This window comes from Micromonospora sp. DSM 43699 (assembly GCF_055517075.1).
Window position 1 is genome coordinate 1 of record NZ_JBTMMT010000004.1, and the last position, 114,129, is coordinate 114,129.

103 protein-coding genes, 1 tRNA gene, 2 pseudogenes and 1 riboswitch (1 of these 107 only partly in view) are annotated in these 114,129 nt (G+C 72.9%); of the genes and pseudogenes, 41 read left to right on the top strand and 65 right to left on the bottom strand.

What is annotated here, in order from left to right:
• Positions 1–56: 56 nt before the first annotated feature.
• The 3 genes from paaN to thrC all read right to left on the bottom strand — a co-directional run bounded on the left by paaN (position 57) and on the right by thrC (position 4,359).
• Positions 57–1,730: a phenylacetic acid degradation protein PaaN gene (paaN, locus tag AC0AIB_RS03480; protein WP_328342469.1), complete on the bottom strand. Its 1,674-nt coding sequence runs from the start codon at positions 1,728–1,730 to the stop codon at positions 57–59.
• Positions 1,731–1,782: 52 nt separating this feature from the next.
• Complete coding sequence (locus AC0AIB_RS03485) at positions 1,783–2,802, bottom strand: GNAT family N-acetyltransferase (protein ID WP_465095997.1); 1,020 nt, start codon at positions 2,800–2,802, stop codon at positions 1,783–1,785.
• Positions 2,803–3,072: 270 nt separating this feature from the next.
• Complete coding sequence (gene thrC / locus AC0AIB_RS03490; RefSeq protein ID WP_328342467.1) at positions 3,073–4,359, bottom strand: threonine synthase; 1,287 nt, start codon at positions 4,357–4,359, stop codon at positions 3,073–3,075.
• A gap of 9 nt (positions 4,360–4,368) precedes the next feature.
• A riboswitch (SAM riboswitch) is annotated at positions 4,369–4,504 on the bottom strand.
• A gap of 300 nt (positions 4,505–4,804) precedes the next feature.
• Between thrC and AC0AIB_RS03495 the strand changes: the two genes are divergently transcribed.
• Complete coding sequence (locus tag AC0AIB_RS03495; protein WP_465095998.1) at positions 4,805–5,530, top strand: hypothetical protein; 726 nt, start codon at positions 4,805–4,807, stop codon at positions 5,528–5,530.
• A 56-nt stretch (positions 5,531–5,586) separates the two neighbouring features.
• On the opposite strand, the gene AC0AIB_RS03500 is transcribed toward AC0AIB_RS03495, so the two are convergent.
• Positions 5,587–6,036 carry a DoxX family protein gene (locus AC0AIB_RS03500; RefSeq protein WP_328342463.1) on the bottom strand — a complete coding sequence of 150 codons (450 nt, stop codon included), beginning with the start codon at positions 6,034–6,036 and terminating at the stop codon, positions 5,587–5,589.
• Between the two features lie 818 nt (positions 6,037–6,854).
• Between AC0AIB_RS03500 and AC0AIB_RS03505 the strand changes: the two genes are divergently transcribed.
• A complete protein-coding gene (locus AC0AIB_RS03505; protein ID WP_465095999.1) occupies positions 6,855–8,708 on the top strand; it encodes a hypothetical protein in 1,854 nt (617 codons plus the stop codon).
• A gap of 122 nt (positions 8,709–8,830) precedes the next feature.
• Here the strand turns inward: AC0AIB_RS03505 and AC0AIB_RS03510 are convergent, their stop codons facing one another.
• Genes AC0AIB_RS03510 through AC0AIB_RS03525 form a run of 4 tightly spaced genes read right to left on the bottom strand, consistent with a single transcriptional unit; the run spans position 8,831 to position 12,480 of the window.
• The gene (locus AC0AIB_RS03510) at positions 8,831–10,087 is read right to left on the bottom strand and encodes an ABC transporter permease (RefSeq protein WP_465096000.1); all 1,257 of its coding nucleotides are present in this window, start codon (positions 10,085–10,087) and stop codon (positions 8,831–8,833) included.
• Positions 10,084–10,770: an ABC transporter ATP-binding protein gene (locus AC0AIB_RS03515; RefSeq protein WP_328349017.1), complete on the bottom strand. Its 687-nt coding sequence runs from the start codon at positions 10,768–10,770 to the stop codon at positions 10,084–10,086. Before AC0AIB_RS03515 ends, AC0AIB_RS03510 begins: the two co-directional genes overlap by 4 nt.
• A 28-nt stretch (positions 10,771–10,798) precedes the next feature.
• Entirely contained in the window at positions 10,799–11,938 is a 1,140-nt protein-coding gene (locus AC0AIB_RS03520) for a peptidoglycan-binding protein (RefSeq protein ID WP_465096001.1), read from the bottom strand.
• On the bottom strand, positions 11,935–12,480 hold the full coding sequence (locus tag AC0AIB_RS03525) for a hypothetical protein (protein WP_328342458.1): 546 nt from the start codon (positions 12,478–12,480) through the stop codon (positions 11,935–11,937). The genes AC0AIB_RS03520 and AC0AIB_RS03525 overlap by 4 nt, the downstream gene beginning before the upstream one ends.
• Positions 12,481–12,606: 126 nt before the next feature.
• On the opposite strand from AC0AIB_RS03525, the gene AC0AIB_RS03530 reads away from it, so the two are divergent.
• Entirely contained in the window at positions 12,607–13,263 is a 657-nt protein-coding gene (locus AC0AIB_RS03530; protein ID WP_328342457.1) for a response regulator transcription factor, read from the top strand.
• Positions 13,260–14,432, top strand: coding sequence for a sensor histidine kinase (locus tag AC0AIB_RS03535; protein WP_328342456.1), 1,173 nt, complete (start codon positions 13,260–13,262; stop codon positions 14,430–14,432). The genes AC0AIB_RS03530 and AC0AIB_RS03535 overlap by 4 nt, the downstream gene beginning before the upstream one ends.
• A gap of 198 nt (positions 14,433–14,630) precedes the next feature.
• Here the strand turns inward: AC0AIB_RS03535 and AC0AIB_RS03540 are convergent.
• Positions 14,631–14,759: pseudogene (locus AC0AIB_RS03540) on the bottom strand (GntR family transcriptional regulator); the annotation flags it as partial.
• On the opposite strand from AC0AIB_RS03540, the gene AC0AIB_RS03545 reads away from it, so the two are divergent.
• From AC0AIB_RS03545 to AC0AIB_RS03555, 3 genes are all read left to right on the top strand, one after another.
• Positions 14,758–15,339, top strand: coding sequence for a hypothetical protein (locus AC0AIB_RS03545; protein ID WP_465096002.1), 582 nt, complete (start codon positions 14,758–14,760; stop codon positions 15,337–15,339). The pseudogene AC0AIB_RS03540 and the gene AC0AIB_RS03545 sit on opposite strands and share 2 nt — an antisense overlap.
• 116 nt (positions 15,340–15,455) lie before the next feature.
• Entirely contained in the window at positions 15,456–15,719 is a 264-nt protein-coding gene (locus tag AC0AIB_RS03550; protein ID WP_465096003.1) for a DivIVA domain-containing protein, read from the top strand.
• Positions 15,707–15,988, top strand: a complete 282-nt coding sequence (locus tag AC0AIB_RS03555) for a hypothetical protein (protein ID WP_328342451.1) — start codon at positions 15,707–15,709, stop codon at positions 15,986–15,988. Before AC0AIB_RS03550 ends, AC0AIB_RS03555 begins: the two co-directional genes overlap by 13 nt.
• Here the strand turns inward: AC0AIB_RS03555 and AC0AIB_RS03560 are convergent.
• Together AC0AIB_RS03560 and AC0AIB_RS03565 are read right to left on the bottom strand one after the other, a co-directional pair.
• Positions 15,985–16,860, bottom strand: coding sequence for an ABC transporter permease (locus AC0AIB_RS03560; RefSeq protein ID WP_328342450.1), 876 nt, complete (start codon positions 16,858–16,860; stop codon positions 15,985–15,987). The two genes, AC0AIB_RS03555 and AC0AIB_RS03560, sit on opposite strands and share 4 nt — an antisense overlap.
• A 98-nt stretch (positions 16,861–16,958) precedes the next feature.
• Positions 16,959–19,829, bottom strand: a complete 2,871-nt coding sequence (locus AC0AIB_RS03565; RefSeq protein ID WP_465096004.1) for an alpha/beta fold hydrolase — start codon at positions 19,827–19,829, stop codon at positions 16,959–16,961.
• A gap of 371 nt (positions 19,830–20,200) precedes the next feature.
• Between AC0AIB_RS03565 and AC0AIB_RS03570 the strand changes: the two genes are divergently transcribed.
• Genes AC0AIB_RS03570 through AC0AIB_RS03600 form a run of 7 tightly spaced genes read left to right on the top strand, consistent with a single transcriptional unit; the run spans position 20,201 to position 28,651 of the window.
• The gene (locus AC0AIB_RS03570) at positions 20,201–21,388 is read left to right on the top strand and encodes a hypothetical protein (RefSeq protein WP_328342448.1); all 1,188 of its coding nucleotides are present in this window, start codon (positions 20,201–20,203) and stop codon (positions 21,386–21,388) included.
• A complete protein-coding gene (locus tag AC0AIB_RS03575) occupies positions 21,375–24,026 on the top strand; it encodes a sensor histidine kinase (protein ID WP_328342447.1) in 2,652 nt (883 codons plus the stop codon). The genes AC0AIB_RS03570 and AC0AIB_RS03575 overlap by 14 nt, the downstream gene beginning before the upstream one ends.
• On the top strand, positions 24,023–24,493 hold the full coding sequence (locus AC0AIB_RS03580) for a roadblock/LC7 domain-containing protein (protein ID WP_328342446.1): 471 nt from the start codon (positions 24,023–24,025) through the stop codon (positions 24,491–24,493). The genes AC0AIB_RS03575 and AC0AIB_RS03580 overlap by 4 nt, the downstream gene beginning before the upstream one ends.
• Positions 24,490–24,960 (top strand): DUF742 domain-containing protein, encoded by a 471-nt coding sequence (locus AC0AIB_RS03585; protein ID WP_328342445.1) that lies wholly within the window; start codon positions 24,490–24,492, stop codon positions 24,958–24,960. The genes AC0AIB_RS03580 and AC0AIB_RS03585 overlap by 4 nt, the downstream gene beginning before the upstream one ends.
• Positions 24,938–25,690 carry a GTP-binding protein gene (locus AC0AIB_RS03590; RefSeq protein ID WP_328342444.1) on the top strand — a complete coding sequence of 251 codons (753 nt, stop codon included), beginning with the start codon at positions 24,938–24,940 and terminating at the stop codon, positions 25,688–25,690. Before AC0AIB_RS03585 ends, AC0AIB_RS03590 begins: the two co-directional genes overlap by 23 nt.
• A 44-nt stretch (positions 25,691–25,734) precedes the next feature.
• Positions 25,735–26,289 carry a hypothetical protein gene (locus tag AC0AIB_RS03595; protein WP_465096005.1) on the top strand — a complete coding sequence of 185 codons (555 nt, stop codon included), beginning with the start codon at positions 25,735–25,737 and terminating at the stop codon, positions 26,287–26,289.
• Between the two features lie 37 nt (positions 26,290–26,326).
• Positions 26,327–28,651, top strand: coding sequence for an AAA family ATPase (locus AC0AIB_RS03600; protein ID WP_465096006.1), 2,325 nt, complete (start codon positions 26,327–26,329; stop codon positions 28,649–28,651).
• A gap of 411 nt (positions 28,652–29,062) precedes the next feature.
• On the opposite strand, the gene AC0AIB_RS03605 is transcribed toward AC0AIB_RS03600, so the two are convergent.
• From AC0AIB_RS03605 to AC0AIB_RS03625, 5 genes are all read right to left on the bottom strand, one after another.
• A complete protein-coding gene (locus AC0AIB_RS03605) occupies positions 29,063–29,575 on the bottom strand; it encodes a GNAT family N-acetyltransferase (protein ID WP_465096007.1) in 513 nt (170 codons plus the stop codon).
• A 165-nt stretch (positions 29,576–29,740) separates the two neighbouring features.
• The gene (locus AC0AIB_RS03610) at positions 29,741–30,124 is read right to left on the bottom strand and encodes a DUF3263 domain-containing protein (RefSeq protein ID WP_465096008.1); all 384 of its coding nucleotides are present in this window, start codon (positions 30,122–30,124) and stop codon (positions 29,741–29,743) included.
• A gap of 117 nt (positions 30,125–30,241) precedes the next feature.
• On the bottom strand, positions 30,242–31,255 hold the full coding sequence (locus AC0AIB_RS03615) for an ABC transporter permease subunit (RefSeq protein ID WP_328342437.1): 1,014 nt from the start codon (positions 31,253–31,255) through the stop codon (positions 30,242–30,244).
• Entirely contained in the window at positions 31,252–32,262 is a 1,011-nt protein-coding gene (locus AC0AIB_RS03620) for an ABC transporter ATP-binding protein (RefSeq protein ID WP_328342435.1), read from the bottom strand. Before AC0AIB_RS03620 ends, AC0AIB_RS03615 begins: the two co-directional genes overlap by 4 nt.
• A 119-nt stretch (positions 32,263–32,381) precedes the next feature.
• Positions 32,382–33,167: a DeoR/GlpR family DNA-binding transcription regulator gene (locus AC0AIB_RS03625; protein ID WP_328342433.1), complete on the bottom strand. Its 786-nt coding sequence runs from the start codon at positions 33,165–33,167 to the stop codon at positions 32,382–32,384.
• Between the two features lie 199 nt (positions 33,168–33,366).
• On the opposite strand from AC0AIB_RS03625, the gene AC0AIB_RS03630 reads away from it, so the two are divergent.
• The 3 genes from AC0AIB_RS03630 to nagA are packed head-to-tail and all read left to right on the top strand — an operon-like array spanning position 33,367 to position 36,412.
• Positions 33,367–34,296 (top strand): SIS domain-containing protein, encoded by a 930-nt coding sequence (locus tag AC0AIB_RS03630; RefSeq protein ID WP_328342431.1) that lies wholly within the window; start codon positions 33,367–33,369, stop codon positions 34,294–34,296.
• Positions 34,293–35,306, top strand: a complete 1,014-nt coding sequence (locus tag AC0AIB_RS03635) for an ROK family protein (RefSeq protein ID WP_328342429.1) — start codon at positions 34,293–34,295, stop codon at positions 35,304–35,306. Before AC0AIB_RS03630 ends, AC0AIB_RS03635 begins: the two co-directional genes overlap by 4 nt.
• Positions 35,303–36,412, top strand: coding sequence for an N-acetylglucosamine-6-phosphate deacetylase (gene nagA, locus AC0AIB_RS03640; protein ID WP_328342427.1), 1,110 nt, complete (start codon positions 35,303–35,305; stop codon positions 36,410–36,412). Before AC0AIB_RS03635 ends, nagA begins: the two co-directional genes overlap by 4 nt.
• Before the next feature lie 983 nt (positions 36,413–37,395).
• Here nagA and AC0AIB_RS03645 read toward each other — a convergent pair.
• Complete coding sequence (locus tag AC0AIB_RS03645; protein ID WP_442930608.1) at positions 37,396–38,658, bottom strand: DUF4032 domain-containing protein; 1,263 nt, start codon at positions 38,656–38,658, stop codon at positions 37,396–37,398.
• A gap of 159 nt (positions 38,659–38,817) precedes the next feature.
• Here AC0AIB_RS03645 and AC0AIB_RS03650 point away from each other — a divergent pair, with 159 nt between their 5' ends.
• Together AC0AIB_RS03650 and AC0AIB_RS03655 are read left to right on the top strand one after the other, a co-directional pair.
• Positions 38,818–39,630: a phosphatase PAP2 family protein gene (locus AC0AIB_RS03650; protein ID WP_465096009.1), complete on the top strand. Its 813-nt coding sequence runs from the start codon at positions 38,818–38,820 to the stop codon at positions 39,628–39,630.
• Between the two features lie 9 nt (positions 39,631–39,639).
• Positions 39,640–40,875: an APC family permease gene (locus AC0AIB_RS03655; RefSeq protein ID WP_328342420.1), complete on the top strand. Its 1,236-nt coding sequence runs from the start codon at positions 39,640–39,642 to the stop codon at positions 40,873–40,875.
• On the opposite strand, the gene AC0AIB_RS03660 is transcribed toward AC0AIB_RS03655, so the two are convergent.
• On the bottom strand, positions 40,876–42,669 hold the full coding sequence (locus tag AC0AIB_RS03660; protein ID WP_328342419.1) for an NAD-binding protein: 1,794 nt from the start codon (positions 42,667–42,669) through the stop codon (positions 40,876–40,878). It abuts the gene before it with no gap.
• A 102-nt stretch (positions 42,670–42,771) separates the two neighbouring features.
• Between AC0AIB_RS03660 and AC0AIB_RS03665 the strand changes: the two genes are divergently transcribed.
• The 3 genes from AC0AIB_RS03665 to AC0AIB_RS03675 all read left to right on the top strand — a co-directional run bounded on the left by AC0AIB_RS03665 (position 42,772) and on the right by AC0AIB_RS03675 (position 46,006).
• A complete protein-coding gene (locus AC0AIB_RS03665) occupies positions 42,772–43,314 on the top strand; it encodes an MSMEG_6728 family protein (protein WP_465096010.1) in 543 nt (180 codons plus the stop codon).
• Between the two features lie 58 nt (positions 43,315–43,372).
• Positions 43,373–44,899, top strand: coding sequence for an FAD-dependent oxidoreductase (locus tag AC0AIB_RS03670; protein ID WP_465096011.1), 1,527 nt, complete (start codon positions 43,373–43,375; stop codon positions 44,897–44,899).
• 663 nt (positions 44,900–45,562) lie between these two features.
• Complete coding sequence (locus AC0AIB_RS03675; protein WP_465096012.1) at positions 45,563–46,006, top strand: HNH endonuclease; 444 nt, start codon at positions 45,563–45,565, stop codon at positions 46,004–46,006.
• A gap of 235 nt (positions 46,007–46,241) precedes the next feature.
• Here the strand turns inward: AC0AIB_RS03675 and AC0AIB_RS03680 are convergent, their stop codons facing one another.
• Together AC0AIB_RS03680 and AC0AIB_RS03685 are read right to left on the bottom strand one after the other, a co-directional pair.
• Positions 46,242–47,012, bottom strand: coding sequence for an enoyl-CoA hydratase/isomerase family protein (locus AC0AIB_RS03680; RefSeq protein ID WP_328342414.1), 771 nt, complete (start codon positions 47,010–47,012; stop codon positions 46,242–46,244).
• 114 nt (positions 47,013–47,126) lie between these two features.
• The gene (locus AC0AIB_RS03685) at positions 47,127–49,508 is read right to left on the bottom strand and encodes a M4 family metallopeptidase (RefSeq protein ID WP_465096013.1); all 2,382 of its coding nucleotides are present in this window, start codon (positions 49,506–49,508) and stop codon (positions 47,127–47,129) included.
• 168 nt (positions 49,509–49,676) lie between these two features.
• On the opposite strand from AC0AIB_RS03685, the gene AC0AIB_RS03690 reads away from it, so the two are divergent.
• Entirely contained in the window at positions 49,677–50,243 is a 567-nt protein-coding gene (locus tag AC0AIB_RS03690; RefSeq protein WP_328342411.1) for a hypothetical protein, read from the top strand.
• A 79-nt stretch (positions 50,244–50,322) separates the two neighbouring features.
• Complete coding sequence (locus AC0AIB_RS03695; protein ID WP_465096014.1) at positions 50,323–50,973, top strand: hypothetical protein; 651 nt, start codon at positions 50,323–50,325, stop codon at positions 50,971–50,973.
• Positions 50,974–51,085: 112 nt separating this feature from the next.
• On the opposite strand, the gene AC0AIB_RS03700 is transcribed toward AC0AIB_RS03695, so the two are convergent.
• From AC0AIB_RS03700 to AC0AIB_RS03715, 4 genes are all read right to left on the bottom strand, one after another.
• Complete coding sequence (locus AC0AIB_RS03700) at positions 51,086–51,508, bottom strand: ASCH domain-containing protein (RefSeq protein ID WP_328342409.1); 423 nt, start codon at positions 51,506–51,508, stop codon at positions 51,086–51,088.
• A gap of 59 nt (positions 51,509–51,567) precedes the next feature.
• The gene (locus AC0AIB_RS03705; RefSeq protein WP_328342407.1) at positions 51,568–51,987 is read right to left on the bottom strand and encodes a VOC family protein; all 420 of its coding nucleotides are present in this window, start codon (positions 51,985–51,987) and stop codon (positions 51,568–51,570) included.
• Positions 51,988–52,022: 35 nt separating this feature from the next.
• Complete coding sequence (locus tag AC0AIB_RS03710; RefSeq protein ID WP_442930607.1) at positions 52,023–52,427, bottom strand: helix-turn-helix domain-containing protein; 405 nt, start codon at positions 52,425–52,427, stop codon at positions 52,023–52,025.
• Between the two features lie 248 nt (positions 52,428–52,675).
• Positions 52,676–52,752 (bottom strand) — tRNA-Thr (locus AC0AIB_RS03715).
• A 366-nt stretch (positions 52,753–53,118) separates the two neighbouring features.
• On the opposite strand from AC0AIB_RS03715, the gene AC0AIB_RS03720 reads away from it, so the two are divergent.
• The gene (locus AC0AIB_RS03720; protein WP_328342403.1) at positions 53,119–54,210 is read left to right on the top strand and encodes an ABC transporter ATP-binding protein; all 1,092 of its coding nucleotides are present in this window, start codon (positions 53,119–53,121) and stop codon (positions 54,208–54,210) included.
• A gap of 193 nt (positions 54,211–54,403) precedes the next feature.
• On the opposite strand, the gene rlmB is transcribed toward AC0AIB_RS03720, so the two are convergent.
• Together rlmB and cysS are read right to left on the bottom strand one after the other, a co-directional pair.
• Complete coding sequence (gene rlmB, locus AC0AIB_RS03725; protein ID WP_328342402.1) at positions 54,404–55,549, bottom strand: 23S rRNA (guanosine(2251)-2'-O)-methyltransferase RlmB; 1,146 nt, start codon at positions 55,547–55,549, stop codon at positions 54,404–54,406.
• Complete coding sequence (gene cysS / locus AC0AIB_RS03730; protein ID WP_328342401.1) at positions 55,549–56,964, bottom strand: cysteine--tRNA ligase; 1,416 nt, start codon at positions 56,962–56,964, stop codon at positions 55,549–55,551. Before cysS ends, rlmB begins: the two co-directional genes overlap by 1 nt.
• A gap of 63 nt (positions 56,965–57,027) precedes the next feature.
• On the opposite strand from cysS, the gene AC0AIB_RS03735 reads away from it, so the two are divergent.
• Positions 57,028–57,705: an IclR family transcriptional regulator gene (locus tag AC0AIB_RS03735; protein ID WP_328342399.1), complete on the top strand. Its 678-nt coding sequence runs from the start codon at positions 57,028–57,030 to the stop codon at positions 57,703–57,705.
• A 111-nt stretch (positions 57,706–57,816) separates the two neighbouring features.
• Here AC0AIB_RS03735 and AC0AIB_RS03740 read toward each other — a convergent pair whose 3' ends face one another.
• The 3 genes from AC0AIB_RS03740 to AC0AIB_RS03750 all read right to left on the bottom strand — a co-directional run bounded on the left by AC0AIB_RS03740 (position 57,817) and on the right by AC0AIB_RS03750 (position 61,394).
• Positions 57,817–59,508 (bottom strand): S8 family serine peptidase, encoded by a 1,692-nt coding sequence (locus tag AC0AIB_RS03740; RefSeq protein WP_328342397.1) that lies wholly within the window; start codon positions 59,506–59,508, stop codon positions 57,817–57,819.
• Between the two features lie 89 nt (positions 59,509–59,597).
• Positions 59,598–60,287: an HAD family hydrolase gene (locus tag AC0AIB_RS03745; protein WP_328342395.1), complete on the bottom strand. Its 690-nt coding sequence runs from the start codon at positions 60,285–60,287 to the stop codon at positions 59,598–59,600.
• 144 nt (positions 60,288–60,431) lie between these two features.
• Positions 60,432–61,394 (bottom strand): EamA family transporter, encoded by a 963-nt coding sequence (locus AC0AIB_RS03750; RefSeq protein WP_465096015.1) that lies wholly within the window; start codon positions 61,392–61,394, stop codon positions 60,432–60,434.
• A 77-nt stretch (positions 61,395–61,471) separates the two neighbouring features.
• Here AC0AIB_RS03750 and AC0AIB_RS03755 point away from each other — a divergent pair, with 77 nt between their 5' ends.
• Positions 61,472–62,017, top strand: coding sequence for a CGNR zinc finger domain-containing protein (locus tag AC0AIB_RS03755; protein ID WP_465096016.1), 546 nt, complete (start codon positions 61,472–61,474; stop codon positions 62,015–62,017).
• A 636-nt stretch (positions 62,018–62,653) separates the two neighbouring features.
• Positions 62,654–62,935, top strand: a complete 282-nt coding sequence (locus tag AC0AIB_RS03760; protein WP_328342389.1) for a hypothetical protein — start codon at positions 62,654–62,656, stop codon at positions 62,933–62,935.
• Between the two features lie 123 nt (positions 62,936–63,058).
• Here the strand turns inward: AC0AIB_RS03760 and AC0AIB_RS03765 are convergent, their stop codons facing one another.
• From AC0AIB_RS03765 to AC0AIB_RS03805, 9 genes and pseudogenes are all read right to left on the bottom strand, one after another.
• A complete protein-coding gene (locus AC0AIB_RS03765) occupies positions 63,059–64,468 on the bottom strand; it encodes a class II fumarate hydratase (RefSeq protein ID WP_328342388.1) in 1,410 nt (469 codons plus the stop codon).
• Positions 64,469–64,751: 283 nt separating this feature from the next.
• A pseudogene (locus tag AC0AIB_RS03770) lies at positions 64,752–65,037 on the bottom strand (type II toxin-antitoxin system Phd/YefM family antitoxin); the annotation flags it as partial.
• 43 nt (positions 65,038–65,080) lie between these two features.
• The gene (locus AC0AIB_RS03775) at positions 65,081–65,323 is read right to left on the bottom strand and encodes a hypothetical protein (protein WP_328342387.1); all 243 of its coding nucleotides are present in this window, start codon (positions 65,321–65,323) and stop codon (positions 65,081–65,083) included.
• 71 nt (positions 65,324–65,394) lie between these two features.
• Positions 65,395–65,658 carry a hypothetical protein gene (locus AC0AIB_RS03780; protein ID WP_328342385.1) on the bottom strand — a complete coding sequence of 88 codons (264 nt, stop codon included), beginning with the start codon at positions 65,656–65,658 and terminating at the stop codon, positions 65,395–65,397.
• A 524-nt stretch (positions 65,659–66,182) separates the two neighbouring features.
• Positions 66,183–66,833 (bottom strand): nucleotidyl transferase AbiEii/AbiGii toxin family protein, encoded by a 651-nt coding sequence (locus AC0AIB_RS03785; protein WP_328349016.1) that lies wholly within the window; start codon positions 66,831–66,833, stop codon positions 66,183–66,185.
• A gap of 2 nt (positions 66,834–66,835) precedes the next feature.
• On the bottom strand, positions 66,836–67,402 hold the full coding sequence (locus tag AC0AIB_RS03790; protein WP_465096017.1) for a hypothetical protein: 567 nt from the start codon (positions 67,400–67,402) through the stop codon (positions 66,836–66,838).
• 148 nt (positions 67,403–67,550) lie between these two features.
• A complete protein-coding gene (locus AC0AIB_RS03795; protein ID WP_328342381.1) occupies positions 67,551–69,218 on the bottom strand; it encodes a fumarate hydratase in 1,668 nt (555 codons plus the stop codon).
• Positions 69,219–69,285: 67 nt separating this feature from the next.
• Positions 69,286–70,698 (bottom strand): outer membrane protein assembly factor BamB family protein, encoded by a 1,413-nt coding sequence (locus tag AC0AIB_RS03800; RefSeq protein ID WP_465096059.1) that lies wholly within the window; start codon positions 70,696–70,698, stop codon positions 69,286–69,288.
• A gap of 185 nt (positions 70,699–70,883) precedes the next feature.
• Complete coding sequence (locus tag AC0AIB_RS03805; RefSeq protein WP_328342379.1) at positions 70,884–71,384, bottom strand: Lrp/AsnC family transcriptional regulator; 501 nt, start codon at positions 71,382–71,384, stop codon at positions 70,884–70,886.
• A 141-nt stretch (positions 71,385–71,525) separates the two neighbouring features.
• Between AC0AIB_RS03805 and hppD the strand changes: the two genes are divergently transcribed.
• Genes hppD through hisC form a run of 4 tightly spaced genes read left to right on the top strand, consistent with a single transcriptional unit; the run spans position 71,526 to position 75,643 of the window.
• The gene (gene hppD / locus AC0AIB_RS03810) at positions 71,526–72,731 is read left to right on the top strand and encodes a 4-hydroxyphenylpyruvate dioxygenase (protein ID WP_465096018.1); all 1,206 of its coding nucleotides are present in this window, start codon (positions 71,526–71,528) and stop codon (positions 72,729–72,731) included.
• Positions 72,732–72,742: 11 nt separating this feature from the next.
• The gene (locus tag AC0AIB_RS03815; protein ID WP_328342375.1) at positions 72,743–73,501 is read left to right on the top strand and encodes an RDD family protein; all 759 of its coding nucleotides are present in this window, start codon (positions 72,743–72,745) and stop codon (positions 73,499–73,501) included.
• Between the two features lie 40 nt (positions 73,502–73,541).
• Positions 73,542–74,543 (top strand): RDD family protein, encoded by a 1,002-nt coding sequence (locus AC0AIB_RS03820; RefSeq protein ID WP_465096019.1) that lies wholly within the window; start codon positions 73,542–73,544, stop codon positions 74,541–74,543.
• Positions 74,540–75,643, top strand: coding sequence for a histidinol-phosphate transaminase (gene hisC, locus AC0AIB_RS03825; protein ID WP_328342371.1), 1,104 nt, complete (start codon positions 74,540–74,542; stop codon positions 75,641–75,643). Before AC0AIB_RS03820 ends, hisC begins: the two co-directional genes overlap by 4 nt.
• Positions 75,644–75,738: 95 nt before the next feature.
• Here the strand turns inward: hisC and AC0AIB_RS03830 are convergent, their stop codons facing one another.
• The 5 genes from AC0AIB_RS03830 to AC0AIB_RS03850 all read right to left on the bottom strand — a co-directional run bounded on the left by AC0AIB_RS03830 (position 75,739) and on the right by AC0AIB_RS03850 (position 80,259).
• Complete coding sequence (locus AC0AIB_RS03830; RefSeq protein WP_465096020.1) at positions 75,739–76,986, bottom strand: outer membrane protein assembly factor BamB family protein; 1,248 nt, start codon at positions 76,984–76,986, stop codon at positions 75,739–75,741.
• Positions 76,987–77,149: 163 nt separating this feature from the next.
• Positions 77,150–77,632 (bottom strand): SRPBCC family protein, encoded by a 483-nt coding sequence (locus AC0AIB_RS03835; RefSeq protein WP_328342367.1) that lies wholly within the window; start codon positions 77,630–77,632, stop codon positions 77,150–77,152.
• A 108-nt stretch (positions 77,633–77,740) separates the two neighbouring features.
• Positions 77,741–77,950: a DUF397 domain-containing protein gene (locus AC0AIB_RS03840; RefSeq protein WP_328342365.1), complete on the bottom strand. Its 210-nt coding sequence runs from the start codon at positions 77,948–77,950 to the stop codon at positions 77,741–77,743.
• Between the two features lie 225 nt (positions 77,951–78,175).
• Entirely contained in the window at positions 78,176–79,372 is a 1,197-nt protein-coding gene (gene fahA / locus AC0AIB_RS03845; protein WP_328342363.1) for a fumarylacetoacetase, read from the bottom strand.
• Positions 79,369–80,259, bottom strand: coding sequence for a hypothetical protein (locus AC0AIB_RS03850; RefSeq protein ID WP_328342361.1), 891 nt, complete (start codon positions 80,257–80,259; stop codon positions 79,369–79,371). The genes fahA and AC0AIB_RS03850 overlap by 4 nt, the downstream gene beginning before the upstream one ends.
• A 95-nt stretch (positions 80,260–80,354) precedes the next feature.
• On the opposite strand from AC0AIB_RS03850, the gene AC0AIB_RS03855 reads away from it, so the two are divergent.
• Positions 80,355–81,536: a cupin domain-containing protein gene (locus AC0AIB_RS03855; protein ID WP_465096021.1), complete on the top strand. Its 1,182-nt coding sequence runs from the start codon at positions 80,355–80,357 to the stop codon at positions 81,534–81,536.
• Between the two features lie 92 nt (positions 81,537–81,628).
• On the opposite strand, the gene AC0AIB_RS03860 is transcribed toward AC0AIB_RS03855, so the two are convergent.
• The 4 genes from AC0AIB_RS03860 to AC0AIB_RS03875 are packed head-to-tail and all read right to left on the bottom strand — an operon-like array spanning position 81,629 to position 84,667.
• Positions 81,629–82,924 carry a tetratricopeptide repeat protein gene (locus AC0AIB_RS03860; protein ID WP_465096022.1) on the bottom strand — a complete coding sequence of 432 codons (1,296 nt, stop codon included), beginning with the start codon at positions 82,922–82,924 and terminating at the stop codon, positions 81,629–81,631.
• An 8-nt stretch (positions 82,925–82,932) separates the two neighbouring features.
• The gene (ispF, locus tag AC0AIB_RS03865) at positions 82,933–83,415 is read right to left on the bottom strand and encodes a 2-C-methyl-D-erythritol 2,4-cyclodiphosphate synthase (RefSeq protein ID WP_328342358.1); all 483 of its coding nucleotides are present in this window, start codon (positions 83,413–83,415) and stop codon (positions 82,933–82,935) included.
• Positions 83,416–83,431: 16 nt separating this feature from the next.
• Positions 83,432–84,127 (bottom strand): 2-C-methyl-D-erythritol 4-phosphate cytidylyltransferase, encoded by a 696-nt coding sequence (gene ispD, locus AC0AIB_RS03870; RefSeq protein WP_465096023.1) that lies wholly within the window; start codon positions 84,125–84,127, stop codon positions 83,432–83,434.
• Positions 84,128–84,181: 54 nt separating this feature from the next.
• Positions 84,182–84,667 carry a CarD family transcriptional regulator gene (locus tag AC0AIB_RS03875; RefSeq protein ID WP_091610855.1) on the bottom strand — a complete coding sequence of 162 codons (486 nt, stop codon included), beginning with the start codon at positions 84,665–84,667 and terminating at the stop codon, positions 84,182–84,184.
• Between the two features lie 328 nt (positions 84,668–84,995).
• Between AC0AIB_RS03875 and AC0AIB_RS03880 the strand changes: the two genes are divergently transcribed.
• Entirely contained in the window at positions 84,996–85,715 is a 720-nt protein-coding gene (locus AC0AIB_RS03880; protein WP_328342352.1) for a hypothetical protein, read from the top strand.
• A gap of 81 nt (positions 85,716–85,796) precedes the next feature.
• Here the strand turns inward: AC0AIB_RS03880 and AC0AIB_RS03885 are convergent, their stop codons facing one another.
• From AC0AIB_RS03885 to AC0AIB_RS03900, 4 genes are all read right to left on the bottom strand, one after another.
• On the bottom strand, positions 85,797–86,357 hold the full coding sequence (locus AC0AIB_RS03885) for a hypothetical protein (protein ID WP_465096024.1): 561 nt from the start codon (positions 86,355–86,357) through the stop codon (positions 85,797–85,799).
• A 91-nt stretch (positions 86,358–86,448) separates the two neighbouring features.
• On the bottom strand, positions 86,449–87,510 hold the full coding sequence (locus AC0AIB_RS03890; protein WP_328342349.1) for a type III polyketide synthase: 1,062 nt from the start codon (positions 87,508–87,510) through the stop codon (positions 86,449–86,451).
• Positions 87,511–87,568: 58 nt separating this feature from the next.
• Positions 87,569–88,735, bottom strand: coding sequence for an acyl-CoA dehydrogenase family protein (locus AC0AIB_RS03895; RefSeq protein WP_328342347.1), 1,167 nt, complete (start codon positions 88,733–88,735; stop codon positions 87,569–87,571).
• 44 nt (positions 88,736–88,779) lie between these two features.
• Positions 88,780–89,538, bottom strand: a complete 759-nt coding sequence (locus AC0AIB_RS03900) for a methyltransferase domain-containing protein (protein WP_328342346.1) — start codon at positions 89,536–89,538, stop codon at positions 88,780–88,782.
• Between the two features lie 46 nt (positions 89,539–89,584).
• On the opposite strand from AC0AIB_RS03900, the gene AC0AIB_RS03905 reads away from it, so the two are divergent.
• From AC0AIB_RS03905 to disA, 4 genes are all read left to right on the top strand, one after another.
• Entirely contained in the window at positions 89,585–90,424 is an 840-nt protein-coding gene (locus tag AC0AIB_RS03905) for a UbiA family prenyltransferase (RefSeq protein ID WP_328342344.1), read from the top strand.
• Between the two features lie 141 nt (positions 90,425–90,565).
• Positions 90,566–91,375 carry a copper chaperone PCu(A)C domain-containing protein gene (locus AC0AIB_RS03910; protein ID WP_465096025.1) on the top strand — a complete coding sequence of 270 codons (810 nt, stop codon included), beginning with the start codon at positions 90,566–90,568 and terminating at the stop codon, positions 91,373–91,375.
• Positions 91,376–91,469: 94 nt separating this feature from the next.
• Positions 91,470–92,921, top strand: coding sequence for a DNA repair protein RadA (gene radA / locus AC0AIB_RS03915; protein WP_465096026.1), 1,452 nt, complete (start codon positions 91,470–91,472; stop codon positions 92,919–92,921).
• Between the two features lie 143 nt (positions 92,922–93,064).
• Positions 93,065–94,246, top strand: a complete 1,182-nt coding sequence (gene disA / locus AC0AIB_RS03920) for a DNA integrity scanning diadenylate cyclase DisA (RefSeq protein WP_328342339.1) — start codon at positions 93,065–93,067, stop codon at positions 94,244–94,246.
• Between the two features lie 73 nt (positions 94,247–94,319).
• Here the strand turns inward: disA and AC0AIB_RS03925 are convergent, their stop codons facing one another.
• The 3 genes from AC0AIB_RS03925 to AC0AIB_RS03935 all read right to left on the bottom strand — a co-directional run bounded on the left by AC0AIB_RS03925 (position 94,320) and on the right by AC0AIB_RS03935 (position 96,440).
• Entirely contained in the window at positions 94,320–95,051 is a 732-nt protein-coding gene (locus AC0AIB_RS03925) for a hypothetical protein (protein ID WP_328342338.1), read from the bottom strand.
• A 139-nt stretch (positions 95,052–95,190) separates the two neighbouring features.
• Positions 95,191–95,754, bottom strand: a complete 564-nt coding sequence (locus tag AC0AIB_RS03930; RefSeq protein WP_465096027.1) for a peptide deformylase — start codon at positions 95,752–95,754, stop codon at positions 95,191–95,193.
• A gap of 173 nt (positions 95,755–95,927) precedes the next feature.
• Entirely contained in the window at positions 95,928–96,440 is a 513-nt protein-coding gene (locus tag AC0AIB_RS03935) for a glycine cleavage system transcriptional repressor (protein ID WP_465096028.1), read from the bottom strand.
• A 96-nt stretch (positions 96,441–96,536) separates the two neighbouring features.
• On the opposite strand from AC0AIB_RS03935, the gene AC0AIB_RS03940 reads away from it, so the two are divergent.
• Positions 96,537–97,442: an HhH-GPD family protein gene (locus tag AC0AIB_RS03940; RefSeq protein WP_328342335.1), complete on the top strand. Its 906-nt coding sequence runs from the start codon at positions 96,537–96,539 to the stop codon at positions 97,440–97,442.
• A 129-nt stretch (positions 97,443–97,571) separates the two neighbouring features.
• Here AC0AIB_RS03940 and AC0AIB_RS03945 read toward each other — a convergent pair whose 3' ends face one another.
• The 10 genes from AC0AIB_RS03945 to AC0AIB_RS03990 form a co-directional block, all read right to left on the bottom strand.
• Entirely contained in the window at positions 97,572–100,097 is a 2,526-nt protein-coding gene (locus AC0AIB_RS03945) for an ATP-dependent Clp protease ATP-binding subunit (RefSeq protein ID WP_328342334.1), read from the bottom strand.
• Positions 100,098–100,536: 439 nt separating this feature from the next.
• Positions 100,537–100,881 (bottom strand): histone-like nucleoid-structuring protein Lsr2, encoded by a 345-nt coding sequence (locus tag AC0AIB_RS03950; RefSeq protein ID WP_168222573.1) that lies wholly within the window; start codon positions 100,879–100,881, stop codon positions 100,537–100,539.
• A 112-nt stretch (positions 100,882–100,993) separates the two neighbouring features.
• Complete coding sequence (gene lysS / locus AC0AIB_RS03955) at positions 100,994–102,502, bottom strand: lysine--tRNA ligase (protein WP_465096029.1); 1,509 nt, start codon at positions 102,500–102,502, stop codon at positions 100,994–100,996.
• A 127-nt stretch (positions 102,503–102,629) separates the two neighbouring features.
• Positions 102,630–103,388, bottom strand: a complete 759-nt coding sequence (locus AC0AIB_RS03960) for a type III pantothenate kinase (RefSeq protein ID WP_067302186.1) — start codon at positions 103,386–103,388, stop codon at positions 102,630–102,632.
• Between the two features lie 101 nt (positions 103,389–103,489).
• Positions 103,490–104,386 carry a carboxylating nicotinate-nucleotide diphosphorylase gene (gene nadC / locus AC0AIB_RS03965; protein WP_328342326.1) on the bottom strand — a complete coding sequence of 299 codons (897 nt, stop codon included), beginning with the start codon at positions 104,384–104,386 and terminating at the stop codon, positions 103,490–103,492.
• 173 nt (positions 104,387–104,559) lie between these two features.
• Positions 104,560–106,257 (bottom strand): L-aspartate oxidase, encoded by a 1,698-nt coding sequence (locus AC0AIB_RS03970; RefSeq protein ID WP_328342324.1) that lies wholly within the window; start codon positions 106,255–106,257, stop codon positions 104,560–104,562.
• A 74-nt stretch (positions 106,258–106,331) separates the two neighbouring features.
• Positions 106,332–107,180, bottom strand: coding sequence for a septum formation family protein (locus AC0AIB_RS03975; RefSeq protein ID WP_328349014.1), 849 nt, complete (start codon positions 107,178–107,180; stop codon positions 106,332–106,334).
• A 135-nt stretch (positions 107,181–107,315) separates the two neighbouring features.
• Positions 107,316–107,741 carry an aspartate 1-decarboxylase gene (panD, locus tag AC0AIB_RS03980; RefSeq protein WP_328342322.1) on the bottom strand — a complete coding sequence of 142 codons (426 nt, stop codon included), beginning with the start codon at positions 107,739–107,741 and terminating at the stop codon, positions 107,316–107,318.
• Between the two features lie 33 nt (positions 107,742–107,774).
• Positions 107,775–108,620, bottom strand: coding sequence for a pantoate--beta-alanine ligase (gene panC, locus AC0AIB_RS03985; RefSeq protein WP_328342320.1), 846 nt, complete (start codon positions 108,618–108,620; stop codon positions 107,775–107,777).
• Positions 108,621–108,783: 163 nt separating this feature from the next.
• Complete coding sequence (locus tag AC0AIB_RS03990; RefSeq protein ID WP_328342318.1) at positions 108,784–109,761, bottom strand: Rossmann-like and DUF2520 domain-containing protein; 978 nt, start codon at positions 109,759–109,761, stop codon at positions 108,784–108,786.
• A 218-nt stretch (positions 109,762–109,979) separates the two neighbouring features.
• Here AC0AIB_RS03990 and AC0AIB_RS03995 point away from each other — a divergent pair, with 218 nt between their 5' ends.
• On the top strand, positions 109,980–111,143 hold the full coding sequence (locus AC0AIB_RS03995) for an SAM-dependent methyltransferase (RefSeq protein ID WP_328349013.1): 1,164 nt from the start codon (positions 109,980–109,982) through the stop codon (positions 111,141–111,143).
• Positions 111,140–112,309 (top strand): NADH-quinone oxidoreductase subunit D, encoded by a 1,170-nt coding sequence (locus tag AC0AIB_RS04000; RefSeq protein ID WP_328342316.1) that lies wholly within the window; start codon positions 111,140–111,142, stop codon positions 112,307–112,309. Before AC0AIB_RS03995 ends, AC0AIB_RS04000 begins: the two co-directional genes overlap by 4 nt.
• Before the next feature lie 33 nt (positions 112,310–112,342).
• Here AC0AIB_RS04000 and AC0AIB_RS04005 read toward each other — a convergent pair whose 3' ends face one another.
• Positions 112,343–114,129, bottom strand: the 3' portion of a protein-coding gene (locus AC0AIB_RS04005) for a hypothetical protein (protein WP_465096030.1). It continues 217 nt past the right edge of the window; the window shows 1,787 of its 2,004 coding nt (coding positions 218–2,004); its start codon lies off the right edge, out of view; the stop codon is at positions 112,343–112,345.

Sequence of the window (114,129 nt, forward strand, 5' to 3'; positions counted from 1 at the left end):
CCCCACGCCCGCCCCAGCACCGGGGGCGGGGGCGGGGGTGGGGGCGGGGGCGGGGGTTAGGCCGGGCGGCGGGACTGGACGATGCGGAAGCGGCTCGCCACGTAGGCGCCGTCGGTGAGGGCGGCGTTGGCGGCCGGGTTCGCGCCGCTGCCGTGGAAGTCCGAGAAGGCGGCGGACTGGTTCACGAAGACCCCGCCGGTCAGGTTGGCCGACAGGTGCACCCCGACGTCGATCGCGGCGGCCTCGACGGCGTCCAGCACCGCCTCGTCGGTCGAGTAGACGGCGGCGGTCAACGCGCCGGACTCCCCCACGGTGGACCGGAGGATCTCGATGCTCTGTGCGGTCGAGTCGGTGGCGATGACGAACGAGATCGGCCCGAACCACTCCCGGCCGTAGACCTCGGTGTCGGTGGCGGCGAGCTTGACCACGGTCGGCGTCCGGACCACCGCGTCGGGCAGCGACGGGTGGGCGACGGTACGCGACTCCAGCACCGGCTGGCCGACCTTGGTGACCTCGTCGAGCCGTTCCAGCACCCCGTCGTTGACGATCGCGCCGGTCAGCTCGACCCCCCGGGCCGGGTCGGCGGTGAGCTTGCCGATGGTGGCGGCGATGCCGGCGGCCACCTCGTCGAAGCTCTTGTGCCCCTGGTCGGTGGCGATACCGGCGGCGGGGATCAGGATGTTCTGCGAGGTGGTGCACATCTGCCCGCTGTAGAGGGTCAGCGTGAAGCCCAGGTTGCGGCACATCCCGGCGAAGTCGTCGGTGGAGTCGATCACGACGGTGTTCAGGCCGGCCTTCTCGGTGTATACCGTCGCCTGCCGGGCATTGGCCTCCAGCCAGTCGCCGTACCCGGTGGAGCCGGTGAAGTCGACGATCTTCACGGCCGGGTGCAGGGCCAGCGTCGAGGCCAGCTTCTCGCCGGGGGCCTCGGGGGCGAGCAGCACCAGGTCGGGGTCGAAGCCGGCCTCGGCGAGCACCTCCCGGGCGTACCGCACGGTGATGGCCAGCGGCAGCACCGCCCGCGGGTGGGGCTTGACGACCACCGGGTTGCCGGTGACCAGCGAGGCGAACAGCCCGGGGTACGAGTTCCAGGTCGGGAAGGTGTTGCAGCCGATCACCAGGGCCACCCCGCGCGGGACCACGTGGAACGTCTTGGTCATCCGCAGCGGGTCGCCCTTGCCGGCGGCCTTCTCCCAGCCGGCCGTCGCGGGGTGCCGGGTCATCTCCGCGTACGCGTAGGCGATCGCCTCCAGGGCCCGGTCCAGCGCGTGCGCGCCGCCGGCCTGGAAGGCCATCACGAATGCCTGCCCGCTGGTGAACTGCACCGCGTTGGCCAGCTCGAAGATGTGCCGGTGCAGCCGGTCGAGGATCTCCAGGCAGACCCCCACCCGGGCCTGCGGGCCGGCGTCGCGCCAGGCCGGCAGCGCGGCGGAGGCGGCGGCGACCGCCTCGTCCGCGCCCGGGTGCGGGTACCGCACGTCCAGGGCCACCCCGAACGGGCTCGTCTCGGTGGCCACCCGATCGCCCGCGCCAGGCTGGTCGAGCGGAAAATCACCACCGAGGTACGCCTCGAAGGCGGCCTTCCCGTCGGCGGCAGCGGTCTCGCCGTACACCCGGGGGCTTGGCGATTCGGGGTAGGCGGACCAGTACCCGCGCTCCGTGATCGCGGTCAGCGCGCGGTGCAGGGTGTCGGCGTGCCTGTCGTACAGCGGGTGCGGGGTCTCCGTCATGCCCGCCATCATGCAACAGATGTCGACCAGATCAGTAGGGGCGTGTCACAGTTCAGATGGTCAACTGCCACTCCGTGGACCCGGCCGCCGGCCGGAAACCGAGCTGTTCGTTGATCGCGATCATGTAGGTGTTCGCCGCCGCGTTGTAGGTGTCGATCACTTCCAGCTCCGGCTCGTACCCCAGGGTGTGTTCAAGGTTCTCGGCCTTGCAGAGCAGGCCGAGCCGGTGCCCCCGGTGGGCCGGGTCGACGATGGTGATCTGCTGCCAGGCGTGCCGGGTGGTGTTCGCGGCCAGGCTGAGCAGGCTCCACGCGATCAGCCGGCCGGACGCCTCGTGCACGGCGCCGACGCTGTACCGGCGGACCCCCCGCGCGTCCAGGGCACGTTCCATGCCCCGGATCCACTCGGTGTCCACCCGCTGCGGCTCCCACTCCAGGTCGCCCAGGGGGGCGTCGGTCATCAGCCGGCCCTCCAGGTCGGCGACGTCGGCGACGTACTCCTCGGGCGGATGGTCCCGCCAGCGGACCGTGCGGTAGCCGGCGGCGGCCGCCCGCGCCTCGGCCAGCAGGCCCGCCAGCCGGGCGTGGTCGAGCGTGGCGACGTCGAGCCGGCGGCGGACCTCGGCGAGCGCCGCCTTCGCACCGAGCGCCGCCGCGAAGGCCGCCCCGGGCAGTTCCCGGTCCGGCTCGCCGGGCAGTGCGGCCCGGGTCGCGCCGACCATGCGCTTGCAGCCGGCTTCCCCGAGCAGCCGCCGGGCGTGGCCGAACAGCGCCCGGCCGACCCCCCGCCGCCGGTACGCCGGATCGACCACCAGTTCGATGCTGGCGTTCTCGGTGTTGTCGAGCAGATGCAGGGTGAGCCGGACCAGCCCGACCGGCACCCCGTCGAGACGGGCCACCGACCACCGGGCGTCCAGGCCGGGCATCGGATGCCGCAGCGCTCCCTCGAACCGACGCCGGCACAGCGGCGGCAGGTCCGGTTCGTCAATCGCCTCGGCCGTCGCCGCGATCCGGTGGACCACGTCGAGGGTCGGCTGGTCGTCGGGATCAATCGGCGTGATGTCAAGGGCCACGCCGCGAGTCTTCCTGGGGACGACGAAGGGGGCCAGCGGATTTCCGCTGGCCCCCTTCGGAGGTTGGTCGGGAGGGACGTTCGCACAACGCCTCCGGCGTTGGGTCGCAAGAACTTGAAAAGTCTCCGGCGAAAGCCCTCCCGCACGGAGCATCTTGCGCCGTCCGGTTCCTGCCGTCAAGTCCTTCCCGGCGGGTTTCCGCCACTCACCGCGAAAACCCGGTCACCCAAAGATCCACTTTTCGCCCCGGGCCGCTTCCGCCCGGCCCGCTCAGGAGAGCAGGCCGGCGTCGCGGGCGGCCCGCAGGGACGGCTTGATCCGGTGGGTGGGGCCGACCTGCCCGGCGACCGCGTCGATGGTCTTCAGCCCCTCGCCGGTGTTGAAGACGACAGTCTCGGCGGTCGGGTCGAGCCGGCCGGACTCGACCAGCTTGCGCAGCACCGCCACGGTCACCCCGCCGGCCGTCTCGGCGAAGACACCTGTGGTCCGGGCCAGCAGCCGGATGCCGGCGCGGATCTCGTCGTCGTCGACGTACTCCATCCAGCCGCCGGTACGCCGCACCGCCTCCAGGGCGTACAGGCCGGCGGCCGGGTCGCCGATGTTGAGCGACTTGGCGATGCCTGTCGGCCGGACCGGGGTGATGACGTCGGTGTCGGCGTGCAGGGCGGTGGCGATCGGGTTGCAGCCGGCCGACTGGGCGCCGAACACCTTCCAACCCCCGGCCGGCGCCTCGACCAGACCGATCTCGACCAGCTCGGTGAACGCCTTATCGATCTTGGTGAGCAGTTCACCGGAGGCCATCGGGATGACCACCTGGGCCGGGATCCGCCACCCGAGCTGCTCGGCCACCTCGTACCCGAGCGTCTTGGAGCCCTCGGCGTAGTACGGCCGGACGTTGACGTTGACGAAGGCGGTGTCCTCGAACTCGTCGGTCTCCACCAGCTCGCCGCAGAGCCGGTTCACGTCGTCGTACGAGCCGTCGATGGCGACCAGGTCGCCGCCGTAGACGGCGGTGGTGATCACCTTGCCCTGCTCCAGGTCGCCGGGGATGAAGACGACCGAGGGAACTCCGGCGCGGGCGGCGTGGGCGGCCACCGAGTTGGCCAGGTTGCCGGTCGAGGCGCAGGCGAACCGGCGGAAGCCGAGCGCCCGCGCGGCGGTCAGCGCCACCGAGACGACCCGGTCCTTGAACGAGTGGGTCGGGTTGGCGCTGTCGTCCTTGATCCAGAGCGGCGCGCTGATGCCCAGCTCTGCGGCGAGCTGCCCGGCGGCGACCAGCGGGGTCAGCCCGGGATCGAGGGTGACCCGGGTGGCCGGGTCCTGGCCTGCGGGGAGCAGTGCGGCGTACCGCCAGATGTTCTGCGGGCCGGCCTCGATCTGCTCCCGGGTGACGGTGGCCAGCGCGGCGGTGTCGTAGTCGACCTCCAGCGGGCCGAAACACTCGTAACAGGCGTGCTGCGCGGCGAGCGGGTAACGGGCGGAGCAGGCGCGGCAGACCAGTGCGCGGGCGGGGCTGGCGGTGGTGTCGATACCGGGGGCGGCGAGCGTCGACGTCATGTCGGATTCCTCTCATCTTTCCCCGCATCGCACCCTGCGGCGGGGACGGAATTGGCACCTGCCCCGCCGGACGCTCAGCGATGAGCGCGCGGGGTGGTTGCCGGGGCGTCGTCGGGCCGTATCCCTCAGCCCCTCTGGATGAGGTATGCAGTTGTGCCACCGAGTCTAGGCAGCTTCGCCGCCGTCGCCCAGTCCGCTCCCACGGTGTGAACCACCCGCCCACCGGCCGCCCGCCGGCAGCACCGACAGTCGCCGATGTTTCGGGCAAGCTTCCAGCTCAACACGCCTGTCTGCGCGGCACAGAGACACCAGTACGCCGGCCCGCCGGTCGGCCCCTGACCGCGCTCCGACAGGCCGACGCGGGCCGACCGTCGAGCCGATGACCGACATTGCCGTCGATCAGTACGGTGCGGGACACCTGACGTCCGAGAGAGGACCCCCGCCCATGCGACGGATCCCGTCGAGCCTTGCGACCCTCACCCTGGTCTGCCTGCTGACCGCCGCCTGCGGGGGTGAGCAGGGCGGAACGGGCGAGGCAGCGCCCACCGTCGGCCCGTCCACCGAGCCCTCCACCGCCTCGGTGCTCAGTGAGGCCTCGCCCGAGGCGACTCCCACCGGCCCGGTGTCGTCGCCGGAGGTGAAGGCCGCCCCCACCACCGCGCCGGCTGCCACCCCGACCACAGCTGCCGCCGCCCCGGTCAAGGCCCCGATGACCTGTGCCCATCTGGCAGAGGCCCGGCTCGGCAGCAGCAAGGTGCCCTACAACGGCTATCCGGACTACCTGCCGCTGGCCGGGGGGCAGTGGTCCGGCGAGGACGGGGCCACCGTGAAGCTCCAGAAGCCGTGCGGCATCGGCGACCTCGACGGGGACGGCGCGGACGACGCGGTGGGCGCGGTGGCGGTCAACTCGGGGGGCACCGGCACCTTCTACACCCTCGCGGCGTGGCGCAACGACGGTGGCGTGCCGGCGTTCCAGGCCCTGGTCGACCTCGGTGACCGGACCCCGGTCCTGTCGATCGACGTGGCCGGGCGCAAGGCCACCGTGGTCTGGTTGACCCGCAGCCCCAGCCGGGGCATGGCCGAGCTGGACATCAAGCGGACGTCGGTCTACAAGCTCGCCGGCCACAAGCTCACCGAGGTGAGCCACACCGACGCCCCCTACAACCCCTGACCGGACGCGGGGCCGGGGAACCTCGTCGAGGTTCCCCGGCGACGCCGGTCAGTGCGTCAGGCCGGCACCGAGCTCGCCTCGGTCACCGGTGCCGGCGCGGTGTCGGCACCCTGACGGGCGAGCAGCGTGTCGAGCGCCCAGGCACCCGGGCCGAGCACCGCGATCAGCAGGAACGACCAGCAGAAGAGCGCCGACAGCTCGCCCCCGTTGCGCAGCGGCAGCAGGCCCTCGGGCTGGTGCACCACGAAGTAGGCGTACGCCATCGAGCCGGACGCGAGCAGCGCGGCGGGCCGGGTGAACAGCCCGGCCAGCACCAGCGCGCCGCAGACCAGCTGGATCAGTGCGGCCCACCAGCCCGGCCAGGTGCCGACCGGAACGGCCTTGCCGGTCATCGGGTTGCCGCCGAACAACCCGAAGACCGAGGACAGGCCGTGCAGCGTGAACAGCAGGCCGATGACGATGCGGTACAGGGACAGGATCGGCCCGCCGAGCCGAGAGACGTTCATGGGAACCTCCATGGAAGGGATTGACTCCCACCCATGATGAGGCATTAAAGCATTCAAACCTATAAAATCTTTGTTACTGGGAAGATCCCGCCTGGAAACACTACCCCACCCCGCCGCCACGGACCGGCCCACCGTCACGCGGCACCAAGACGCGTACACATCGATCGCACGGGCGAGCCTCCGCACCCGCCGTCCCATCCCGCCCCCCACCGTGGGTGACCAAGCACGCGAACGTAATGATTGTTAACTATGAATTAACTGTCATCAAATTCATAGTCCGAGTTTATGGAAAATGAATATGCACGCAATCCGCGTGGGGTCACTCCAGGGGTCACCGCGACCACCCACCCCTCGCTCGCGCGCGCAACCCTGGCTACCTCGAACGACATCACTCGGCTGCCGCGAAACGCCCGGGACACCCCGAAATTGCACTCATCGGCAACTTCCCCCCACCCGCCCAGGCCGCCCCCACGCACAAGTTCGGCAGCGACTCCGCCTGAGGCAGCAGGCCTGCCGGTTTAAAAATCATTAACAGGTTCTCCCGGGATAACGGGCGTCGTAATACGTTAGCCTCGTCACCACGTTGCTCCCGGAACTGCAGGACCACTCCCGAATTCACCCGTCCGGCCCCACACCACCCCGATCGGGCCAGCACCATCGGTGTCGGTTTTTAATTCCCATCAGTCAATGCATTTCCCTGCTCTCAGCTGCGGTTCCATGGGCAACGTCGACTCCCCATCCCCCCTGGTCGAGAGCGGTCCAGCCCACCCCGTCCCGGCTGCCGCCAGCTCATCCGGATGTTCGCGGAAAGGACCCCCGTGCGACGTCGACCACCCCTGCCCCGGCGACTGCTGCCCGCATTTGCCATCCTGATCCTGCTGCCCGTCCACGCCACTCCGGCCAGCGCCGACACCCGGCCTGAATCGGTACGGCTGCTCGCCAAGGCCGCCGCCGATGAATGCTTTGCCGGCATCGGTGTCGACTATCCACCCGGCCCGCCCTGTGCGGAGGGCCAGCCCAAGGTCAACCAGTCGTACGTCTGGGGCCTCGCCCAGGCCGGCCACCGGCTCTGGTTCGGCACCGGGGCTAACGTGCTCTGTCTGAAGCCCGAGGGTTACCAGGTCCGCGAGCCGATCCTCAACGACGACTACGCCTGCGAGTTCGGCCAGAGCCAGCCGGCCCGGAGCAACCCGGCCCTGCCGGCCACCCTCGGCGACCACCGCACCCCCGAGGTCTTCACCTACGACCTGACCACCGAGCGGCTCACCGAGCGCACCGCCGACATCACGTCCGCCTCCCCGGCGGACGCGAACCTGCTGCACACCACCGCCGGGCTGCGCAGTGCCGCCGCCCACCAGGGGGTCGTGCTCCTCGGCGGCCCGAGTGTGGTCGACGGGGTGAACGTGTTCGCCTTCGACACCGTCACCGGCCGGTACCTCGGCTCGACCAACCTCTCCGCGTACGAGAACATCAGGCACTGGGTGGTGGCCGGAGGTGTGCTCTACGCCGGGGTCGGCCTGGGTGCCAACGGCGGCGAGGCGGGTCGGGTGCTGCGCTGGACCGGCAACCGTGCCGACCCGTTCACCTTCACCGAGGTCGCCGACCTGCCCACCCAGGTCGCCGACCTCGCCGAACACCAGGGTCGGCTCTACGTCTCGACCTGGCCGAAGGCGATAGTGGACGGCTCGGTGGCCGGACGCGCCACAGGCGACGCCCCGCCGCTGCGCCCCGACCACCCCACCGGCCCGCAGGCGTCGTACTCCGACGTCGGCGAGCAGGCGCCGCGGGCCGTCGGCGGCGGCCAGGCGTCGCGCTCCGACGCGGCCGACGACACCGACCGGGCCGACCTGGCCAGCATCTGGATGAGCCCGCCGCTGGCCACCGGCGCACCCGGCCTCAACCCGGAGGACGCCGGCAACTGGACGCAGGTCTGGTCGGCCGCCGACTACGAGCCGGACCCGGTGGTACGCCGGGCGTACGCCCTCGGCGGCCTCGCCTCCTACGGCGGCCGGCTCCACTGGGGCACCATGCACGTGCCGTTGCAGGCCACCGCCCTGCACCTCTCGGTGTACCCGCCGCGCAGCCCGGCACAGCTCCAGGCCACCGTGCAGAACACCCAGCGGGCGTTCGCCGTCTTCCGGGGCCAGGACCTCGGCGGCACGCACGAACGGGTCGAGACGCTCTACGGCGAGTCGGCGCTGCCGGCCTTCGATCCGACCGCGAACAACGGCGTCGGCGCCTGGGCCCCGGCACCCACCGGCACCACCCCGGTCTACGGCGGTTCCGGCTTCGGCGACCCGTTCAACCTGTACGCCTGGAAGATGGCGGTGGCCGGTGGTCGGCTCTACGTCGGCACCATGGACTTCGCGTACATCTCGCTGGAGGGTGAGATGCCGACGCCACCGGCCGGTACGACGACGCCCCCGGCCGGCGCGGCGACCAGCCCGCCGACCTTCGGCGCCGATCTCTGGTCGTTCGACGCGCCGGGCCGACCCGCCCGCGCGGTCGACACCGGAGGCTTCGGCAACCCGCTCAACCAGGGGGTCCGCACCATGGTCGCGGACGGCCCGACGCTCTACCTCGGGATGGCGAACCCGATGAACCTGCGGACCGACCCGACGCCCGGCGTCCCGAAGGGGGGCTGGGAGCTGATCCGGGTGGGCCGCCGCTGACCCCGGCCGACCGACCCTGGCTCGGCGGCCGGTGAGATCCCGCACCGGCCGCCGGGCCAGCCGACCACCCGGGCCGGCGCCACCCACCCGGCCCCGGCCATCCGGCAGTCGGGGCGGGCCGGTCACGGGGTGGCGAGGGCCTCGGTGGGTGCGAGCCGGCTGGCCCGGATCGCCGGGTAGAGCCCGGCCAACGCGCCGATGGCGATGGTCGCCCCGATGCCGCCGGCCACCACCCAGAGCGGCACCACCGTCGGCCACCCCTGCGAGCTGGCGTAACCGGCGGTGACCAGACCGCCGAGCAGCACCCCGCCCAGCCCACCCAGGGCGGACAGCAGCAGCGACTCGGCGAGGAACTGGGTCCGGATCTGCCCCCGGGTGGCCCCCAGCGACCGCCGCAACCCGATCTCGGCCCGCCGCTCGATCACCGAGATGACCATGGTGTTGGCCACCCCCACCCCGCCGACCAGCAACGCCACCGCGCCCAGCCCGAGCAGCAGGCCGGTGAACGCCTCGTCGGTGGCCTGCTGGGCGGCGAGCGCGTCGGACGGCCGGGAGACCTGGATCTCGTTGGACTGCTCCGGGTTGGCCGTCGCCGCCAGCACCCCCCGGACCGCCTCGACGTGCTGCTCGGCCGAGCGGGTGTAGATCCGGGTCGGATGCCCGTCCAGGCCGAGATAGGTGGTCGCGGCCGACCAGCCGACAAGCGCCGACGAGTCGATTTCCGGGGCGAGCGGGACCGGCCGCAGGATGCCGATCACGGTGAACCGCCGCCCGTCGACGTACACCTGGATGTCCGGTCCGGCCGCGCCGAGCCCGAGGCGTTCCGCGGCGACGGACCCGAGCACTGTCGCCGGATACCTCGCGGTGGCCTCGTTGAGCCAGGTCCCGCTGGCCAGCGAGCCGCCGACGGTGTCGAGCAGGTCCAGCTCCACCGCCTGGGTGCCCAACCCGTTGGTCTCCGCCGCCGGAATCCGGTCCGACCGGTAGACCGGGGTGTCCGCGAGTTGGGCGGTGGCCGACACCTGACGTACCGGGCCGATCCGGCTGATCATGCCGACCGCCTCGACCGGCAACTGGGCGTCGGCACCGAAGAGGGTGCTGCCCGGCGCAACGGTGAGCAGGTTGGTGCCGAGGGCCGCCAGGGTCCGGTCCAGGTCGGCCCGGGACGACGAGGAGATGCCGACCACGCTGATCATCGCCGCGATGCCGATGGCGATGCCCAGGGCGGACAGGAACGCCCGCAACGGCCGGGTACGCAGCCCCACACCGCCCACCCGCAGCACGTCCCGCGGGCTCAGCCGGGCCGGCCGCAGCCGTTCCGGCCGCGCGGCAGCGGTCCGCCGTGCTGCGCCCGACGACCGCAGCGGTGTCGTGGTCATCGGGGTACCCCCTCGGTCGGCGTGGCGGAGTCCGCCACGATCAGCCCGTCGCGCATCTGCACCTGCCGGGGCAGGCTCGCCGCGATCTCCCGGTCGTGGGTGATGACCACGACCGTGGTGCCGGCCGCGTGCAGCTCGTGCAGGAGCTCCATCACCCCGGCGCCGGAGTGGGAGTCGAGGTTGCCGGTCGGCTCGTCGGCCAGCAGCAGCGGCGGCTCACCGACCACCGCGCGGGCGATCGCCGCCCGCTGCCGCTCTCCGCCGGAGAGCTGGTGCGGCCGGTGCTCCAGCCGGTGCCCCAGGCCGACCCGTCGCAGCGCCGCCTCCGCCCGCCGCCGCCGCTCCCGCCGGGCCACCCCGGCATAGAGCAGGCCGTCCGCCACGTTCTCCACGAGTGGTACGCCCGCAGCCAGGTGGAACTGCTGGAACACGAACCCGATCCGGCTGGCGCGCAGCGCGGACAGTTCCCGGTCGGACAGCCGCGCGGCGTCGTACCCGTCGATGTGGACCGCGCCCGAACTGGGTCGGTCCAGGGTGCCGATCACGTTGAGCATGGTGGACTTCCCCGACCCGGACGGGCCGACGATTGCCACCAGGGCGCCCCGGTCGACGGTCATCGAAACCCCGCCGAGGGCGGCGACCGTGTCGCCGTAGCGTTTCGTCACGTCACGCAGCTCGACCACGCGGTCCGGCTGGGCGACCCGGGGTGGCTCAGTCACCGGGCATCCCCACGGTCAGCCCGTCGGCGACCCCCTCGCCGGAGACCTCCACCCGGCCGTCCGCGAAGAGCCCGGTGCGTACCGCGACGATCCGGGTGCCGGCCTCCTCCACGACCTGGAGCCCGTAACCGCCCTCGGCAAGGGTGAGCAGCGCCGCGACCGGCACGGTGAGCACGTCGGCACGTTCCGAGGCGACGAAGCCGACGTCCACCGCCGCCTTGTCGTAACCGGCGAGCACCTTCGGGTCGTCCCCGGTCACGGTGACCTCGATCTTGGTCTCGGTCTTCGCCTCCTGGCCGGTCGATGCTGCCGAGGTCTGCACCACCGTCTCGACCGTGTCGACCTTGCCGGTGCTCCGGGTGCCGTCCGGCAGGGTGATGGTCACCTCCGCGCCCTTGCGGGCCAGCCGCTGGTCTGAGACGTCGAGAGTGCAGGTGACCTGCCGGGCGGTGCCGGTGGTCGAGAGGACCACCTTGCCCGCGCCGACGGTGTCCCCCACCTCGACGCCGTGGCTCTCCACCCGTACCTCGCCGGGGGCGTAGACGATGCGGGCCGGCTCGACCTGGCCGGTCTCCGGCAGGCCCAGGTCCTCCTGCCAGTCCCGGACCGCGTCGGCGGTCGCGGAGGTGAAGTCCTCGTCGACGGTGAAGCCGGTGTGCCCCAGCGCGGCGAGGTTCTGCTCGAACTGCTTGACGTCGGTGCCGCTCACCCCGGAACGCAGCATCCGGTACGCCGGCAGACCGCCGTAGAGCAGCACCACCGGTTCGTCGTCGACCCGGTAGAGCGTCCTGCCCCGCTTGACCGTCGCGCCGGTCGGGGCGAGCCAGGTGACCGTGCCGTTCAGCCGGCTGTCCCGGGCGCGCGGGGTGCCGTACCCCAGCTCGCCGTTCTTGGTCTCCCGGTCGACCAGGGTCTGCCGGGTGACCGGGGTGCTCGACGGTGGCCGCCCATCGGCCGACGCCGGCCGGTCGGCGTGGCCACCGGTGGCGAAGGTGACCGCCGCACCGGCGACCGCCACGACGAGCACCGCCACCCCGCCGAGCAGGAATCCGGGTCGCCAGCGCCCACGTCTGGCCGGTGGCTCGTCCGGATCGTCAGCGGCCACCTCGGCGGGCCGGGTCGCGGTGCTCATGACGTCCCCCGGCGGTTACCGAGGTTGGGCACGGTCTCCCGGCACTTGTCGAACGCCGCCCGCAGCTTCGGGTCCTTGAGGTCGAGGCCGGCCTGGCCGGGCTGGACCCGCCCGTCGGCAGCCGGGTCCGGGAAGTTCGGCACGCCGTTCTCCCGCATGCACTTGGAGAGCTTGCGGACCTGCTCGACCTGGTCGGCGTCGAGCTGCCGGGGCTGCCCGCCGTTGGGGGCGTACTCGCGGCACTGTTGGAGCGCCGCCTGCACCTTGGCCGTGTCCACGTCCGACCCGAAGTTGAACCGTGGCCCCTTCTGCCCCGGCTCCGGGTCCGGCACGTCGAGCCCCTGTTCCCGCAGGCACGCGGCGAACTTGAGCTGACGTTCCTCGTCGCTCATCCCGGCGGCGGCGGAGAGCGAGGGCTGCACGCCACCGCCACCGGCGGTGGCCACCCCGGAGTCGTCGGAGTCGTCGGCCTGACAGCCGGTCAGGGTCAGGGCCGCCACCACGGGCAGGGCGAGGAGCAGGCTCAGCGGACTTCGTCGCATTGTTCGTCACTCCCTTCCGGCCGGCAGACAGCCGGCATCAGGGACAACTCAACTCCTCAGGCGGTATCCAGGGCATAAGCGGCGACGTTAACGCGGTGGTTATCCCGGGTGGGCGAGGATGGAACGGTGCGCGTACTGGTGTGCGAGGACGAGAAGCTGCTCGCGGACGCGATCGCCGAATGGCTGCGCCGGGAGTCGTTCGCGGTCGACGTCGCGTACGACGGCGACGCGGCCCTGGAACGGATCGGCGTCAACGGGTACGACGTGGTCGTGCTCGACCGGGACCTGCCGGTGGTGCACGGCGACGACGTGTGTCGTGCCCTGGTCAACGCCGAGCTGGACACCCGGATCCTGATGCTGACCGCTGCCGCCGCCGTCCGGGAACGGGTCGCCGGCCTGGCCATCGGCGCCGACGACTATCTCACCAAACCGTTCGCGTTCGTCGAGTTGAGCGCCCGGGTGCACGCGCTGACCCGGCGTACCCGGCCGGCCGTCCCGCCGCAGCTGACCCGGGCCGGGATCGTCCTGGACCCGTCCCGGTTGCAGGTCACCCGGGACGGCCACTTCGTGCCGCTGTCCCGCAAGGAGTTCGGTGTGCTGGCCGAGCTGCTGCGGGCCGACGGCGCGGTGGTCTCCGCCGAGGACCTGCTGGAACGGGCCTGGGACGAGCACATCGACCCGATGACCAACGTGCTGCGGGTGACCGTGATGAAGCTGCGGCGCAAGCTCGGCGACCCACCGGTCATCGAGACGGTACCCGGGGTGGGGTACCAGATCCGATGAGGAAACCGACCATCCGGGCCCGGCTGACCCTCATCTACGGCGGCCTGTTCCTGCTCGCCGGCACCGTGCTGCTCGCCGTGACGTACGTGCTCGTCGACCAGCGGCTCGCCCACGGTCTCGGGTTCAACCTGCGCGGGGCGGGCGGCAAGGAGTCGATCTCGCTGCCGCAGGGCACCCAGATCAACGCCGAGCAGGCCGAGCACCTGCGCAACCTCGTCCGGCAGGTACAGGACGACGCCCGGCGGGACGCCCTGGACTCGCTGCTCACCCAGGGCGGGGTGGCCCTGGCCGTGGTGACCATCGCCGCTGTCGCGTTCGGCTGGCTGGTCGCCGGCCGGGCGTTGCAGCCGTTGCAGCAGATCACCGGCACGGCCCGCCGGATCGCCGGGGCGGACGGCGCCGGCCGGGGCCTGCACGAACGGATCGCCCTGGCCGGGCCTACCGACGAGGTGAAGGAGTTGGCCGACACCTTCGACCTGATGCTCGAACGGCTCGACCGCTCCTTCGACGGGCAACGGCGCTTCGTCGCCAACGCCTCGCACGAACTGCGCACCCCGCTGGCGATCAACAGGTCCCTGGTGGAGCTGGCGATCACCCGCCCGGACGCCCCGGCCGAGCTGCGGCAGCTCGGCGAGACCCTGCTGGCGGTCAACGAACGCCACGAGCGGCTGATCGACGGGCTGCTCACCCTCGCCGACTCGGAGAACGAACTCGCCGAACACGCCGAGGTGGACCTCGCCGAGATCGCCGGTCACGTCGCGGAACAGACCGCCCGGTCGACCCCGCTCGGCGTCACCCGGTCGCTGGCCCCGGCCCGTACGGTCGGCGACCCGGTCCTGCTGGAACGGCTCACCCAGAACCTGGTGGAGAACGCGGTCCGGCACAACATCGGTGCGGACGGCTGGCTCTCGGTCACCACCGCCGTGGTCGACGGCCGGGCCACCCTGACGGTCAGCAACAGCGGGCCGGTGGTGCCCGGCTACGAGATCGAGACGATGTTCCTGCCGTTCCGCCGGCTCAACCGGGAGCGGGTTGCCGGTCACCGGGGCTTCGGCCTGGGGCTGTCCATCGTCCGGGCGGTGGCGCGGGCGCACGGCGGGACGGTACGGGCGACCCCCCGCCCCGACGGCGGCCTGGTGGTCACCGTCTCCCTCCCCACCGCCGGATGACCCGCCTCCTGACCCGAACGGCTGTTCGTCAACCAGCGCTGCCTCGCCGATCATGGAGTTGTGGTGGGTAACAGAACGCCCGTAAAACCCCCAAAGTCGGCACCACAACTCCATGATCGCCAAGCGGGATACAGCACGACCTTGCGGGTGCGGAATGGGTCCCGCCCGAGCGGTCGAGATCAGGAGCCGCCCGCCTCACGAGACGGAGTAGAGGTCCGCGAGCTGCGAATAGGACGGCAGCTTCGCCCCCGGCTCATACTCGCCGGCCTTGATCCGGCTGGTGATGTCGGCGGCGATGTCGGTATAGCTCAGCGGAATCCCGGGCATGGTGATCCTCCCGGGTTGGCAATCCCATCTGATCACGTTGCGCAACTTCCCCTCAAGCTGGGCGGTCGAGCAGGTGGCCGCCGAACTGCGGGAGACGTACCTCGGGGTGGCCGCCGCCATGGTGCTGCTGGACCGTGTCGGCGCGGGCTGCCCGCACCCGGCGCTCCGGCTGGCCCGGCGCAGCGGCGGGGATGCCCTCGACCTGGCCGGCGAGGTGGACCAGCAGGTCACCGACGGGGTACGCCGGCTCCGGGTCGCCGCCGGGCACGTCGAGCCGGACACCATCGGTGGGCTGGTCGAGGTGCTGGACAGCGTGGGCAGCCGGTGGAGTGCGGCGGCCGACCGGATCCGCCAGTTCCCGGCCCGGGTCACCGCCGCCGGCCAGCAACTCCGCGACACGGCCCCCGCCGACGGGCAGCAACTTCACGACACGGTCCCCGCCGACGCCCCACCCGCCGTGACCCGGGCGACCGATCCGACCCCGGCGGCTGCCCGGCAGCGGCAGCACGACACCCACACCACCGCCCGGCAGTGGCAACACGCCGCCGAACAGCTCGACCTGATGGCCCCGAGTGCCTGACCTCGGCCGTCGCCGCGCTGGCGTCGTACACCGGCGGTTTGTCGGGCGCGGAACCCGCGACCCGCTGAAGCGCCGGCCGACACCGCATCCCGACGGACCAGCAAAGGCGAGACAGGATGATCTATCGAGCCGGGCGGCGGCTGCTGCCGCAGCACGTCCGCGCCGTCACCTTCGGCACCCGCCGGTGGCGCGGCCTCGACCCCGACCAGGTGTACGCCTTCCTCGACCAGGTCGCCGACGAACTGGAACACCTCACCCGCGACCTGGCGACCGCCACCACCGAAGTCGAACGCATCCGGGTGGCACTGCGGCGGTGGGGGCCCAGGCACACCGACTGCCGCCGGACGAAAGCAACCCGGAACAGTTGGTGGCCCCGGTGACCGACCCGTGCTGGATCATCCACCTACCGACCAGGCTGACCAGCCTCGACGAGGCCGCCGCCCTGGCGATGGCGTTGCGTCGCTCGCTCGGGCACGTGCTCGCCATCGACTTCGGCGAGACGACGCTCTCCGAGGAGGACAGTCAGTCCGTGCGTACCCGGGTCTGGTGCGACGCCCCGCTCGGCGGCGGCGACCACCGCCCAGGCCCGGCCGGCCGCTGCGGACGCCGGGCCGGCCACGACGGTGGGTGCGCGCCGACAGCGGGCTAGCTGGTAACGTCCTTGCGGGTGAAGCGCCAGAAGGCCAGGCCCCAGAACAGGGTGGCGTAGCAGATCGCCGAGATCGCGCCCCGGACCACGTCGTCGGTCTGCATCGGGGTGGACAGCAGCCCCAGCCAGGCGCTGCTGTAGTGGGTCGGCAGGAAGTCGCGCAGCACCCCCAGCGCGGTGATCTGGTCCAGGATGCTGGACAGGATCCACAGCAGCACCGCGCCGCCGACCGCGCCCAGCGCGGCATCCGTGATGACCGACAGCAGGAACGCCAAACCGGCCACCACCAGCAGTACGACGGCCAGGTAGCCGAGCACCGCCAGCAGCCGGAGCAGCCCCTCGGTCGGGGTCAGCTCGGCGGCGACCTGGCTGGTCAGCGGCGACCAGCCGTAGCGCAGGGTGCCGGCGAGCAGGGCCGTGCCGGCCAGCAACAGCAGGGCCAGCCCGGAGTACGCCAGCGCCACCAGCAGCTTCACCGTCAGCAACCGGGCCCGGGGCACCGGCACCGCCAACAGGTAGCGCAGGCTGCCCCAGCTCGCCTCGCTGGCCACCGTGTCGCCGCAGAACAGCGCCACCACCACGACCAGCAGGAACGACGCCGACACCAGGATCGAGAAGAGGGTGAAGTTGAGCCCGCCCGAGGTGGCCAGGTCGGCGAGGCTGGCGAACTCGCCCCCGCCACCACCGTCGTCCTCGCCGGAGTCGAACTGGAACGCCACCAGGATGATCAACGGCAGCAGCACCATGAACCCGAGCGCCAACTGGGTACGCCGCCGCGACGCCTGCCGGCGGAACTCCGCCGCGAACGGCAGGGTCGCCCCCGGCCGGTACCCGACCGCCGCCCCGCCCGGCCCGAACGCCCCCGTCGCCACGCCACCACCCGACGCCACCTCAGCCGATGCCGCGCCACCCGACGCCGCACTGCCGTTCGGGCCAGTGCCCGACGCCGAACCCGCCGAAGAACCCGTCATCACCGGTCACCGCTTCCCCGAGAGTTCTCGCCCACCAGGGCGAGGAACGCATCCTCCAGGCGGCGCCGTGGCACCACCCGGTCCACTCCGATCCCGGCCCGGACCAGCTCGGCCACCACCTCACTACGCGCGGTCCCGTTCGTGTCCACCACCAGCCCACCGGCATCGTCGGCGGTCAGCACCTGCACCGTGTCGAGCCGGCTCAGCACCTCCCGCGCGGCGGCCTGGTCGGTCACCTCGAACAGGGTGCTCGGCGACTCGCCGACAATCTCGTCCACCGGGCCGGAGGCGACGATCCGGCCCTTGTTCACCACCACCGCGTGCGTGCAGGTCTGCTCCACCTCGGCCAGCAGGTGACTGGAGACAAGCACCGCCCGCCCGTCGGTGGCGTAGCGCTGGAGCACCCGGCGCATCTCGGCGATCTGCGGCGGATCCAGGCCGTCGGTCGGTTCGTCGAGCACCAGCAGCTCCGGCAGGCCCAGCATGGCCTGCGCGATGGCCAGCCGCTGCCGCATGCCGTGGCTGTAGTTCTTGGTCCGCCGGTGCACCGAGTCACCCAGGCCGGCGATCTCCAGCGCCTCGTCGAAGTGCGCGTCCGCCCACGGCCGGCCGGTTGCCCGCCAGTACGCCTTCAGGTTGTCCAGGCCGGACAGGTGCGGCAGGAAACCCGGCCCCTCCACCAGCGCGCCGATCCGCGACAGCACCGGCGAGCCGGGCACCAGCCGGTGCCCGAAGACGTAGATCTCCCCGGCGGTCGGCTGGGTCAGCCCCATCAGCACCCGCAGGGTGGTGGTCTTGCCGGCGCCGTTCGGGCCGAGCAGCCCCATCACCTGACCGGGGTGCACCTCGAAGTCCACCCGGGAGACCGCGACGAAGCCGTCCGCGTACTCCTTGCGCAGGTCGCGGACGGCGAGCGGGATGCCCGCGTACTCGGGATGGACGGAGTCGTCCTGGCGGCGGTGCCGGCGGCGGACCACGGCGACGACCACCACGAGCCCGACCAGGATCGCGGCCAGCAGACCGACCAGCACCCAGCGCCACACCGTGGCGGTGGTCGGGATCGGCGTGGCGGTGACCGTCGGCAGGCTCACCGCGCCGTCGACCGCCACCGTGTAGACGGCCGGCGCGGCCGGCGTGGTGTACGCCTGGTCGGCGGTGGCCAGCACCAGCCGCAGCCGGTGCCCGGCCTCGACCCGGCGGACGATCGCCGGCAGGGTGACCTGGACCGGCTGCGCCGCGTCGATCGTGGCCGGCAACCCGGTCAACCGGATCGGGGCGACCAGCCCGGACGGCAGCGTCGCCGCACCGGCCGGGTCGACGTCGTAGAGCTTGGCGAACAGGACCGCCTCGCCGGTCGCCGACGCGGCCCGGACGGTGACCGTGGGTGCACCCACCACGTCCACCGCCTCGGTCAGCGGGGCGGACTCGAACCGGGCGTGCTGGCCGGGTACGTCACCGGCCACCCCGTCGAGCAGGGAGCCGAGCGACCCGGCGAACGGGATCGCCGAGATCGCCGCCGGGTTGCCGTTGGGCGGGTTGGCCACCGGTTGGGCCGGGCCGTCGACAGGCACCTCCCGGCGGGCGTCCCCGGTCACCCCGGGATAGTCGGCGGTGCGGTAACCGGTGGCGACCAGGCCCCGGTCGAGGGCGTCGAAGCCGGCGATCCGGGAGAAGGTGAAGTCGTCGCCGGGGGCCGCGCCGGTGCCCTTGACGTAGTGGTCCAGCCACTGCACGGTCAGGAACTTCACCCGGTCGGAGTCGCTTGTCGGGCCGGTGCCGCCGTCGTGGCCGCCGGTGAACCAGGCCACCCGGACCGGGGTGCCGGCGGCGGCGATGCCGCGCGCGTTGGCGTCCGCCTCGGTGAGCGGGAAGAGGGTGTCCGCCTCGCCCTGCACCAGCAGGGCCGGGGCCTTGATCCGGCCCAGCACGCCGGCCGGTGAGGAGCGCCGGAGCAGGTCCACCGCCGCCTGGTCGGCCCGGCCGGTGGTGGCGATCCGCAGGTACGCGGCACAGACGTCGGCGGCGAACCGCCCGCAGGACGGGTCGGCGGCGGCCCCCGGGGCGCGCGACGATCCGCTACCCGGCCCGTTGCCCGGCTGCGGGCTGGGCGCACCGGCCGACGCGGGAGCACCCTCCGGCTCGGCGGCGGCGGTGTTGCCGGAGAGTCCTGCCGGCCCGGAGCCGGCGCTGCCGCCGCCCCCGAAGAAGATGCCGGCCCAACCCTTCTTGAACACGCCCTCGGTGGCCGGCTTGCCGGTGCTCTCCGGCAGGAAGGCGCGGGACAGGTCGTTCCAGGTGATCATGGGGACGATCGCGTCGACCCGGGGATCCTGGGCGGCCAGCAGCAGGGCCAGGCCGCCGCCGTACGAGCCGCCGACCACCCCGACCCGGGGGTCACCGGCGGAGTCGGTACGCACGTCGGGGCGGGCGGCCAACCAGTCCAGCAGCCGTTGGGCGTCGCGCACCTCGTAGTCGGGGCTGTCCAGGTGGATCTGACCGCCGCTGCGGCCGAAACCCCGGGCCGTCCAGGTCAGCACCGCGTAGCCCTGGCCGACCAGGTCCTCGGCGTCGGCGCGGACCGAGTCCTTCGTGCCGCCGAAGCCGTGGGCCAGCAACACGGCCGGCACCTTCCGGTCGGCCGAGGCGCCTTTCGGCAGGTAGAGCGTGGTGTCCAGGTCGACGGGCTCGTCGCCGACCGGCCCGGAGCGCACGTTGAGCACGGTGGACTCGGTGCGGAAGCCCGGCCGGTCCGGCCAGACCGCCCACCCGACGAGCGCCGCCAGCAGGACGACGACCACCGACGCGGCGACCGCGCGGCGGCCGGTGGGCAGGGCACGGCGGATCCGTACGGCCGACAACGGCGATTTCATTTCGCTCACGGTACGGCCCGGAAGCTGAGCGTTGGCTGAGATCCGCCGTACGTCCGTCCTGGTCATCCGATCGTCGGCCGGACAAGGTCAAACCGCACAAGGTCACCCGGCCTTCACGCAGAACGAGTTCGGATTGCGTGAATTCACGCTTAAGGCGCGATACCGCTATGGAAACGAGCATGTCACCTCGACAACAGTACGCAGCGTATCGAGATCGTCGATGTCGCGTCACATCACTCGAAGTGACGCAAAACTGACCGGTACAGACCTCTGGCCAGGCATCGACCTTCGATTAGGTTCCGGTCCGACGCACGGGACCGAAGTTCTCCCGCCATCCCCGAACCCCTGCGCCGCCGCCGGAGGAGACAACCATGACCGTTCCCGCCTCGCGGGTCCGTCGACGGCCCAGGACACCGGGCCGCCTGTTGCCACTGCTACTCGCCACCGCGCTGCTGCTGCCGGTGGCGTTCCTCGTCGTACAGGGCCACCGGCTCGTGGACGCCGACCGTGAGCTGGCCGAACGGGAACGCCTCGGCGTCGAGTACCTGCGCGCCCTCGGCCCGGTCACCGAGGCGCTGGTGGACGCGCAGACCGCCGCCGTCGCCGGCCGTCCGGTGGCCCGGGACGCCCTGGACCGGGCGGTGGAGGCGGCCGCGACGGTGGACACCCGGGTCGGCGACGAGCTGCGCAGCACCGAGCGGTGGGCCGGGCTGCGGGCGAAGCTGGAGGGCCTGCCCAGCCGGTCGCTCACCGACCCGGAGACGGCCTTCACCGCGTACGGCGAGGTCACCGACCTGCTGCTCGCCCTGCACGGCAAGGTACGGGAGACCTCCGGCCTGATCCGGGACGCCGGCTCCGACTCGTACTTCCTCCAGGACGGCGTCGGCGAGGAGATGCCCGAGGCGATCGTCGCCGCCGGACGGCTCGTCGACCTGGCCGTGCTGGCGCAGCGGCGACCCGCCGCCGAGCAGGCCCGCACCGTGGGCGAGCTGGCCACCCTCCGGTTCGCCGCCCTGCAACCCGCCGGCGACCTGGTCCGCGACCTGCAGACGGTGGTCGACACCTCGGAGAGCGTCGACATCGGCGCGGAGGTGCTCACCCCGCTCGACAACTACCAGCGGGCGGTCGAGGCGCTGGGGGCGTTGTCCCAGCCCACCGGGCGGACGCAGACGGTGGACCTGACCAAGCTCGCCGGTGCGCGTACCCAGGCGCAGAGCGCCGCCCGGGAACTCCAGCCGGTCATCCTCGACGAGTTGGACCGGTTGCTCCGGCAGCGGCTCGACCAGATCGACCGCGACGACCTGCTGATCCTCGGCGTCGGCGGGGTGGCCGGGCTGCTCCTGGTGGCGTTCGGCGCGAGCGGGTGGCTGTCCCGCAGGAGAGACACCCCGGCGGGCCGGGGCACCACCCCCGACGAGCCGGCCGAAGTGACCGAGCCCACCCCGTGGGAGCCGCCGGCGCAGCCAGGTCGCCTGCCGGCCGGGGTGGTGCCGGTGCTCCAACCCGTGGGCCAGAGCGCCGAACCCGAGCGGTGGAGGCCCTTCGATGCTGCTCGGTAGGCTCCGGATCCGGGGCAAGCTGGCCCTGTTGGTGCTGGTCCCGCTGCTCTGCATGACCGGGCTCACCGTGCCGGTGGTCTGGGAACGGGCCACCGTGGCCCAGCGGGCCGGCGACCTCGCCGACCGGGTGCGGATCGCCAGCCGGGTCGGCACCATCCTCCAGAACCTCCAGCAGGAACGCCTGCTCGCCGTCGGCCTGCTGCTCGGGCAGGTGCAGCGCACCGACCTGGTGCAGAAGGTCGCCGAGGTGGACGACCGGATCGCCGACCTGCGCGCCGATCTCGGCGACGCGCTCCCGACAGAGGTCGACACCGCCCTCGACGGGGTACGGCAGCTCGCCGCCCTCCGCACGGCGGCGGTGGCCGGGCAGACCGGCCCGGACCAGATCATGGGCGGGTACGGGCCGGTGCACACCGCCCTGATCGACTCGCTCCGGCTGCGGCTCAACGCGGACACCCGTACCGCGGCCGGGCGGCAGGTGCTGGCCCTGGACGGGCTGCTGCGCACCGGCGAGAGCCTCAGCGCCGGCGCCACCCTGATCGTGCTGGTCGCCGCCCGGCCCAACGCCCAGACCGTCACCGCCTACGTGGCGAACTTCGCCGTCCTCGAAGACGAGAGCGCCCGGCTCCAGGCCCTGGTCACCCCCGAGCAGCTCGACCTGCTCACCCTTGAGGAAGTCGCGGTGGCCAACCGCACCGGCCCGAACTTCATCAACCAGAGCGCGGTCGACCCGGCCACCGCGATCGGCGCGCTGGACCTGGCGACCCTCTTCCCCACCGTCTCCTCGATGATCACGCTGGGCCAGTTCGTCGAGAAGAAGCTGGCCGCCGACGTCACCGCCGAGGTGAGCGCCGACCGGCAGGTGGCGCTCGCCGGGGCGTACTGGGTGACGTTGCTGATCGTGACGATCCTGATCTCGGTCATCCTGCTCACCATGGCCGTGGGCCGGGCGGTGGCCAGGCCGCTCACCCGGCTCACCCGCTCCGCCGACCGGGTCGCCCGGGTCGCCGAGTCCGAGCTGGTCCGGGTCGCCGACGACGAGTCGGAAACCACCCCACCGGTACGCCTCGACCCGGTCGACGTGGGCGCCCGGGACGAGATCGGCGACCTGGCCCGTGCCTTCGAACGGGTGCAGAGCACCGCCGCCCGGCTGGTGGAACGACAGGTGGCGAGCCGGCGCAACGTGGCCCAGATGTTCGGTCACGTCGGCCGGCGTACCCAGAACCTGGTCGGCCGGCAGATCGCCCTGATCGACCGGCTGGAGCAGCAGGAGACCGAGCCGGGCCGGCTGGAGCACCTGTACCGGCTCGACCACATCTCCAGCCGGTTGCGCCGTAACGCGGGCAGCCTGGTGGTCCTCTCCGGCGCGGCCGGCGACGACGCGCACGTCGCACCGGTCCCGGTGGCCGACGTGGTCCGGCTGGCCCTCGGTGAGATCGAGGACTACACCCGGGTGGACGTGCAGGTCCCACCCCAGGTGGTCGCCGCGCCGGCGATCATCGGAGACCTGGTGCTGGCGCTGGCCGAGCTGATGGAGAACGCCACCATCTTCTCCCCGCCGCACACCCGGGTCGTCGTCACCGCCGAGCCGACCGACGACGGCGCGACGCTGGCCGTGGTCGACCAGGGCATCGGCATGAGCGAGCAACGGCTGGCCGAGGAGAACGTCCGGTTCACCCGCCGGGAGCGGCTGGACCTGGCCCCGTCCGAGGTGCTCGGGCTCTTCGTGGTGGGGCGGCTGGCCCGCCGGCACGGCTGGACGGTCGAGCTCGCCGCGACCCCCGGCGGCGGGATCACCGCCAGCCTTGCGCTCCCCGGATCCGCGCTGGCCCGCACCATGGCGGGACGCGACGCGGGCCCGGCCCGGCCGATGGTCGACGCGGGCCCGGTCCGGCCGATGGTCGAGGCGGGCCCGGCCCGGTCGGTGGCCGACGCGAGCCTGGCCCGGCCGGTGGTCGACGCCGGCCCGAGCCGGTCGGTGGTCGACCCCACGGCGTTGCCCGGATTCGACCCCACACTGCTCAGCAAGGCGACCAGGAGCATGGAGGCCACCGGCCCCTGGGATGCGTTCGGCACGGTGCCGGCCGACCCGGAGACGGTCCGGCCCACCGACACCGACCCGCCCGCCGCTGCCGCGACGGTGCTGCCGGCCCGAGGCACCGCCGCGGTGGCCCCCGCCGCACCGCACCGGCCGGCGGTTCCACCGGCCGCGCTGCTCCCCACGGCCCCGCCGGCCAGCCCGCCCCGGGCGGACCAGCCCGCCCCGCCGCCCGGAATCCGGCAGCGGGTACCCGGCGCCAGTCTGCCCCGCACCGCCCCCGTCGTCGGCCCGGTGGACGCCACCCACGCCGACCCGGCCGCCGCCCGCGCTCTCGTCGAGCAGTTCCAGTCCGGGGTACACCGGGCCGAACAGGCCAGACCGGCCGCCACCCACCCCGCCGAACCGGCGACGCCCCGACTGACCCGGCGGATCCCGGGCGCCAACCTGACCGTCGCACCACCCCGGCAACCACCCAGCCAGCACCCGGGAGATCCGGGCGAGGTCCGCGATCTCATCAACGCGTTCGAGACGGGCGTCGCCCGGGCTCTGCGCGAAGTCCGCCCCGACCGCCGCTCTGAAGAAGGAACGACACGGTGACCAGCCCGCACGTACACGAGAACGTCGACTACCAGAACCACGCCGCCGGTGACCTCAGCCCGGAGGCGCGCACCTTCAACTGGCTGTTGGACTCGTTCACCTCCAGCACGGCCGGGGTCCTGGAGGCCATCGCGGTCTCCTCCGACGGGCTGCTGATGGCCATGTCGTCGATCAAGGACCGGTCCAACGCGGAACGTCTGGCCGCCGTCGTCTCCGGCATGACCAGCCTGGCCGGCGGCGCGGCCAGTTGGTACGCGCTCGGCGGGCTCAACCGGGTGATCGTGGACATGGCCGACGGCTACCTGCTGATCACCGCCATCAGCAGCGGTTCGGTGCTCGGCGTGATCGCCGACCGGTCGGCCAACCTGGGCACCGTCGCGTACGAGATGACGCTCTTCGCCGGCCGGGCCGGCGGCGCGCTGACACCGAGACTCATCGCCGAGCTGAAGAACGCCGTTCAGCAATGACCCGGGACGCCGCCGGTGCGGAATCGGAACCCGAACCGTCGGTCCGGGTCCGCCCCTACCTGCGCGCCCAGACGGGGGGCGGGACGGCGACACCCGCTCCCGCTCCCGAACCGGAAACCGACCGACCGACCAGCCCCCGCCCGTTCGTGCTGACGGCCGGACGGGTGGCCGGCGCGGACCCGGCGATCGGCCTGGAGACCCAGGTCACCGCCCGGTCCGGGGCGGGCCGGGCCGCCGTCGTGGCCCTGCTCGCACCCGAGTTGCAGGCGATCGTCGCCCTGTGCGGTGAACCGATCTCGGTCGCGGAGATCTCCGCCCGGATGCGGCTGCAGCTCGGCGTGACCCGGGTGCTGGTCGGTGACCTGCGGGCCGCCGGCCACCTCGACGTGCACGTCGGCACCGTCGACGACGCATTTGACCCCGACCTCATCCTGCGAGTGATTGATGGACTCCGTGCGATCTCCTGAATGGCCGGTCGCCCCGCTCGGCGGGCTCGCCGCGAACAGTGCCTCCGCCCGTTACGGCCAGCCGGTGGGCGGCCCTGCGACCCCGCCCCAGCACCCGCCGCCGCCGTACCGGCCCCCGGTCGTCCCGACGGCCGGCCCGGTCCCGGCCACCCGGACCGGGCCGGCCGCCGCCCCACCGATCCCGGTCAAGCTCCTCATCGCCGGTGGTTTCGGGGTGGGCAAGACGACCACGGTCGGCGCGATCTCCGAGATCGCCCCGCTGACCACCGAGGCCGAGATGACGAGCGCCGGCATCGGGGTGGACGACCCGGGAGTCGGCAGCGCCAAGACCACCACCACTGTGGCGATGGACTTCGGCTGCGTGACCATCGACCGGAGCCTGAAGCTCTACCTGTTCGGCACGCCGGGTCAGCACCGCTTCGGCTTCATGTGGGACGACCTGGCCAGGGGCGCGCTCGGCGCGCTGGTGGTGGTGGACAGCTCCCGGCTGGACGACTGCTACCCGGCGATCGACTTCTTCGAGCGGGCCGGCCTGCCCTTCGTGGTCGGGGTGAACACCTTCGACGGCCGGCTGACGCACGAGTTGGGGGCAATCCGGTGGGCGCTGGCGATCGGCGACCACGTACCGCTCGTGCAGTTCGACGCCCGGGACCGGCTGTCGGTGCGGGATGCCCTGCTGGTCGTCCTGGACCGGGCGCTGGACCGGGCGGTGCGGGAGAAGGGCGTCTGAACGAATCGACGCCCGGGGCCGTTTCCATCGGAGAGGGGGACGTGATGAGGGGTGGTCTGGACGAGACACTGGCCCGGCTGGCCCGCCGTGAGGAGGCCCGCCGTCGCCGGTCGGCCGACCAGGACACGGAGGTCGACGACGACACGCCGACGCTGGCCTTCGAGGCGACCGGCCAGGCGCCCACGGCACCCGGGTGGCCCGGCCCGGCCCCGGCGGAACTGGCCCGGACCGGGCCGGGGTGGGCCGTACCGGCGGTGTCCGCCGTCAGCGGGTCCGACCCCGTGGAGGAGGTGGCCGAGGCGGTCCGTCGGGTGGTCGCCGCCCATCCCGGCCTGGCGGTGGTGCTGCGCGTCGAGTACGGCGGGCAGACGTACCCGCTGCGGGTGGAGCGGACGGACACCGGGGCCCGGAGCGGCCGGGCGGAGGCCGAGACGCGGGCCGCCGCCGACCCCCCGGTCACGCCACCGCCGGCCTGGCCGCTGGCGGACCGGACGCCACCGGCGTGGACGCCGGCGCGGGAGATGCCCGGCGTCGACCCGGCGGCCCGGCTGGCCGAGCTGATCCGACGCGACCCCACGCTGCTCGACAACGACGTCTGACCGGGTGTCCGCAGCAACGGGCGGCTACTGTCGGGCGATGCCCGAACCGGACCTGACCCTGACCGCCAGCCTGCGCCCGGCAGCGTTGGACGCCCGACGCGGCATCGTCCGGCTGCACCCGGAGGTGCTCACCGCCCTGGCGCTCCGTCCGGGTGACCCGGTCCGGCTGGCCGGTCGACGGGTCACCGCCGGGATCGTCGCGCCCGCCGAGCCGACCGCCAGCGCCGCCCTGCTCTACGCCGACGATCTCACCCTGGGCAACCTCGGCCTGCGCGACGGCGGTCAGGTGACGGTCGGCCCGATGCCGGTGACCCCGGCCCGGCGGGTGACCCTGACCGGCCCGGTGCCGGTCCTCGCCGCGGTGTCCCCGGAGATGCTCCGGCTCGCCCTGCTCGGCAAGGTGGTCACCGAGGGCGACAACGTCTCCCTGCTGCCCCAGGACGTCCTCCCCGACGCCTCGGTACGCGGCCTGGTCGAGGCCGCCCGCCGCAGCCTCGCCAACACCGTCGGGTACGCCTGGACGAGCACCCTGCTCACCGTGGTCGCCGCCGAACCGGCGACCGGTGCCCTGGTGACCATGGACACCGTGGTCGGCTGGGAACACGGCCAGGTCACCCACGGCTCCTCCGGCCCGGCCCGCCCGGACCGGGATCGGACCACCCGCACCGACGGTTCCTGGCCCGGCCGGGCGACCGGCACCCCCGCCGGCCCGACCGGCACCTCGGCGGATCCGGCGGCTGGTGGGCCACCGGCCGCAACTGTCGCCGGGGTGAACGACGAGGCGGTGGACGACCACGACGTGCCGCACGTGGACGAGCTGCCCGGGCTGCGCGGTCAGGCCGAGGAGTTGACCGAGCTGCTGGACCTGGGCTTCCACCACCGGGAGGTGCTGGGCCGGCTGGGCACCACTGTCTCGCTCGGCGTGTTGATCAGCGGGCCGGCCGGCTCGGGCAAGTCGGCGCTGGTGCGGGCGGTGGCGAAGGCGGTCAGGGCCCGGGTACGCCCGCTGTGGGCACCGGAACTCGCCGCGCTGACCAACGACGCGGCCGCCCGGCGGCTGCGTGCGGCCGCCGCCGAACTGGCCGACGGCGGGCCGGCGGTGCTGCTGGTCACCGACGTGGAGGCGCTGGCCCCGGCCGAGGACGCCGGGCCGCTGGCCACCGTCTTCCGGCAGGTGGTCGCCGGGGCCGTCCGATCGGGTACGGCGGTGGTGTGCACCACCTCCCGTCCGGAGTCGGTCGACCCGGGGTTGCGGGCGCCCGACCTGCTGTCGTTGCGGATCACCGTGCCGCTGCCCGATCCGGCGCTGCGCCGGGAGCAGTTGACCGTGCTGACCCGGCAGGTGCCGCTGGCCGAGGACGTCCGGCTCGACGAGGTGGCAGGTCGTACCCCCGGGTTCGTCGCCGCCGACCTGGCCGCGCTGGTCCGGGAGGCCGGTGTACGGGCGGCGCTGCGGCAGAAGACGGCCGAGACGCCGACGGTGGCGATGGCCGACTTCTCGGCGGCGCTGGAGGTGGTCCGGCCGACCACCATGGCGGCGTCCACCCTGGAGCTGGCCTCGGTCACCCTCGACGACGTCGGTGGGCTGGGTGAGGTGAAGCAGACCCTCACCGAGTCGGTGCTCTGGCCGCTTACCTACCCGGACACCTTCGCCCGGTTGGGGGTGCAGCCGCCCCGTGGGGTGCTGCTCTACGGGCCGCCGGGCTGCGGCAAGACCTACCTGGTGACCGCGCTGGCCGGGACCGGGCGGGCGAACGTGCTGTCGGTGAAGGGCGCCGAACTGCTCTCCAAGTGGGTCGGCGAGAGCGAGCGGGCGGTCCGCGAGCTGTTCCGCCGGGCCCGCGAGGCAGCGCCGACGCTTGTCTTCCTCGATGAGATGGACGCGCTGGCCCCGGTGCGTGGCCAGGCCACCGACGGCGGTACGACCGACCGGGTGGTGGCCGCGCTGCTGACCGAGCTGGACGGGGTGGAAGCGCTGCGCAACGTGGTGGTGGTCGGGGCGACCAACCGACCGGACCTGGTCGACCCGGCGCTGCTGCGCCCCGGCCGACTGGAACGGCTGGTGTACGTGCCGCCACCGGACGGGCCGGCCCGGGCGGAGATCCTGCGCGCCGCGTCCCGCGCCGTGCCGCTCGCCGAGGACGTCGACCTGGCCGCGCTCGGCGAGGAGCTGACCGGCTTCTCGGCGGCGGACTGCGCGGCGCTGGTGCGGGAGGCGGCGCTGGCCGCGATGCGGGAGTCGCTGTCCGCCGCCACGGTCACCGCCGTCCACGTCGCCACCGCCCGCCGCCGTGTCCGCCCGTCCCTGGATCCCGCGCAGGTCGCCTGGCTCGCCGCGTACGCGGACAAGCACGCGGGTTGACCTGCGCGTAGTTTCGGGCGGGTCCCGGCGTTCGGGCGTTCGGGCGTTCGGGCGTTCGGGCGTTCGGGCGTTCGGGCGTTCGGGCGTTCGGGCGGGTAGTCATAGGCCAGCAGGTCGCAGGATGCTTGGCCGGCCCGTCCGGGCGTGTCGCCGCGAACAAGTAGATGTTGCCGTGAGCGGTATGCCTGAGCGGCATGAATATGACAGCCAGGCATACCACTTACTGCGGGAAGCATAGGAGGGCAGCGACACGCCGCCACCGCACCACCAGACGCCGCCACCGCACCGTCGCACCGTCAGCGCACACCGCCACCGCACACCGCCGCACACCGCCACCGTCGGCACCGCGCCACCCGCACCGCCGGCGCACCCGATGAGGCCGGGTGCGGGCCACATCGAAGGGCCGAGGGATCAGCCGGCGACAGGCGGGGTCGCGTCGAGGGAGATTTCCGCGTACACCTTCTGGCCCTCATTGCGGAGTTTTGCACCGCAGTTACGCAACACCGCGACGGCCCCCAGGTTGTCCGGAGTGGTCTCCGCGACGACGGAGTGCATGCCGGCCGCCGCAGCGGCGTTCAGCAGTTCCCGCAGGGCCGCGGCGCCGAGCCCCTGCCCCCGTGCCGATCGCCCGAGCCACATCCCCGTCTCCACCACCCCGGGGGCGTCGCGGCGGGTCATCCGGACCATGCCGACCACCTCGCCGCCGACACACACAGCGAACATCAGGGTACGGGTCGGGCCGTCCAGGCCGCCGAAGCTGGCCCGGTGGAATTCCCGGAACGCCTCCCGGCGGGCGTGCGACCAGCCGGCGGGCGCCTCCACCGGTGGCATGACGTCACTCGGCTCGGCCTCAGCCGCCGCTACCGAGAGCAACGACTCCAGGTTTGCCTCGTCCACCGGCTCCAGCCGTACCGCGCCTGCCACGTGCCGCAGTCTGCCGCCCCTACCGGCGGTCGTCCACCCCTTTGGTGGGTGACTGGCGGTCTGGGCGGAGGTCTCGGCCGGTCGTCCCATCGCCGCCGGACATCTCACGCTCCGCTGTCAGGCCTAGGCCGCCCCGATGGGCCGTCGACACCGGTCCGCAGGCGTTCAGCGGCGTCGGTTGCGGGCCCGGGAGGCACGTAGCCGACGCAGCCGGCCGATCAGCAGTGGCTCGGCGGCCAGTGCGGCGGGGCGGTCGAGCAGGCCGTTGAGCAGTTGGTAGTAACGGGTGGCGGAGAGTCCGAAGGTGTCCCGGATGGCCTGCTCCTTGGCCCCGGCGTGCCGCCACCACTGCTGTTCGAAGGCGAGGATGCGCAACTCCCGCTCGGTCAACTCGTCGCCGCCGGTCGACGCCCGCTCACCGGTCCGCCCGTCGGCTCGCTCCTCGGTCCGCTCGGCATCCGAGGCCGGTCGGGGCGACGGCACCTGCGACGACGCGTCGGCCGGATCCGGCGACGGCTCGGACCGGCGTACGGCGTCGGCGGGCGGCATGGCGCTCCTCGGCAAGGGGGACGACCGGGCGGACCGGCCGGGGAACCCCAGCTTAACCAGGGCGGGTGACGCTCCGGCCAGGGCCGGAACGTCACCCGCCGCCGGGCGGCGGCCGGCTCAGGTGATGTCGCGCCGACGCATCATCCAGAACGCGGCGACCATCACCACGGCGGTGCCGATGCCGAAGACCAGCGCCGAGTCCTGCCAGGTCACTAGCATCTCCTTCGGGGTGCACTCGCCCTGGGCGAATTCACAGGAGCGGTAGTCGACCAGTTTCCACTGCTTCTGGAACCAGGCCAGCGCATAGGTGGAGAGCACCCAACGGTCCCCGAACCGGACCCCGGCGATGGTCAGGGCGATCCGGATGCCGATCTCGCTGATCACACCGACGCCGACGGCGACGCCGAGCGCCATCGAGGTGTGCCGGCCCAGCGAGGCCAGCGCGAAGGCCACCGCACCGACGGCGAGGATCAGCCCCAGCGCCCGTAGCCAGCTGATCCCGGTGGACTGCCAGACCCCGGAGGTGACCTTCGCGGTGGTCCCCCGGTGCGTGCCGATCAGCCAGAAGGCAAGCGTCCACAGCGCGCCCAGCACCACTGTCACCCCGGTCAGCATGGTGAACACGGCGGCCAGTTTGGTGCCGAGCACGACGAGCCGTTTCGGCCGCCACAGCAGCAGGTTCATCATCCCGCCGCTGCTCCATTCGGCCCCCACGAAGGAGGCGCCGATCAGGAAGGCGAACAGCGCCACCGCTCCGGCGAAGACGGCGACGAAGATCCCGAACTCGCCCCGGAAGTCGAACTGGTACGGCAGGTTCCACTTCGGGTCGAACATGTCCGCGGTGGGCTGCCAGTCCCGGCCGCAGTTCGGGCCGTACCGGTCCTCGGTCTGCTCGCCGCGGGCCTTGGCCGCCTCGCACTCGGTGATCGAGCGCTCCCAGTCCTTGACGGCCTCCCGGAAGTTGGCATCCGACTCGGCCTGCGCCTGGGCGATCACCGCCGGGGAGAGCTTGTGGCTGGAGAAGGTGAAGGCGGTGACGACGCCGGTCAGGCCGAGGACGAGCAGGACCAGCATGACCCGGGTGAGCCGGCGCTTGGCCAGCCGACGCAGTTCGGTGACGTACAGGCTCATGCGCCCCACCCTCCCGTGGTGCTGCCGGTGTGACCCGGCTCGTCGACCTTCGTGGACTCGTCGACCTGGCGGTGCTGGCCGGGGACCGGTGCGGTGGCGGTGATCTCCAGGAAGACGCTCTCCAGGTCCACCGCTACCGGGGCCAGTTCGCTGACGTACAGGTGCTGTTCGGCGAGGAGCCGGCTGACCGTGGCCGGCTTGTCGACGCCGGCCAGCATCAGGTGGTCGGGGTGGCGGGTGACCGCGACGCCGGCCCGGCCGAGCAGGTCGGCGGCGGCGGCGAGGTCTTCGGCGGCGTCCAGCCGCACCCGTACGCCACCGTGCGAGTGCTGGGCCAGCACCTGGTCCACCGGGCCGGCGGCGACCCGACGGCCCAGCGAGATGATGGTGACCTCGTCGCAGATGAGCTGGATCTCGCCGAGGATGTGGCTGGAGAGCACCACGGTCATCCCGGATTCGGCGAGGGTGCGCATCAGGGTGCGCATCTCCCGGATGCCGCCCGGGTCGAGACCGTTGGCCGGCTCGTCGAGGATCAGCAGCTTGGGGTTCTTGAGCAGGGCGGACGCGACGGCGAGCCGTTGCTTCATGCCGAGCGAGTACGTCTTGACCCGCTCGCCGGCCCGGTCCCGCAGCCCGACCAGTTCCAGCACCTCGTCGACCCGTACGGCGGGGACCTCGCCGGCCCCGGCCAGCAGGGACAGCGTGTCCCGGGCGGTGAAGTGCGGGAAGAACTGCGGGCTCTCCACGATCGCGCCGACCTGACCGGCGACGTTGGGCAGCGCGGCGGGCACCTCGTGGCCGAGGATCGCCATCCGCCCGCCGTCCGGCCGGATCAGCCCGAGCAGGGTGCGCAGCGTGGTGGTCTTCCCCGACCCGTTGGGGCCGAGGAAGCCGTGCACCTGCCCGGCCTCCACCCGCATGTCGAACCCGTCCAGCGCGTTGCGGACACCACGCCGACGGCTCTTGTACGTCTTACGTAGACCTTCGATCTCCAGGACAGCCGACAAGCTGCGCCTCCCCCGATGGTGGGCTATGACAGCGGACACCATACTCGGTATGCCCGCCATGGCAATACCCGGTATGCATCGGCGTTCGGATCACTACCGACGGTGTATCAACGAGCCACTCAGGCGCAGACGACGGCCACGCCTGCGGCGCGGAACGCGTCGACCAGCTCGGGGGCCGCCCCGGAGTCGGTCACCAGGGTCTCCACCCGTTCCACCGGACAGATCCGGGCGAACGCGTGACCGCCCAGCTTGGACGAGTCCGCGATGATCACCACCCGCTTGGCCCGCGCCACCATCAGGTTGTTCATCGCCGCCTCCCCCTCGTGGTGGGCGGCGGCACCCAGCTGGGGATCGAGCGCGTCCACGCCCAACAGGGCGACGTCCAGGGTGACCTCGCGCAGCAGCGCCCCGCCGAGCGGCCCGACCAGTTCGAACGACTTCGGCCGCACCACACCCCCGGCGACCACGACCTTCATCCGCGAGCGCACCAGCAGCTCGTTGGCGATGTTCAGGGCGTTGGTGACCACGGTGAGCTGGGCACCCTCGGCGTTGGTGTTCAGATCCGGCCGGACGGCCAGGGCACGGGCCACCTCGGTGCTGGTGGTGCCGCCGTTGAGACCGACCACGGTGCCGGGGGAGACGAGCGCGGCGGCGGCGGCGCCGATCCGCTGCTTCTCCGCCGAGTGCTTGGCCGTCTTGTACCGCAGCGGCAGGTCGTACGAGACGCCGTTGGCGACCGCGCCACCCCGGGTCCGGGTGATCATCTGCTGCTGGGCGAGCTGGTCGAAATCGCGTCGGATGGTGGCCTGGGAGACGTCCAGCCGCTCGGCGGCCTCCTCGACGCTGACCCGGCCGCTGCCGGTGAGCATCTCGAGCAGAGCGTTCCACCTGGCGTACCGGTCCACGTGGAGCCTCCGATGACTCTGCCCGAACGGTGATTGATTGCGTGCACAGTAGTGCGCGAAACTGGCGGTGCGCAAAGCCCTGCTCTGCGCGATCCGGGGGCAGGTTGCCACACCGGCCTCGATTCGCGCAGAATAACGCGCGAAAGACGGTGGTAATGAGCCGTATTGCGCACCTCCCTCCCCTGTGCGAGGAGTTCACATGGCGTACGTCGACGCGGAGATCGCCAGCCAGCCCGACTGCTGGCGGGAGGCGGCCCGGCTGGCCGACACCGTCGCCACCGGCCTCCCCCGACCCGGCGAGCGGGTCGCCGTCGTCGGTTGCGGCACGTCGTGGTTCATGGCGATGGCGTACGCCGGGCTGCGCGAGCGGGCCGGTCACGGCGAGACCGACGCCTTCCAGGCCAGCGAGTTCCCCACCGACCGTCGCTACGACCGGCTGATCGCGATCACCCGCTCCGGCACCACCACCGAGGTCCTCGACCTGCTCGCCGCGCTGCGCGGCCGGACACCCACCACCGTCCTGGTCGGCGACCCCGACTCGCCCGCCGGCACGCTTGCCGACACGGCCGTGCCGATGCCCTTCGCCGACGAGCGTTCGGTGGTGCAGACCCGGTTCGCCACCACCGCCCTGGCGCTGCTCCGCGCCCACCTCGGCGACAACGTCGAGGCGCTGGCCGCCGACGCCGAGGTCGCCGTCCGGGCCCCGCTGCCGCTCGACCCGGCCCGCATCGACCAGGCCACCTTCCTCGGTCGCGGCTGGACCGTCGGGCTGGCCCAGGAGGCCGCGTTGAAGTGCCGCGAGGCGGCCACCTTCTGGGCCGAGGCGTACCCGGCGATGGACTACCGGCACGGCCCCATCTCGATCGCCGCACCCGGCCGACTGGTCTGGGCGTTCGGGGAACTGCCCGACGGTCTGCCGGAGGACGTGGCGGCCACCGGGGCCGCGTTCGTGCACAGCCGGCACCACGGATGCCACACCGTGCTGGGCAGTTGGGCGGCCGGCCGGACCCCGGTCGACCCGATGGCCGACCTGATCCTGGCCCAGCGCTTCGCGGTGGCCCTGGCGACCAGCCGCGGCCTGGACCCGGACGCGCCCCGACACCTGACCCGCTCAGTGGTGCTGGCATGACCGACGGGCCGGGCGACGGCGAACACCTCGTCGTCGCGCTGGACGTCGGTGGGACCGGGATGAAGTGCGCCCTGGTCCGCCCGGACGGCAGCGTGGCGTACACCGAACGCCACCCGACCGACGCCGGACGCGGCCCGGACGCCGTGGTGGAGACCGTCCTGACCGTCGCCGGAGGGCTGGCCGACAAGGCGCGTGCCGCCGGATCGACCCCGGTGGCCTGCGGCGTCGCCGTACCCGGGGTGGTCGACGAGGCCGCCGGGGTGGCGGTCTGGTCGGCGAATGTCGGCTTCCGGGACGTACCGCTGCGGGAACTGGTGGCGGCGCGGCTCGGGCTGCCGGCGGTGCTCGGCCACGACGTGCGGGTGGGCGGGATCGCCGAGGCCCGGCTCGGTGCCGGCCGGGACGCCCGGCACGTGCTCTTCGTCGCGATCGGCACCGGCATCGCCGCCGCGCACGTGGTCGCCGGGTCGGCCGCCGTCGGCGCGCACGGTGCGGCCGGCGAGATCGGCCACATCCTGGTACGCCCCTACGGCCCGCGCTGCGGCTGCGGTCGGCCCGGCTGCCTGGAAGCCGTCTCGTCCGCCTCGGCCATCGCCCGCCGCTACGCGGAACTGGACGACGGAACGACGCAGGCCGGCCCGCCCGGAGTCGGCACGGCAGCACCTCCGGCCGGCGCGGCAACGCGCCCGGCCGGTACGGCGGTGAGCGCGGCCGAGGTGGCCGGGCGGGCGGCGGCCGGTGAGGAACTGGCCGGCCGGGTGTGGCGGGAGGCCGTCGAGGCGCTGGCCGACGGGCTCGCCACCGGGCAGGCCCTCTACGACGTGGACACCATGGTCATCGGCGGCGGTCTGGCCCGGGCCGGCGAGCAACTGCTCGGCCCGCTCCGCGCGGCCCTGCACGAACGGATGACCTTCCATCGGGAGCCGCGCCTGGTCGCGGCGGCCCTCGGCGACGAGGCCGGCTGCCTCGGTGCCGCCCTGCTCGCCCTCGACAGTCTGGAGAGACGATGACCCAGCGGGTGACCGGCAAGGTGGTGACCCCGACCGGCGTGGTCCGGCAGGGGTGCGTGGAGCTGGACGGCGAGCGGATCACCGCCGTCGCCGAGTACCCCGCCAAGCGCGACGGGCACTGGATCGTGCCGGGCTTCGTGGACATGCACACCCACGGCGGGGGCGGGCACACCTTCACCGCCGGCGACGCCGACGCCGCCCGCGAGGCCGCCGCGTTCCACGGGCGCCACGGCACCACCACCCTGCTGGCCAGCCTGGTCAGCGCCCCGTTCGACCTGATGCGGGCGGCCACCGCCGCGTTCGCGCCGCTGGTCCGGGAGGGCGTGCTGGCGGGCGTCCACTTCGAGGGGCCGTACCTGTCGAAGATCCGGTGCGGCGCGCAGAACCCGGAATTCCTCCGCGACCCGTCCACCGACGAGCTCACCCGACTCCTAGAGGAGGGGGCGGGGACGGTACGCATGGTCACCCTGGCACCCGAGCGCCCCGGTGCCCTGGACGCGATCAAGCTGCTCACCTCACACGGTGTGGTCGCCGCCGTCGGCCACACCGACGCCACCTGGGAGCAGACCCGGGCCGCGGTCTCGGCGGGGGCGAGCGTCGGCACCCACCTGTTCAACGGGATGCGCCCGCTGCACCACCGCGAGCCCGGCCCGGTGGTGGCCCTGCTGGAGGCCCCGAACGTGGTCTGTGAACTGGTCGCCGACGGGGTGCACCTGCACGACGGGATGCTCACCTTCGCCACCGGCGTCGCCGGCCCGGAACGGATCGCACTGATCACCGACGCGATGGCCGCCGCCGGCATGCCCGACGGCGAGTACGAGCTGGGTGGCCAGCAGGTAGCCGTGGCCGACGGGGTGGCCCGCCTGACCCGGGACGGGGCAATCGCCGGCAGCACCCTCACCATGGACGCCGCACTGCGGCACGCCGTATCCGCCGGGATCCCGATCGCCGACGCGGCACGGATGGTCGCCACCACCCCGGCCCGGGCCATCGGCCTGCGTGACCGGGTGGGTGCCCTCCAGGCGGGCCTCCGCGCCGACCTGGTGGTGCTCGACGACGAGCTGAACGTGGTCCGGGTGATGCGCGCCGGCACCTGGCTCGACTGAAACCTGTCCCGCCCCGACCCGGCCATGTCCTAGCCCAGCTCAACCTCATCCGGTCCGGTCCGGCTCGGTCCGGTCCGGCTCGGTCCGGCTCGGTCCGGTCCGGCTCGGTCCGGTGCGGCTCGGCTCTCAACCGTCCGCGCGATGAACAACACAGACGTGCAGACCCACAACCACCCATTATGTGCCATGCGCGTCCTTTAGAGCTGATGACGTTAACGAGTCACGGGCGCGCCCGCGCGACCTCGGCCGAGGCTGGCGGGTCGCGGCAACCGGCGGGGAGCAGGCGGCCGGCAACGGTGCGCGGACTACGGCGGTGAGTAGCGACCGCGACCGGACGAAGGCGGGAACCGGACGAAGGCGGGAATTGGCGGCAGAGTGATCAGGGGAGCCCGTACGAGCCCGCACATACCCCTGATCGCTCGCCACGTGGAAACGCAACACCGTTGCGTTAGGTGGAACGGCTGTTCGTCGACCAGCGCTGCCTCGCCGATCATGGAGTTGTGGTGGGTGACAGAACGCCCGTAAAGCCCCCAAGGTCGGCACCACCACTCCATGATCGCCAAGCGGGCCCACCCCGCTCCCCGATCGGGCACTTCCTGTCCCGGGTTGACCAGCCGCCCACGGCGTTTTAACGCAACGGTGTTGCGTTAAAACGTGCCCCGGATGCGCGGTGAAGCATCCTGATTCGTTTACGTCATCAGGTCCAAAGGATGCGCATGGCAGGTCCTACCTGCGGTTTCCTGGGCCTGGAGCGGACCGCGGGGTCGTCACGGTGCGTGGGCCAGGCACCGGCGAGAGCCCACCTGGTCCGGAGGCGCGCGGGCCCCGCTACGCACGGGCCACGCGACGGGCGGGCCACGCGACGGGCGGGCCACGCGACGGGCGGGCCACGCGACGGGCGGGCCACGCGACGGGGGGGCCAGAAGAAGGCAGGCCGGGAAGAATGCAGGCCGGGAAGAAGGGCAGGCCGGGAAGAATGCAGGTCAGGCGGTGGGGACCTCGACACCCAGGACAGCCTGCTCGTCGGGGCGGTGCACCAGCACGTCGGACAGGTACGACTGCACCGCCGGGCCCATCCCCACGTCCCGACGGGCCCGCTCGGAGAGCAGCCACTTGTGCTCGATGATCTGCGCGAAGATCTCCTGCGGTTCCAGTTTGTGCCGCAGGTGGGCGGGGACCGCCCGGACGACCGGCTCGAAGACCTCGGTCAGCCAGCGGTGCGCGGCCTGCTGCTCGTCGGTCAGGTCGCTCTCCACCCGGTAGGCGTCCAGGTCGTTGAGGAGCCGGCGGGCCTGGTTCTCCTCGGCGTCCAACCCGGTGAGCCGGATCAGCCGTCGGGTGTGGTAGCCGGCGTCGACGACCTTCGGGCGGACCAGGTAACGCCCGTCGTCGACCGTCGACAGGGCCACCTCGGCCACGTCGAAACCCAGGTCGTTGAGGCGGCGGATCCGGCCCTCGATGTCGTGCCGGGCCTCCCGCTCGATCTGCTGCTCGTAGGTGATCTCGTGCCAGAGCCGCTCGTAGCGCTGCACGACCTCCTCGCAGACCACCTCCGGGTCGATCGACTCGTGCAGCAGCCCGGCAGCCTGGAGGTCCAGCGCCTCGCCGAAGATGTTGACCCGGGCGATCTCCAGGTCCTCGCCGCGCTGCCCGTTGGACAACGAGCGGTGCAGCGCACCGGTCTCGGCATCGACCAGGTAGGCGGCGAATGCCCCGGCGTCGCGCCGGAACAGGGTGTTGGACAGTGAGCAGTCGCCCCAGAAGAAGCCGGTCAGGTGCATCCGGACCAGCAGCACGGCGAGGGCGTCGAGCAGCCGGCCCATCGTCTCCGGGCGCAGCGTGCGGGAGAACAGCGCCCGGTAGGGCAGCGAGAACTGGAGGTGCCGGGTGATCAGCACCGGGTCCAGCGGGGTGCCGTCGTCGGCCTGTCGGTCGGCCACGATCGCGATCGCCTCCACCGACGGGAAGTCGATCCGTTCCAGCGCCCGCAACAGGTCGTACTCGCGTTCGGCGACCCGCTCCCCGGTCTCCTTGACGGCGTACACGTAGTCGCCGAGGCGGACGAATCGGACGATGTGCCGGGAGATGCCCTGTGGCAGCGCCACCAGGTGCCGGGCGGGCCACTCCTCCAGCGGGGTCGACCAGGGAAGGTCGAGCAGCGCCGGGTCGACGAGGGCCGAGGTGATCCGCACGGGGACAAGTGTGCCGGGTGCCCCCGGCATGCGCCTCCCTTCGTGGTTCGACACACATCGACCCCGGCCCGCGAGACCCCCGGCCGCGCCACGCCGGACCACGGGCCGCGCCACGCCGGACCACGGGCCGCGCCACCACGGCCGCCGGGTCGCACCACGCCAGACCCCGGCCGCGCCACCACGGCCACAGGGGTCGGCCGGTAGCGTGATCGCGTGCGGGAGACCACCACGACGGTACGCGACGGAGCACGGCTCAGGCCGGTCCGCCCGGCCGGCTGGTGGTACGACCTGGTGCTGTTCGCCGCCCTGGTCGGCCTGACCGTGGCCCTCGCCACCGGCCACCTCTTCGGCGTCGACCGGGCGGTCGCCGACTGGGCGGACGCGCACCGGCCGACCACCGCGTACTGGATCGCCAGGGCGCTCAACCTGCTCGGCCAGGGCAGCCCGTTGACGATGTCGGCCGCCGCCCTGGGGGTGCTGCTGGCCGTCCGGCTCCGTTCGGTCCGTCCACTGCTGCCTCCCGTGGTCGCCTTCGTGCTCACCCTGCTGACCATCGGCCCGCTCAAGGTGTGGACGGCCCGCCCGGCCCCCACCGCGAGCGTCAAGGAACCGTTCCTGCCGCCGGAACAGACCCTGCCGCTGTTCCAGCACGACCTGCCGGTCGGCTACGCCCAGTCGTACCCGTCGGGGCACGTGGCCAACGCGATCGTCTGGTACGGGGTGCTCGCCCTGCTGCTCGCCCCGCTGCTGCGTACCGTCGGCCGGCGGATGCCCCGGCCGCTGGTCACCGCCGTCCGGGTGGTGCCGCCGGTGGTGGTCCTGTGCACCACCACCTACCTGGGCTGGCACTGGCTGACCGACTCGGTGGCGGGGCTACTGCTCGGCCTCCTGCTAGATCGGCTGCTGCGTCGGATCCCCTGGGACGAGCTGCCGTTGCCGGGCCGGTTGCGCGCCTGGGACCGCCCGTTCACCTCCGACCCGGGCCGGTCGCACGATGAGAGCCGCCCGTTCACCTCCGACCCGTAACCTGCCGTGGTGGATCGACTGAGCCGGCGGTTGGGCGTACCCGATGCGGTGGTCGTCGGGCTCGGCGCGATGCTCGGTGCGGGCGTCTTCGTGGTCTTCGCCCCGGCTGCCGCCGCAGCCGGTGGCAGCGGACTGCTCGTGGCGCTGGCGCTGGCCGGGTTCATCGCCTACTGCAACGCGACCAGCTCGGCCCGGTTGGCGGCCCGCTACCCGGAATCCGGCGGCAGCTACGTCTACGGCCGGGAACGCCTCGGCCCGTTCGCCGGCTTCCTCGCCGGCTGGGGGTTCGTGGTCGGCAAGACGGCGAGCTGCGCGGCGATGGCGCTGACCATCGGGGCGTACCTGTGGCCGGGGCAGGCCCGGCTGGTCGCGGTCGGCGCGGTGCTCGCGGTGACCGCGGTGAACCTGCGCGGCGTCACCCGGACGGTCGCCGCCACGAAGGTGCTCGTGGTCGTGGTGCTGGCGGTGCTGGCCCTGGTCGCGGTGACCGGCCTGGCCGCCGGGGAGGTCCGGCTCGACCGGCTCGCCGAGGGCGCCGGCCCGGCCCGGGGCGTGCTGACCGCCGCCGGGCTGCTCTTCTTCGCCTTCGCCGGGTACGCCCGGATCGCCACCCTCGGCGAGGAGGTCCGCGACCCGGCCCGCACGATCCCCCGGGCGGTGCCGCTGGCCCTCGGCGTGGTGCTGGCGGTCTACCTGGTCCTGGCGGTGGTCGCGGTCGGTGTGCTCGGCCCCGACCGGCTGGCCGCGTCCGCCGCGCCACTGGCCGACGTGGTGACCGTCGCCGGGCTGCCCGGCCTGGCCTGGGTGGTCCGGGCCGGCGCGACGGTGGCGGTGACCGGGGTGCTGCTCTCGCTGCTCGCCGGGGTGGGCCGGACCCTGCTGGCGATGGCCCGCCGCCGGGACGTGCCGGGCGCGCTGGCCGCCGTGCACCCGGTCCGCCAGGTCCCGCACCGGGCCGAGCTGGCGGTGGCCGCCGTGGTAGTCGCGGTGGTGGCGCTCGGCGACGTACGCGGGGCGATCGGCTTCTCCAGCTGCACCGTGCTTGTCTACTACGCGATCACCAACGCCGCCGCACTGACCCTGGGCCGGGATCCGACCCGACGGCTGCCCGTCCGGGCGCTCGCCGTGCTGGGGCTGGTCGGCTGCCTGCTGCTCGCGGTCAGCCTGCCGACCACCAGCGTCCTCGCCGGTTTCGGCGTGCTCGCCCTCGGCGCGCTCTGGTACGCCCTCCGCCACCTCCGCTAGTCACTCCTGCGGATCCCGCGACGTCGGTACGCCGGCGGGCGGCGGGACAGCCGGCGGCGGGGGCGGGGTGGTCTCCCGGAGCAGGGCGCTCAGCCCGGCCCGCCGGGCGACCACTGTCAGTCGGTCCCCCGCCGTGATCACCATCCGGGGGTCGGCCGTCCAGTCGGTCTTCTGCCCGGGCCGGGAGTGGGCCAGCAGGCGTACCTCGCCGGGGCGGGCCACCGCGGCGAGCGGACGGCCGTCCAGTGCGGCACCGGCCACCACCGGCACCTCCACCACCAGCAGGGCGTGCCGGTCGACCGGGATGGTGGCGATCACCGCCCGGTCCAGCAGCGCGGCGGCGAACGACGGCGCGGCCAGGTAGGACACGCTGCGCGAGATGCCGATGCCGAAGGCCCGCTGGATCCGCTCGGCGAAGTCGCCGTCGAAGAGCCGCAGCACCACCCGCAGCTCCGGGTTGAGCGCCCGGCCGTTGAGCGCGGCCCGCAGGTTGACCCCGTCGTCGGTGGAGACCACCACGAGCGCCTGGCAGTGCTCCACCGAGGCCGAACGCAGCGTCTCCTCACGGGCCGCGTCCCCGACGATCAGGGGCACGTCCAGCCGTCGGGCCAGCGCCGCACCGCGCGCCTCGGCACTCCGGTCGATCGCCACCACCTCGACGCCGAAGTCGTGCAGCTGGGCCATCACCCGGGTACCGATGTTGCCCAGCCCGACGACCACCACGTGCCCGGCGCGTTCCGGCTGGATCCGGCCGGCGTGCAGGGCCAGCCGGGCGTTGACGATCCCGTCGACCACCACGGCGGTGATCAGCGGGATCAGCGCCAGCCCGGCCAGGTTGAGCACCACCTGCATGATCTGGGCGGCGGCCGGTTTGGCGACGTCCGGGTCCTGGCCGCTGAGCGTGGTGACCAGGGTCAGGTAGAGCGCCTCCGTCCAGCTCACCTCGACCGCGCGGGCGTTCAGCCAGCCGAGCAGGGCGATCACCCCGAGCAGGGTGAGCACCGCGATGCCGATCTTGCGGGTGGCGAAGCTGCGGACCGCCCGGAGCAGCACCGCGAGGGGTTGCCGGCGACGCCGGGCCCGGACCAGCCGGCGGGCCGCCAGCTCGGTGCCGGCCGGCTGGCCGGTCGCCTCGGCGAGCACCACGTCGGCGGCCTTCTCGTCGGCGGGCAGCACCCGGACCACCTCCGGGTCGGTGGTGACGGCCAGCCCGCAGACCACGTCGGCGGGGCGGACGTCACCCCGGCGGGCCACGTAGAGGGTACGACCGCCGTGCCGGAAGTGGGTCGGGGCGACCTCGCCGAGGGCGGCGGCGACGAACGCCGGGGCGGCCATCGAGGCGTCGGAGAGGACGGCCGAGTCGGGGAAGAGTTGCCGCAGACCGTTGGCGAGGCTGGTGTTGAACATCCGGACCACCAGGCGCAACCGGGGTTCGACCTCCTGCGCGCAGAGCGCGGCGTGCATGTTGCCCACGTCGTCCTGGTGCAGCAGGGCCAGGCCGTCCGCCCCGGCCAGGCCGGCCCGGCGGAAGGTGGCCTCGTCGAGCCGGTCGGCCCGGATCACCTGCACGCCGTCGACGTCCCGCCCGTCGGGGCCCTCCGAGCGGCGGCGCTCCGGCACGACCAGGGTGATCCGGACCCGGCCCTGGGCCAGCTCGGTGCCGAGCAGCGCCCGGACCACCCAGTACGTCAACGGGTCGTTGCCGCAGACCACGTAGTGCGGACGGGAGTCGCCGTTCATCCGCAACCGCCAGCCGGTCGCGCGCCGGGCACGGTCCCGCAGGGGTTCGGCCATGCCCGGATGGTAGTCAGCCGGTCGCAGCGGACGCAGCCCTGGTAATCGCGCGGGGTGATCGCGAGCAGGCATGTCGGACCCGGTGGTGGGTAGAGCAGCGCCGTGCAGACGTTCCTGCCGTACCCGGATTTCCTGGCCAGCGCGCGGGTCCTCGACCAGCGCCGGCTGGGCAAACAGCGGGTGGAGGCGATCCAGGTGCTGCGCGGGCTGACCCGGCCGGGCTACGGCTGGCGCCACCACCCGGCGGTGAAGATGTGGGCCGGTTACGAGGAGGCCTTGACCCGGTACGGGTTGGACGTGTGCGCGGTGTGGTGTGCACCGGGTCGGGCGGACACCTGCGCGGCGACCCTGGTCACCGACCTGACCGCCGCCCGGGGCACCGGTCGGGTACGCAGCCAGGCCGAACTGGCCGCCGCCGGTGAGCTACCGCCCTGGCTGGGCCGCGACGACCTGCACCTGAGCCATCGGTCCTCGCTGCTGCGCAAGGATCCGGACCACTACCGCCCCAGGTTCGGCGACATCCCGTCCGACCTGGAGTACGTCTGGCCCCCATCCGACCGTGCCCCGCTCGCCGCCGGGCGACCCGCCGACGCTCCCGCCGGGCGACCCGCCGACGCCTCCGCTGGCGGTGGCGGACCTGCCTGACAGGGCCGGATCGAGCCTGGTCAGGCAGACTGGAGGCCCCTCGGGTCGGAAGGTGCACATGGCGCTGTCGCAGAAGCTGGGTCGACTCATCGGCGTACGCGAGCACGAGGTGGACCCGGGCGGCGGTGGTGCCCCCCGGGTGGCCCGGCCGACCACGGCCGTGGTGGTGGGTGGCGGGATCGCCGGCATGTCGGCGGCGGTGGTGCTCGCCGAACGCGGGGTGGACGTCACCGTGCTGGAGGCCGCGCCGACGCTTGGCGGCCGGCTCGGCGCGTGGCCGGAGGCGCTCGCCGACGGCAGCCAGGTCAACGAGCACGGCTTCCACGCGTTCTTCAGGCAGTACTACAACTGGCGGTCGATCCTGCGGCGGGTCGATCCGACGCTCGGTTTCCTCAAGCCGATCCCCGGCTACCCGATCCTGTCCGCGCAGTGGCCCACCGAGGAGTTCGGCAGGCTGCCCCCGGCCCCGCCGGCCAACCTGCTGGCGCTACTGCTGCGCAGCCCCAGCCTGCGCCTGACCGACCTGCGCCGGATGGACCGGGACGCCGCGTTGCCGCTGCTCAGCTACGACCCGGTGCGCACCTACGCCGAGTTCGACGACACCACCGCCGACGCGCTGCTCGCCTCGCTGAAACTGCCGGACCGGGCGCGGGCGATGCTGTTCGAGGTCTTCTCGCACTCGTTCTTCAACCACGAGACCGAGATGTCGGCCGCCGAGATGATCGCCCAGTTCCACTTCTATCTGCTGGGCAACCCGGAGGGGTTGGCGTTCGACTGCCCCGACGAGGACTACGCCACGGCGATCTGGCAGCCGCTGACCCGGTACGTGGAGAAGCACGGCGGTCGGGTGCGCACCGGGGTCGCCGCCGCCCGGCTGGACCGGGGGTCGGACGGCTGGCGGGTCACCGATGCCGACGGCACGTCGTACCCCGCCGGGCACGTGGTGCTGGCCGTCGACCCGCCGGCGCTGGCCGCGCTGGTCACCGCCTCCCCCGGCCTGGTCGCGGCGGCGCCCGGGCTGGTGGCGCGGATGCCCGCGTTCGGTCGGCCCGGCCCGCCGTACGCGGTGGCGCGGTACTGGCTCGACGGGGACGTCCGGGCCGACCGGGCGGTGTTCAGCGGGGTGTCCCGCCAGCCCACCCTGGACTCGGTGACCCTCTACCACCGGCTGGAGAACGAGTCCCGGCGGTGGGCGCAGCGCACCGGCGGCGCGGTGGTGGAGCTGCACGCGTACGCCTGCGACGAGGGGGTGCCGGCCGGGGAACTGGCCGAACGGATGCGCACCGAACTGGTCACGCTCTGGCCGGAGGTCGCCGGACTGGGGGTGCGGGAGCTGCGCGCCCGGGTCGAGGCGCAGGCTCCGGCGTTCACCCCGGGCAGCCACCCCGGCCGACCCGGGGTACGCACCGACGCCGACGGCCTCTATCTGGCCGGGGACGGCATCGGCACCGACTTCCCCAGCGCGTTGATGGAGCGGTCGGCGGCGACCGGGATCATCGCCGCCAACCACATCCTGCGCGCCGAGGGGGCCGCCGCCGAACCGGTCCGCTCCATCCGCCCCCGGGGGCTGCTCGCCGGCCGGTAGCGGGTTCACTCGCCGGCCGGTAGCGCCGGGGCCGGACTGGGTGCCGCCTGCGGACGCGCCGCACTGGAAGCTGCTCGCCGAGGACTCGGTCTATTTCCTGCCGGAACCCGAAGGCCCAGCGGTACTCGAGCATCGATCTCGAACAGGTCGACCGCACCCCGGTCACCTACTGCCAGCCGGATCCTGGCGAGCCGACGGTGGTCAACTACGTCCGGATCGACCACAACCGCTACCAGGCGACGCCGGCCTCGGTCGACGTCACCGTCTGGTCGGTCCGCTCGTAGCCGTGCTCCGTGGGCGCGCTACGGCAGGGTGGCGGTGGCGCGCATCGAAATGCGTTGCCCGCCTGCGTCGCCGCGCCTACCGTGATCCACGCAAGGTCAACCAGTCGAATCGGGAGCACGCCCATGACGTCGCCGCACCTCACCAGCGCGTGGTCGACGCTACCCATCGACGGTTGCCGAGCCGAACACCCCTGGGACGGGACCCCCGACTGACGCGTGCCCTTCGCGCCGGCCGCCCGTCCCATCCGAGGACCGGGCGGCCTTCGTCGTCCGGGCCGCCACGCGGGCCCGGCGGCGGGTTCGTCCCGGCCGGCTCCACTGCGGCCGGGCGACCTCGCCGACCGGTCCGATCGACCACCGACCGCGAAGGGAGAGCCCGGTGGACGCCGTCCTCGTCATCAACGCCGACCTCGGCCCGCTGCACCGGGTCACCGTCCAACACGCGATCCGGATGCTGTGCCGCCGGGTCGCCGAGATCCACGAGGCCGAGCCGGACCGGGTGATCGGGGTCTTCCCCGTCCCCCGGGTGGTCCGCCTCGTCCGGTACGTCGTCACCCGCTGGCGGTTCAGCGCCGGTCCGGCCTGGTCCCGGGCCGGGGTACTGCGCCGCGACGGTGGGCGGTGCGCGTACTGCGGCGGGTCGGCCGGCACCGTCGACCACGTGCTGCCCCGCTCGCGCGGCGGTCGGAACAGCTGGCGGAACACCACCGCCGCCTGCTACGGGTGCAACCAGCGCAAGGGGGACCGGACGCCGGCCGAGGCCGGCATGCCGCTGCGCCGGGAGCCGGCGACGCCGACCTGGGCGAGCCTCGCCGGGCGGTGACGGGACCGGCCGGCGGGCACAGGGGGTCGCGTCGGGGTACGCCCCGGCGCGACGCCCGCCGGCCCCCGGCACTCCGACGAACCGCCCACCGGCCCCGCCACTCCCACGCGCCGCCCTTCGACTCACCATCGCGGATGTAGTGGTATCCGCCCCGCCCCGTTACCACTACATCGGTGCTGGTGCGACCTGCCGCCGGTGGCAGCCGGGCGGCCGACGGTCAGCGGGCGGCCAACGGTCAGTGGGCGGCCGACGGGGACCAGGGAAAGTCGGGCGTACGGCGTTCGTGGTGGGCGGCGACCCCCTCGCGGGCCTCGCCGCTGTCCCGCGCCTTCCGGTGCCACCAGGCGATCCGGGCCGGGCTGGCCCGGTCGTCGACGATCTCCTTGGCGGCGGCGATGCTGAGCTGGGAGCGGGCGGCGATGGCGGCGGTGATCGCGGTGACCCGGCCGGGCAGGTCGTCGGCCACCTCGTCGGCCAAGCCGACCCGCAACGCCCGTTCGGCGTCGATCAGCTCGGCGGTGAAGAGCAGGAACTTGGCCGTGGACGGGCCGACGAGCCGGGTCAACCGCCGGGTGGTGGGTGCCGGGTAGACCAGCCCGAGCCGGGCCGGCGGCACCCCGAACCGGGCGTCCGGGGCGACGATCCGCAGGTCGCAGGCGACCGCGAGCAGACAACCACCGCCCACGCAGGGGCCCTGCACCGCCGCGACTGTGGGCTTGGCGAAAGCGGCCAGCCGCTCCTCGGCGGCGACCGCGATGCCCGCGTCCCCGTTCGCGTCCAGCAGCTCGTCCAGGTCACCGAGGTCGGCACCGGCGCAGAACGCCCCGTCGGCACCGGTGAGCACCAGTGCGCGGACGGCCGGGTCGGCCTCCAGCCCGTCCAGCAGCACAGGCAGCCGTCGCCACATGTCCGGGGTCATCGCGTTGCGCCGGGCCGGGTTCCGGATCGTCACCGTCGCCACCGCGCCGGTCACCTCGACGGTCAGCTCCGCATCCGACACCGCCACCACCTCTCTCGTCGCCGCACCGGCACGTGCCGGGCGGGGGCGGCGACCATAACGGCGCGGGCCCGGCGACCACCCACGAGGGGTGGCCGCCGGGCCGCCGACGCAGGGATCAGGTCAGGAGACGTCGAGCGCGGTGTCGTCGACCACGAACGACGTCCGCAGCGAGGCGTCCTCGGTGCCGGTGAACTTGAGGGTCACGCTCTGGCCGGCGTACGCGGCCAGCGAGAACGAGCGCTGGGTGTAGCCGGCGGCCTTGTTCAGGTTCGAGTAGGTCGCCAGGGTCGCCAGCACGGTGCCTGAGGAGTTGAGCACCTGCACCGTCAGCTTGTCGTACGCGGTGGTGGTGGTGACCTCCACCGAGTCGATGTGCAGCCAGAAGCTGAAGTTGTACGACGCGCAGCCGGCCGGCAGGCTCACCGACTGGGTGAGCGTCTCGGTGAGGGTCCGGCCGGTGCCGCCCAGCCAGGCGTTCCAGGTGCCACCGTGGGTGGGCTGGCTGGCGCCGTTCTGCCCGATGACGCCCGAGCTGGCCGCCCAGACCGTGTTGCCGGACTCGAAGCCGGGGTTGCCCAGCAGCTGGCCGGCGGTGCAGCTGCCACCGACGCTGCTCACGGTCAGCGTGTAGCTCGCCGAGTGGGCCACCGCGCCGGTGCCGGTGACCGTCACCGGGTAGCTGCCGGCCGGGGTGCCGGCCGAGGTGGCGATGGTCAGGGTCGACGCGGCGCCCGAGGTCACCGAGGCCGGGCTGAACGACGCGGTCGCGCCGGTCGGCAGGCCGGACGCGGAGAACGTCACGGTCTGCGCGGTACCGCTGGTGGTCGCGGTGGCCACGGTGGTGGCGACCGACCCGCCCGCGGTCACCGAGCCGGAGGTCGGGGAGAGCGAGACGGAGAAGTCGTTGCCGGTCGAGGAGCACGGGGCGTCGCTGCCGGACACCGCCACCGCGGTCCACGCCGCCTGGACGGCCTTGTACTCAGTGGAGCAGCTGCCGTACAGGTCGGTGGCCGCCTTGAGGCTGTAGGCGCGGGCGGTGTTCGCCGGGGTGCTGGTGTTGACGTACGACGTGTTGGAGGTGAAGTACACGTCCAGTGCGCGGAACCAGATCTTCTCGGCCTTCTCCCGACCGATCCCGGTCACCGCCGCAGCGGAGCCGCAGACCGGCGAGGTGCCGTACGACGTGGCGCCGGTGCCCTCGGCGAGGTCGAAGAAGAAGTGGTTGCCGACGCCGGAGGAGTAGTGCACGTCCTTGTTCTTGGTGCTGGTGGTCCAGCAGGAGTCGGACGAGCCGTCCAGCGACGGGTTGTACATGTAGCGCAGCGGAGTGCCGTTGCCGTTGATGTTGATCTTCTCGCCGACCTGGTAGTCGCCCGGATCGCTCGGCGCGGCGGCGTAGAACTCCACCATGTTGCCGAAGATGTCGCTGGTGGCCTCGTTGAGGCCGCCAGACTCGCCGGAGTAGACCAGACCGGAGACGGCCTCGGTGACGCCGTGGCTCATCTCGTGGCCGGCCACGTCGAGGGAGACCAGCGGGCGGGCGTTGCTGGCACCGTCGCCGTAGGTCATCTGGGCGCCGTCCCAGAAGGCGTTGATGTAGTTCCGGCCGTAGTGCACCCGGCTCGGCACGCCCGTGCCGTTGCCGAAGATGCCGTTGCGGCCGTGCACGTTCTTGAAGTAGTCGAACGTCTTGGCCGCCCCGAAGTGGGCGTCGACCCCGGCGGACTGCCGGTTGGCGTTGGTGCCGTCGCCCCAGGCGTTGTCGGCGTCGGTGAAGGTGGTGCAGGTGGAGGTGCCGTTGTTCATGTCGCAGGTGCGGCCGTTGCCGTGCGACGGGTCGATCATCTGGTACGTGCTGCCGGAAAGCGTGGTGTCGATGCTGACCGTGCCGGTGTAGATGCCCTGGCCGCTGCCGACCACCGACTCGATCTCGTCGTGCGAGCCGGTGACCCGGCCGGTGCTGGCGTCGGTCACGACGTGCAGCTTCGACGGGGTCTGTCCGTCGGCCTTCCAGCCGGACAACACGGTCTCCCAGGCGAGCCGGCCCTTGCCGGAGGTGGCGTCGACGAAGAGCTCCGGTGCGCCCACCTCGGTGATCGTGCCGGAGAACGCCTTGCGCGCCATCGCCTTGGCCGCCGCCGGGGAGATCTTGGCGGTGGTGCCGAGGGTGAGCGGAGCGGCCAGGCCGACCGAGGTGCCGGCGAGGGTGCCGTCGGGCGCGGTGTGGATGACGAAGTCACCGCCGTGGACCCGCAACCCCTGGTAGGTCCGGGTGTACCGGGTGTGCGCCGCGCCGTTGGCGTCGACCTTGGTACGGACCGCCTGGTAGGCCTCTCCGCTGGTGCCCTGCACCGCACCCGGGTTGCTGCGCAGCAGGCTCTCGGCGCGGGCGGCAGGGGCGGTGTCGGGGGCGGCGGGGGCCGCGTGCGCTGTGGTGGCGACGCAGGTCAGCAGTCCGCTGGTGAGCAGAGCTGCGCTGACGGCGGCGAGGGGTCTTTTCACGTGCCCTCCTGGCAAGGGAAAGATGTGACGGGGGTGGTCACGCATGTAGATATAGCGATACATCGAAGAAAAGAGAAGGGGTGGAGCAATTCCATGACACGACACTGCCCGAACGGGGGATGGGTGTTACTGAGGGAACCGACCGGTGTCGATGCGCGTCCCATCAGGATGAGAGCATCCGCCCTGGTCCTGATCAAGATCTCGATCACCGTCAGCCTGTTGACCGGCTGCTCAGCGACCGACCCGGGCAGACCTGCGCCGTCGCCCGTCACCCCCACCGGCACGGCCGGCACCGCCGCCTCGACCCCCACTGCCGTCCCGACCGCCACTGCCGCCTCGACCCCCACTGCCGGCGACGCCACCGCGAACGGCACCGAGGCGGCGGAACCCGCCCCCGCCCGGATCACCCTGACCCGCTCCGGCGGCTTCGCCGGAAACCGTGACACGGTGACCGTCGAGCCCGACGGTCGCTGGAGCACGACCGACCGGTCCGGCACGGCGCGTACCGGCCGACTCACCCCGGCTCAGCTCGACCGGCTCCGGGCGCTCACCGGCCCGGCCACCCGCAGCAGCGGCGGCGGCCCACCCGATGCCCGCTGCGCGGACACCTTCACCTACCGGCTGACCGTCGGAACGCGCAGCGTCGACTGGACCGACTGCCCGGACGGTCCCCAGCCGCCGGCCGCCGCGCCCGAACTGGCCACCCTCCTGCTGAAGACCACCGCGACCGGCTGACCACGGTCGCGGTGGGCGTCAGGCTTCCGGACGGTGCAGATCGGATAACCTACCCGCTCCGATTCCTGCGAGGAGCGTTGTGCCGAAGAGACGACCCGCCGGTCCGCGTCGACCAACCGTCCTGACCGGTCTGCACACCCGGTTCGGCCTGGCCGGGGCGCGTCGGCGGTTCGGCCTGGCCGGGGCGCTGCCGGCCGTGACCGCCACCGTCCTGGCCGCCGGTTGCGCGGTGTCCGACGTCGGACGGCCGGCGGCCCCTGCCCCGACCCCGGCCGCCCGGACGCTGCGGACCCCGGACACCCTGCTGGGCCTGCCCCGCTCCGGTGCCCCGCTGCCGGCCGGGCTGCCCCGGTTCCGGCTGAACGAGCTGACCCGGGAGGCCGCCCCCGCCACCAGCACCGTCGAGGGGACGTACAGCCGGGGGCGACCGGCTCCCGAGACGATCATGGTGAGCGCCGTCTCGGGCACGATCGCCGACCCGCAGGCCACCCTGGCCCGGCTGCTGAAGCCGTACCAGATTCCCAAGCCCAGGACGGTCGAGTTCGGGCGGTTCGGCGGCGAGGCCCGGTGCGGGCGGGGACGTACCGCCGACGAGGGTCACCTCACCGCCTGCGCCTGGGCCGACCCGGAGGTCGCCGGCGTGGTGGTCTTCCTGACCGCGACCAAGCAGCCCGACCGCAAGGAGGACTTCCTCACCGTCCGGGACGAACTGGAACGGCCCACCGGCTGACCGGCCGGCCACACCCTCCGGCGGTGGACCACCTGGAACCCGCTGCCACGCGGCCCGCACCGGGGCCGCCACGGTCACGCCGCGCCGTCACCCCGCGACGGGGTCCCCGCCCTCATCCGACCACCCGGAAACGCTCGGCCACGGCGGAGGTGTCGTCGTCCACCCGGAAACCGGCGTCACCGAGCCAGCCGAGGTAGTCCGACCCGTGCCAGAACTCCTCGTGGCCGGCCCGCCAGGCAGCCACCGAGTCGTACCCCTCCCCCTCGTCCCGGGCATGGTCGAGGTCGATGTCCCCGAGCCGGACCACGCGGACCTCGATCACCTCGATCACCGCGACCGGGCGGTCGGCGGAGTCGACCACCACCGCCCGGTCACCCACGGCGGGCAGCGGCTCGCCGTCGCGCTCGTAGTCCTGGAGCAGGCCGGTGGTGGAGGTCTTCTCCCCGCTGAGCACGGCGGCCACGAGTTGGTCGCGCAGCGGACCGGGAAAGGCGAACTCGCACTTCGGCAGATCGGGGAGGCTCGGCGTGGTCACCGGGCGACGGTAGCCCGGCGACCACACCCCGCACACCCCGGTTTCGCGGCGACGCCGCGTCAGCTCCGAGGAAACATCTGGCCGATCCGGATCCGGTTGCCGAACGGGTCGCGGATGCCGAAGTCGATGCCGTACGGACGCTCGGTCGGCTCGTCGGTGATGTCGACCCCCTTGCCGACCAGATCCTCGTACGTCTTGTGGGCGTCGTCGGTGGTGATGCTCAGCCACCCGCCGATCGCGCCCTTGGTCAGCAGTTCCCGGACCTGCTCGGCGGTCGCCGGGTCCAGCGCCGGCGGGCCGGGCTTCTCCAGCAGCACCTCCCGCTGCGGGTCGCCGGGCACGTTGACCGTCAGCCACCGCATGAAGCCCAGATCCTGGTCGGTGTTGACCTCGAAACCCAGCTTGCCGACGTAGAAGTCGAGCGCCTCGTCCTGGTCGAGGACGTAGAGCTGGGAACGGGTGATCGCGTTCATCGTCATGCCGGGAACGCTATGCCAGGCCCCTGACCTGCTGCTTATCCAAAACTGCTGGGCCTGGTCCAGGCCTTGGCGAAGCAGCTCGGCACCGGCCCGTCGCCCGCCGACCGGCTGCTGCGGTATTCGGTGGGCGACTCGCCGACGATCTGCCGGAAGGTGCGGCTGAACGAGCCGAGGCTGCTGAACCCGACGGCGAAACAGATGTCGGTGACGTCCCGATCGGTCTCCACCAGCAGCGACATCGCCCGTTCCACCCGACGTCGTTGCAGGTAGCGGTGCGGGGTCTCGCCGAAGGTGGCCCGGAAGGTGCGGATGAAGTGCGCCTCGGAGACCAGCGCGATCCGGGCCAGCGCCGGGATGTCCAGCGGCTCGGCGTAGGCCCGGTCCATCGCGTCCCGGGCCCGCAACATGGCCCGGTTCGACTGTTCCACCGCACGACTCATCGGCCCCCGCCCGTCGTCCTAGCTCCGCGCCGACCAGGTTACCCAGCCGGACCGACCGACGTGGTCCCGCCACGACCGGGAGAGGCGGTCACCGCCGGCGGCACCGTGGCCGCTCCGCCGGAGCGGATCACCGTCCGGACCGGAAGTGACCATCCCGTCGCCGTCTGCGGTGCAGGGCGACCGGCCGGGTTCCGGCCATGTCGACGCATCGACATGCGGCAACGCCAGTGGCGGCCGTGCTGTGGAATTGGAGCCCCCGGCCGGGATCGAACCGGCGACATCTCGCTTACAAGGCGAGTGCTCTGGCCAGCTGAGCTACAGGGGCGCGTGGTGCGAGGTCAGCATAGCGACTGACGTCGGGAAATCCCGGCCGGCAGGGTCCCCGAGCATGGAAAACGTCAATCTCGCACCCGTCCCACCGACGAATCGGTTCGCCGGACCCCCGTCGAGCGAGGGGATTGATGCCCGGCCGTGCCCGCCTGACCGAAATGCGTATGCCGTCCGTCCCACTCGGTGTATCCCGTCTTGGCACGAGTGGAAATCCCGTTTACCGTGCAGTGACACGGATGACACCCCGGGCCGGCTACGGTCGTGCCCCGGGTGCGGTCCGCGGGTCGGCGCCGTGGGCGCCGACAGCTCCTTCACTCGGATCGTCCGGCACGTTCCTGCCGGTGAAAGGAAGCGCACCACCATGGCTACGGTCACGTACGCGAAGGCGTCCCGGGTCTACCCGGGCACCGAACGCCCCGCGGTCAACCAGCTCGACCTCCAGATCGGCGACGGGGAGTTCCTCGTCCTGGTCGGCCCGTCGGGTTGCGGCAAGTCCACCAGCCTGCGGATGCTCGCCGGCTTGGAGGACGTCGACGACGGCGCGATCTACATCGACGACCGGGACGTCACCCACCTCCCGCCGAAGGCCCGCGACATCGCTATGGTCTTCCAGAACTACGCCCTCTACCCGCACATGTCGGTGTACGAGAACATGGCGTTCGCCCTCAAGCTGCGCAAGACCCCCAAGGCCGAGATCGACCGGCGGGTCAAGGAGGCGGCCGGCCTGCTCCAGCTGGAGGAGTACCTCAGCCGCAAGCCGAAGGCGCTCTCCGGTGGTCAGCGTCAGCGGGTCGCGATGGGCCGGGCGATCGTCCGCGAGCCGCAGGTCTTCCTCATGGACGAGCCGCTGTCGAACCTCGACGCCAAGCTCCGTGTGCAGACCCGTACCCAGATCGCCTCGCTCCAGGCGAAGCTCGGCATCACCACGGTCTACGTCACCCACGACCAGGTCGAGGCCATGACCATGGGTCACCGGGTGGCGGTCATGCTCGACGGCGTCCTCCAGCAGGTGGACACCCCGCGGGCGCTCTACGACACTCCGGCCAACGTCTTCGTCGCCGGCTTCATGGGCTCCCCCGCCATGAACATCAAGACCGTCCCGCTGAACGAGCGGGGCGCGGCCTTCGCCGAGCTGCACATCCCGCTGACCCGCGAGCAGGTCGAGGCGGCCCGGGGCGAGGGCGGCGGCGACAAGGTCACCGTCGGCTTCCGCCCGGAGGACTGCGACCTGGTCAGCCCGACCGAGGGCGGCATGCCGGTCGTGGTCGAGCTGGTCGAGGACCTCGGCTCGGACGCCAACGTCTACGGTCACGCAGCGCTGGAGGGCCACGAGGAGCGTTTCGTGGTCCGCACCGACCGGCGGACCATGCCGAACATGGGTGACACCGTGTTCGTCAAGCCGCGCACCGGCAACACCCACCTTTTCAACGCCACCACCGGTCACCGCATCTGATTCCACCGCGAGTAAGGGGCGGTCCGCTTCGGCGGGCCGCCCCTTACTTCGTGACTTCCTCCCGGCGTGGGTGCCCGCGCCCGGAAGGACCGGCGGCGGGGCACAGCAGGGCCGCTGCCGCTCCGGCCCCGCCCTCAGCAACCCGGGCCGGTCGTCCGCAGACCCACCGGCAGCCCGGCAGAGCCGGAGTCGGTCAGCCTTCCGCAGCGCGGCGGCGGGCCACCTCGGCGAGGGTGACGGCGGCGGCGACGCTGGCGTTCAGCGACTCCACCTCGGAGATCATCGGGATGCTGACCGTCAGGTCGCAGGTCTCCCCCACCAGCCGGGACAGCCCGCGCCCCTCGGAACCGACCACCACGACCAGCGGGCCGACGGCGGCCTCCAGGTCGTACAGGTCGGTGTCGCCGTCGGCGTCCAGGCCGACCACCATGAAGCCGGCCTCCTGGCACGCCTTCAACGACCGGGTCAGGTTGGTGACCTGGGCCACCGGCACCCGCGCCGCCGCTCCGGCGCTGGTCCGCCAGGCGGTCGCGGTGATCCCGGCGGCCCTGCGCTCAGGTACGAACACACCCTGCGCGCCGAACGCGGCGGCCGACCGGATCACCGCGCCCAGGTTCCGCGGGTCGGTGACCCCGTCCAGGGCGACAAGCAACGGGGCGGTCTGCTCCAGCGCGGCCGCCACCAGGTCCTCGAAGGGCTGGTAGGCGAACGGTGGCACCTGGAGGCCGACGCCCTGGTGCAGCACACCACCGGTCATCCGGTCCAGCTCGGCCCGGCTGATGTCCAGGATCGCGATGCCCCGGTCGGCGGCCGTCCGGGTGATCTCGTTGATCCGGTCGTCGGCGTCGATGCCCTGCGCGGTGTAGAGCGCGGTCGCCGGCACCTGGGCGCGCAGCGCCTCCAGCACCGGGTTCCGGCCGACCAGCAGCTCCGGGGTGTCCCGGGACGGGTTGGACTTGCGCCCCGGCGCGACCCGGGGACCACCCCGGCCGGTGCCTGCGCCGTTCCGGGCGCTCCCGCCACCCCGACCGCCCGCGCCGGCCCGAACCGGGGCCATCCCACGGGTGCCCCTGCCCCAGGTGGTGTCCTTGGTGCCGGGCTGGCCGATCTTGGGGGCACGCCCCTCCTCGACCGCCGCCCGCCGCTCCTTGTCCTGCTTCCAGGCGGTGCGCTGGGGCAGCTTCTCGGTGCCCGAGTACGCCTTGTGCCAGGGCCGCTCGTCGGCGGGCAGGGTCTTGCCCCGGCCCGCGAGGGAGTCCTTGTTCTTGCCACCGGAGCCCTTGGGGGCACCCGCCTTCGACGCCAGTCGCCGGCCACGGCGCTGCGAGTTGCCGGCCATCAGTCCTGCTCTCCAATAGTCCAACGGGGGCCCTGGGGGGTGTCCTCGACCACCACACCGGCCTGCTTGAGCTGGTCGCGTACGGCGTCCGCGGCGGCCCAGTCCTTGCGGCTGCGGGCCTGCGCGCGCTGTTCGAGGGCCAGCGCGATCAGGGAGTCCACCACGCCGCGCAGGTCGTCGGTGCGACCGCCGTCGGCCCAGGCCGGGTCGAGGGGGTCCACACCGAGGATATCCAGCATCGCCCGGGTGGCGGCGAGGGTCGTGCGGACGGTCACATCGTCGCCGCCGGCCAGCGCGGTGTTGCCGTCACGCAGGGTCGACTGGAGGACGGCGAGCGCGGCGGAGGTGTTGAGGTCGTCGTCCATCGCGGCGACGAACGCGGCCGGCAGCTCCCCGAGCTGCCCGGCACCGACCCGCTCGACGGCCCGCTGGACGAACCCCTCGATCCTCCGGTAGGCCACCGCCGCCTCGCAGAGCGCGTCCTCCGAGTAGTCGATCCGGGACCGGTAGTGCGCCGCCGCGTAGTAGTAGCGCAGCTCCACCGGGCGCACCCCGAGCGAGTCGACGTAGCTCAGGTCGAGGGCGTTGCCCAGCGACTTGCCCATCTTGGCGCCGCCGATGCTGAGCAGCCCGTGGTGCACCCACCAGCGGGCGAAGGGCAGCCCGGCGGCCTGCGACTGGGCGATCTCGTTCTCGTGGTGCGGGAAGGTCAGGTCGAGCCCGCCGCCGTGGATGTCGAACTCCGCGCCGAGGTAGCGCAGGCACATCGCCGAGCACTCGATGTGCCAGCCGGGGCGGCCCCGGCCCCACGGCGAGGGCCAGTAGGCGTCGGCCGGCTCGTCGGCCTTGACGCCCTTCCAGAGCGCGAAGTCCCGTGGATCCCGCTTGCCCCGCTCCGGGGCGTCCCCGGCGGACTGCATGTCGTCAGGCGACTGACCGGACAACGACCCGTACGCCGGCCAGGAGGCCACGTCGAAGTAGACGTCGCCGGACCCGTCGGTGGCCGGGTAGGCGTGACCGGTATCGATCAGGCGGGCGATCAGCTCGTGCATCTCCGGGATGTGCCCGGTGGCCCTCGGCTCGTACGTCGGCGGCAGCACGTTCAGCGCCCGGTAGGACCGGGCCAGGATCAGCTCGTTGACGTACGCGATCGACCAGAACGGACGACCCTGCTCCTGCGCCTTGACCAGGATCTTGTCGTCGATGTCGGTCACGTTGCGGATGAAGGTGACCTCGAAGCCGACGGCCGACAGCCAGCGCCGCAACACGTCGTAGTTGACACCGGAGCGAAGGTGACCGATGTGCGGCGGCGCCTGGAGGGTGAGACCACACAGGTAGACCCCCACCTTGCCGGCTTCCCGCGGGACGAAGTCCCGCACCGATCGAGCGGCGGTGTCATACAGGCGTAGCGTCACCGCACCAGGGTAGCTGTCCGCGCTTTCCGGGGTCGGCCCGAGCCGGGTCGTACGCTGCCTGCTGTGAGGACGACGGCACCGGCAGGTGAGCCGGGGGACGCGACGCCTGCGGGCGGGGAGACGGCGCAGACCTTGGACCGGGGGCTACGTCTGCTGCACCTGGTGGCCGATGCACCGGGCGGCTTGACCGTCACCGAGGCCGCCCACCAGCTCGGTATCGGCCGGGCCGCCGTCTACCGGCTGGTCGGCGCGTTGACCGGGCACGGAATGTTGCGTCGGGGCGGTGACGGTCGGCTGCGCCTCGGCGTCGGCGTGCTGCACCTGGCCCGGCGGGCCCAGCCGCTGCTGGCGGAGGGGGCACTACCCGCGCTGCGTCGCCTCGCCGAGCAGACCGGGGCGACGGCGCACCTGACCGTGGTGGAGGGCGACGAGGGGGTGGCCCTGGCGGTGGTCGAGCCGAGCTGGACGTCGTTCCACGTGGCGTACCGGCCGGGGACCCGGCATCCGCTGGAACGCGGGGCCGCCGGGCGGGCCGTCCTCGCCGGCCGGTCCGGCGTCACCGGCCCGGTGAGCACCGCCGGGGAACTCCAGGCCGGGGCGTACGGGGTGGCCGCGCCGGTGCTCGGAGTCCCCGGCCTGGAGGCGAGCGTCGGGGTGATCTCGCTGGCCCCGCTGCCTGTCGACACGGTCGGCCGGCAGGTCGTCATCGCCGCCCAGACGATCTCCACCGCCCTGTCCTGACCAGCCCCGCCGGAAGTCCTCACCCGACGCGGGCGGAGAGGCCCGGACGACCGACTGGTCGTCCGGGCCTCTCCCGGGATGTCGAGCGTCAGCCGCCCGGGGTGTCGAGCGTCAGGGGGCGACGTTCGGCTTGAGCGGGCTGCGGACCGCGGCGTTCGCGTCCACGATGCCGTAGCCGTAGAAGCCGTTGAAGTTCAGCGAGCCGGCGCAGTACGCGTCGAACTCGGCCGGCCGGCCCTCGTTGGCGTAGCTCTGCAGGCGCGGTTCCGGACAGGCGCGCTCGGTGGCGGTCCGGTAGAGGTGCTGCTCCACCTTGGCCGGCGCCAGGCCGTAGCCGTCGCGGCCCTCCTTCTTGCCCCACTTGCTGACGATCAGCGCGGCAACCCCACTGACGTGCGGGGACGCCATCGAGGTGCCCTGGAGGTAGGTGTAGTAGCCGCACTCACCGGCGGTGGTGCACTGCTTGAGCACCGAGTTCTCGAAGCCCGGGACGACGTTGCCGTTCTCGTCCACCGAACCCTCCTCCTGGAGCACCTTCTTCGGGTACGTGGAGAGGATCATGTTGCCGTCGGTGCGGTGGGTGTCGGTACCGAAGCCGTCCCGGAACCAGCCACCCGGCGCGGCGACCGAGATCTGCTCGGTGCCGTAGTTGGAGTAATCGGACTTCTTGCCGGACGGGCCGACGGCGGACACACCGATCACGTGCGGGCCCTCCACCGGGAAGTCCCAGCAGCTCTCGTTGTCGATCGGCCGCGGGTACGGGTCGGCGCCGTAGTCCGGGCTGGACACGTCGGTGCGGGGTGCGCCGAGGTCCTCGTGGTTGTTGCCGAGCGAGCCGACCAGGGTGACGCCCTTGTTGTGGGCGAAGTTCAGGGCCCGCTTCATCGCCTTGATGACGGCCCGCTGCTCGGCCTGCGACTCGGGCGAGTCGGCCGGGTTGGCGGTGCAGTTGTAGAGCCACGGGTCGACGTAGAACGACATGTTGACCACGTCGATGCCGGACTTGCCCGCATGCACCAGGGCGTTGACGACCGGGTCGAGGAAGAAGTACCCGGAGTCCTGGCCACCCTTGAGTTCCACCAACGAGACGTTCGGGGCGACGCCGGAGAGGCCGAACCCGTTGGCGGCGGCACCGATGGTGCCGGCGACGTGGGTGCCGTGCCCGCCGTCGTCGGTGCCGACCGGGTCGAGGCAGCTCGCCACCTCGCACGGGCCGTCGATGTCGACCATGTCCGGGGCGAAGTTGCGGGACAGCGCCCAGTTGAAGTTGGGCGCGAGGTCGGGCTGGCTGGCGTCGACGCCGGTGTCCAGGACGCCGACGGTGACCCGCTTGTCGCCCGGCATGACCTTGCGGGCCTTGTCGGCCCCGATCATGCCGAGGCCCCAGAGCTTGTCGTCGAGCGGGTCCAGCTTCTTGCCGTTGGCGTTGCCCTTGGCCTTGACCGCCTGCTTGGCCTGGGTCAGCAGGTTCTCCTGCTCGACCCGGTCCAGCTTGGGCTTACGGCCGATTGCCCGCTGCTCGGCCGCGCCGACCAGCGCGGGAGCGGCGGTGACCCGGCCGGCGAAGTCGGCCCGGTCGCTGGTGACCCGGTACAGACCGACGTCGTCCGTACGGGACACGACGGTGCCGCCGGCGGCACGGATCGCGGCGATCGCCGCGTCCGCCGAGACGCCGTCCTCGGCCACCACGGTGAACGTACGGCTGGTGGTCGGCCCGGCGTTCGCCGGGACGGTCAGGCCGGTCACCGTAAGTGCCAGGGCCGCCGCGGTCGCGACGGCTCCGGCGGTGAAGCGCTTGCTCACCACATCAGATCCTCTCGTTGAGGGACGTGGCAGCCATCCCATAGCACCGGCGACGATTCCGCCAGATACAAGTCGGATTTGGCCCCGCATCAGGCATTCGTCGGTTGCAGGCTGTGCAGCGCCGCCGGCAGCTCGACGAGCGTCCGCACCTCGGCGTCGGGGCGTACCCCGGGCGGGACCGGGAGGCCTTGGCGGTTGAGCCAGATGCCGCACAGGCCTGACTGCTGGGGGCCGAGCACGTCGTGGGCGATCGAGTCACCGACGTAGGCGATCCGCTCGGCCGGTACTCCGGCGGCGTCGACGACCGCCGCGTAGAAGGCCGGGTCGGGCTTCTTGGGCAGGCCGCCCTCGTGCGCGTACAACTCGAAGGCGAACTCGCCGGGCAGCCCGCAGCGTTCGGCCCGGCTGTTGCCGTTGGTGGCGTAACCGAGGGTGAAGTCGGCGCGCAACGCGGTAAGCGCCGGCAGCGTGTCGGGGTACGGGCGGCTGAGCGCGTACCGCCTGGCGAAGAAGAGTTCGGCGAACTCGTCGAGCTGGCCGACCAGCCCGGCCCGGTCGAGCGACCGGGCCAGCGCGGCCCGGCGGATCTCCGTCACCGGGGCGGCGGTCATCGAACCGAAGACCGCCTGCCAGTCGGACTCCACCTCGGCGAGGGTCACCCCGGCCGCCACCGGGGTCCGGCGCCGCATCTCCTCCAGTACGGCCACCAGGGCACCGGTGACCGCCGGGCGCAGGTCGATCAGGGTCTCGTCGGCGTCGAACACCACCACGCTGAGCATGTCCGACACCTTCTCACGTCGCCGTCACCGGTCACACCGAGCAGGTCCCCTGCCCTGCCGGCCCGCCGACCTGTGCCGACTCCGGCCCGCCGGCCCGTGCCGGAGTCGGCATCATGTCAGCGCCGGCCCGTGCCGGAGTCGGCGTCACGTCAGCGCCGGTTCGTCGGCCCGTGCCGGCGTCGGCCCGGTGCGGCCCTCGCGCAGTTCGTCGAGGCGGACCAGCGCCACCCCGGCGACGATCAGCGCGCCACCGGCGAGCTGCACCGGCACCGGTAGCTCACCCAGCACCAGCCAGGCGACGAGCACCGCGAACAGCACCTCGGTCAGCCCGACGAACGACGACAGCCGGGCCCCCAGGATGCGGGTCGCGGCGATCCCGGTCAGGTACGCCACCACGGCGGCGATCAGCGACAGCCCGATGATCGGGACGAGCCAGCTGGTGCGCTGCCCGGCGAAGTCGACCGCGCCGAAGGTGGCCCGCAACGGCAGCACCCCGACCAGGCCGAGAGCGGCCAGCACTGCTGCGCCGGCGGCCATTCCACCACTGGCCATGGTGACCGAGGGCAGCTCGGGGTCGACCCGGGCGGCGAGGACGAAGTAGCCGGCCAACCCGACGGCCGCACCGAGCCCCCAGAGCACGCCGACCGGGTCGAGCCGGCCCGCGCCGGTCAGGTCGAGCACCAGGCCGAGCCCGGCCAGCGCCGCGAGCGATCCGACCACGGTGAGCCGGCGGGGACGTTGCCCGTGCACCAGCCACATCCAGCCCACCACGAGGATGATGCCGAGGTACTCCAGCAGCAGGGCCACCCCGACGGGCAGGTAACGGACGGCGTTGAAGAAGCAGGCCTGGGCGGTCGCGACACCGAGCAGACCGAAGACGGCGACCGGACCGACGTTGCGGCGCAGCACTGCCGCCCGGCCGCGCAACGCGAGTGCCGCCGGGAGGGCCAGCACCAGGGCGGCGAGGCCGACCCGGGCCACCACGACGGCCTCGGCGGACCAACCGGCCCCGATCAGTGAGTGGGCGAAGGTGCCTGAGGTGGCGAAGGTGACGGCGGAGAGCAGGGCGAGGGCCAGCCCGACGCCGTTGGTGGAGCGGTGCGGCATCGGGGGCCCTCCGGCGTGACATCAGCAAAGTAGCATTACGCCAGTGACGTTAGCCGCCACGAACGACAGGGGTCAAGTTGCTTTTCGCCCATGACACGGAGTGCGGGCTGATCTCCGCCGCCGCCCTGGTCAACACCGACAGCCAGGACGGCGAGGGGCTGCCCGACATCGCCGCGCTGGATCGGTTCGTCGCCGCGCACCGGTGGAGCGGTCGGCACGCACACACCGAGGTCGAGCTGCGGGCCGTCCGGGCGCTGCGTCCCCGGCTGCGCCGACTCTGGGACGACGACCTGCACACCGTCGTCGCCGTGGTCAACGACCTGCTCCGCGAGTACCGGGCGCTGCCGCAACTGATCCGGCACGACGACCAGCCGTACCACGTGCACGCCGTACCCCGGGACGCCCCGCTGGCCACCAGGATGGCCGTGGAGGCGGCGATGGCCGTCGCCGACCTGGTACGCGGCGACGAACTGGACCGGCTGCGGCACTGCGCCCGCCCCGACTGCGCCAACGTGCTGGTGGACCTGTCGAAGAACCGGTCCCGCCGGTTCTGCGAGGCGGGCTGCGGCAACCGGGTGGCGGTCAACGCCTACCGGGCGCGGAAGGCCGCCCGCCGCCCCTGAGCGGCAGCATCGCCGACCACACCGGAAGCCGACACGAGCCTTCACACGGTAGTGGTGTCATCAGCAGACTGTGGAGTGCGACATCGAGCGCCCCGCCCTCCGGGCGCGACGATGTCGTGGTGGGACCGCTCGCCTTCCGGCCGGCAGTCCCGTCGCCGGGGGAGACGACCAGCCGACCCACCATGGAGGCGACGCGATGCCCCGGCCCACCTGGCGACACCGGCTTGCCCTGATGTTCCGACCCACCGGACGACGCCGAGCACCCGCACCCGACCGTCCCGCCCCGACCAGCCCCGAACCGGTCACCGGATCGGGTGTCGGACCAGATCCCGAACCGGCCGGATCGGCCCCCGGCTGGGAGGACACCACAGTGGCGTTCCCCCGGGTAGGACGCACCGGATGGCTGACGCGGGCGCAGGAGTGGCGGGCCAACGGAGGCCGCTGGTGAGCGCGCCGACCAGCCCGGCCGAACCGAACGGCCCGGCCCAGCCGGACAGGCTGGACGGCCCGGGCGGAGCGGGTGACCCCAGCGGGCCGGACCGCCCGGCCGAGCACAGCGGGCCAGGCGGGCCAGCCGGGCCAGGCGGGCCAGGCGGGCCGTACCGTCCAGATCAGGCCAGCGGGCCGGGCGGGAGGGTGGATGGTGTCGGGCATCCGCGCCGGCACCTGCCGCTACGGCCACTCTGGCTGTGCCGGGTGTGCGCCGGGCCATGGCCCTGCGCGACCGCGCGCCTCACCCTCGTCTCCGAGTACGCCCACGACCGGACCGCACTCCACGTCCATCTCTGTGCCGTCCTGCACGATGCCGCAGCCGACCTGTACCGCCTGCACCCGGACCCCGGCCCCGATCCGGCGACCCTCTTCGACCGCTTCCTCGCCTGGGTACCCCGCACCCACCCACCCGCAGAGCCGCAGTGACCCACTCCCGCGCCGCTGATCCAATCCCGTGGGGCTGATCGACTCCCGTGGGGTGATGTAGCGGTGTCAACGCCACCCCGACACCGCGATGTCGCCCCACAGGAGTCGATCATGCCGAGACGGTCAGGGGTGGGTCATGCGGAGCAGGTCGAGGGCCTCGTCGAGCTGGGTCTCGGTGAGTTTGCCGGAGTCGACGTGCCCCCGGGAGATCACCACTTCCCGGATGGAGACCTGCTTCGCCAGCGCCTCCTTGGCGATCGAGGCGGCCTCGTCGTACCCGAGGTGGCGGTTGAGCGGGGTGACGATCGACGGCGAGCCTTCCGCGTACGCCAGGCAGACCTCGGCGTCCGCGACCAGGCCGGCCACCAGGCGGTCGGCGAAGAGCCGGCTGGACGCGGCGAGCAGCTTGATCGATTCGAGCAGGTTGCGGCCCATCACCGGGAGCATCACGTTCAGCTCGAAGTCGCCCTGCGAACCGGCGAACGCGACAGCCGCGTCGTTGCCGATCACCTGCGCGCAGACCTGGCGCACCGCCTCGGCGACCACCGGGTTGACCTTGCCGGGCATGATCGACGAGCCGGGCTGGAGGTCGGGGATGCGCAGCTCCCGCAGGCCCGCGCGGGGCCCGGACCCCATCCAGCGTACGTCGTTGGCGATCTTGTAGAGCCCGACCGCGACGGTACGCAGCTGGCCGGACGTCTCCACCAGCGCGTCCCGCGCCCCCTGCGCCTCGAAGTGGTTGCGGGCCTCGGTCAGCGGCAGCCCGGTCGAGGCGCGCAGCTTCTCGATCACCTTGCCGGCGAAGCCCAGCGGGGTGTTGATGCCGGTGCCCACTGCGGTGCCGCCCAGCGGCAGCTCGGCCAGCCGGGACAGCGCCGATTCCAGCCGCTCGACGCCGTAGCGGACCTGCGCGGCGTAGCCCCCGAACTCCTGCCCGAGGGTGACCGGGGTGGCGTCCATCAGGTGGGTGCGCCCCGCCTTGACCACCGTCTCGAACTCGGCCGCCTTCGCCTCCAACGCCTCCGCCAGGTGTTTCAGCGACGGCAGCAGGTCCTCCACCACGAACTGGGTGGCGGCCAGGTGGATCGACGACGGGAAGACGTCGTTGCTGGACTGCGAGGCGTTCACGTCGTCGTTCGGGTGCACGTCCCGGCCCAGCTCCCGGGTGGCCAGGGTGGCGATCACCTCGTTGGTGTTCATGTTGGACGAGGTGCCCGAACCGGTCTGGAACACGTCGATCGGGAACTGGTCGTCGTACCCGCCGGCGGCCACGTGCGCGGCGGCGGTGGCGATGGCGGCGGCCACGTCCTCGCCGATCACGCCCAGCTCGCCGTTGACCAGGGCGGCGGCCCCCTTGATCTGGGCCAGCGCCTTGATCTGGGCCGGCTCGATGCCCCGACCCGAGATCGGGAAGTTCTGCACCGCGCGCTGGGTCTGCGCCCGCCACAGCGCCTCGGCGGGCACCTCCACCTCGCCCATCGAGTCACGTTCGATCCGGTAGCCCGCTGCCTCTGGAGTCGTCACCCGTACCATCCTGCCCCGGCCAGCGGCTACCTGCAGGAATGCCCGGGAGAAAGCGGGCGGGCGGGCGAGATCGCGCTGAAAGCAGCCGGGCGGACAAGATCGCGCTCGATCAGGGAAAGGTGGTGTCACTCGCAACCGGAGGCCACTCTTTCTAGGATCGAGCACGATCTTCGGCCTGCACCTTCGCCTTCGACACGGGCCCTGGGCGCGGGCTTCAGCGGCGAAGTTGCGCGGCTGTTTGTGCGGCCAGACCAGCACATCCCGGTCGATCTGAACCTTTACGCCGCCGCACCGCCGCACCGCCGGCCCGGTCGGCCAGCAGCGCTTCCACCTCGTGGGGATCAACTCCGAGCGACTCCAGAGCCGCCGACAGCGGCACGAACTGCCCCTCGGCACGAGAACGAGCGATCACCCGCCGAGTCCCTACGGTCTCGAAACGCCTCGATCTCCTCCCACTCGTCGATTCCGAGCAACACGGCCACGGGCCGCTCGTACTTGGTGATCATGACCGGATCCCCGGTGCGCTCGACCCCGTCCAACGCTCCGCCGGCGCCATCGCGGAACTCCCGCTGCCGTATCGCGGTACCGGCGGCACCAGGTCGATCTCGGTGGTCATGCCAGTCAGTCCTCTCCGTTGCGGATGATCTGCCGGACCCGCTCCCGGCTGTAGCCGGTGGCCGTCACGATGTCGACCTGACGTGTGTCGTCCCGGTCAGCGGCCCGGATCGCCTCGGCCAGCTCGGCACGCGCAGCTTTCACCTGGGCGCGGGCTTCAGCGATGAGCTTGGCCGCCCGCTCCTCGGCGCGGGGCACGCCGGCCTGCGCCGCGCGCAGCTTCCGTACCGCTGACTCCAGGTTGGTCACCTGACCATCTTCCCCGGCCAGACAGTAGGCCAACCTCAAGCCTCCCAACCGTGGGGCTCGCTCCCTGACGCTCAGGCGTCGACAGTCCCGGCGCTTCCGGACTCCACACCGCCGGCCCGCAGGATCCGCCGGACCTGTTCGCGGCCGTAGCCGGCGACCCGGGCGATCTCACCGACCCGCGTGCCGTTCTGGTAAGCCGCCACGATCGCTACGGCCAGCCGTTCGCGCACCTTCGGAACATCGGCGCGAGCTGCGGCGACCTCCGCGAGCCCGTCCTGCACCCGCTGGAGCGCCGTCCGGTACGCCTCCGACGCTGCCTCAAGGTCGCCCGCCATGTGGCCACTCAATCATGCGCATCACTCCCCACCTGATGGCATACAAGAGTTGCCTCCTCAAGGGTTAACAGGTGGCCACTTATGCCTTAAAGTAGTGGCAAGTTCACTCGCGCCGAGTCGCGTGGCAGCTCATCGGGGTCTTGACCGACACGGGAGGTCCCACCTGATGAACCGTCTCTCCGGCACGGCCCCCCACCGGACACACCTACATCCATCACGCCGGAAGGAGGTGACGTGGCCGGGTCTCGACCGACGAGGCTCCTGGTAGTGGGGCCCCGCGAACTACCCGAAAGCGGGGCGGTCGAGGTCTGGGCGGATGCCGGAAGTGGTGGAAGCGGGCAGGAAATCGATGTTCTCGTCAGAGACCTCAAGCTTGCCGAGATGGACGACGGGCAGGGCAGGTCGGCGATATACGAACTTCGGACCTGGCAGTAACCGTCAACAGCATCGTCAGGGCCCGCAGCAGTAACTACGCGAGGGAACCCGGCGGCCGCCCGGACGGTGGGTGGGCCGGGTTCCGCGCTTCATCTTTCGTCCTGCCCGTCGAGTAGCCCGCTGCGCCATACGGCGAATCGGTTACGGAGATCGTCCAGTGCCTGCCCGGTGACGCCGTACTGGACGAAGTCGTCGGGATCGAGCAGGTTGGCTTGTCCGAGAGCGTCGGCGAAGGTGCGTCGGTCGAACCCGCGATCGGCGCGGTACGCGAGGTTGAGGAGGGTTTCCCGGGTGTAGCGGCCGGATTGAAGCGTGGCGTCGATGTCGATGAAGTCACGGGCGAACGCCCGTCCGTAGAGCGCGCTCATCTTGTTCGCGACCGCGTCGTCGGGGTGCAGGACCGGTCCGATGGCCATGAGGATGGGTTCGTTGGCACGCCAGTCCACACCGAGTTCCACCTTGGAGGTACGGTCACCGTCGGCAACGGTCAGCCGGGCGAACGTGTCGTACTGGCGCTCGATGTAGACGGTCAGACCATCGTCGCGGTAGGCGTCCACGACGGCCGTGACCGCAGTGCCGAATTCGTCGCGGCGATCCCAGGCGGTGAACAGGTCGACATCTTCGCTGGGGCGTTCGAGCAGCCCAGCGGCCTGCACGGCATAGCCGCCGGCAAGAGCAAAACCATATCGGCGGGCGGCGGCAAGCCCGGTACGGGCGAGCCTTTCGTGGAAGGCGTCCATCGTCACGCGGCGTTCGTGCCGGTCGTGACGAGTTCAGGGAAGGCTTCCTCCCATCGGCGTCGGAGCTGGGACGGCAGCCAGAGGGTGGGCCAGAGCATCCGCAGCAGGTCGGCGTGGAGCCAGGTGTTCAGGTCGTCGACCGTGCCGGCTTCGGTGAGTACCACCTTGTACATGCTGGCCAGGCGGGCGGGCCGACTCAGGTCGTACTCGGCGTGACCGGACCAGTCCAGATGACGCGGAAGGATGATCACGCCTGCGGTCGGGCCAGCCAGCGCGGTGAGGCTGTCGGCCACCACGTAAGGCTTACGGTCAGCATAGGAGCGGTAGTCCGCCGGCGGCTGCGGCAGGATCTTGCGTCGGCTCAGATTGGCCGCCCGCCGGGTTTCCGGTCGTAGCGCCTGGCGGATGGTCTCCCGGCTGTACCCGGTGATCCGTTGCAGGTCCACCGGCCGCCAACCGGCCGCACGGAACGCCCGCAATTGCTCGTCCCGCTCGGTCAACGCGGCTGCCCTGGTCGCCTCGTACCTGGCGACGACCGCCCGCAGATCACCCTCGGAGTACTGGCTCACCCGGGCAAGCCTACCAGGCTAGGCCAAGCACGCTTGGCCATTCCGGTTACAGAGCGTTGCAGGCACTCCTGTCACCTCAGCGGAAGCATGATGGACCCCGGAAGTCGCGAGCGACGGCTCTGGCCAGCGGTTCTGCGGCGACCTGCCCTCAGCGGCGGCCCACGGTCAGCACCGGCTTGGTGACCTCGGCGAAGAAGTCGTTGCCCTTGTCGTCGACGACGATGAAGGCCGGGAAGTCCTCCACCTCGATCTTCCAGACCGCCTCCATGCCCAGCTCCGGATACTCCAGCACCTCGACGTGCCGGATGCAGTCCTGGGCGAGCCGGGCCGCCGGGCCGCCGATCGAGCCGAGGTAGAAGCCGCCGTGCTGCTGGCAGGAGCGGGTCACCTGGCCGGACCGGTTGCCCTTGGCCAGCATCACCTGGGACCCGCCGGCCGCCTGGAACTTCGCCACGTACGCGTCCATCCGGCCGGCGGTGGTCGGGCCGAACGAGCCGGAGGCGTACCCCTCGGGGGTCTTGGCCGGGCCGGCGTAGTAGACGGCGTGGTCGCGCAGGTACTGCGGCATCGGCTCCCCCGCGTCCAGCCGCTCGGCGATCTTGGCATGGGCGATGTCCCGGGCCACGACCAGCGGGCCGGTCAGCGACAGCCGGGTCTTCACCGGGTACTTCGACAGCTCGGCGCGGATCTCGTCCATCGGGCGGTTGAGGTCGACGCGCACCACGTCGGAGGCGTCGAGGGTTTCGTCGGTGACGTCCGGCAGGTAGCGCGCCGGGTCGGTCTCCAGGCGCTCCAGCCACACCCCCGACGGGGTGATCTTGGCAACCGCCTGCCGGTCGGCCGAGCAGGAGACCGCGATCGCCACCGGGCAGGACGCCCCGTGCCGGGGCAGCCGGACCACCCGCACGTCGTGGCAGAAGTACCGCCCGCCGAACTGCGCGCCGATGCCGAAGTTACGGGTCAACTCCAGCACCTCGGCCTCCAGCTCCAGGTCGCGGAAGCCGTGTGCGCTCATCGAACCGGCGGTGGGCAGCGCGTCGAGGTACTTCGCCGAGGCGTACTTGGCGGTCTTCAGGGCGTACTCGGCGGAGGTGCCGCCGATGACGACCGCCAGATGGTAAGGCGGGCAGGCCGAGGTGCCGATCAGCCGCAGCTTCTCCTCCAGGAACTGCATCATCCGGGTCGGGTTGAGCAGCGCCTTCGTCTCCTGGTAGAGGTACGACTTGTTGGCCGAACCACCGCCCTTGGCCATGAACAGAAACTTGTACGCGTCCGGGTGGCCGTCCGGGTCCTCGGCGTACAGGTCGACCTGGGCGGGCAGGTTGCTGCCGGTGTTCCGCTCGTCCCACATGGTCAGCGGGGCGAGCTGCGAGTACCGCAGGTTCAGCTTCGTGTACGCCTGGTAGACGCCGCGCGAGATGGCCTCGGCGTCGCCGCCGTCGGTGAGCACGTGCCGGCCCCGCTTGCCCATCACGATCGCGGTGCCGGTGTCCTGGCACATCGGCAGCACCCCGCCGGCGGCGATGTTGGCGTTGCGCAGCAGGTCCAGCGCGACGAACCGGTCGTTCGGCGAGGCCGCCGGATCGTCGATGATCGAGCGGAGCTGGGCCAGGTGCGCCGGGCGCAGGTAGTGGGCGATGTCGTGCATCGCCTCGGCGGTCAGCGCGGTCAGCGCGGCCGGCTCCACGGTCAGGAAACGGCGACCCCCCGGCCCGTGGACGACGTCGACGCCCTCGTCGGTGACCAGGCGATATTCCGTCTGGTCGGGACCGGTCGGCAGCAAGGGGGCGTACGAGAACGCGGCGGCACTGCTCATGACGGGAAAGCCTAGGGCAGACCGGTCGATCGGTGACACCCGCCGGGTGGGTCGTGGGACGCCGCTCTCACCCGTTGCCGTTGGCGCAGAGTTCCCGCTTCGGCCCGCAACTGTCCTCGACGTCCGGTGCGCCACCGGTGCGCCCCGGGCCGGGCCCGCCACCACCGTCCGAACCGGCCGGCGGCGCGGCGGGCGGCGGCCCGCCGGAGCCCGCACCGAACCGGACGTACCCGATCTCCCGGCCCTCGCCGACGACCATTCCGTTCGGGCCGACCGCGAGCGCGTTGGCGCTGGTCCGCAACACCACCAGTTCCCGGCCGGTACGCGGGTCCAGGGCCACCAGCCGGCTCGGCTTGTCCCCGGTCGACACCGCCGCGTACGGGGTGAGCGCCGCGCCCGCCTTCGCACCGGCCGGCCGGGTCCAGCGGGCCTTGCCGGTGCCCAGCTCGCGGGCGATGATCGACTCCTTGTCGGCGCTGCGCACCAGGGCGTACCGGTCGTCGACGGCGAGCAGCTTCTCCCCCTCCGCGTCCACCAGCAGCAGCCGGCCGTCGTACCCGTCGAGCACCGCCTCCCGCCCGTCGGGGGCCACCCCGGTCAGCACGTTGCGGGCACCCTGCGGGTCCTCCCGCTGCACGCACCCGGCGCTGTCGGCGGTGCGCAGGTTGAGCCCGGACCGCCGCCACACCTCCTGCCCGGTGGCCGGATCCCGGGCCGAGACGGCGTACTGGCAGCTACCTTCGACGGAACTGGCGCTGATCTTGAGCAGCCGGCCGCCGACCACCGACAACCGCTCGTCGCGGCCCGGTTCGACGTTCTGCACCACCCGCCCGGTGGCGGTGTCCACCACGTGCACCCGGCCGTCCACCGGGAAGCCGAGCAGCGGCGGCACCGCCTCCGGCCCGGCCACCGCCTCGTCGATCCGGTGCGCGGTGAGCCGCCGGGTGCCGAGCAGGCCCGGGTTGTCGGCGAAGAGCCCGGTGCTGACGCCGGGCAGGAAGGCCGTCCACAGTGGGCGGGTGCCGCGCGGATCCCAGGCGCTCAGCGTGCAGTCGGTGGCGGCCACGCACCGGGCGTCCAGCAGCATGTTCCGGTACGTCCAGACGGCCACCGCGTCACCGTCGCGTCGGCGTACCGCCCCGGTGGTGGGGTCGATCAGCTCGTACCCCTTGACCAGGAGCTTACCCACGGCGACGACGGCGTCCCGGTCGCCGCCGGCCACCGCCGACCAGTCCGCCTTGCGCTCCCAGAGCGGGGCGCCGGTGGCGAGGCTGCGCACCTCGATGCGGGTCCGCTGCTCGACCACGACGGTGTCGCCGACGATCGTGACGCTCTTCGGGGTGCCGCCGACCCGCTGCTGCCAGAGCACGTCCGGTTCGGAGATCGGCTCGCTGCGGTCGACCCAGTCCCACACCCCGGGGAAGGGGTTCCACACGCCGGTGGCGGCGAGCGCGACCACGACGACGAGCGCGAGCAGCAGCCCTCCCCGCACCCCACGGCCCTTCACACCGCACACCGTAGCGACGATCACCTCCCCGCCCCGCCCCCGCGCCGGAGTGTCGCCCCGCTTTCTCCCCGCACACGCGCTCGCCCCTCGGCAGAACCGGCACATCACAATATCGCCGAAATAGCGCTAACAATACGTGCGGATACTGCTATATCGGATCAGCTGAGCTGATCACGGCCGGCGGCGGAACGCAGCAGGGGCAGCGTGCGGTACGGAATCTGCTCGGCGAGCGCGATGATCGTGGAGGCCCGGCGGATCGCCTCGGACGAGACGATCTGGTCGATCACCCGTTGCAGGTCGGTGTTGGAACGGGCCACGATCCGGCAGAGCAGGTCGCTGGCCCCGGTGATGGTGTGCGCCTCCAGCACCTCGGGGATCGCCGCCAGGTGGGCGGTGACCGTGTCGTGGCCGTGCCGCTGGCTGATCTCCAGGGTGACGAAGCTGGTCACCGCGAAGCCGATCGCCGCCGGGCGGATCTCCGGCCCGAACCCGCCGATCACCCCCCGGTCGACCAGCTTGTCGAGCCGGGCCTGGACGGTGCCCCGGGCCACCCCGAGCCGGCGGGAGCACTCCAGCACCCCGATCCGGGGTTCGTCGGCGAGGAGTTGGACCAGCCTGCCGTCCAACTCGTCGAGCTGTACACCATGACCAGCGTTCATGGCTGCACACCCTACCGATTGCGCAACCTGACCAGGGGAAAAGGTGACGGTTGCCCAGTGGACCCGGCCACCGCGATGCTTCCGGCAAAGAGCTGTCGGACCACCGGCCCACGAAGCCGGCCGCAACCGAGGGAGGCCACCGTGACCCAGGCGATCGACCGACCCCAGTCGACCGAGGACATCGACGTCGACACGCTCATCGGCGCAGTCGACCACGACATCACCCGTGACCCGTTCCCGGTCAAGGGCCTCGACCACGTGCACTTCCTGGTCGGCAACGCCAAGCAGGCCGCGCACTACTACTCCACCGCGTTCGGCATGACCTGCGTGGCCTACCGGGGGCCGGAGCAGGGCTACCGGGACCACGCCGAGTACGTGCTGACAAGCGGTTCGGCCCGGTTCGTGCTGACCGGCGCGGTCCGCCCCGACGCGACCGGCGCCGACCACGTCGCGAAGCACTCCGACGGGGTGAGCGACATCGCGCTGGAGGTGCCGGACGTCGACGCCGCGTACGCGCACGCCCTGACCCAGGGCGCGACCGGCCTGGTCGAGCCGCACGACGTGACCGACGCGCACGGCACCGTCCGGCTCGCCACCATCGCCGCCTACGGCGACACCCGGCACAGCCTGGTCGACAGGTCCCGCTACACCGGCCCCTTCCTGCCCGGCTTCGTGGCCCGGGGGCCGATCGTCGACCGGCAGCCGATGATCGCCGCCGGCCTCCAGCCGAAGCGCTTCTTCCAGGCCGTCGACCACGTGGTCGGCAACGTCGAACTCGGCCGGATGGACGAGTGGGTGGAGTTCTACAAGCGGGTGATGGGCTTCTCCAACATGGCGGAGTTCATCGGCGACGACATCGCCACCGACTACTCGGCGCTGATGAGCAAGGTCGTCGCCAGCGGCACCCGGAAGGTGAAGTTCCCGCTCAACGAGCCTGCGGTGGCCCGAAAGAAGTCGCAGATCGACGAGTACCTGGAGTTCTACCAGGGGCCCGGCGCGCAGCACATCGCGGTCGCCACCAACGACATCCTGGCCAGCGTCGACGCGATGCGGGCGGCCGGTGTCGAGTTCCTCGACACGCCCGACTCGTACTACGACGACCCGGAGCTGCGGGCCCGGATCGGCAACGTGCGGGTGCCGATCGAGGAGCTGAAGTCCCGCAAGATCCTGGTCGACCGGGACGAGGACGGCTACCTGCTCCAGATCTTCACCAAGCCGGTGCAGGACCGCCCGACGGTCTTCTTCGAGCTGATCGAGCGGCACGGCTCGCTCGGTTTCGGCAAGGGGAACTTCAAGGCGCTGTTCGAGGCCATCGAGCGGGAGCAGGAAGCGCGCGGCAATTTGTAACACTGTCCCGCGTGACGCAGCCTCCGACACACCCGACGCCGCCGGCCGGTGGGCCTCCGCCCGCCGCCGGCGGCTTCGCCCCGCCCTCCGGCCCCACCCCCCAGGGGTACGCCGTGCCGCCGCAACCCGGCCCCCACCCCGCCCCACCCGGCGGGTATCCGCAGCCCGGCCCCTACCCGACGCCACCCGGCCCGTACGCCGGCCTGCCCGGATACCCACCGCCGGCACCCGGCACGGCACCGCCGGGCTTTCCGGGGTTCTCGCCGCGCGGGCTGCCGCTGGCCGGCTTCGGCGACCGGCTGCTCGCGGTGCTCATCGACGGGCTGGTGCTCGGGGCGGCCAGCCTGGTCTTCATCGTGCCGGCCTTCATCGTCTTCTTCACGCTGGTCCTGCCGGACCTGAGCACCGGGTCCGACGGCCAGCCCATCGCCGACCCGTTCACCGCCTTCCTGCTGCCGCTGCTGGCGCTGGAGGCCGTGATCTTCCTGGTGATGTTCGTTCTGAGCTACCTCTACCAGGTCGAGATGATGTTCAGGACCGGGCAGACCATCGGCAAGCGGGCGATGAAGCTCCAGGTGGTGCCACTCGACCCGGCCGGCACGCTGACCCGGAAGGCGGCGGCCAAGCGGTGGGCCGTCCACCAGGTCGGCGGGGCGGTCATTCCCGGCTTCAGTTACCTCGACGGGCTGTGGCAGCTCTGGGACAAGCCGTGGCAGCAGTGCCTCCACGACAAGTTCGCCGGCACCATCGTCGTTAAGGTTGCCGGGTGAGCGAGCAGAGCGACCGCACCGGACAGCGCAGGGCGAGACCGTGAGCGTGCAACCAGGGTGGCACGTCGACCCGGCCGAGCCGACCACCCGACGGTGGTGGGACGGTGAGGGCTGGATCGGTGCCCCGATCCCGGTCGACGCCACCCCACCGGACGGTCCGCCGCCGCCCGAACCGGAGCCGGTCGAAGAGCCGCCCGCCCCGACGTCCCCCGCCGCCGGCGGACCGACGACGGCCGGTCGACCCTCGGCATCCCCGTGGGCCCCGACCGCCCCCGGTGCACCTGGCACACCACCGGGGACCTCCGGCCCGCCCTGGGCCGGGCAGCCGCCGGTCGCGGGACGACCCGGGGCAGCGCAGCCGGGCGTGGACGGGGTCGGTCAGCCCGGCGGGCCGCCGCCCGGTTGGCCGTACCCGACCTGGCCGGGGCGTCCCCCGGAGCCGCGCCCGCACGGCGTGCCGCTTGCCGGTTACGGCGCCCGGCTGGTCGCCCGGTTGATCGACTTCGGTGCCGTCTTCCTGCTCAACGCGGTGGTCAACGGCTGGTTCGTCTGGCGGTACTTCGAGGAGACCGCGCCCTACCTGCGGGAGGCGGTCCGCCGGGCGATGGCCGGCGACTCCTCCCGGGAGGGCCTGCCCACCATCGGCGAGCAGGCCGGCGGCCTCCAGATCGCCATCCTGGTCATCGCGACCGCGCTCTGGTTCGCCTACGAGGTGCCGACGATGGCCTCCGGCGGGCAGACCCTGGGCAAGCGGCTGCTGCGCATCCGGGCGGTGCCTGTCGACGCCGACCAGCCGCTCGGCTTCGGCCGGGCCACCCGCCGGTGGAGCACCATGGGCATGCCCACCCTGCTCTGGTTCTGCTGCGGCTTCGGCCTGCTGCTCCAGTTCGTCGACGCGGTCTCCGCGCTCTTCGACCACCCGCTGCGCCAGGCGCTGCACGACAAGCGGGCCCAGACGGTAGTGGTGCAGGTGCCGCGACCCGACAGCCCCGACACCCCCACCGACCGCGCCGCCCCCGAGCCCCCGGGAGACACCCCATGACCGACACCGGACGTCACCAGCCGTCGCTGCGGCTGACCCGCGCCGACCTGGACGCGCTGCCCAACTACGTACCCGGGCGCAGTCCGGCCGACCTGGCCCGCGAGCTGGGCCTGGCCGAGGCGATCAAGCTGGCCAGCAACGAGGTCCCGTACGGGCCGCTGCCCGGGGTGGTCGAGGCGGTCACCGAGGCGGTCACCGGCTCGCACCGCTACCCGGACATGGGCGTGGTGGCGCTGCGCACCGCGCTCGCCGAGCGGTACGGCGTGGACCCCGACCGGATCGCCACCGGCTGCGGGTCGGTGGCGCTGGCCGAGCACCTGGTCCGGGCCACCTGCCTGCCCGGCGACGAGCTGCTCTACTCGTGGCGCTCGTTCGAGGCGTACCCGATCATCGCGGCGACCAGCGGGGCGAACAGCGTGCGGGTGCCCAACGACGCCGGCCACGGGCACGACCTGGCGGCGATGGCCGCGGCGGTGACCGACCGGACCCGGATGGTGCTGGTCTGCAACCCCAACAACCCCACCGGCACGGCGGTACGCAAGCCGGAGCTGGACCGGTTCCTCGACGCCGTCGGCGACGACGTGCTCGTCGTCATCGACGAGGCGTACCGGGAGTTCGTCACCGACCCACAGGTGCCGGACGGCCTGACCTACCTCGACCGGCCCAACGTGGTGGTGCTGCGCACCCTGTCCAAGGCGTGGGGGCTGGCCGGGCTGCGGATCGGCTGGCTGGTCGGTGCCCCGGAGGTGGCCGCGGCGGTACGCAAGGTGGTCACCCCGTTCTCCACGAGCACCGCCGCCCAGGCGGGGGCGCTTGCCGCGCTGGCCCAGGCCGACGAGGTCGAGCGCCGTTGCGCGCTTGTCGTCGCCGAACGGGACCGGGTCACCGAGGCGCTCCGCAAGCTCGTCCCCGACGTGCCGTCCAGCCAGGCCAACTTCGTCTGGCTGCCGCTGGGCGGGCGGGCCGTGGAGTTCGGTCGGGCGTGCGAGGCGCGCGGCGTGATCGTCCGGCCGTTCCCCGGCGACGGGGTACGGGTCACCATCGGCACCCCGGCCGAGAACGACGCCTTCCTGGCCGCCGCAGAGGCCGCGCTGTCCTGAGCCCGTTCGGTCACGGGCTCGATGGGGGCGGGACCAGGGCTCGGCGGGCCGGGCGCCGACGGGCGGGACCAGGTCAGGGCTCGCCGGGGCCGGGTTCAGGTCGCGGCGAGCACCACCGGCTCGGCCATCAGGAAGTACGCCTGGTCGTCGTCGTCCGGGTCGGCGCGCTCCCGCAGCCGCTCCACCGCGACGTAGCCGCCTGCCGCGTACGCCCGGCCGGGTTTCCAGCCGATGCCGTCCCGGCCGGGGGTCATCGGGAACCGGGACCGCTGGGCACCGGTGACCGGGTCCAGGGTGACCAGCTCGCGGCGTTCGGTAAGCACGTAGAGCCGGCCGGCCTCGGTGGCGAGGATCTGGACCGGGCCCAGGTCACCGCGCTGCCAGCGTTCCTTGCCGCTGCGGGCCTCCCGCCCCTTGAGCACCCCGCCGTCGTCACCGACGGCCAGCTCACCGACCAGGGTGCTGTCGGCCGCGTCCAGCGCGGGGGCGGCCATCGGCGCACCCGGGCCGACCTGCCAACCCCGGCCGCCGGAGCCGGCGTCGGTGCGCAGCCCCCGGCACTGCGAGCGGGGGGTGAGGCAGCCGACCGGGGTGACGGCGAACCGGTCGGGGGCGTCCGGCGGTCGCCAGCGGGTGGCGACCGTGCCGGTGGCGACGTCCCGGAACTCGACAGCCGTCGGCCCGGCGCAGGAGTCGACCGAGACGACCTGCCCGGCGGCGGTGGTGCCCAGGTCGGTACGGCAGTCCGGGTCACCGTCGACCCGCCAGAGCGCCCGCCCGTCGGCGAGGTCGTGGCCGCGCAGACTGCCCGCCCCGGAGACCACAAGCACCGTCCGGCCCGCCGGGGTGGATGCGACGGAGATCCCGCGCGGGTCCCAGACGGTGGCCGCCCCGGTGCGCCGGGCTGGCGGGGTGTCGTCCGGCTCGGGCCCGTCGGCCCGCCAGGCGACCCGGCCGGTGAGGGCGTCCAGCGCCACCAGCTTCCCGTCCGACCAGTGGCTGAGCACCGTCGTACCGGCCGCCAGCACCCCGTCGAGCGAGGCGGGCCAGCGCCGGTACGACCAGAACGGGGTGACCCGGTTCCGGCCGTCGGCGGGCTGGTCGGCATAGAGCTGCCGGTCGGCGGCGTAGACCCGGAGCCGTCCCGCGACCACAAGCGGCGCGACAGGCAGCCGGCCCACCACCCCGATCGCCGGGGTGCCGGCCGACGGCGGCGCGCCCTGGGCGGGCGTGCTTACCTCGGCGGGGGCGAGCACCCGGTAACCGATGCCGGCGACCACCGCGAGGGTGAGCAGCGTGGCGGCCGCGACCACTAGTCGTCGCCGTCCCTTGGGGAATCCCATGCCCACCTCCGCCCGGCACCCTACCCAGGCCTTCCCCTTCGGGACCGGTCAGGTCACGCCGCGTCGCGCGAACGGATGCGCCAACCCGATCCCGGCCAGGTCCCCGGGCGCTCGGGGCGCGGGTGCGGGGCCGGCTGCCGGGGTGCGGAGTGCCGGGGGCGGGTCAGGCTGCGGTGGCCCGGCCGGTGCTGCGCATGGTGGCGGCCAGCGCGGTCAGGTCCCGCCGGATCGCGCCCTCCACCGTCCGGGCGGCCAGGCCGCCGAAGAGCAGCGCCAGCATCCGGCCGTACGGGGCGGTCGGCACCGCCCGGTGCTCGACGGTGACGGCGGTGCAGCCCCGGCGACGGCGCTGGACCGTCCGCAGGGTCCAGCTGATCCGGTAGTCCACCCCGATGCCGGGGGAACTGAGCTCCAGTCGGTGCGGTGGTTCGGCGGCCAGCACGACGAACTCCTCCGGCTGGTCGCCACCGTCCGGCCGGGTGCGGGTCTCCCGCCAGACGGTGCCCGGCCCGAACTGCCCGGGGGTGAGCAGCTCGACGGCGCTGACCGTGCAGAGCCAGTCGACGCGGACCGGCAGGTCGGTCAGGAGTGTCCACACGTCGACGGCCGGCGCCTCGATGAAATCGGTGACCGAAACCGTCGCCATGACACCTCCCGTGTCGTCCACCGTACGGGGAGTGAGCGGCCGACGGGAGGTCGGACGATGAAATTTCCGTCACCGGTGCCCCGTCCGGGGCACCGGTGACCGCATCGCTCAGGGCCGGAACAGCCCCTCCCGGACGGCGTCGACGAACGCCGCCCAACCCGGTGGGCCGATGACCAGGGCCGGACCCGACGGGTCCTTGGAGTCGCGTACCCCGACCACTGCCCGGGTACGGACGAGATTGTCCGCCACCTCCACACAGAGCCCCTGGTCGTTCGAGCGGCTACTGGTGCGCCACACCGCGCCGACGAGATCGTTCATGCTCCTACCTCCTGTCCGCTGGGACGTGTCACGCCGACACACCCCACGCCGCCGACGGGAGGCGGGCGACGCAGGGTGTGCCGACGGAATCCGAAGGACAAACGCGGCGGGAGGCACGGACGATCGGACAACCGGTGCGACGGCCGGCGGAGCGAGCCGGCTGCCCGGTGGACGGACCGGTCGGAGCGGGCCGGCTGCCCTGGGGACGGGCGGGGGCGGAGAGCCTCAGCGGGCGGGCAGGATCTGCCCGGTCACCTCGCCGAGGGCGACGGTGGTGCCGTCCGGGCCGGGGGCGGTGGCCCGCAGGGTGACGGTGTCACCGTCGGCCAGGAAGGTACGGGTGTCCCCGCCGACCTGGACCGGTTCGGCACCGCCCCAGGTCAGCTCCAGGAACGAGCCGACCTGACCCCGCTCGGGGCCGGAGACGGTGCCCGAGGCGTACAGGTCGCCGGTCCGCAGGGACGCGCCGTTGACGGTGAGGTGGGCCAACTGCTGGGCCGGGGTCCAGTACATGCCGGCGAACGGCGGCTCGGTGACCCGCCCGCCGTTCCACTCGACCGAAAGCCGCAGGTCGAGGCCCAGGTGCGGGGTCTGCCGCAGGTAGTCCTGCACCGCCGGTTCCTGCTCCGGGGCCGGCACGAACGCGTCGGCCAGCGCGTCCAGCGGGGTCACCCAGGCGGAGACCGAGGTGGCGAAGGACTTGCCGAGGAACGGCCCGAGCGGCTGGTACTCCCAGGCCTGGATGTCCCGGGCCGACCAGTCGTTGACAAGCACCACCCCGAAGACGTGGTCGGCGAAGTCGGCGGTGGGCACCCGGTCGCCCAGCGCGCTCGGCACCCCGACCACGAAACCCACCTCGGCCTCGATGTCGAGGCGTACCGACGGGCCGACGGTGGGGCCCTGGTCGGTGCCGCGCTGCCCGGTCGGGCGGACGATCGGGGTGCCGGAGACCACCACCGTGCCGGCCCGGCCGTGGTAGCCGATCGGCAGGTGCTTCCAGTTCGGCAGCAGCGGCGGCTGGCCGGGGCGGAAGATCTGCCCGACGTTGCCGGCATGGTGCTCGGAGGAGTAGAAGTCGACGTAGTCGGCCACCTCGAACGGCAGCATCAGCTCGACCTCGGCCAGTGGCACCAGCAGCGGCTCCACGGCGGCCCGGTGCGCCGGGTCGGTGAGCAGTTCGGCCAGGCGCTGCCGGACCGAGGTCCACTGCGGGCGACCCAGCGCCATGAAGTCGTTGAGGGTGGGCCGGCCGAACGCCCCGGCGGCGAGCACCAGCCCCGCCGACTCCGCGCCGGCCAGGTCGAACACCAGGTCGGCGACGCGTACGCCGATCCTGGGCGGCTGCCCGTCGTGCCGGAACACCCCGTACGGCAGGTTGGTCACCCCGTACGGCGACCCGTCCACGCCCGGCACCCAGCTCATCTGTCGAATCCCCCGTTCACCAGCCCCAGCCGGATCAGATCGGTAAGTGGTTCCCGGACGCTGCACGAGCCGAACCCCACCCACAGCGGACGGTCGGCGTCGCGGGCCGCGCGGGCCGGCTCGACAAGCCGTACCGCATCGGTGTCGGCGAGCAGTACGGCGACGGCGTCCACCTCGGCACCGGCGGCGGCGGCGAGGGTGGCGGCCAGCACGTTGCCGAAGCCGTGGTGGGTGAAGCCGGTCTCCGGGTCGAGGTGGCGCACCGCGTGGTGCAGCCCGGCGGTCAGCTTGAACGGCACCTCCCGGTCCCGGCAGGCGCAGATCACCGCGGCCAGCTCGACCGGGGTGGGGAAGAGCTCTGCGGCCAGCCCGCCGGTGCGGAACTTCGCGGCGATCGGTACGCCTGCCGCGCGGGCCTCGGCGAGGGTGTCGAGCGCGGCGCTCAGCCCGAAGGTCAGCGGCAGCTCGGCGTACCAGTCGAGGTCGCCGGACCGGGTGGGCTCCCGGTCCGCCCCCGCCCCGGCGAGCCGGAGCAGCTCGGCCAGGCCGGGCTGCGGGTCCTCACCGCGGTGGGCGACCGCCACCTCGACCTGCCGGACCACGATGCCGGCGGCGGCGAGGCCGGTCAGCGCGGCGGGCAGCCGGGCGATGCCGGTGTCGCCGATCAGCCCGACCACGAAGCTCTCGGCCGGGTCGACCAGGCCGGTCAGCGTGCCGGCGGCGACGGCGGAGGCGGGCACCAGCAGCGGGCCGACCAGGGCGGAATACCAGGAGGTGTGGTGTTCGCGGTGCGCCACGAGCGCGTCGGGCAGCGACGCGCTGCCGGGCGGGAAGACGGCGGCGTCGTCGACGAGCCCGGCGAGGAGGCGGGGGACCTGCGTTGACACGAGACAAGAATCTACGGGACGCTGTCAAGGAACGGACAGCAACGTCCGGTTATCGGACGCCACCGGCCGGATATCGGGATGAAACGGGAGGCGACATGCCGTACTACCGCAGCCTCGGCGAGGTGCCCCGCAAGCGGCACACCCAGTTCCGCCAGCCCGACGGCAGCCTCTACACCGAGGAGCTGATGGGCCAGGAGGGCTTCTCCGCCGACTCGTCCCTGCTCTACCACCGGCATCCGCCGACCGCGATCGTCGCCGCCGAGGAGTTCACCCCACCCGGTTACACCCGGCTGCCGAACCATCCGCTCAAGCCGCGCCACCTGCGTACCCACCAGCTCGCCGGCGCGGGGGCCGACCCGGTGCTCGGCCGGCGTCACCTGCTCGCCAACGACGACGTCCGGATCGGGTACGCGCTGGCCGACCGGCCGTCCCCGCTCTACCGCAACGCCACCGGCGACGAGTGCCTCTATGTCGAGGCGGGCACGCTGCGGCTGGAGTCCACCTTCGGCGCACTCGACCTGGTCGCCGGCGACTACGTCGTCGTCCCCACCTCGACAGTGCACCGGCTGGTCCCCACCGGCGACACCCCGGTCCGGCTGCTGACCATCGAGGCCAGCGGGCACATCGGCCCACCGAAGCGCTACCTGTCGGTGCGCGGCCAGTTCCTCGAACACTCGCCGTACTGCGAGCGGGACGTCCGGGGGCCGGACGCGCCGTTGCTCGTCGACGGGACCGACGTCGAGGTGCTGGTCCGGCACCGCTCCCGGGCCACCGGCACCGCCTGGACCCGGCACGTCTACGCCCACCACCCGTTCGACGTGGTCGGCTGGGACGGGCACCAGTACCCGTGGGCGTTCTCCATCCACGACTTCGAGCCGATCACCGGCCGCATCCACCAGCCGCCGCCTGTGCACCAGACCTTCCAGGGCCCCAACTTCGTGATCTGCTCGTTCGTCCCCCGCAAGGTCGACTACCACCCCGACGCCATCCCGGTGCCGTACCACCACCACAACGTCGACTCCGACGAGATGCTCTTCTACACCGGCGGCAACTACGAGGCCCGACGCGGCTCCGGCATCGGGCAGGGCTCGATCTCGCTGCACCCGTCCGGCTTCACCCACGGCCCGCAGCCGGGTGCGGCGGAACGCTCGATCGGCGTCGACTTCTTCGACGAGCTGGCCGTCATGGTCGACACCTTCCGCCCGCTCGACCTCTGCGACGCCGCCGTGGAGTGCGAGGACACCGACTACGCCTGGACCTGGACCCGCCGCCCCTGACCATCCGCTGCCGACTGCCCTGGCGCACCCGACCGCCCGGCGTTCCTGCCGCCGACTGCCCCGGCGTTCCTGAACGCCCCGGCGGGACCGCCCTAGACGCCCGCGCGGGTGGCGGCGATCAGGGTGGCGGGCACCGCGACGGCGATGGCGAGCACCAGCGGCCACGGGCTGCCCACCAGGGCGAAGAGCAGCAGCAGCGCCAGGGCGGTCGGGACGGCGTACACGGCGAGGGCCAACGGCCGGTCCTCCCGGCGCAGCACCGGCAGGACCACCCGGCTCAGCTCGGGGACCTGCCGGGCCAGCCGCCAGGCCAGCAGGCCGCCACCGGCCGCCGCCAGCACCGCCACCAGTCGGCTCGCCCCCGCCCCGCCGGCGGCCAGGACGGCGAGCAGCAGGCTGGCGACCAGCGACCAGCCGCCACCGACCAGGACGAACCGGCGCAGCCCGGTCCACAGCGGCAGCTTCTCCGCGCGGGCCGGGTGCACCGGCGCCAACGCGGCAACCTGTTCCAGCGCCAGCACCCAGCGACGCCGCTCCAGCCGTAGCACCCCCGGGTCGTGCCGGGCCTCGGCCAGCTCCGGGTCGAGCCGCAGCGCCTCCCGGTAGGCCCGCTCGGCCAGGTCGAACAGCTCCAGCCGGCCGGCGACCAGGGCCAGCACCAGGTGCGCCTGCGGCTCGTCGGGGGCCAGCTCCACCCCACGCCAGGCCGCGTTCAGCGCCGGCTGGCCGTTGCGCGCCTCGGCCAGGATCGCCGCCGCGCTCCGCTGGGCGTACGCGTCGGCCGGCCCGGCCGCCAGGATCCGATCGGCGGTACGGGCCGACTCGGCGTACTCCCCCAGGTCGGCGAGGGCGATCGCCCGGACGACAAGCGCGGCGGTCGGCACCATCGCGCCGACCTCCCCGGACGGGCCGGACCCGACCGCCGGTGCGGTCCGGCCCGGCGGCGGCGGTCCTGGTGTGACAGGCGGCACCGAGAAGCCCACCTGTTCCGACGAGCCGGGCGAGCCTGGCGGGGCCGACGGGCCGGGCGAGCCGGACGGGGCCGACGGGCCGGGCGGGCCAGACGAGCCGGGCGAGCCTGGCGGGGCCGACGGGCCAGGCGGGTCCGGCAGTGCCGACGGGCCAGGCGGGTCCGGCAGTGCCGACGGGCCAGGCGGGTCCGGCAGTGCCGACGGGCCGCCGATCGCCGCGTCGGCGGCGGCGACCGCCGCACCGGGGCGGTCGGCGGCGAGGTGCAGCCGGGCCAGCAGCGTCAATGCGGACGGGTCGGCCGGGGCCAGGGCGAGCGCGAAGCCCAGCTCCTCGGCGGCCTCGTCGTAGCGGCCCAGCTCGGCAAGCAGTTGGGCTCGCTGCCGGTAGCCGTCCAGGGTCGATTCGTCGTCGGTCACTGCCGGCCCTACCCCGCCGCCGCGTCGTAGACCAGGGCCACCGCGATGCCGGCCAGGCCCTCGCCCCGCCCGGTGAAGCCGAGCCCGTCGCTGGTGGCGGCGGTGACGGTGACCGGTGCACCGACCGCCGCGGAGAGCACCCGCTGTGCCTCCTCACGACGCGGGCCGATCCGGGGCCGGTTGCCGACCACCTGCACCGAGACGTTGCCGATCCCGAACCCGGCCGCGCGGACCCGGCGGGCGGACTCGGTGAGCAGCGCCACCCCGGAGGCGGCGGCCCACTCCGGCTGGTCGACCCCGAAGTTGGCCCCGAGATCACCGAGCCCGGCGGCGGAGAGCAGTGCGTTGCAGGCGGCGTGCGCGACCACGTCGGCGTCGGAGTGCCCGGCCAGGCCGTCCTCGCCGGGCCAGTGCAGGCCGGCCAGCCAGCACGGCCGGCCAGCGGCGAAGGCGTGGATGTCGGTGCCGACGGCGACCCGGGGAACGATCATGAATCGAGGGTACGCGTCAATGCCCGGCGGCCAGCAGCTGCTCGGCCAGGGTCAGGTCGAACGGGCGGGTGACCTTCAGCGCGTACTCGGAGCCGGGCACACAGAACACCGGCACACCCCGCTTCTCGACCAGGCCGGCGTCGTCGGTGAGCGGGTCACCGGCGGCGGCGTGCGCGGCGGCCAGCACCTCCCGACGGAAACCCTGCGGGGTCTGCACGGCCCGCAGGGCGGACCGGTCGACGGTGCCGAGGACGACGCCGTCGCCGTCCACCTTCTTGATCGTGTCGACCACGGGAAGCACCGGGATCACCGCGTCGTGGCCGGCCCGGACCGCCGCCGCCACCGCCTCGACCAGTGCGGCCGGGGTGAGCGCCCGGGCGGCGTCGTGCACCAGCACGATGCCCGGACCCGGCGGCACGGCGGCCAGGGCGTTCGCCACCGACGCCTGTCGTTCGGCACCACCCGCCACCACCAGGACCGGGGCCACCGGGGCCAGCAGCCGCCGGACCGCGTCGACCTCGGCGGCCGGCGCGGCCACCACCACGGTGTGCACCGACGGGGCGGCCGCGATCCGGCGTACCGCGTGCACCAGCAGGGGCTCCCCGCCGAGCAGCCGGAGCGCCTTGGGACCACCCGGACCGAGTCTTACCCCGGCACCGGCGGCAGGAACGAGGACCGCGACGTCACCGCGCGGATTGAGCTGCGCGGTCACGTCGCGGTCCTCGGGAATTCTTCGCTACGCAGTGGGTACGACGATGCGGTGGGATCAGGCCTCGGTGAGGACCTTGTCGAGCAGCGACTCCGCCTCGTCCTTGGTGCTCTTCTCGGCCAGCGCGACCTCGCCGACGAGAATGTCACGGGCCTTGGCGAGCATGCGCTTCTCACCCGCGGAAAGGCCCCGCTCCCGCTCCCGACGCCACAGGTCGCGGACGACCTCGGCGACCTTCAGCGGGTTGCCGGAGGCCAGCTTCTCCAGATTCGCCTTGTAACGCCGCGACCAGTTGGTCGGCTCCTCGGTGTGCGGTGCCCGGAGCACGTCGAAGACCTTTCCCAGGCCTTCTTCGCCGACCACCTCACGGACGCCCACGATCTCGGCGTTCTCGGCGGGCACCCGGACCGTCAGGTCACCCTGCGCGACCCTCAGAACCAGGTATTCCCTGGGCTCACCCTTGATGACCCGAGTCTCGATTGCCTCGATGAGTGCGGCCCCGTGGTGGGGGTAGACAACGGTCTCGCCGACGCTGAAAACCATAGGTTCGAAACCCCTTTCGCTGTGTCTAGGGTAACACGCTCAGGCACCAATGTCCCGCTGCCGTCCTGACCGTTGGCGCAGCTCAGGGGCCCTGTGAGAGGTCTTGCTTCGGCTTGACAGGCGGCCAAACCAATGGTTCAGACACGCTCCGTGAGCAGCGGATGACAACCCGGTACGGGCGGACGGAGCGTGGATTTCTCGGGCTATGCGCTCCTCCCATGGTAGCCCGGCGGCGTCCCGGCCGCCCAGGTCTGGCGGCAGGAGGGTCCGTGCGGGAGGCTGGAGGGGTACCGCACACCGCTCGCCGCACCGCTTACCGGGGGGTCCGATGGGCATGCCTGACGCAGAGGGACACGGACTGCCCGATCTGCCGCCGGAGTGGGGTCGGGTGGTGGTGCCGGACGACGCGTCCGCGCTCGCCGAGGAGGCCGCCCAGCTGCGCCGCGAGCTGCGCCGCCGCAGCTCGGCCACCCGCTGGCGACGGCGGCTGGGGCTGACCCCCCGCCCGGACGGCCGACCACCGCTCGGGCTACCGCTGTTGATGCTCCTGGTGGCGGTGCTGGCCACCACCGTCGGTCTGGTCACCGTCACCTGGCCCCGGTCGTCCCGCGGCACCGACCGGCCCACCGTGCTGCCGCAGTCGGCCTCGCCACCACCGCTGGTCGGCCGGTCGCTGCCTGCCCTTGACCTGGTCGACGTCGACCAGCGGCCGGTCCCGCTACGCGGTCTGCTGCCCGCAATGATCATTCTGGTGGACGGGTGCGCCTGCGCCGCGCAGGTGGCCGCCGCCGCCAGCGCCGCACCCGAGGGCGTCCAGGTGGTAAGCGTCGCCGGTGGGCGGGAGGTGACTCCCGCCCCACCCGTCGGCGGCCCGGTACGCGCCCTCGCCGACCCCACCGGCGAACTGCGCGCCGCGTTGCACCTGCCCGCCCGGCCCGACACCGCCCCGGCGCTGCTGGCGGACCGGGCCGGCACGGTGGTCCGGGTCCTGCCCGAGCTGGGTGCCGCCGTCGACTACCGGGACGACCTGGCCCGGCTCGCCGGCTGACCCCGCCACGAGGGCCAGGAAGTGCCGGTGCGGGTGCCGGCCGGCCCCGCGCAGCGGGCATAGCCGCGCAGTAAGCGTCGCTCAGGGCACCGCGACGACCTGCGCCTCCAACTCGACCGACCCCGGCCCCACCGCCGAGAACTCCAACCGGGTGAGCCCGTCCGGGCCGGTCAGCTCCCACGCGACCAGTTCACCGTCGCAGTCGGTCTGTCGTCGTTCCGGCGGATCGTCGTGCAGGATCGAGATCAGCAGGGTGCCGTCTCCCGAGCAGCGGTACTGGAACAGGTGCCGCGCGCCGTCGGCCACCGACTCCCGGCGGACCGGCGCCCGCCCGGCCACCAGGGTCATCCGCTCGCGCCACCGGGTGTCGGTGAACGTCGGCAGCCCCACGTCGGGGTCGCCGGAAGCGCCGGGCAGCTCGGTCGACCCCAGCACCCGACCGGTCCGGGGGTCGATCACCACGACGCGCCGGGTCGCCTCCGTCCGGGCCGACGATTCCGGCGACACCGTCGCCGTCCCGGTCCGGCCGGTCGCCGGGGCGGTGGCCGACCACCACCAGCCGCCCCCGAGCAGGGCGAGCAGGACCGCGCCGGCCAGCACCGCACCGCGCAGCCGGTCCCCACCGCCCGCCTCGACCCCCACCCGGCGAGGGTAGCCAGACGCCGGCCACGGCGCTCGGCGCAGCGCCGAGTCCACCGGCCCCGACCAGGCATTCCACCGCGGACCAGGGCGGTCAGGACCGGCGTTCGAGGAGAGCCGCGTAGAGGGTGAGCCCCGGGCCGAAGGCGAGCAGCACGATCCACCGGGGCGGCACCGCTCGCCGGAGCAGCCGGTCCACGATCAGCAACGCCGTCGGCGAGGAGCAGTTGCCGTGCTCGTCGAGGACCGCCCGGGAGGCCGCCAGCGCGTCGTCGGGCAGTGCCAACTCCCGCTCCACCACGTTGAGGATGCGCGGCCCACCGGGATGCACCGCCCAGCCGTCCACCTCGGCGATCGTCGTGCCGTGCCGGGCCAGCAGCCCGTCGATCAGCCCCCGGACGTGCGTCGATAGCACCTGCGGCACCTTCGGCGACAGGCCCATCCGGAAACCGGTGTCGGTGACGTCCCAGGTCATGTGGTCGGCGGTCGAGGTGTCGGTGACCGAGGCGACCTCGCGCAACGCGTAGCCCGGCGTGCCGGTCTCCGCCCCCGGGACCACCACGGCGGCCACCGCGGCGTCGGAGAAGAGGGCGTGCGAGATGATCTGCTGGGTATCCATCCGGGCCGATGCCGGCTGGATGTGCAGGCTGGTCAGTTCGGCGCAGAGCAGCAGCGCCGGTCGACCCCGCGCGGTCACGAAGTCACCCGCCGCGCCCAGCCCCGGCAGGGCCGCGTAGCAGCCCATGTGCCCGACGAACATACGCTGGGTGTCCGGGGCCATGCCCAGGTCACGGGCGAGCAGGATGTCCAGCCCGGGGGTGGCGTAGCCGGTGCACGAGCAGACCACGAACAGGCCCAGGTCGCTCGCCGCGAGCCCGGCGACGGTCAACGCCCGGCCCACCGCCTCCTTGCCCAGCGGCAGGGCCTCCACCTGGTAACGCCGCATCCGTCGCTCGGTCGGCCAGTCCGAGACGTCCTCCAGCAGCGGGTTGACCGCCGCCTGCCGGCGGGACACCCCCGAGTTGGCGAAGATCCGCTCGGCCAGCGCCCGGGTGGCACCCGAGAAGTGCTTCGCGAAGTACCCCGTCCAGAGTTCGTCCTGGCTGGCACCGGGCGGATGCGCCGTACCCAGCCCCGCGATCAACGGCACGGCCATCTGTCCCCACCTCTCGTCGACACTGCGCCTCCGGCGGCCACCCCGACCTCCGTCACCCTCACCAACGAGGGGCCGTTCCGTCGCGGTCCGGGTCACCCCCGAGCACCGCCACCCCGAGCCAGTCGGCGCACACGTCCGAGGTCGCCGGGTGCAGCGAGCCGCAGCGGGCGTCCCGGTAGAGCCGTTCCAGCGGATGCCCCCGCCGGGTCGCCGAGGTGCCGGCCGCCTCCAGCATGGACGCCGCCACCTCCGCCGCCGTGCTGCCGGCGAGCAGTTTCGCCCGCCATACCCACCGGTTCGTCTCCTCGTCACCGGGGGCGTCGTCGACCCGGCGGGCCGCCTCGGCCACCACCAGCTCCGCCGCCGCCACCGCCGCGTCCGCCCGGCCGAGCCGGGCCCGGACCGCCGGCAGACCGCCCAGGTCCCGGGCGTTGAGGTGCTCGGCGGCGGCGTCCACCGCCGAGCGGGCCACCCCCACGTAGACGGCGGCATAGCTGGCCACCAGCCAGTGCGGCATGAGCTGGGCGACCACCAGGGCCAGCCCCTCCACGCCGCCGAGCAGCCGGTCCGCCGGCACGGTCACGTCCAGGTGCAGGTCGTGCGAGGAGGTGGCCCGCATGCCCAGGGCGTCCCAGGTCGGCTCCACGGTCACCCCCTCCCCGGCGGGGACCAGGAACTGGGACACCACCGACGGGTCGACGGCACTGCGCGCGGCCACCAGGTAGCCGTCGGCGTGACCGGCCCCGGAGCAGAACGCCTTGCTCCCCTTGACCCGCCAACCGCCGTCGACCGGCTCGTAGACCGTGCTGAGCCGGGACAGCCGGGCCCCCGCGCCGCGTTCGCTCATCGCCACCGCGTACCAGGCGCCCTCGGCCGCCGCCCGGAGCAGCCGGTCCCGGGCAGCCAGCGCCTCGTCCGGTACGCCCAACGCCTCGGCCAACTCCTCGGTGACCGCGCCGAGCGCGCCGGTGACCGAGGCGTGCATGTTGAACACCAGCGCGGTCGCGCCGTTGCCCCGGGCCAGCTCGGTGGCGACCGCCGCGTACCCGGCGAAGGAGGAGTCGACGCCCCCCAGCCCGGCCGGGACCATCAACCCGAAGAGCCCGGCTTCCCGCAGGTCGGCGAAGTCGTCGACCGGGAAGGTGCCGTCCCGGTCGTGGCCAGCCGCCCGCGCGGCGAACCTCGGCGCCAACCGGCGGGCCGCCGCCAGTACGTCCACAGTCATCCGCTCCCCTTCCTGGGTGTTCCTGGTACCCCGAACCGGGGCGGCTACCCGTGTCGGACCCCACGGCCCTGGTAGAGCACCGCCGTCGACCAGGTCTGTCGGATCCTGGGCCCGCCGTCGCGCCGTCCCCGGCCGACACCCCCGAGGGCGCGCCGCACCAGCCAGCCCAGTGTGCCCCGCAGACCCGGGCGGACCCCCCGCACCCGCAGCGCGACACCGTGCCGGGCGCACTCGGCGACCAATTCCCGGTCGTCCACGAACAACCGTGGGTCGTGGATGCCCCGGGGCACCGTGGGCAGCCGTTCACCCAGCTCCACCGCGATCAGCCGGGCCAGCACGGTGTCGTTGAGGGTGTCCAGCACCAGCAGCCCGCCGGGGCGCAGCAGACGGCACGCCTCGGCGACCGCCGACCGCCAGTCGGGCACGTGTTCGAGCAGCTCACCGGCGGCCACCACGTCGGCGCAACCGTCGGCGAGCGGCACCGCCGTGGCGTCTGCGGCGAGCACCGTCACCCCGTGTGCCGCCGCCTGCTCCAGCGCCGACCGGGTGAGGTCCACCCCGACGTGCCGGTAGCCCTTGCCGGCCAGGTGGGGGGCCATCAACCCGGCACCACAGCCGAGGTCGACCAGGACCGCGTCGGGCCGGGTCGCCGGCGGCACCAGGGCCGCGCGGGCGCGGGCCAGCCAGTGCAGCATCGCGAAGGCGCCGTCGGGCCGCCACCACTCACCGGCGAGGTCGTCGTACTGGCGGGGGTCGTTGGGGGGCAGCACCCGGACACCGTTGGACACCGCAGCGTCACGCATGGCACCGAGCGTGACACGACCGGCCGGTAACGACCAGACTTCCCGTATGTCGAGGACGATGTCGGGGCTGGTCAGGGCGAGTCATCCGGAACCGGGCCTGGCCGTGACCACGGTGGCCGGACTGCTCGCCGTCGGGGTCGGCCACCGTCCGGCCGGGACGGTCGCCGTGGTGCTCACCGTGCTGTCCAGCCAGCTCGCCGTCGGCTGGACCAACGACGCGGTGGACGCCGGGCGGGACGCCACGGTGGGGCGTACCGACAAGCCGATCGCCGCCGGGCTGGTGGATCGCCGCACGGTGGTGGTGGCCGCCAGGCTGGCCGCGATCGCCACCGTGCTGTTGGCGTCGACCACCAACCCGGTCGCCGCGTTCTGGTACACCCTCGGCCTGGTCTCGGCGCTGCTCTACGACTGGCCGCTGAAGTCCACCCCGCTCTCGGTGCTGCCGTACGCGGTCTCCTTCGGCACGCTGCCCGCCTTCGTGGTGCTCGCCCTCCCGGGGGCACCGACGCCACCGGTCTGGCTGATCGTCGCGGCGGCCTGCCTGGGCGCGGGGGCGCACTTCGCCAACGTGCTGCCCGACCTGGCCGACGACGCCCGCACGGGAGTACGCGGCCTGCCGCACCGGCTCGGTGCCACCGGGAGCCGGCTGGCCGCCGCCGGACTGCTGCTCGCCGCCACCGTCACCCTGGTCCTCGGGCCACCCGGACCACCGTCGTGGGTCGGCTGGGCGGCCGTCGTCGCGGCCGTCGCGGTCCCGGCCGTCGGCTGGTACGCGGGACGCGCCGCCACCCGGGGTGGCGGTCGCTCGGTGGCCGCGTTCCGGGCGGTCATGGTGGTGGCCCTGATCGATGTGGTGTTACTGGTGGCGAGTGGTCGGGTGGTCTGACCGGCACCCGCCCGGGTGGCGGCACCGGGTCCGCGTGCGGCCCTCGATCAGCTCCAACTACCCTGGAGCGCGGTCTGCGCGGGTATGACCACCCCGTGCCCGGGGTACGGCCGGGTGCGGATCGTGACGAGGAGGACCGACGTGACGCGCTCGATCAGGGGTTCCCGGCGGGCCACCCTGCTGCTGTCCGGCCTGGCGGCGACGACCGCCCTGCTCGCGACGGGTTGCGGGGCGGGCCAGGTGTCCGAGACCGCCAACAAGCAGCCGTCGGTCCAGGGTGTGAACGTCCAGACGCCGGACAACGCGTACAAGGTGCGCGGTCTCTACGTCGCGTACCCGGGGGAGAGCGGCTTCGCCGCCGGTGGGAACGCCGCGATCAACACGGTGATCTACAACGACACCCGGGAGCCGGTCACCGTCACCGTCACCACCGACAGTGCCCGGCAGATCCTGCTCACCGGGGCCGCCGGCTCGGCCAGCCCGTCCGGCTCCGCGTCCCCGTCCGAGACCGGGAGCGCGTCCCCGTCGGGCACCGCCTCCCCGGCCGAGGGTGCCTCGCCGTCGGAGGGCGCGTCCCCGTCGGGGGGTGCTTCGCCCTCGGAGGGCGCGTCCCCGTCGGACACCGCGTCGCCGTCGGAGGGTGCTTCTCCCTCGGCGGCGGCCAGCCCGTCCGCGCCGGCCGGACAGCCGGCCCGGATCGAGATCCCGGCCCTCGGTTACGTCCAGCTCAACGTGCAGAACGGCAGGCACCTCCAGCTCGTCGGGCTGAACGAGGCGCTGCGCAGCGGCCAGCAGGTCAACCTGACCTTCGACTTCGGCGGCGGTCGTACCGTCAGCACCCCGGTCCCGGTCGGCGTGCCGCTGAGCCCGGCGGCCCCGGCCTCCCCGATCGTGCACCGCGAGGGTGGCGAGGAGAGCAGCCAGGAGGGCAGCTCCGGCCACGGCGGCTGACCCGGGCAGGACCCGAAGGCACCGACGACACCGTCGGCGTGGTGACCACCACGCCGACGGTGTTTTCGTCACCGGTCGGGGTTAGCGTCCTGGGGTGACCACCCCCCGATCGACTCCCGCCCGTGGTGCGTCCGGCGCGGCCCGGGGCCGGGCCGCCCGTGAGCCCCGCCCTGCCTACGCCTGCGACGCCTGCGGCCACCAGCCGCCCAAGTGGGTGGGGCGCTGCCCGGAGTGTGGCGAGTGGGGATCGGTGGTCGAGTCCACGGTCACCGGGCCGGTCGTCTCCGGCCGGGTGGTCAGCTCCCGGATGCCGGCCGAGCCGGCCCGACCGATCGCCACGATCAGCGCCGCGCCGGCCCGCGCCCGGCCCACCGGGGTCAGCGAACTCGACCGGGTCCTCGGCGGCGGTCTGGTCCCCGGCGCGGTGGTCCTGCTCGCCGGCGAGCCCGGCGTGGGCAAGTCCACCCTGCTGCTCGACGTGGCGCAGCAGTGGGCGGCCACCGCGGGCAGCCCGTCGCTGGTGGTCAGCGGCGAGGAGTCGGTCAGCCAGGTCCGGCTGCGCGCCGAGCGGATGGGCGCCCTGCACGAGCAGCTGTGGCTGGCCGCCGAGAGCGACCTGGCCGCCGTGCTGGGTCACCTCGACGCGGTCAAGCCGGGCCTGCTGGTCCTCGACTCGGTGCAGACCATCTCCACCACCGGCAGCGAAGGGGTGCAGGGCGGGGTGACCCAGGTGCGGGCCGTCACCGCCGCCCTGGTCGCGGTCGCCAAGGAGCGCGGCATCGCCACCGTGCTGGTCGGCCACGTCACCAAGGACGGCCAGGTCGCCGGTCCCCGGGTGCTGGAGCACCTGGTCGACGTGGTGCTGCACTTCGAGGGCGACAAGCACTCCTCGCTGCGGATGGTCCGGGGCGTCAAGAACCGGTTCGGTGCGGCCGACGAGGTCGGTTGCTTCGAGATGCACGAGGGGGGCATCAGCAGCCTGGCCGACCCGTCCGGGCTCTTCCTCACCCGCTACTCCGAGCCGGTCCCGGGCACCTGCGTCACGGTGGCGATGGAGGGGCGCAGGGCGCTGCTGACCGAGGTGCAGGCGCTGATCGGGGCGACGGTGGCCGGCTCGCCCCGGCGTACCGTCTCGGGGCTCGACGGGGCCCGGTTGGCCATGGTGCTGGCGGTGCTCCAACGCCGCACCGAGCGGCTGACCCTGCACGACCGGGAGGTCTTCGCGGCCACCGTCGGCGGGATCCGGGTGGTCGAGCCGGCCGCCGATCTCGCGGTAGCGCTGGCGGTCGCCTCCGGCGGGCTCAACCTGGCGATCGCGCCGCACCTGGTGGCGATCGGCGAGGTCGGGCTGACCGGCGAGGTACGCCGGGTCGGTGCGGTCCCCCGCCGACTCGCCGAAGCCGCCCGGCTCGGCTTCCGGACGGCCCTCGTGCCGCCCGGATGCGGCCCCGACGGCACCGGTGCCGGCCCCGGGAACATGCAGGTGACCGAGGTCACGGACGTGCGATCGGCGCTCCAGGCTGTCGCCCGTGCATCCGCGGAGTGACCGAGGGTGGCCGACACCCACGGACCGGTCGGGCCATACCGGACAACGCCCGGCACGTCCGGCAGGTGGGAAGACCCCGACGCCGTGACACATCACAGTAACCACGGGAGCACCCACCGCAGGGCAGTCCGTAGACTGTGCGCGTGCCGACCGACCGCGACGCCGCCAAGCCTGCCGGCGCGACGCCCCACACCCGCGCCGCTGCCGTGGGCTCACCCACCCGTCCGATCAGCGTGAGCGTCACCGGGGCCACCGGCAGCGCCGGTGATCCGCTGCGGGCCAACCTCGCCCTGATGGCACCCGGAACCGCGCTGCGCGACGGGCTCGAACGCATCCTGCGTGGGCGGACGGGTGCCCTGATCGTGCTCGGCTACGACAAGGTCGTCGACGGGATCTGCACCGGCGGCTTCCCGATGGACGTCGAATTCTCCGCGACCCGGGTCCGCGAGCTGTGCAAGATGGACGGCGCGGTGGTGCTCTCCAGCGACGGCACCCGGATCGTCCAGGCCGGCGTACACCTGATGCCCGACCCCTCCATCCCCACCGAGGAGTCCGGCACCCGGCACCGCACCGCCGAGCGGGTGGCCCGGCAGACCGGCTATCCGGTCATCTCGGTCAGCCAGTCGATGCGGATCATCAGCCTCTACGTCAACGGCCAGCGACACGTGCTGGACGACTCGGCAGCGATCCTCTCCCGGGCCAACCAGGCCCTGGCCACCCTGGAGCGCTACAAGCTCCGCCTCGACGAGGTCTCCGGCACCCTCTCCGCGCTGGAGATCGAGGACCTGGTCACCGTCCGGGACGCGGTCGCAGTGGTGCAGCGGCTGGAGATGGTCCGCCGGATCGCCGACGAGATCGCCGGGTACGTGGTCGAGCTGGGCACCGACGGCCGGCTGCTCGCCCTTCAACTCGACGAGTTGATGGCCGGCGTCGACGCCGACCGCACCCTGGTCATCCGGGACTACCTGCCCACCGGCCGCAAGTCGCGCACCCTCGACGAGGCCCTGGTCGAGCTGGACCTGCTCGGCGCGACCGAGCTGATCGACCTGGTCGCGGTCGCCAAGGCGATCGGTTACCCGGCCGCTTCCGACGCCCTCGACGCGGCGGTCAGCCCGCGCGGGTTCCGCCTGCTGGCCAAGGTGCCCCGGCTGCCGGCGGCGATCGTCGACCGGCTGGTGCTGCACTTCGGCAGCCTCCAGCGGCTGCTCGGTGCCACCGTGGAGGACCTGCAGGCCGTCGAGGGGGTCGGCGACGCGCGGGCCCGGGGCGTCCGGGAGGGGCTGTCCCGGTTGGCCGAGGCGTCCATCCTGGAACGCTACGTCTGACCGGCGTCGGTCACGACCAGGCTGACCGGCTCGGCCGAGCCGGTCAGCGCCGGTGATCGACCCGCGGCCCGGGTCAGCCGGTGACGACCAGTTTCACCGGCTCGCTCAGCTTGGTGCCAACCCGGGCGAAGACCTGGTAGTTGCCGGCCGGCGGGTTGGGCCCCGAGGCCACCCCCTGGCTGCACCGGCTGGCGTCCATACCGTTCCAGGTGAGCTGGTAGGAGCGCTCGAAGCCCGGGGTGAAGGACTGCGGGTCGGAGCCCTTGCCGGTGCCACAGGTGTCCGACGACCAGACCTTCTCCGCACCGGACTTGATGAACAACTCCTGGACGTCCGCGCCGACGTCCCGGTTACAGGTCCGCTGTGACTTGTTCCGGATCTTGAGGCTCAGGTCCACCGGGGCACCCCGACGCACCTCGGCGGGGAGCGCCACCGGGGTCACCGCGATCTCGCCGTCGGTGCAGGTGCCGTCGTCCACCCGGGCCGGATTGACAGGTGCAGCGGGCGGATCGGCCGGCGGCGTGCTGCTCGTACCCGGGGCGGTGGTCGGCCCGGCCGACGAGTCCGGCGAGTCGGACGGACCGGACGGTGACGCGGACCCGGGAGGCGGCGAGGCGGCCGTCGGCGACGCGCCGCCCGCCGCGGGAGCCGACGTCGAGGACCCGGCACCCGGTGTGGTGCTGGTGTCCCCGGACCGGGTGCACGAGTAGAGCAGGACAATCAGAAAGAGAAGCCCCGCCCCGAGTACGACGGCGCGACGCCGCCAGTACACGGCGGATGGCAGGGGACCGACCGTCAGACGCATGATGCCCCCACCGTAGCGGCGCGACGCACGAGGACCGGGAACGACTCGCCGGTCGCCGACCACCGGCTCGGAAACGACCCTCCACTCACGACGGTCGCCCGGAATTCGGCCCGGCTCCCCCACCCCCGCACAGGACGCGTCACAGGTACACCTTGCGCTGGTAGACCGCGTGCGCACCGGCCACCCGATCGAGGAAGAGCAGGCCGGCGCAGTGGTCGATCTCGTGTTGCAGTGCGCGGGCCTCGAAGCCGTCGGTGACCAGCCGGACCGGCGCACCACTGCCGGGCAGCACCCCCTCGACCACCAACCGGCTGGCCCGCTTCACGTCACCGGTCAGGTCGGGCACCGACATGCAGCCCTCCCGGCCCGGCTTCCACCGGCTCGCCTCCACCACCCGGGCGTTGCAGAGCACGAAGGTGCCGTGCACCGTCACCGTCTTGGGATGGCCGGTCACGTCCACCGCGAACACCTGCGCGCCCACCCCGATCTGCGGCGCCGCCAGACCCACGCAGCCGGGTGAGACCCGCATGGTGGCCACCAGGTCCGCAGCGAGCCGGACGGTCTCCTCGGCGGTCGGGTCCACCTCCGGCCCCGGCCGGCTCAGCACCGATTCGGGGGCACAGACCACCCGGCGCACCTCCCCCGGTACGCCCAGCGCCGCCGGGGTCCAGCCGCCGAGCCCGGCGTACGGCTCCCCGCTCACGGGATCATCTCCGTTCGCGACTGCGGGGCTCGCAAACCCCGCTCACTCCTCGCGCTCACGGGATCACCTCTGTTCGCGACTGCGGGGCTCGCAAACCCGGCTCACTCCTCGCGCTCACAGGATCACCTCTGTTCGCGACTGCGGGGCTCGCAAACCCCGCTCACTCCTCGCGCTCACAGGAGTTCCGGGTCGGCGGGGCGCAGGGAGAACCCGACACCCAGGTCGGCGGCGACCTCGGAGAGCCGGCCGGTCAGGTCGTCGGCGCTGCCCGCAGGCAGGTCAACCTCGGCCACCACCACGTAGAGCGAACCGGCCAGCCGGGTGCTCAGGTCCGTCACGTTGCCGCCGGCCTCGGCGATCACCCGGGTCATCGCCGCCACGATGCCCATCCGGTCCGCGCCGTGCACCGCCAGCACGTACGGCTCACCCGCCGACGCCGACGTACCGTCCGGGGTGACCGCGCGTACGGTGGCCAGCAGTTGGCCGTCGGCGGTCAGCGGGGCCATGGCCGCCTCGACCTCACCGGCGGTCGGGCCGACACAGACCAACGTCATGGCGAAGTGACCGCGCAGCCGGGTCATGGTGGAGTCGGTGAGGTTCGCCCCGAGCCGGGCGAGCACCTCGGCGACGTCGGCCACGATGCCGGGCCGGTCCCGGCCGATGACGGTGATCGCGAGCTCGCTCATCCGGGCATTCTGCCCGATCCGTCGGGCACCCCGGGGACGCCCCGCCCTTCCCGCCCAACCAGCGGGAAGGCACGGCGTGACATCATCGTCGGCGCGATGACTGAACCCACCTTCACCACCCTGGTCAGCCGGTGGTACGAAAAGAACGCCCGCGACCTGCCCTGGCGGGTGCCCGGTATCGGGGCCTGGCCGATCCTGGTCAGCGAGGTCATGCTCCAGCAGACCCCGGTGGTACGCGTACTCCCCGCCTGGCACGCCTGGCTCGGGCGGTGGCCCGATCCCGCCGCCCTCGCTGCCGACACTCCGGCCGAGGCGATCCGGATGTGGGGCCGGCTCGGCTACCCCCGTCGGGCGGTACGGCTACGCGACTGCGCGGTGGCGATCGTGGAACGGCACGGCGGTCGGGTACCCGACCAACTGGACCAGTTGCTGGCGTTGCCCGGCATCGGGACGTACACGGCCAGGGCGGTCGCCGCGTTCGCGTACGGTCAGCGGCACCCGGTGGTCGACACGAACGTCCGGCGGGTCGTCTCCCGGGCCGTTGCCGGCGACCCGGACGCCGGCCCGGCCACCACCCCGGCCGACCTGGTCGCCTGCGAGGAGTTGCTACCGGTCGAGCCGGCGGCTGCGGCGCTTGCCAGTGCCGCCTTCATGGAACTCGGCGCGATCGTCTGCACCGCCCGCTCGCCGCGCTGTCCGGCCTGCCCGGTCGAGTCGGTCTGTGCCTGGCGGGCCACCGGCCAGGTGGCGCCCGCCGGCCCGACCCGCCGACCCCAGCGGTATGCCGGTACCGACCGTCAGGTGCGGGGACTGCTGCTCGGAGTGCTCCGGGACGCCACCGGCCCGGTGCCGCACCAGCGGCTCGACCAGGTGTGGCACGACGACGTGCAGCGGGCCCGGGCCCTGGCCGGGCTGGTGAAGGACGGCCTGGTGGAGCCGGTCGGTGAGGAGAATTTCCGGCTCATCGGCGACGGCCCCGCCGCCCAACCCCTCCCCGGCTGACCGCGGGTCACGACAGCCGGTGCCGCCCCACGGTGAGCAGGACCCGCACCGTGGGCGGACAGATTGAAGGGCGACGGCCCGGTGGCTCACGCCACCGGGCCGTCGCCCTCGTGCTCTGTGCCCTGCCGACTACTCGCCCGTGGTGGCAGCGCCACCCAGGTCGGCCGGGACGGCGTCCGGCACCTCGGCCGGACGGTCCGAGCCGTGGAAGACGAGCTTCGACTTCTCGATGTCGTCCGGGTCACCCTCGCAGTCCACCACCACGATCTGACCGGGGATCAGCTCGTTGAACAGGATCCGCTCGGAGAGGTTGTCCTCGATGTCGCGCTGGATCGTCCGACGCAGCGGACGGGCGCCCAGCACCGGGTCGAAGCCCTTCTTGGACAGGTACTTCTTGGCGTTGTCGGTGAGCTCCAGACCCATGTCCTTGTTGCGGAGCTGGCCCTCGATCCGCTGGATCATGATGTCCACGATCGAGAGGATCTCGTTCTGACGCAGCTGGTGGAAGACGATGGTGTCGTCGATCCGGTTCAGGAACTCGGGCCGGAAGTGCTGCTTGAGCTCGTCGTTGACCTTCTGCTTCATCCGGTCGTAGGTGGACTCGGAGTCCTCCGACTGCTGGAAGCCCAACGACACCGCCTTGGCGACGTCCCGGGTGCCCAGGTTGGTGGTCAGGATGATGACCGTGTTCTTGAAGTCCACGATCCGACCCTGGCCGTCGGTCAACCGGCCGTCCTCCAGGATCTGGAGGAGGGTGTTGAACACGTCCGGGTGGGCCTTTTCGATCTCGTCGAAGAGCACCACCGAGAACGGGCGACGACGGACCTTCTCGGTCAGCTGCCCGCCCTCGTCGTAACCGACGTAGCCGGGAGGGGCACCGACCAGGCGGGACACCGTGTAGCGGTCGTGGAACTCGGACATGTCCAGCTGGATCAGCGCGTCCTCGCTGCCGAACAGGAACTCGGCAAGCGCCTTGGACAGCTCGGTCTTACCGACACCGGACGGGCCGGCGAAGATGAACGAGCCGGACGGTCGCTTCGGGTCCTTCAGGCCGGCCCGGGTACGCCGGATCGCCTTCGACACCGCCTTGACCGCGTCCTCCTGGCCGATGACGCGCTTGTGCAGCTCGTCTTCCATCCGCAGCAGCCGGGAGGTCTCCTCCTCGGTCAGCTTGTAGACCGGGATGCCGGTCCAGTTGCCCAGGACCTCGGCGATCTGCTCGTCGTCGACCTCGCTGACGACGTCCAGGTCACCGGCCTTCCACTCCTTCTCGCGCTGCGCCTTCTGACCGAGGAGCTGCTTCTCCTTGTCACGCAGCTGGGCGGCCCGCTCGAAGTCCTGCGCGTCGATCGCGGACTCCTTGTCGCGGCGCACCTGGGCGATCCGCTCGTCGAAGTCACGCAGGTCCGGTGGCGCGGTCATCCGGCGGATCCGCATCCGGGCCCCGGCCTCGTCGATCAGGTCGATCGCCTTGTCGGGCAGGAACCGGTCGGAGATGTACCTGTCGGCCAGAGTTGCGGCTGCCACGAGGGCTGCGTCGGTGATGCTCACCCGGTGGTGCGCCTCGTAGCGGTCCCGCAGGCCCTTGAGGATCTCGATGGTGTGGGCCAGCGACGGCTCACCCACCTGGATCGGCTGGAAACGACGCTCCAATGCGGCGTCCTTCTCCAGGTGCTTGCGGTACTCGTCGAGGGTGGTCGCGCCGATGGTCTGCAGCTCGCCCCGGGCCAGCATCGGCTTGAGGATGCTCGCCGCGTCGATCGCGCCCTCGGCGGCACCCGCGCCGACCAGGGTGTGGATCTCGTCGATGAACAGGATGATGTCGCCGCGGGTGCGGATCTCCTTGAGCACCTTCTTCAGGCGCTCCTCGAAGTCACCCCGGTAGCGGGAGCCGGCGACCAGGGCACCGAGGTCGAGGGTGTAGAGCTGCTTGTCCTTCAGCGTCTCGGGCACCTCGCCCTTGATGATCTTCTGGGACAGGCCCTCCACCACGGCGGTCTTACCGACGCCGGGCTCACCGATCAGGACCGGGTTGTTCTTGGTGCGGCGGGACAGCACCTGCATGACCCGCTCGATCTCCTTCTCGCGCCCGATCACCGGGTCGAGCTTGCCCTCGCGGGCAGCCTGAGTCAGGTTACGACCGAACTGGTCCAGCACGAGGCTGGTCGACGGGGCGGCCTCACCCGTCGCGGTGCCGGCGGCGGCCGGCTCCTTGCCCTGGTAGCCGGAGAGGAGCTGGATCACCTGCTGGCGGACCCGGTTGAGGTCGGCGCCCAACTTCACCAGCACCTGGGCGGCCACGCCCTCGCCTTCACGGATCAGCCCGAGCAGGATGTGCTCCGTGCCGATGTAGTTGTGGCCGAGCTGCAGCGCCTCGCGCAGGGACAGCTCCAGCACCTTCTTGGCCCGGGGCGTGAACGGGATGTGCCCGCTCGGCGCCTGCTGGCCCTGGCCGATGATCTCCTCGACCTGCTGACGGACGCCCTCCAGGGAGATGCCGAGGCTCTCCAGGGCCTTGGCCGCGACGCCCTCACCCTCGTGGATCAGGCCCAGCAGGATGTGCTCCGTACCGATGTAGTTGTGGTTGAGCATCCGGGCCTCTTCTTGGGCCAGGACGACAACCCGTCGCGCTCGGTCGGTGAACCGCTCGAACATGCCCTCGTGCTCCTCACGTGCCGTGCGCCTCGACTGCGAGATCTTGGCGGGGCCGGTGCGCGAACGTCCGGGACGGGCGTCCGTGCCTCCTTACTCTATCGCCGCTGACCGACTCCGCTGAGGTCGTGTCTCCTCGCACCGAGCCGTTCCGACGTCGTTATGACCAACCATCCGCGCTCAGGAGGTGTTCCGGCACCCCAACCTGTACGCGCAGAGCGAAATTCCCGGGTGCACGGGACACCCGCCGGGGGCCTTCGTGGGCCATCCACAGGCTGTGGACGAACTATCCACCGGCTGTGGACAACGCCCCCGGCACCGGAGAACTTCCCTCCCGGAGCCGGCTCGGCGAGCGCCCACCGCGACGCCGGGAGACACCCGGAGACGGCGACGCCGGCCCGGAGGGGGTGCTCCGGCCCGGCGTCGGGTCGCCGCCGACTGCTCAGCGGGTCGCGTGGTACTCGTCGACGATCTCCTGCGGGATGCGCCCCCGGTCGGAGATGTCCTTGCCGTTCTTCTTGGCCCAGGACCGGATCGCCTTGTTCTGCTCGCGGTCGGCCGTCGCACCGCCCCGGCCCCGGGCGGCCCGGCCGCCCACGACCACGCCGCCCCGACCGACCCGGGTGCCGGCGGCCACGTACGGCGCGAAAACGTCCCGCAATTTGTCGGCGTTGGAGTTCGACAGGTCGATCTCGTACTGAACGCCGTCGAGGGCGAACTTGACGGTCTCGTCCGCGTCCCCGCCGTCCAGGTCATCGACCAGCTTGTGAATGATCTGCTTGGCCACGTCCCACATTCCTTTCGAGCAGGGTGCTCCTGCAATAGGAGCACGATAACCTGCCCGATGCTTGCCGCGTCAATAGGATGGCGTAACGACCCGGCTAAGGTCCTGCCGCCGGCTACTCGGCGCGGACCAACGGGAAGAGGATGGTTTCCCGAATTCCCAGGCCGGTCAGCGCCATCAACAGCCTGTCGATTCCCATTCCCATACCCCCGGCCGGCGGCATTCCGTACTCCATCGCCCGGAGGAAATCCTCGTCCAGCCGCATCGCCTCGTCGTCGCCCCGGGCCGCCAGCTGCGCCTGCGCGACCAGCCGCTCCCGCTGCACCACCGGGTCCACCAGCTCGGAGTACGCGGTGCCCAGCTCGAAACCGAGCACGTAGAGGTCCCACTTCTCGGCCAGGCCCGGCTCACTGCGGTGGGCCCGGGTCAACGGGCTGGTCTCCTCCGGGTAGTCCCGGACGAAGGTCGGTGCCTGGAGGCCCGGCACCACCAGTTCCTCGAACAGCTCCTCGGCCAGCTTGCCCGGACCCCACTTCGGGTCGACCGCGAGCCCCACCTTGTCGGCGTACTCCACCAGGCGGGCCCGGTCGGTGCGGACCGTGACCTCCTCGCCGAGCGCCTCGGAAAGCACCCCGAAGAGGGTCACCGAGCGCCACTCGCCGCCCAGGTCGAACTCCTGGCCGTCCGCGTGGGTCACCGTCGTCGAGCCGCTGACCGCCACCGCCGCCTGCTGCACGAGATTACGGGTCAGCGCGGCCATCGTGTCGTAGTCGCCGTACGCCTGGTAGGTCTCCAGCATGGCGAACTCCGGTGAGTGCGACGAGTCGACTCCCTCATTGCGGAAGTTGCGGTTGATCTCGAAGACCCGGTCGACCCCGCCGACCACGGCACGCTTGAGAAACAGTTCCGGCGCGATTCGCAGATACAGATCGGTACCGAGTGCATTGCTGTGGGTCACGAATGGGCGGGCCGCCGCGCCACCGTGCAGCAACTGGAGCATCGGCGTCTCGACCTCGATGAATCCCTGCCCGTGCAACGAATCACGCAGGCTACGCACCGCCGCGGCCCGGGTGCGGACCATCTGCCGGGCCTGCGGACGGACGATCAGGTCCACGTAACGCTGCCGTACCCGGGCCTCCTCGCTCAGCGGCTTGTGCGCCACCGGCAGCGGACGCAGCGCCTTGGCGGTCACCGCCCATTCGTCGGCGAGCACCGACAGCTCACCCCGCCGGCTGGTGATCACCTCACCGGTGACACCCACGTGGTCACCCAGGTCGACCAGGCGCTTCCAGTCGTCCAGCCGCTCCGCCCCGACCCGGTCCAGGGAGAGCATCGCCTGCAGCTCGGTGCCGTCGCCGTCGCGCAGGGTCGCGAAGCAGAGCTTGCCGGTGTTCCGTACGAAGATCACCCGACCGGTGACCGATACCCGGTCCCCGGTCGCGGTGTCGGTGGGCAGCTCGGCGTAGCGCTCGCGGACCTCGGCCAGGGTGCTGGTCCGGGGAAAACCGACGGGGTACGGCTCGACGCCCTCGGCGAGCATCCGGTCCCGCTTCTCCCGGCGGACCTTCATCTGCTCGGGAAGGTCGTCGGCGGGGTCCACTGGCACGGTGTTCTGCTCGGTCACGGCACGCTTCCTCGGCTAAGGGAGTTTCGGCGGGGTCAGCCCATGAGCGTACTCAAGGGCCCGGCGGGTCGTTACGGGATAACCTGCCCGCCGTGGTCGAGCACACCCGGCACCGCCCCGGCGGCCCTCAGGTGTTGCGTTCGTAGACCATCCGGAGGCCGATCAGGGTGATCATCGGCTCGTGGTGGGTGATGGTCCGGCACTCGCCGATCACCACCGAGGCCAGCCCGCCGGTGGCGATCACCGCCCTGACCTCGCCCAACTCCTCGGTCATCCGCTCGACGATCCGGTCGACCTGCCCGGCGAAGCCGAAGTAGAGGCCGGACTGGAGGCACTCCACGGTGTTCTTGCCGATCACCGAACGGGGCTTGTTCGCCTCCACCTTGCGCAGCTGGGCGGCGCGGGCCGCCAACGCGTCGAAGGAGATCTCGATGCCCGGGGCGAACGCCCCGCCGAGGAACTCGCCCCGGCCGCTGATCACGTCGAAGTTGGTGGTGGTGCCGAAGTCCACCACGATCGACGGACCCCCGTAGAGGGTGTACGCGGCCAGCGTGTTGACCACCCGGTCCGCGCCGACCTCCTTCGGGTTGTCGATGGCCAGTTGCACGCCGGTGCGTACCCCGGGCTCGACGACCACGCTCGGCAGGTCGGCGTAGTAGCGGGCCAACATCGTCCGCAGCGAGCGCAGCGCCGCCGGCACCGTCGAGCAGGCGGCCACCCCGGTGATCTCCACGGCGTCGCCGGCCAGCAGCCCCCGGAACATCAGCCCCAGCTCGTCCGCCGTGGAACGGGCGTCGGTCTTGATCCGCCACGAGTGCACCAGCTTGTCGCCGTCGAAGGTCGCCAGCACGGTGTTGGTGTTTCCGATGTCGATGCAGAGCAGCACGCACGCAGCCTAGACGCCGACCGGCCGGCTGGAGGCGAGGAGTGGACCGGGCCCGGTGCCCGCGCCGACCGGGGGCACCGACGCCCGGCAGCCCGTCCGGCTCACCGCTCGCGCAGGTCCAGGGCGATGTCCAGGATCGGCGAGGAGTGCGTCAGCGCGCCCACCGAGAGGAAGTCCACCCCGGTCGCCCCGTACTCGGCGGCCACCTCCAGGGTCAGCCCACCGGTCGCCTCCAGCTCGGCCCGGTCGCCGACCGCCGCGACCACCTCGCGCAGGGTCGCCGGGGACATGTTGTCCAGCAGCAGGAAGTCCGCGCCGGCCTCGACCGCCTCCACCGCCTCGGCCGGGGTGTCCACCTCGACCTGCACCGGCACCTCCGGGAAGGCCTGCCGGACCCGCCGGAAGGCCGCCCCGATGCCCCCGGCGGCCAGCTTGTGGTTGTCCTTGATCATGGCGACGTCGTACAGGCCCATCCGCTTGTTGGTGCCACCGCCGGCCCGGACCGCGTACTTCTCCAGCATCCGCAGGCCCGGCGTGGTCTTGCGGGTGTCCAGCACGGTCGCCTTGGTGCCGGCCAGGGCGTCCGCCCAGGCCCGGGTGTGGGTGGCCACCCCGGAGAGCCGGGAGAGCAGGTTCAGCGCGGTGCGCTCGGCGGTGAGCAGCAGCCGGGTCGGGCCGGTCACCGTGGCCAGCACGTCCCCCCGGGCCACCCGTGCGCCGTCGTGGGCCACCACCACCACCTCGACGGTACGCTCCGCGGCGGTCACCTCGCCGACCAGCTCGAACACCGCAGCGGCCACCGTCAGCCCGGCCACCACCCCGTCGGCCCTCGCCACCAGGTCGGCGGTGTCGGTCTGCCCGGCCGCGATGGTGGCGACGCTGGTGACGTCGAGGAAGTCCGCCCCCAGGTCCTCGGTGAGCGCGTCGACGATCACCCGCCGCACCCGTTCCGGGTCCAGCCCACCGGCCGTCAGCGCCTGCCGCGTCGATTCCCGCACTGTATCTCCTTAGTTCGCCACTGCGGGGCTCGCAAACCCGGCTCACTCCTCGGACTCACCGCACCCCCTTAGTTCGCCACTGCGGGGCTCGCAAACCCGGCTCACTCCTCGGACTCACCGCACCCCCTTAGTTCGCCACTGCGGGGCTCGCAAACCCGGCCCGCTCCGGGTGGTCAGGGCAGTTCCTCCCAGCGTTCGGTCAGCTCGCCGCGGGCACCGACGGCCGCGACGAGGTGGCCGCGCCACCGCTCGTCGGCCGCCGGGAAGTCCTCCCGCCAGTGACAGCCCCGGGTCTCCTGGCGGGCGTACGCGGCGGCGACAAGCGTCGATGCCACGGTGACCAGGTTCGTCGCCTCCCAGCCGGCGGTGCCCGGACGACCCCGGCCCTGCCCCAGTTCGACCAGGGTGGCGGCGGTCGCGGCCAGGGTCGACGCCGACCGCAGCACCCCGGCGCCCCGGGTCATCGCCCGCTGCAACGCCGGTACCCCCTCGGCGGGCAGCACCCCACCCCCGCCGCCCACCCAGGCACCGGTCTGCTCCGGCTGCGCCTGCTCGGGCAGCCCGGCGGCGATGTCCTCGGCGATCCGGCGGGAAAAGACCAGCCCCTCCAGCAGCGAGTTGCTGGCCAGCCGGTTCGCGCCGTGCACGCCCGTGCAGGCGACCTCGCCGCAGGCGTACAGGCCGGGGATGGAGGTCCGGCCGCGCAGGTCGGTGCGGACGCCACCGGAGGCGTAGTGGGCGGCCGGGGCGACCGGGATCAGGTCGGTCGCCGGGTCCACCCCGATGGCCAGGCAGGACGCGACGATGGTCGGGAACCGCCCGGCGAGGAAGTCCCCGCCGAGGTGCCGGGCGTCGAGATAGACGTGGTCGGCGCCGGTGGCCAGCAGCACCCGGTGGATGCCCTTGGCCACCACGTCCCGGGGTGCCAACTCGGCCAGCTCGTGCTGGCCGAGCATGAACCGCTTGCCGTCGGCGTCGACCAGGTGGGCGCCCTCGCCGCGCAGCGCCTCCGAGACCAGCGGCTGCTGGGCCAATCCGGCACCCGGCACCCGGGCCTGCTCCGGCACGATCAGCGCGGTCGGGTGGAACTGCACGAACTCGACGTCGGTGACCGCCGCCCCGGCCCGCAGCGCCAACGCCACGCCGTCACCTGTGGAGACCGCCGGGTTGGTGGTGGCCGAGAAGACCTGGCCCATCCCGCCGGTGGCCAGCACCACCGCGCGGGCAAGCAGCGCGCCGACGCCGTCCTCGCTGCCCTCACCCAGCACGTGCAGGGTGATGCCGCAGGCCGGGCCGGGGGAATCCGGGCCGTCGCCGGGGGCGCGCAGCAGGTCCAGCACCAGGGCGTGCTCGACCAGCCGGATCCACGGGTCCCGGCGGACCGCCGCGTGCAGGGCCCGCTGCACCTCCGCCCCGGTGGCGTCACCACCGGCGTGCACGATCCGGTCGGCCCGGTGCCCGCCCTCCCGGGTGAGCATCAGCGAGCCGTCCGGGTTGCGGTCGAACTCCGCGCCGATCCGCATCAGCTCCCGCAGCCGCAGCGGCCCCTCCTCCACCAGCAGCCGGACGGCCGCCGGATCGCAGAGTCCGACCCCGGCGATCTCGGTGTCCCGGGCGTGCGCGGCGGGCGAGTCGGCCGGATCGAGTACGGCGGCGATGCCGCCCTGCGCCCAGCGGGTCGAACCGTCGTCGATGTTGACCTTGGTGACCACGGTGACGTGCAGTCCCGCCTCGCGCAGGTGCAGCGCGGCGGTGAGCCCGGCCACCCCGGAGCCGACCACGATCACGTCGGTGGTCTCCACCCAGCCGGGCGCGGGAGCAGCCAGCAGGCTGGGCAGAGCCGGCAGGTCGACGGTCGGCGGAAGTTCCATGCCCACAGTCAACCCGAACGATCCTCGCGACGGGCGGCGGGGGCGGGACGAGTGGTTTCGGCTACCCCGCCCGGTTACTTCGTGCGGACCGGCAGGGCGGCCGGGCCGCCCCCCTTCAGCGAGGCGGTCACCGTCCGGTCGCTCAACCAGAGGTAGCAGCGGACCCCCCGGTCGCCGACCCGCCACCGGCCCGGACCGGGCGGACGTACCACCACGCCGCTGCGGAACCGCAGGTCGGCGTCGTCAGGCACGCCCACGTAACGGCCCAGCAGGGTACGGCAGCCGGCGTACAGCGGCAGCCAGTCGACGTCCTTCGCCGGGTACGCCCGATCGGGGGCCTTCCAGGCGCCCACGAACTCCGCCTCGTGCACGGCCGAGCACTCCACAGGCACCAGCACCTGCACCCCGGCGCCCCGACCCCTCTTCGCCCGCTGGCAGCCCAGCCGCAGCGGGGACGGCCCCTTCAGCGCGTCCCGCAGGCTGCCGGTACGGGTGACCACGGTAGCCGCCGCCTCGGCCGTGTCCACCTCGCTGAGGTCGCACCGGAACCAGCGGGCACCGGCCGCCCAGCCCGGTGTGGTCGGCAGCGCCACCGCCAACCGCAGCCGACCGGCCCGCCAGTCGTCGCCCAGGTAACCGGCGGCCCTGGTGTCGCACTCGGCGAACGCGCCCCGCAGCTCGGCCGAACCGGTGGCCGGCGCGGCGGCCCGCCCAGCAGGCAACGCGCCCACGTGCACCGTCTCCACCCGGTGCGGAACCGCACAGTCCACCGGCGCGTACGCCGCCAGGGCGACCGTGTCGGTGAAGTCGGCGACCTGGCACACCCCCGCCCCGGGGGTGAACGGCCCGGCCGTCGGCAGGGCCGCCCAGTCGTCGGTGAGATCCCCGTCGAGACCGCCCGGTACGCCGCAACCCGTCAACATCGCACCCACCGCCCACGCGGCGACCAGGACCCTCGTCGCACGGCGCACGGCAGCCTCCCCAGCCGACGACCGTCAATCCGACGGTCGGACCAGGGTAACCAAAAATGACCTTCCGGTAACAGACCGGAATTCTGGTCAGCCGACGACGGCGAGCGGGCTCGACACCGGGTCACCGGCCGTCCCGGCAGCCGCCGCAGCGGGGTCGACGCCCAGCTCAACGACCCTGTTGTCGGCGTCGACATGCACCACCCGGGGCCGGTACGTCCGGGCCTCCACGTCGTCCATCTGACCGTACGAGATCAGGATCACCAGATCCTGCGGATGCACCAGGTGCGCCGCCGCGCCGTTGATGCCGATCACGCCGCTGCCCCGCTCCCCCGGGATCACGTACGTCTCCAGCCGGGCCCCGTTGGTCACGTCCACGATCGCCACCTGCTCGCCCGGGAGCAGGTCGGCAGCGTCGAGCAGATCCTGGTCCACCGTCACCGAACCGACGTAGTGCAGGTCGGCCTGGGTCACCGTGGCCCGGTGGATCTTCGACTTGAGCATGGTCCGGAACATCTGCGTGCCTCTCGGAATGGTGATGTGCGTGGGTCAGGAGCGGGGGGCGAGCTGGATGGCCAGGTTGTCGATCAGCCGGGTCCTGCCCACCCACGCGGCGATCAGCAGCCGGGCCGGCCCGGTGACCGGCCCCGGCTCCAGGTCCGGATCGGTGAGCACCAGGTAGTCCACGCTCACGCCCGGCACCCCGTGGAGCGCCCGGTGCCCGGCGGCCAGCACCTCACCGGCGTCGGCACCCGACTCGGCGGCGGTGGCCCCGGCCCGCAGCGCGGCGGACAGGCCGAGCGCCGCCTGCCGTTCCTCCGCCGACAGGTAGCGGTTGCGGCTGGACAGCGCCAGACCGTCCGGCTCCCGTACGGTCGGCACCCCGACCACCTCGACCGGCACGTCCAGGTCCCGGGCCATCCGACGGACCAGGGTGAGCTGCTGGTAGTCCTTCTCACCGAAGAAGGTGAGATCGGGCCGGGTGAGCTGGAGCAGCTTCAACACCACGGTCAGCACACCGTGGAAGAAGCCGGGCCGGCTCTGCCCCTCGAAATCCTCGCCGAGCTGCCCCGGGTTGATCCGGACCATCGGCTCACCGGCCGGGTACATGTCCGCCACGGCCGGGGCGAAGACCAGGTCCGCGCCGGCCCGCCGGCACACCGCCAGGTCGGCGTCCAGGGTGCGCGGGTACCTGTCGAAGTCCTCGTTCGGGCCGAACTGCAACGGGTTAACGAAGACCGTCACCAGGACGTGGTCGGCCCGTTCCCGGGCCGCCCGGATCAGCGCCTCGTGCCCCTGGTGCAGCGCGCCCATCGTCATCACCACACCGACCGTGCCGGCCAGCCCCGACCGCGCCTTCGCCAGCTCGGCCCGCGTGTGTACCAACTCCGTCACCGGTCCGCCCTCCGTTCGCGACTGCGGGGCTCGCAAACCCGGCTCACTCCTCGCGCTCACCGATCCGCCCTCCGTTCGCGACTGCGGGGCTCGCAAACCCGGCTCACTCCTCGCGCTCACCGATCCGCCCTCCGTTCGCGACTGCGGGGCTCGCAAACCCGGCTCACGCTGCCACCTCGCGGTGGATGCCCGCCAGCACGTCCAGCAGCGACTCGGCGTCCACCGGGCGGAGCCGGCCCGCCGCGATCGCCCGGTCCGCGCTCCGTCGTGCCAACGCCAGGTAGGGGGCGACGGATTCCGGCGCGGTCTCCGCCAGCCGGGCCAGGTGCCGCCGTACGGTGCCCGCGTCGCCGCGCGACACCGGGCCGGTGAGCGCGTCGTCGCCGAGCCGCAGCGCGTTCTCCAGGGCCGCCCGCAGCAACGGGGCGAGCACCTTCTCCGGCTGGGTCACCCCGGCGTCGCGCAGCCGGTCGGCCGCCTCGTTGACCAGGGTCACCAGGTGGTTCGCGCCGTGCGCCAGCGCCGCGTGGTAGAGGACCCGGTCGGCCTCGCCCACCCACTCCGGCACCCCACCCAGGTCGGCGACCAGCCGGGCCGCCGCCGCCCGCAGCTCCGCCGGTGCCGTCACCCCGTAGGAGATGCCGGCGAGTCGGGAGAGGTCGTCCGGCGTACCGGTGAAAGTCATCGCGGGGTGCAGGGCCAGCGGCCGGGCACCCACGGCGGCGGCCGGGGCCAGCACGGCCAGGCCGTGCGCGCCGGAGGTGTGCGCGACCAGCTGGCCGGGGCGCAGCGCCCCGGTGTCGGCCAGCCCGGCGACCACCCCGGCCAGCGCGTCGTCCGGTACGGCGATCAGCAGCAGATCGGTGGCCTCCCGGGCGACCGCGATGACCGACCGGTTCACGGCCTCCGGCAGCAGCAGCGCGATCCGGGCCTTCGCGGCCCCGGAGACCCCGGAGGCGGCGACCACCCGGTGCCCGGCGGCGACCAGTGCCGCCCCCAGCACGGCTCCCACCCGGCCGGCGCCGACGACACCGACGGTGAGGCTGCGGGGAAGGACGAACGGGACGCCGGGTACGGCGGAGCCCTGCGGTACGGCGGCCCCGGGTGGGGCGGCCGGACGCGGGCGCAGCGGTGCGCTCATGGCAACGATCCAGTCCTCGGAAGGGGGTACCGGTCGATCGCAAGTATGCGCCGGGGGCAGGGAACCCGAACAAGGATGTGTGAAAACCTTCACCGACCACGGGCACCGGGCTTTCCGGTGGCGCACCACGGCCCGGGTGCCAGGGGAGCGTGCACGGCTTCGCCCGTCTCGTGCGCACAGACCGTAGGGTCGGCACGGTGACGGACCCTGAACCCGGGATGAACTCGATGCGCTGGCGGGATGCCATGGACGCCGCCCTGTACGGGCCGGGCGGTTTCTTCGTCTCCGGCACCGGACCGGCCGACCACTTCCGGACCAGCGTGCACGCCTCCCCCGCGTTCGCGGCGGCGGTGTTCCGGTTGGTGTCGCGCCTGGACGCCATCCTAGGCTTCCCCACCCCGTTCGACGTGGTGGACGTCGGTGCCGGCCGGGCCGAACTGCTCCGCACCCTGGCCACCCTGGCCCGCGACGCCGACCCCCGCACCGACCCACCTCGCGCAGCCCTGGCCGGCACCCACCCGGAGCCGCCGCCGCTGGCCCACCGCCTACGCCTCACCGCCGTGGAACTGGCCCCCCGCCCACCGGATCTCCTACCCGACATCGACTGGACCACCGAGATACCCCAAGCCGTGACCGGCCTCCTGATCGCCACCGAATGGCTTGACAACGTCCCCCTGGACCTCGCCGACCACACCCCCGCAAACGGCTACCACTACCGCCTCGTCCACCCCCGCACCGGCACCGAATCCCCAGGCCCCCCACTCACCCCCCAGGACACCGCCTGGCTGACCCACTGGCACCCCACCCCACCCCCACCCCCCATGTCGAGTCCGGTGATCAAGAGCTTTACGTCAGAAGTGGGCCCGGAACCTGACGCAAACCTCTTGATCACCGGGGCGGAGATCGACCGGGTGGGGGTTGGCGGGGTGGAGGTGGGGCGGAGTCGGGATGAGGCTTGGGGGCGGGCCGTCGGGTGCCTGCGGCGGGGGGTGGCGCTCGCCGTGGACTACGGGCATGTGCGGGAGGGGCGGCCGGTGGGCGGGACGTTGACCGGGTACCGGGGTGGCCGGCAGGTGCCGCCGGTGCCGGACGGTTCGTGCGACATCACCGCGCACGTCGCCATGGACTCGGTCGCCGCCGCCGGTGCACGGGTCGCCGGGTGTGCGTACACGCTGATGTCGCAGCGGGAGGCGCTGCGGGCGCTCGGGGCCGACGGCGGGCGACCGCCGCTGAGCCTGGCCGGCACCGACCCGGCCGGGTACGTGCGGGCGCTCGCCGCGGCGTCGGCGGCGGCGGAGCTGACCGACCCGGCCGGGCTCGGCGGGCACTACTGGCTGCTCCAGCCGGTCGGCGTCACCGTCGACGCGCTCATGGCACGATGACCGGCATGACCACGGACACCGGTGAACTGCGCGAGCTGACCGTCGGCACCGGTGCCGGCGGGGAGCAGCTCGGCACCGACATGGTGCTCAACATCGGCCCGCAGCACCCCTCGACGCACGGCGTGCTGCGGTTGAGGCTGGTGCTCGACGGGGAGCGGGTGGTCGCCGCCGAACCGATCGTCGGGTACATGCACCGGGGCGCGGAGAAGCTGTTCGAGGTCCGCGACTACCGGCAGATCATCGTGCTGGCCAACCGGCACGACTGGCTGTCGGCGTTCTCCAACGAGCTGGGCGTGGCGCTCGCCGTGGAACGGCTGATGGGCATGGAGGTGCCGGAGCGCGCCACCTGGCTGCGGATGGCGCTGGCCGAGCTGAACCGGGTGCTCAACCACCTGATGTTCCTCGGCTCCTACCCGCTGGAGATCGGCGCGATCACCCCGGTCTTCTATGCGTTCCGGGAACGGGAGACCATCCAGGCGATCATGGAGGAGGTCTCCGGCGGCCGGATCCACTACATGTTCAACCGGGTCGGCGGGCTCAAGGAGGAGGTGCCCGCCGGCTGGACCGGACGGGCCCGCGCCGCCATCGGCGAGGTCCGCCGCCGGATGCCCGACCTGGACAACCTGATCCGGCGCAACGAGATCTTCCTGGCCCGAACCGTCGGGGTGGGTGTGCTGTCGGCCGCCGACGCCGCCGCGTTCGGGGCGTCCGGGCCGGTCGCCCGCGCCTCCGGGCTCGACCTGGACCTCCGCCGCGACGACCCCTACCTGGCGTACGACCAGCTCGACGTGCCGGTGGTCACCCGCACCGCCGGGGACTGCCACGCCCGCTTCGAGGTGCTGCTCGACCAGGTGTACGCCTCCCTCGACCTCGCCGAGCAGTGCCTGGACCGGGTGGACCGGCTCACCGGGCCGGTGAACACCCGACTGCCCAAGGTGGTCAAGGCCCCCGAGGGGCACACCTACGCCTGGACGGAGAACCCGCTCGGGATCAACGGCTACTACCTGGTGTCCCGGGGCGAGAAGACGCCGTGGCGGCTCAAGCTGCGCACCGCCTCGTACGCCAACGTGCAGGCGCTGGCCACCCTGCTCCCCGGCTGCCTGGTGCCCGACCTGATCGCCATCCTCGGCTCGATGTTCTTCGTGGTCGGCGACATCGACAAGTGAACCGCGGCTGACCAGGCCGTCAGGCTGACCTGGTCAGCGCCAGTGGCCGCCGGCCCGTGGGGCGTCGTCCTGCGGCGGGTAGCCGTACCGTTGCTCGCCACCCCACTGCCGGCGGCCGTGCGGCTCAGGCTCTGGCTCTGGCTCTGGGGTACGCCACGACACCACCGGCTCCCGGTCCCGCCGCGGCTCGGCCGGTTGCCCGCCCCACCGCTGGCCGTCAGCCTGCGCGGGCCAATCCTGCGCCGGCTGGCCGGTAGGAGTCGGCCAGCCCTGGGCCGGTTGGTCTTCGGCGCGAGCCGGCCGATCCTGGCCGGTCCGAACGGGCCGGGCCACACGAGCGGGCCACTCCTCGGTGGTCTGCACCGGCTGGGCCGTCCACTCCTCGGCCGGTCGGTGGCCGCGGGCCGGCTCCCGCCACTGCTGCGGCACCGGAACGCCGCCGGCCGGCAGCGCTGGACGGTCGTCCCGCGCCGATCGGCCGCCGTCCCACTGCTCTCCGGTCCGATCTGGTCCACTCCGGCGTGGTACGTCCCGGAAACGCTCCTCCCGGTGTGACTCGTTCCGGTGTGACTCATCCCGGTATGCCTCATCCCGGTATGCCTCGTCCCGGTGTGCCTCGTCCCGGTGTGGTTCCTCCTGTCGAACCGAGGCCCAACGGTCGGAGTAGTGGTAACCGGCCCCGTCGGCGTGCACCTCCGCTCGGCGCTCACCGACCCGCACCTCCCGGGCCCGCCCGTCGTCGCGTACCTCGGCCCACCGGTCACCAGCGCGTACCTCACGCAGGGGCGGTTCGCCCCGGTCCTCGGCCCGCCGGCCACCGCCCTGCCCCGCCCGCGAGGGCGGCTCGGCCCGGGCCCATCCGGTCCGGCTGCCCGGCCAGGCGTCGGCCTCGCCGCCGACCGGAGACCGCTCGGATCGGGCCGGCTCGGATCGCGCCGGCTCCGGTCGGGCCGGTTCCGGGCGGGCCAACTCCGGGCGGGCCAGCTCCGGGCGGGCCAGTTCCGGCCGATCGTCGGCCGGGGCGCTCCAGGAAGGGTCGGCGGCGGGTGGTGCAGCCCAGGAGGGGTCGGCGGTCGGCCAGGCCCGCTCGTCGCGGGGTGCCGGGCGGGCGGGCCGGGAACGGTCGTCAGGCGGGGCCGACCAACCCTGGTCGGCCGATTCCGCCTGACCCGACCAGGGACGCTCCGGCTCCCCGCCGGTCCAGGAGGAGTCTCCCGAGCCGGGCGTCCAACGGCCGGCGTACCCACCGCCGTAGGCCGCGCCCGTCGGATCGGCGCCGTCGACGACCGTGTGCCGGGTGGTCACGTGCACCGTCTCGGTGTGCCGCACCACGCCGAGCGGACGGGACGACCCGGCGGGTGGCACCGCACCACGTGGTTCCCGGGCGTCCGCGCCGTACACCCCGGCCCGGTCGGAGGTCGACGGCTCCGGGGCGTACCGGCGGCCGATGGGTTCGGCGGCCTCCCGGTCGGCGGCAGCCCGGCCGCGGCCCGCCGCGACCGGCTCGGAGGAATCCGGCCGTTCCCACTCCGACGGGGTCTCCTCGGCGACCGCCCGGCGACGGCCGACCGGTGCCTCCGGTTCCGGCTCGACGGTCGGCACCCTGGCCCGGCCCGCACCGACGGCCCGTTCGTCGGGGGCCGGCGGGCTGCCACCGGTGGCGGTCCCGGCCGCCGCCGCGTCCAGCCGCCGACGCAGCGCGGTTACCTGCTCCTCGGTCCGCTGGCACTGGTCCAACGCCTGGTTTCCCCGCTGGGCGGCGGCGACGATCTCACTACGCAACTCGCGCCGGAGTTCCTCCACCTCGTCGAGAGCCTCCG

What these genes read in the sequence shown, in the direction of transcription:
- paaN (WP_328342469.1), bottom strand. Translation starts at nt 1,730, where the DNA reads ATGACGGAGACCCCGCACCCGCTGTACGACAGGCACGCCGACACCCTG.
- thrC (WP_328342467.1), bottom strand. Translation starts at nt 4,359, where the DNA reads ATGACGTCGACGCTCGCCGCCCCCGGTATCGACACCACCGCCAGCCCC.
- AC0AIB_RS03495 (WP_465095998.1), top strand. Translation starts at nt 4,805, where the DNA reads ATGCGACGGATCCCGTCGAGCCTTGCGACCCTCACCCTGGTCTGCCTG.
- AC0AIB_RS03500 (WP_328342463.1), bottom strand. Translation starts at nt 6,036, where the DNA reads ATGAACGTCTCTCGGCTCGGCGGGCCGATCCTGTCCCTGTACCGCATC.
- AC0AIB_RS03510 (WP_465096000.1), bottom strand. Translation starts at nt 10,087, where the DNA reads ATGACCACGACACCGCTGCGGTCGTCGGGCGCAGCACGGCGGACCGCT.
- AC0AIB_RS03520 (WP_465096001.1), bottom strand. Translation starts at nt 11,938, where the DNA reads ATGAGCACCGCGACCCGGCCCGCCGAGGTGGCCGCTGACGATCCGGAC.
- AC0AIB_RS03525 (WP_328342458.1), bottom strand. Translation starts at nt 12,480, where the DNA reads ATGCGACGAAGTCCGCTGAGCCTGCTCCTCGCCCTGCCCGTGGTGGCG.
- AC0AIB_RS03535 (WP_328342456.1), top strand. Translation starts at nt 13,260, where the DNA reads ATGAGGAAACCGACCATCCGGGCCCGGCTGACCCTCATCTACGGCGGC.
- AC0AIB_RS03545 (WP_465096002.1), top strand. Translation starts at nt 14,758, where the DNA reads ATGGTGATCCTCCCGGGTTGGCAATCCCATCTGATCACGTTGCGCAAC.
- AC0AIB_RS03550 (WP_465096003.1), top strand. Translation starts at nt 15,456, where the DNA reads ATGATCTATCGAGCCGGGCGGCGGCTGCTGCCGCAGCACGTCCGCGCC.
- AC0AIB_RS03565 (WP_465096004.1), bottom strand. Translation starts at nt 19,829, where the DNA reads ATGAAATCGCCGTTGTCGGCCGTACGGATCCGCCGTGCCCTGCCCACC.
- AC0AIB_RS03570 (WP_328342448.1), top strand. Translation starts at nt 20,201, where the DNA reads ATGACCGTTCCCGCCTCGCGGGTCCGTCGACGGCCCAGGACACCGGGC.
- AC0AIB_RS03575 (WP_328342447.1), top strand. Translation starts at nt 21,375, where the DNA reads ATGCTGCTCGGTAGGCTCCGGATCCGGGGCAAGCTGGCCCTGTTGGTG.
- AC0AIB_RS03585 (WP_328342445.1), top strand. Translation starts at nt 24,490, where the DNA reads ATGACCCGGGACGCCGCCGGTGCGGAATCGGAACCCGAACCGTCGGTC.
- AC0AIB_RS03590 (WP_328342444.1), top strand. Translation starts at nt 24,938, where the DNA reads ATGGACTCCGTGCGATCTCCTGAATGGCCGGTCGCCCCGCTCGGCGGG.
- AC0AIB_RS03595 (WP_465096005.1), top strand. Translation starts at nt 25,735, where the DNA reads ATGAGGGGTGGTCTGGACGAGACACTGGCCCGGCTGGCCCGCCGTGAG.
- AC0AIB_RS03600 (WP_465096006.1), top strand. Translation starts at nt 26,327, where the DNA reads ATGCCCGAACCGGACCTGACCCTGACCGCCAGCCTGCGCCCGGCAGCG.
- AC0AIB_RS03610 (WP_465096008.1), bottom strand. Translation starts at nt 30,124, where the DNA reads ATGCCGCCCGCCGACGCCGTACGCCGGTCCGAGCCGTCGCCGGATCCG.
- AC0AIB_RS03615 (WP_328342437.1), bottom strand. Translation starts at nt 31,255, where the DNA reads ATGAGCCTGTACGTCACCGAACTGCGTCGGCTGGCCAAGCGCCGGCTC.
- AC0AIB_RS03630 (WP_328342431.1), top strand. Translation starts at nt 33,367, where the DNA reads ATGGCGTACGTCGACGCGGAGATCGCCAGCCAGCCCGACTGCTGGCGG.
- AC0AIB_RS03635 (WP_328342429.1), top strand. Translation starts at nt 34,293, where the DNA reads ATGACCGACGGGCCGGGCGACGGCGAACACCTCGTCGTCGCGCTGGAC.
- nagA (WP_328342427.1), top strand. Translation starts at nt 35,303, where the DNA reads ATGACCCAGCGGGTGACCGGCAAGGTGGTGACCCCGACCGGCGTGGTC.
- AC0AIB_RS03660 (WP_328342419.1), bottom strand. Translation starts at nt 42,669, where the DNA reads ATGGCCGAACCCCTGCGGGACCGTGCCCGGCGCGCGACCGGCTGGCGG.
- AC0AIB_RS03670 (WP_465096011.1), top strand. Translation starts at nt 43,373, where the DNA reads ATGGCGCTGTCGCAGAAGCTGGGTCGACTCATCGGCGTACGCGAGCAC.
- AC0AIB_RS03690 (WP_328342411.1), top strand. Translation starts at nt 49,677, where the DNA reads ATGAGAGCATCCGCCCTGGTCCTGATCAAGATCTCGATCACCGTCAGC.
- AC0AIB_RS03705 (WP_328342407.1), bottom strand. Translation starts at nt 51,987, where the DNA reads ATGACGATGAACGCGATCACCCGTTCCCAGCTCTACGTCCTCGACCAG.
- AC0AIB_RS03710 (WP_442930607.1), bottom strand. Translation starts at nt 52,427, where the DNA reads ATGAGTCGTGCGGTGGAACAGTCGAACCGGGCCATGTTGCGGGCCCGG.
- AC0AIB_RS03720 (WP_328342403.1), top strand. Translation starts at nt 53,119, where the DNA reads ATGGCTACGGTCACGTACGCGAAGGCGTCCCGGGTCTACCCGGGCACC.
- rlmB (WP_328342402.1), bottom strand. Translation starts at nt 55,549, where the DNA reads ATGGCCGGCAACTCGCAGCGCCGTGGCCGGCGACTGGCGTCGAAGGCG.
- AC0AIB_RS03745 (WP_328342395.1), bottom strand. Translation starts at nt 60,287, where the DNA reads ATGCTCAGCGTGGTGGTGTTCGACGCCGACGAGACCCTGATCGACCTG.
- AC0AIB_RS03750 (WP_465096015.1), bottom strand. Translation starts at nt 61,394, where the DNA reads ATGCCGCACCGCTCCACCAACGGCGTCGGGCTGGCCCTCGCCCTGCTC.
- AC0AIB_RS03765 (WP_328342388.1), bottom strand. Translation starts at nt 64,468, where the DNA reads ATGGTACGGGTGACGACTCCAGAGGCAGCGGGCTACCGGATCGAACGT.
- AC0AIB_RS03780 (WP_328342385.1), bottom strand. Translation starts at nt 65,658, where the DNA reads ATGGCGGGCGACCTTGAGGCAGCGTCGGAGGCGTACCGGACGGCGCTC.
- AC0AIB_RS03785 (WP_328349016.1), bottom strand. Translation starts at nt 66,833, where the DNA reads ATGGACGCCTTCCACGAAAGGCTCGCCCGTACCGGGCTTGCCGCCGCC.
- AC0AIB_RS03795 (WP_328342381.1), bottom strand. Translation starts at nt 69,218, where the DNA reads ATGAGCAGTGCCGCCGCGTTCTCGTACGCCCCCTTGCTGCCGACCGGT.
- AC0AIB_RS03805 (WP_328342379.1), bottom strand. Translation starts at nt 71,384, where the DNA reads ATGAACGCTGGTCATGGTGTACAGCTCGACGAGTTGGACGGCAGGCTG.
- hisC (WP_328342371.1), top strand. Translation starts at nt 74,540, where the DNA reads ATGACCGACACCGGACGTCACCAGCCGTCGCTGCGGCTGACCCGCGCC.
- AC0AIB_RS03830 (WP_465096020.1), bottom strand. Translation starts at nt 76,986, where the DNA reads ATGGGATTCCCCAAGGGACGGCGACGACTAGTGGTCGCGGCCGCCACG.
- AC0AIB_RS03835 (WP_328342367.1), bottom strand. Translation starts at nt 77,632, where the DNA reads ATGGCGACGGTTTCGGTCACCGATTTCATCGAGGCGCCGGCCGTCGAC.
- AC0AIB_RS03840 (WP_328342365.1), bottom strand. Translation starts at nt 77,950, where the DNA reads ATGAACGATCTCGTCGGCGCGGTGTGGCGCACCAGTAGCCGCTCGAAC.
- fahA (WP_328342363.1), bottom strand. Translation starts at nt 79,372, where the DNA reads ATGAGCTGGGTGCCGGGCGTGGACGGGTCGCCGTACGGGGTGACCAAC.
- AC0AIB_RS03855 (WP_465096021.1), top strand. Translation starts at nt 80,355, where the DNA reads ATGCCGTACTACCGCAGCCTCGGCGAGGTGCCCCGCAAGCGGCACACC.
- ispF (WP_328342358.1), bottom strand. Translation starts at nt 83,415, where the DNA reads ATGATCGTTCCCCGGGTCGCCGTCGGCACCGACATCCACGCCTTCGCC.
- AC0AIB_RS03875 (WP_091610855.1), bottom strand. Translation starts at nt 84,667, where the DNA reads ATGGTTTTCAGCGTCGGCGAGACCGTTGTCTACCCCCACCACGGGGCC.
- AC0AIB_RS03880 (WP_328342352.1), top strand. Translation starts at nt 84,996, where the DNA reads ATGGGCATGCCTGACGCAGAGGGACACGGACTGCCCGATCTGCCGCCG.
- AC0AIB_RS03890 (WP_328342349.1), bottom strand. Translation starts at nt 87,510, where the DNA reads ATGGCCGTGCCGTTGATCGCGGGGCTGGGTACGGCGCATCCGCCCGGT.
- AC0AIB_RS03895 (WP_328342347.1), bottom strand. Translation starts at nt 88,735, where the DNA reads ATGACTGTGGACGTACTGGCGGCGGCCCGCCGGTTGGCGCCGAGGTTC.
- AC0AIB_RS03900 (WP_328342346.1), bottom strand. Translation starts at nt 89,538, where the DNA reads ATGCGTGACGCTGCGGTGTCCAACGGTGTCCGGGTGCTGCCCCCCAAC.
- AC0AIB_RS03905 (WP_328342344.1), top strand. Translation starts at nt 89,585, where the DNA reads ATGTCGAGGACGATGTCGGGGCTGGTCAGGGCGAGTCATCCGGAACCG.
- AC0AIB_RS03925 (WP_328342338.1), bottom strand. Translation starts at nt 95,051, where the DNA reads ATGCGTCTGACGGTCGGTCCCCTGCCATCCGCCGTGTACTGGCGGCGT.
- AC0AIB_RS03935 (WP_465096028.1), bottom strand. Translation starts at nt 96,440, where the DNA reads ATGAGCGAGCTCGCGATCACCGTCATCGGCCGGGACCGGCCCGGCATC.
- AC0AIB_RS03940 (WP_328342335.1), top strand. Translation starts at nt 96,537, where the DNA reads ATGACTGAACCCACCTTCACCACCCTGGTCAGCCGGTGGTACGAAAAG.
- AC0AIB_RS03945 (WP_328342334.1), bottom strand. Translation starts at nt 100,097, where the DNA reads ATGTTCGAGCGGTTCACCGACCGAGCGCGACGGGTTGTCGTCCTGGCC.
- AC0AIB_RS03970 (WP_328342324.1), bottom strand. Translation starts at nt 106,257, where the DNA reads ATGGAACTTCCGCCGACCGTCGACCTGCCGGCTCTGCCCAGCCTGCTG.
- AC0AIB_RS03975 (WP_328349014.1), bottom strand. Translation starts at nt 107,180, where the DNA reads ATGTTGACGGGTTGCGGCGTACCGGGCGGTCTCGACGGGGATCTCACC.
- panD (WP_328342322.1), bottom strand. Translation starts at nt 107,741, where the DNA reads ATGTTCCGGACCATGCTCAAGTCGAAGATCCACCGGGCCACGGTGACC.
- AC0AIB_RS03990 (WP_328342318.1), bottom strand. Translation starts at nt 109,761, where the DNA reads ATGAGCGCACCGCTGCGCCCGCGTCCGGCCGCCCCACCCGGGGCCGCC.
- AC0AIB_RS03995 (WP_328349013.1), top strand. Translation starts at nt 109,980, where the DNA reads ATGAACTCGATGCGCTGGCGGGATGCCATGGACGCCGCCCTGTACGGG.
- AC0AIB_RS04000 (WP_328342316.1), top strand. Translation starts at nt 111,140, where the DNA reads ATGACCGGCATGACCACGGACACCGGTGAACTGCGCGAGCTGACCGTC.